The following is a 115,343-nucleotide window of genomic DNA, read 5'->3' as shown; positions in this document are numbered from 1 at the left end:
CCGGCCGACGGGGAACGCGCCGCCGAGCGGCCGCACCGGCCCGTTCTGCGCGGGCATCGCGCTCAGCCCGCGGAATCCCGGGGTGGCGGGCGCGGTGGGCTGGGCCGCCATCGCGGACAGCAGCCCTGCGGTGGCGCCCCCGCGACGGCGGTCCTCGGCGGAGCCGCTGCTCTGCGCGGCGCTGCCGGAACGCAGCGGCACGACACTGCTGCCGCTGCCCGCCGCGCGGGCACCGGAGGCCGAGCCGAGCGGAAGCGTCCCGCCGAGAGCGATGGCCGCGAGAGACACGGCGCTCGCGGCGGCGAAGGCGAACCTGCGCCCGCGCCAGGGCGAGCCCGGCCGGTCCTGCTCGGAGCGGCCCACCTCGTGGATGCGGAAGCCGCCCGTCAGCGCGCCGGGCAGGACCGCGGCGTGGGAGCCGGCGGGCACGTATCCGAAGTCACCGGGGCGGGAGACGCGCGGGTCGGCGGGGCCGCCGGGCTCGGGGTGCGCCTCGCCGAGTCTTCCGAAGAAGCCGTCGGCGTGGTGTCCCCCGCCGAACGGTCCCTGCGAGCCGTCGTCGTCACCGCCTCTTCCCACGGGGCCGCCGGGCAGCCCCTGGAGCCGGGCGAGGAAGTTCTCCGACGGCGGTGGCGGCGCGGTGCGCGCGAAGACGCTCTTCAGGTTGCGCTGGGCGTCGGCCTCCGCCTTGCACTTGGCGCAGGTCGCCAGGTGGGACAGGACGCGTTCGCGTGCGTCGTGGTTCAGCTCGCCGTCGACGAGGGCCGCGAGCCGGTCGCCGAGGTGCTGTTCCGCGGGGGTGGGATCCGTATCACTCACGCCATCCCCTCTCCGGCCACCCCGAGCGCTCCGGGCGCCACCCCCGCCAGCGCACGCTGCTGCTCGGCGCGGGCTTCGGGCGAACGGTGCTGGAGGGCCTTGCGCAGATGGGAGCGGCCACGGTGGATCCGGCTGCGGACCGTGCCGAGCTTCACTCCGAGGGTGGCCGCGATCTCCTCGTAGGAGAGCCCCTCGATGTCACAGAGCACGACGGCCGCGCGGAACTCGGGCGCGAGCGTGTCCAGCGCCTGCTGCACATCGGCGTCGAAGTGGGCGTCGTTGAACGCCTGTTGGGGGTTGGGCTCGCGGCTGGGCAGTCGCTCCGCCGCGTCGTCGCCGAGCGCGTCGAAACGGATGCGCTGACGGCGGCGGACCATGTCGAGGAAGAGGTTGGTGGTGATGCGGTGCAGCCAGCCCTCGAAGGTGCCCGGCGTGTACGTCGACAGCGAGCGGAAGACGCGGACGAAGACTTCCTGGGTGAGGTCCTCGGCGTCGTGCTGATTGCCCGTCAGACGGTAGGCGAGGCGGTAGACGCGGCCACTGTGCGTGCTGACGATCTCCTCCCACGTAGGGGGAGTCCACGCCTGGGAATCCGCGTCGGCGAACGTCGCGGTAGTTGCGGAGCTGGTAGCGCGGGAACGGTCAGCAATGTCGGTCACGGATTTCGGCTCACCCGCCGACCTGAGAAAGCGCCGCAGCACTCCTCCCCGATCCACAGGCGCAGCCGCACCTCCCCTGTCGGCTCTGGTGGTGTCCAGTGGAGCCCCTACCATAGCCACCTCGCCCGTTAGCTCCGGATAAGAATCTTTACGTGCATTTGGGGACGGCTTCCGCCCCTCTTCCGTGATCGCGACCATGTGCTCCCCCCGCGGTTCCCCTGTCCTGCATAACGCGCGGTCCCATCTGCGGGTTCCCGACTCCAGCGGATACAGTCACCGTTGCGCCAACCAAGGGGACAGGAGAGGGCCATTACCGCCAACCGGCAGACGAGCTGGGCGTTCGCCGACGCCTTTGTCGCCGAGGACGACGCGCTGCGCTGGGCCCGTGACCGGGCCCGGGAGGCAGGCCTGCGTTCGGTGTCCCCGGGGACGGGCGCCGCACTGCGTCTGCTCGCTGCCACGGCGGACGCCAAGGCGGTCGCGGAGATCGGCACGGGGACCGGCGTCTCCGGCATCTATCTGCTGCAAGGGCTGCGGCCGGACGGCGTGCTGACCACCGTCGACCCGGAGCCGGAGCGCCAGCAGTTCGCCAAGCAGGCGTTCCGCGCCGCGGGCTTCGCCACGAACCGGGCCCGCTTCATCCCCGGCCGCGCCCTCGACGTCCTGCCGAGACTCGCGGACGGCGGCTACGACCTGGTGTTCTGCGACGGTGACCGCATGGAGTCCCTCGACGTGCTCGCTGAATCGTTGCGCCTGCTGCGGCCCGGCGGAATCGTCTGTTTCGAGGGCGTCTTCGCGGACGGCCGCACCGTCGACTCCGCGGCCCAGCCGCCGGAGGTCCTGCGGCTGCGGGAGCTGCTGCGCTCGGTGCGCGAGAGCCCCGAGCTGGTGGCGTCCCTGCTGCCGGTCGGCGACGGTCTGCTCTGCGCCGTGCGCCGCGGCTGACCCGGCGCCCTCACGCCCCGGGCCCGCCGGGACCGTCCGGCCCCTGCCGCACTCACCACACCCGCAGCGCCCGCCCCCACGCACAACACCGCCCCGGCACGGCATGCACGATCGTGCACACCGAACCGGGGCGGTGAAGAGTCTGCGTCGGACCCGCTAACTCAGCCGACGACCTTCTTGAGGGCATCGCCGAGCGCATCGGCCTCGTCCGGAGTCAGCTCGACGACTAGCCGACCGCCGCCTTCGAGCGGAACGCGCATGACAATGCCCCGCCCCTCCTTGGTCACCTCGAGCGGGCCGTCGCCCGTCCGCGGCTTCATGGCCGCCATGCTCGTTCCCCTTCCTGAAACCAGCTCATCGTCAGCCGACGGCCCCCGGGATTGGGTACGCGTCACGGCATCGAACACATTGCTTCCAGGTCATTATCCCGCATCCCAGGACCCGATGACCAACATCGGTCCGCATCGCTTGCGCAACGCGCTCTATCAAAACCACACAATTCGGCGATCCGCCTGCGATACTTCGCCGCCGCCGGATCCCCCCGGCACCCGGATTGTTTGACGCAGGTCACATGCCCGGCCGCCGTGATCTCCGCCATGCTGAGCGGATACGACGACGAAGCAGCATCCGCGACGGAGGGGATCCCACCATGGCCGACACCGTGCTCTACGAGGTGAGCGACGGGCTCGCGACGATCACGATCAACCGGCCCGAGGCCATGAACGCGATGAACACCGAGGCGAAGGTCGCGCTCCGCGAGGCGGTACGCTCCGCCGCCGCGGATCCCGCGGTGCGCGCCGTGCTGCTCACCGCGGCCGGCCGGGCGTTCTGCGTCGGCCAGGACCTCAAGGAGCACGTCGCCTCGCTGACCGCGGACCGCGAGGCCGGCACCGGGCAGACCATGAGCACCGTGCGCGAGCACTACAACCCGATCCTGACGGCGCTCACCGGGATGCCGAAGCCCGTGGTGGCGGGCGTCAACGGCGTGGCGGCGGGGGCCGGACTCGGCTTCGCGCTGGCGGCGGACTACCGGGTGGTCGCGGACACCGCCGCGTTCAACACCTCGTTCGCGGGCGTCGCCCTGACCGCCGACTCGGGTGTCTCATGGACCCTGCCGCGCCTGATCGGCCAGTCCCGCGCCGCCGATCTGCTGCTGTTCCCGCGCTCGATCTCCGCGCAGGAGGCGTACGAGATCGGCCTGGTCAACAAGGTCGTACCGGCCGACGAGCTGGCCGCGCAGGCCCTCGCGGTGGCCCGCACCCTGGCCGGGGGCCCCACGGTGGCGTACGGCGCCCTGAAGGCCTCCCTGGCGTACGGCGCGGGCCACACGCTCGCCGAGGCGCTGGAGAAGGAGGACGAGCTCCAGGCGAAGGCGGGTGCCTCCGAGGACCACGCCATCGCGGTGGCCGCGTTCCTCGCCAAGGAGAAGCCGAAGTACGTCGGCCGCTGAGCGGACCGGCCGGGGCCGGGGCGGTGCTCAGGCGGCGCCCCGTGCCACGCAGTCGGCGAGGTGGTCGTCGACCAGGCCGCACGCCTGCATCAGGGCGTACGCCGTGGTCGGGCCGATGAAGCGCAGGCCGCGCTTCTTCAGGGCCTTCGACAGGGCCGTCGACTCGTCGGTGACGGCCGGGACGTCGGCGAGGGTGCGGGGGGCCGGGCGGGTGGCCGGGTCCGGCGCGTACGACCAGATGAGGGCGGTGAGCTCGCCCGGTGACCAGGCGGCGAGCGCCTGCGCGTTGGCGACGGTCGCCTCGATCTTGAGGCGGTTGCGGATGATGCCCGTGTCGCCGAGGAGCCGCTCCTTGTCGGCGTCGGTGAACTCCGCGACCGCCGCGATCTCGAAGTCGGCGAAGGCGCGCCGGAAGCCCTCGCGGCGGCGCAGGATCGTGATCCAGGAGAGCCCGGACTGGAAGGCCTCCAGGCTGAGCCGTTCGTACAGCGCGTCGTCGCCGTGGACCGGGCGGCCCCACTCGGTGTCGTGGTACGCCACGTAGTCCTCGGTGGACAGCCCCCAGGGGCAGCGCAGCCGCCCGTCGGGGCCGGGCACGGCCCCGCTCATCGCCGCGGCTCCTCGTCGGACGGCCCGCTCGCGCCGGGATCCGCATCGGGCCGGTGGGGTTCGGGCGCGGCGAAGGGATTCGGCTCGGGCGCGGCGAAGGGGTTCGGTTCGGGCGCGAGCCGCTGCGGCTCGGGGGCGAACGGGTGCGGCTGGGGGTCCTGGGCGCCCGCGACGGCCGCGGGGCGGCCCCCGGCGGCGGCCGACTGGAGCTCGGCGATCCGCGCGTCGCGCTCGGCGAGCTCCGCGCCGAGGCGGCTCAGCACGTCGTCCACGTCGGCCATCCGGTAGCCGCGCAGGACCACCGGGAGGCGCAGCCCCTCCACGTCGGCCCGGCCCACCGGGCGGTGTTCGGGCAGCGGGTCGACCAAGTTCTCCGGCTCGGCCTCGGGCAGCACCGCGGCGTCGTCCCCGCCGCCGCCCACCACGGCGAGGGTCACGGCGGTGACCACGACGACCATCGCGATCAGCAAGAACCAGAACACGAGCGAGCCTCTTCCCGACGCCGGAAACTGTCGGGTCCGATCGTGCCATGCGGCACTGACAGTTAGGGTCGCAGGCGGACAACGGCCCGGACCACAGCAAAGGACACAGGGGATGCACAGCGGAACGGACCGCGGCACGCTGCGGCTTGGCCGGCGCGAATTCGGCGCGGACGAACCGGTGATCATGGCGATCGTGAACCGGACCCCCGACTCCTTCTACGACCAGGGCGCGACCTTCCACGACGAACCCGCGCTGGCCCGCGTGGAGCAGGCGGTCGCCGAGGGCGCGGCCATCATCGACATCGGCGGGGTGAAGGCGGGCCCCGGCGAGGAGGTCACGGCCGAGGAGGAGGCGCGGCGCACCGTGGGGTTCGTCGCCGAGGTCCGCAAGAGGTTCCCCGAGGTCGTCATCAGCGTGGACACCTGGCGGCACGACGTCGGCGCGGCGGTCTGCGAGGCCGGGGCCGATGTCCTCAACGACGCCTGGGGCGGCGTCGATCCGAAGCTCGCCGAGGTCGCGGCGCGCTACGGCGCGGGCCTCGTCTGCACCCACGCGGGCGGCGTGGAGCCGCGCACCCGGCCGCACCGGATCGCGTACGACGACGTGATGGCGGACATCCTGCGGGTCACGGTCGGCCTGGCCGAGCGGGCGGCGGAGCTGGGGGTGCGGCCGGACGGGATCATGATCGACCCCGGGCACGACTTCGGGAAGAACACCCGGCACAGCCTGGAGGCGACGCGGCGTTTGGAGGAGATGACCGACACCGGGTGGCCGGTCCTGGTCTCGCTCTCCAACAAGGACTTCGTCGGCGAGACCCTCGACCGGCCGGTGAAGGAGCGGCTGATCGGGACACTGGCGACGACGGCGGTCTCCGCGTGGCTCGGCGCCCGGATCTACCGGGTGCACGAGGTGGCACAGACCCGTCAGGTCCTCGACATGGTCGCCTCGATCGCGGGCCACCGCGCGCCGGCGGTGGCCCGTCGGGGCCTGGCCTGAGGCCCGGCCCCGGGCGGGCCGCCGGGTCCTAGTGGCCCGTCTCCTTGGTGACGAGGGCGACGGCCTCGTCCACGTCGTCGGTGACGTGGAAGAGCAGCAGGTCGCCCTCGGACGCCTTGCCCTGGGCGATCACGGTGGTGCGCAGCCAGTCCACGAGGCCGCCCCAGTACTCCGTGCCGAACAGCACGATCGGGAAGCGGGTGACCTTGCGGGTCTGCACCAGGGTCAGCGCCTCGAACAGCTCGTCCAGGGTGCCGAGTCCGCCCGGCAGCACCACGAAGCCCTGTGCGTACTTGACGAACATGGTCTTGCGGACGAAGAAGTAGCGGAAGTTGATCCCGATGTCGACGTGCGGGTTGAGCCCCTGCTCGAAGGGGAGCTCGATGCCGAGGCCGACGGAGACGCCGTTGCCCTCGCGCGCGCCCCTGTTCGCGGCCTCCATCGCGCCGGGGCCGCCGCCGGTGATCACGGCGAAGCCCGCGTCGACCAGGGCCCGTCCGATCCGTACGCCCGCCTCGTACTCGGGCGAGCCGGCCGGCGTACGGGCCGAGCCGAACACGCTGATCGCGCTGGGCAGTTCGGCCAGGGCGCCGAAGCCCTCGACGAACTCCGACTGGATGCGCATGACCCGCCAGGGGTCGGTGTGCACCCACTGGGAGTCGCCCTCGGTGTCCAGGAGGCGCTGGTCCGTGGTGCCGGCCTGCACCTGATCGCGGCGGCGCAGTACCGGGCCGAGCCGCTGCTCTAGCCGCTGCTCCGCCGGAAATGCTCCCTCGGGGTTGGCCATGCCGTGCTCCCTCCGCTGACGATGTTGCGCGTGCTCAGCCAGGGTAGGTCGGTCAACGTGACGAATGGCGGAATTCCGGCAGGCCACGCCCCTTGCGAACCCCTGAACTGTGCGGTGCCCCGCGTCCGGCGGGGCGCCGCGCGCGCTCAGTCGGTCAGCCAGGACCGCAGCCGCTGCTCGCACTGGGTGATCCGCTCGACGGCGACGTGCTCGTCCCGCTTGTGGGCCAGGAGGGCGTCACCGGGGCCGTAGTTGACGGCGGGGACGCCGAGGTCGCCGAAGCGCGAGACGTCGGTCCAGCCGAACTTGGGCCGCGCGGTGCCGCCGACCGCCGCCATGAAGGCGGCCGCCGCGGGGTGCGAGAGGCCGGGCAGCGCGGCCCCGGAGTGGTCGTCCACGACGAACTCGGCGATGTCGCAGTCGGCGAAGACCTCGCGGACGTGGGCCAGCGCCTGGTCGCCGCTGAGGTCGGGCGCGTACCGGTAGTTGACGGTGACCGTGCACGCGTCCGGGATCACGTTGCCGGCGACGCCGCCCTCGATCCGTACCGCGTTGAGGCCCTCGTGGTACTCCAGGCCGTCGATCACCGGCCGGCGCGGCTCGTAGGCGGCCAGCTTCGCGAGGATGGGGGCGGCCGTGTGGATGGCGTTCGACCCCATCCAGCTGCGCGCGGAGTGGGCCCGCTCGCCCTTGGTCGTCAGCAGGACCCGCAGGGTGCCCTGGCAGCCGCCCTCGACCTCGGTGTCGGAGGGTTCGAGGAGCACCGCGAAGTCGCCGGCCAGCCACTCGGGGTGGGCGTCGGCGATCCTGCCGAGGCCGTTGAGGTGCGCCGCGACCTCCTCGTTGTCGTAGAACACGAAGGTGAGGTCCCGGTTGGGCGCGGTCACCGTCTGCGCGATCCGCAGCTGCACCGCCACGCCCGACTTCATGTCGCTCGTTCCGCAGCCCCACAGGATGCCGTGGTCGTCGAGGCGGGAGGGCACGTTGTCGGCGATCGGCACCGTGTCGATGTGCCCGGCCAGGATGATCCGCTCGGCCCGGCCCAGATCGGTGCGGGCCACGATGTTGTTGCCGTACCGGTCGACGGTGAGGTGCGCCAGCTTGCGCAGCTCGCGCTCGATGGCGTCCGCCAGCGGCTGCTCCTCGCCGCTCACGGAGGCGAAGTCGACGAGGCGTGCGGTGAGCGTGGGCGCGTCGGCGGTGAGATCCAGGGTGGTGGTGGCCATGCGCCCGACCCTAACTCGCTCGTCGGACCTGCCTTCGCGCTCCAGTACGGTGGGCCCCGTGTCCGAGCCCATCGACCTCCCGCGCCCCACCCGTCGCGGCCGCCTCCTGCGTGTCGGGGCGGCCTTCGCCGTGCTGCTGGCGGTCGCCGGTTATGTGGTGGTGCAGTACCTGAGCGGGGGTCCCGGCGCCCCGGGCTGTGTGGCGGGCACGGGCGACGGGCAGGGCTCGGCGTTCGCGCTCAGCCCCGAGCAGGCGCGCAACGCCGCGACGATCACGGCGGTCGGCACCTCGCGCGGGATGCCGGAGCGGGCGGTGACGATCGCCCTTGCCACCGCCCTCCAGGAGTCCGGGCTGCGCAACCTCGACCACGGCGACCGCGACTCGCTCGGCCTGTTCCAGCAGCGGCCCTCGATGGGCTGGGGCACCGCGGAGCAGATCATGGACCCGGTGTACTCGGCCGGGAAGTTCTACCAGCACCTCGCCGAGGTTCCGGGCTACTCGCGGCTTCCGCTGACGGTGGCGGCGCAGGAGGTGCAGCGCAGCGCCTTCCCGCAGGCGTACGCCAAGCACGAGCCGGACGCGACGGTGCTGATGGCCGCGCTGACCGGCCGCGAGTCGGCCGCGCTGACCTGCAGGGTGGCCAAGGAGGCCGAGCCGGGTGATCCGGCGCGGGTGCGCGAGGAGCTGCGGCTGGTCTTCGGTGACGGCGTGGTGGAGGCGCGGCAGCCCGCGGCCGCGGCGCGCGACGTCGTCGTGCCGGTGCGGGTCACCGACGGCGCGGCGGCCTCGGGGACCGGCCGGGACCAGCGCGGCTGGGCGCTCGCGCACTGGGCGGTGGCACAGGCCGAGGAGCTGCACATCGCGCGAGTCTCCTACGCGGGCCGCGTCTGGAGCGCCGAGGACTCGGCGGACGGCTGGTCCGCCGCGCCCGCCACCCGGGCGGCCTCCGCGTCGGCCACCGAGGGCGGCGGGGCCCGGGGCGGGACACAGGGCGGGGCACAAGAGGTACGGATCACCCTCGCGTCCTAACCGGGCACCCGTTCGTCCGGGCACTCGTCCGGGGGGCGGCGCCACGCCCGTCACCGTGTTTCGCACCCGCGTCCGGACGCCGACACGGAAAATCGTCCATTCCCTTGCGGGAAAAGGGATCTGACGTCACGTCAGGTATCGCGGGTACGCTTCATTTGCCCGTTTTTATCCAGAGTAGATAATGCGACGCATTGCGAACTCTTTACCCCGGCCCACCGCAACCTCTCCTCCCCTCATGGCGGTTGTCACTGCGTCCAACGCCGGACAGCGACACATTTCCAACCCGTCTGAAGGAGCATCATGTCCCTCCCCCTGACCCGTCGGATCGCCCGCGCCGCGCTGCTCATCGCGGCAGGTGCAGCGCCCGTGGTCGGTGCGGCCGGCTCCGCAAGCGCCGTTGACGTCCCGCAGGTCGCCCCGAACCTCAGCGGCCTGACCCAGATGGACCCGAGCTCGGTCAGCAACGCCGTCGACGGGGTGACCCAGAAGGCCACCACCATGGCCGGCTCCACCGGCGCCGACGCCGTCAAGAAGGCCGTGCCGGCCGCGGGCAGGACGGTCGGCCAGACGGGCAAGGTGGCGACCCCCGCCGCGCAGAAGGCGGCCGGTGACGCGGCGGGCAGCGCGGGCGACATCCTCGGCTCGACCGCCAAGACCGCCACCCAGAGCGGCCTGCCGAGCCTGCCCACCCAGGGCGTGCCGAGCACCGACCAGCTCCCCCTGAAGAGCCTGCCGCTCGGCTGACCGGGGCGCGGGTGATGCGAAGGGGCCCGGGGAGTGCGCACTCCCCGGGCCCCTTCGCGTCCGTACGCCGTCTAGCGCGCCAAGCGCTTCACGGCCGCCTCGACGCGCTCGTCGGTCGCCGTGAACGCGACCCGCACGAACCGCTCGCCGGCCTCGCCGTAGAAGTCGCCCGGCGCCACCAGGATGCCGAGCCCGGCGAGGTGGGCCACCGTCTCCCAGCAGCCCTCGTCGCGGGTGGCCCACAGGTAGAGGCTGGCCTCGCTGTGCTCGATGCGGAAGCCGTGCCGCTCCAGCGCCTCGCGCAGGGCGGCGCGCCGGGCCGCGTACCGGGCGCGCTGCTCCTGTACGTGGACGTCGTCGCCGAGCGCCGCCACGGTGGCCGCCTGGACGGGCGCGGCGGTCATCATGCCGCCGTGCTTGCGGATCTGGAGCAGCTCGCCGAGCACCCGGGCGTCACCGGCGATGAAGGCCGCCCGGTAGCCGGCCAGGTTGGAGCGCTTGGAGAGCGAGTGGACGGCCACGATGCCGTCGAAGGTGTCGCCGCAGACGTCGGGGTGGAGCACCGAGACGGGCTCGGCCTCCCAGCCCAGCTCCAGGTAGCACTCGTCGGAGAAGACCAGCACGTCGTGCTCGCGGGCCCACGCCACGATGCGGACGAGGTCGTCCTTGGGAAGGACGCGGCCGGTCGGGTTGGACGGCGAGTTGAGCCAGAGCAGCTTCAGGCGGGTGGGGTCGAGCGTCGTCGGGTCGTCGTAGACGACGGGCTCCGCGCCGCACAGCCGCGCGCCGACCTCGTACGTCGGGTACGCGAGCCGCGGGTAGGCGACCTGGTCGCCGGCGCCGAGGCCGAGCTGGGTCGGCAGCCAGGCCACCAGCTCCTTGGAGCCGACCACGGGCAGGATGTTGGTGTGCTCGACCGAGCGCGCGCCCAGGCGCTTCTCCAGCCATCCCTTGATCGCGTCCCGCATCGCGGGCGTGCCCCACACCGTGGGATAGCCCGGCGAGTCGGCTGCCCCGGCCAGGGCCTCCTGGATGAGCGCGGGGACCGGGTCGACGGGCGTGCCGACGGACAGGTCCACGATGCCGTCCGGGTGGGCCGCGGCCGTCGCCTTGTACGGCTCCAGCTTGTCCCAGGGGAAGACGGGAAGACGTGAGGAGACTGCGCTCACGGAAGTGCTCACTTTCTCGTACGTACGGTGCTGCGGCGGTGCCGGGAAACACCACGGCCCCGTACGGCAGCTGAGCCGTACGGGGACCGGGGAAGCGCGATCAGCCGTTCTGCGGCGGCAGCGCTGCGATGAAGGGGTGGTCCCGCTCGATCAGGCCGAGCTTGGAGGCGCCACCGGGCGAGCCGAGCTCGTCGAAGAACTCCACGTTCGCCTTGTAGTAGTCCTTCCACTCGTCCGGGGTGTCGTCCTCGTAGAAGATCGCCTCGACCGGGCACACCGGCTCGCAGGCGCCACAGTCGACGCATTCATCCGGGTGGATGTACAAGGACCGGGAGCCCTCGTAGATGCAGTCGACCGGGCACTCTTCGATACACGCCTTGTCCTTGACGTCGACACAAGGCTGCGCGATGACGTAGGTCACGCTGTCGTTCCTCCTCGATAGGGCGCGGCGGGCCGATCTGCGGCTCCGTCCACGTGGCGCGCGGGAGCGCGGCGTCGTCGATGCCCGCACCTAGTATCTCCGGTTCGGGGCACGATCCGAACAGGAGGGGCGGAGAGACCTGTGGAATTCACCACCGGCGGACGGCTTGAGGTCCGGATTACACCGGCCGATACGGGCAAACGCGTATCAGTCCGGCGCCTGAGCTCCAGCGGAACTCCGGGCTCCTTGTTCACGGACACCGTCGGCGTCCTCGTTTCCTGGGACCTGGGTGTGTTGTCGATCACACGAAAGAGCGGTGAGACGGTGCGCATCGAGGAATCCGCTCTCGTCGCGGGCAAGGTCGTCCCCGCGGCCCCGGCCCGGCGCCGGGGACCGGCCGCCTCCTTCGCCGAGCTCGCGCCGGTCCTGGCCCGCGCCTGGCAGCCGGTGGAGAGCGAGCCGCTGGGAGAGTGGACGCTGCGCGCGGCCGACGGTTTCACCCGCCGCGCCAACTCGGCCCTCCCCCTCGGCGACCCGGGCCTCCCCCTGCCGGACGCCCTCGGCCGCGTACGGGACTGGTACGCCGCGCGGGGCCTGCCCGCCTATGTGCAGACCGCCACGGGCGCCGCGGGCACCCAGGAGCCGCTCTGCGCGGAGCTCGAACGGGCCGGCTGGGAGCGTGAGGTCAGCGCCGAGGTGCGGATCGCCGCGCTCGCGCCCATCGGCGACCTGGCGGCGGACGTCTCCCAGGTGCGCCTCGCGCGCACCGTCGACGAGGCCTGGCTGAGCCGCTACCAGCGGTCGTCCGTCCCCGGCGAGCACGTTCTGCAGGTCCTGGGCTCGGGCCCCTCGGTGTGGTTCGCCTCGGTCCCCGGCGAGGGCCCGGCGCCCGCCGCGATCGGGCGGTGCGTGGTGGACGGCCGCTGGGCCGGGTTCATGGCGGTCGAGGTCGACCCGGCGCGGCGCCGCCAGGGCCTCGCGAGCGCCGTGATGGCCGCCCTGGCCCGCAGGGCCCTGGACGAGGGCGCCTCCGCGGCCTGGCTCCAGGTCGAGACGGACAACGAGGGCGCCCGCGCCCTCTACGACGGCCTCGGCTTCGCGACGCACCACAGCTACCACCACTTCCGGTCCCGCTGACCGGGTACGAGGGCGACATGGAACCGGAAGACACCGACTGGCGGCGGGAGTTCGCCGACCAGGCCCGCGCCGAGCGCCCCGATGTGGCGACGCTCTGCCTGCTGCTCGGCGCGGTCGCCGACCCGCCGCTCGGCCGCCGCGGCATCGACGCCGCCCACATCGAACTCGACCGCCTCGCGGGGCTGCTCCCCTTCGGCCTCACCGGGCCCCGCGCCTGGGCCGGGGCGCTGGCCGCCCTCCTGGGCGGCGAGTGCGGGTTCCGGGGCACCGCCCACGACTACGAGCGTCTCGAATCGTCCCTGCTGCACGAGGTGCTGCGGCGCCGGCGCGGCCTGCCCATCCTGCTCTCGGTGGTGTGGATCGAGGTCGCCCGGCGGGCCGGCGCCCCGGTGTACGGGGTGGCGCTGCCCGGCCACTTCGTGGTGGGCTTCGGCCCGCCCGAGGAGCGAGTCCTGGCCGATCCGTTCGACGGGGGACGCCTCCTCGACCCGGACGACGCGGAGATCCTGGTGGCCGGCGCGACGGGCGCGCCCCTGGAGGAGTCGATGCTGAGCCCGGCCGCGCCGCTCGACATCGTGCTGCGCGTCCTGAACAACATCCGCGCGTGGGCCGCGGCCCGCCCGGAGCACAGCGCCGTCGCCCTGTGGGCCGTGGAGCTCTCCCTCCTGCTGCCCGCGCACCCGGCGAGGCTGCGCTACGAACGTGCCGAACTCCTGGTCCAGCGGGGCGACTTCGTGGCCGGCGCCGCCGAACTCGACGAGTACGCCGCTGTGGTGGAGCCGGTGGAGCCGGCCGTCGCGGAGACGGTCCGGCGCCGGGCACGCGCGGCGCGGGCCATGCTGAACTGATCCGGCCGGTCCACCCCGTGCCGCCCGGTCCGCCCCGGTCCGCGTTCCGCCGCTTAGGGTCGTGATCATGACCGACCGCCGTGCGCCCAGGACCGTCCACCCCGTCCCGTACCACGCCCAGTGGGCCTCGCCCGAGCTGGTGGAGGCGATCGTCGGCGGGACGCTCGACGCTGCCGAGGACCCGCTGTGGCGCGCCTACGGCGCGGAGAGCCGCGAGGAGTACGCCTGGTGGTCGTGGCGGCTGTGCGGGGTGGCGTGCCTGCGGATGGCCCTGGAGTACTGGCAGGGCTCGGCGCCCACCGCGATGGAGCTCGCGCGCGAGTGCGTGGCGGCGGGGGCGTACGTGCGCCGCGGCGACGGCCTCGACGGCCTGATCTACGCCCCGTTCGCGGCGTACGCCCAGGAACGCTGGGGTCTGCGGGCGGCGGCGCGCCCTCACCTGCCCCTCGCCGAGCTGCGCCGTCTGATCGAGGCCGGGCACCTCCTGCTGCTCTCGGTCCACCCCTCGATCCGCGAGCCGGCACCGGCCCCGGAACGCCGGGGCGGCCACCTGGTCCTGGCGGTGGGGGCGAGTGAGGACACCCTGGTCTTCCACAACCCGTCCGGCTTCAAGGGCCGCTCCCAGGAGTACGTCTCCATCGGGTGGGCGGAGCTCGACCGGTTCTACGCCGGGCGCGGCGTGGTGCTGGGTCCCGGCACCGGTCGCCCGGAGCACTGAACCGCGACATCCGGCCAATGTGGGCGCGCGCCCGGAAAACCCTGCCCGAACGGCGGCCAGCGGTCACAATCTGTTGACGCTCCCCCAACAGGCCGTGCCACACCACCTGTTGACGTGAGCACCCTCAGTACCGCTCTGTCCCGCTCCATGCCACCGCTACGCCGGGAGTCCCCTTGTCACGCCTCAGACCCATAGCCGCCCGTCTGGCCCCCGCCCTGCTCCTGCCGCTCCTCGCCGGTCTGGGCCTGGCGGCGCCCGCGCACGCCGACGCCGCGCAGGCCGACCTCTCCGTCGCGCTCGACGTGTCGCCCCACGGGCTCGCCATCAACGCGGCCACGTTCAGCGCCCGCGTCACCAACACCGGCCCCTCCGACGCCGCCGCGGCCCACGTGTGGTTCAGCTATCCGGCCGGTTTCACGGCGCCGTCCGCGCCGGGCTGCACCCTCGACAGGGCGAACCGGACCGCGGTGTGCTCGCTCGGCGCGATCGCGTCCGGCGCGACCGTCACCAAGAAGCTGACCCTGCACGCCGGGCTCCTGACGATGAGCGGCAACCTGCCCGTCACGGCGGCCCTGGTCGACCTGGCCCCCGCCGACCCGGACCCGGGCAACAACTCGGCGGTCCGCGTCTGTTCGGCCCTCACCCTGCTCCTGGTGAGCTGCTGAGACACGTTCCGGCCGGTGGGCCTCCCCCACCGGCCGCACCGGCGGTGCCTACAGCCAGCCCTTCTCGCGGGCGATGCGGACCGCCTCCGCCCTATTGCGGGCCGCGAGCTTCTGGATCGCCATGGAGAGGTAGTTGCGGACCGTGCCCTGCGAGAGGTGGAGGGCGGTGGCGAGTTCGGCGTTGGTCGCGCCGTCCTGGGCGGCGCGCAGCACATCGCGTTCGCGGTCGGTCAGGGGGTTGGCCCCCTCGGCGAGGGCGGCCGCCGCGAGCGTCGGGTCGATGACCCGCTCCCCGGCGAGCACCGTCCTTACGGCGGTGGCCAGTTGGGCGGCGGGAGCGTCCTTGACGAGGAACGCGTCCGCGCCGGCCTCCATGGCGCTGCGCAGATAGCCCGGCCGCCCGAAGGTGGTCAGGATCACGATCTTGACGGCGGGCAGCTCGCGGCGCAGGACGGCCGCCGCCTCGATGCCGGTGAGGCCCGGCATCTCGATGTCGAGCAGGGCCACGTCGACCGCGTGGGCGCGGGCCGCCGCCAGGACCTCGTCACCCCGGGCGGCCTGCGCGACGACCTCCAGGTCCGGCTCCAGGCCGAGCAGGGCGGCGAGGGCCTCGCGGACCATGGACTGGTCTTCCGCCAGGAGAAGTCGGATCATGATCCGGATACTAGAGGGGTTCCGGGCGGGTCCGGAATCAGCGGGATCCGCGCGATCAGCGTGAAGCCCTTGCGGCGCGCCTCGGTCTCCAGGACCCCCGCCACCTTCTCCAGACGCTCCGCGACGCCGGTCAGACCGTTGCCGGCGACGGGCGCGCCCCCACCGGTCCGGCCGGGACCGTCGTCCTGGACCCGCAGTTCGAGGAACCGGCCGTCCAGGGTCTGGAGTTCGGCGAGCGTGACGGTGCAGTGCCGGGCGCCGCTGTGGCGTACGACATTGGTGGCCGCCTCGCGCAGGACCCAGGCGAGCACCTCCTCCTCGGCGGCGGGCAGCCCTTCGGGGGCCTCGGTCGGCACGTCCGCCTGGATGCCTGCGGCGTTCAACACGGTGCGTGCGCCCGCGAGTTCGGCGGGCAGGGTGACCCTGCGGTAGCCGGTCACGGCGGCCCGTACGTCGACGAGGGCCTGCCGGCTCACCCGCTCGATGTCGGCCACCTGCTGGGCCGCCTGCTCGGGCTGTCCGGGCAGCATCCGTCCGGCCAGCTCGCTCTTGAGCGTGATGAGGGACAGGGAATGGCCGAGCAAGTCGTGCAGATCGCGCGCCATCCTCAACCGCTCCTCGTTCGCGGCGAGTTGGGCGACGGTGGCGCGCGCCTCGCGCAGCTCGACGGAGGTGCGGATCAGATGCCGTACGCCGGTCATCGCGAACCCGCCGAGCAGCGCGGGGATGGCGAGGCCCGGCAGGACGTCGGCCACGTGGGCCAGGTGCGTCCCGATCACGGTCATGCCGGCGGTGGTCCCGAGGATCGCCCACGTCGCGAGCGCCAACGGCAGGGTGGCGCCGCAGGAGACGGAGACGTAGACGAAGAGCACCAGCCAGGCGCCGCCGAGGGTCAGCGACAGCGTGACGGCGAGGGCCGCGAGGAAGCCGAGGAGGCCGTAGACGGTGCCGGTGGCGAGCGGGCGGGCGGTGTGCCGCAGCACCAGGGCCAGATAGACGGTCACGAAGCCCGCGAGGCCGGCCCAGCCGAGCGCGGTGGGCACGGCGGTGTGGTTGCCGTCGAGCAGGTCGCCGATCGGGGCGCCCATGAACGCCAGCCAGATGCCGACCCACATCAGCTTCTGCCACATCTGGCGGCGCGTCTCGGGGCTGAGCCCGATCCGCACCGCCGACGGCCTGCCGGGGCCCTGGTTCACGGCACTCACGCCTTCAAGGTGTCCTTCCGGTACAGCCATGCCGCGCCGCCCGCGAAGAGCAGGAAGTAGAAGACGAGGATGGCGAGGTCCTTGCCGTGCGGGGCGTCGCCCAGCTCGATGGCCTGTCCGAGAGCAGCGTACGCGTGGGTGGGCAGCCACTCCGCGATGTTCTGCAGCCACTGCGGGAAGACGGTGCTGGGCATCCACAGGCCGCCCAGGATCGACATGCCGAAGTAGATGATCATCGTGATCGGGCGGACCGCGTCACCGCTCGCGATGTAGCCGATGGCCACGCCGAGCGCGGCGAAGCAGAGCGAACCGGCCCAGATGGCGACGGTCAGCGCACCCCACTGCCAGGCCTCGAACCGTACGCCCTTGGTGGCGGCGGCCACGAGGAAGACGACCACGATGCACGGCAGGGTCACCACGGCGGCGCTGGCGATCTTCGCGAGGACGTAGCCGCGGCCCGGCAGGGTGGTCAGGCGCAGCTGGCGCACCCAGCCCTTCTCGCGCTCCTTGGCGATCTTCTCGCTGTTGCCCATGAGGACGGCGGTGATCGCGCCGAACGACGCCATCGAGACCATGTAGAGGGCGGGGAAGGTCAGGTCGGTGCCCTTGACCTTGTCGGTGCTGTTCTGCGAGGCCGCGAAGAGCAGGTAGAGCGCCGAGGGGTAGACCACCGAGAAGAACATGAACTTCTTGTTCCGCAGGGTGCGAACGATTTCGAGCTTGATCAGCGTGTTCATCGTGCGGTGGCCTCCTCGGCCGAGGTGATGGCGACGAAGGCCTGCTCCAGGCCGAGGCCCGCGACTTCGAGGTTGCGCGGGTAGAGGCCGAGCCCGTACACCGCGTGCATCGTGGCGTCGGCGTCGTGCGACTGGATGCGGACGGTGCGGCCCGAGATGTCGATCGTGGACAGGAACGGCAGCGCGCGCAGGGCGGTCTCGTCGATCGCGCCCTCCAGGTCGAAGCTGACCCGGCGGGCGCCGGCCTTGGCCTTGATCTCGGCGGCGGTGCCGTCCGCGAGGAGCTTGCCCCGGTGCAGGACGAGCACCCGGTCGGCGATCGCGTCGGCCTCTTCGAGGTAGTGCGTGGCGAACAGGACCGTACGTCCCTGGGCCGCCTGCTCGCGCATGGTCGCCCAGAACGCCTGGCGGGCGGTGACGTCCATGCCGGTGGTCGGCTCGTCGAGGACGATCAGGTCGTTGGCGCCGGCGGTCGCGAGGGCGAAGCGGACGCGCTGCTCCTGGCCGCCGCTGAGCTTGTTGACCTTGCGGTCGGCGATCTGCGCGATGCCCGCGCGGTCCATGACCTCCGCCACGGGGTGCGGCTCGGGGTGCAGGTCGCAGCCGAGCTTGACCAGCTCGCGCACGGTCACGTCCTCCATGAGGCCGCCGCTCTGGAGCATCGCGCCGACCTTCCCGGCGTTGATGGCCTGCGCGGGCGTCATGCCGAAGAGGCTGACGGTGCCGGAGTCGGCGTTGCGCAGCCCGAGCAGCAGATCGAGCGTGGAGGACTTGCCGGCGCCGTTGGGCCCGAGCAGCGCGACCGTCTCACCGGGGTGGAGCCGCAGCGACAGGTCGGCCACGGCTCGGACGTCGCCGTAGCTCTTGTTCACGTTCTCGAAACTGACCACGGCCTGCGCGGTCCGCTGAGCGGGAGGGGCTGTCTGCGTCATGCCCCCCAGGGTGCCGCGGGGGCCGGGCCGGCCGGCAGTGCCCCGCGTCGTGACTCCGCCATGACGGATGTCATACGCCCCGCCTTCTCCGACGCGGGGTGCCCTACGGTCGGGACCGGTGGGCGCCGGGCGCCCTACGAGGCCGCGGGGCCGCGCCTTGCGCGCGGCTCCGCCGCGGCGGGCGCGGGCGGTGGGCTGCGGTGCCGGGTGCCCTACTTAGGGGCGCGGGGCTGTGTCCTTCGCACGGCTCCGCCGCGGTGGGCGCGGGCCGGGGGCTGCGGCTCCGGGTGCCCTACGTCTTTAGGGGCGCGGGGCTGTGCCGTTTGCGCGGCTCCGCCGCGGTGGGCACGGGCTGCGACTCCGGGTGCCCTACTAGGGGCGCGGGGAACTGCGCGAGACGCGGGCACGGTCCGCAGACGAAAGCGGGGTTCCTGGGGCTCTGCCCCAGGCCCCGGGGGATGCCCCACCCCGCCCCTTCCCGAAACCCTCCGGGGGTTATGAAACGGCTGAGGTTCAGGAGCCTGGGGCTCCGCCCCAGACCCCGTTCGCGCCTGAAGGGCGCTCGTCCTCAAACGCCGGACCGGCTGAAGATGCCGAAACTGGGCACCCCGCCAAGGGAGAGGGATGCCGACGCCAGGCACCCTGCCCAGGGCGAAGGATGCCGATGCCGGGCACCCTGCCAAGGGCAACCCGCCCAGGGGCGCGGGGAACTGCGCGGGCAACCCCGCACAGCAGGGTCAGGGGCGCGAGCAACCCCGCAGGGGCCGGGACGCGGCCCCGGGCCGGGCGGGGCCCGGAGGCGGCCCTAGGTCACTGGATCGTGACCGTGCGCTCCGCCGCCGTCCGCCCCCGCAACGCCGTCTTCATCGCCGCAGCAACGTCATCCGCAGACACCTCGTGCTTCTGACCCCCCTGCCCCACCGAAACACCCTTGAACGTGCTCCCGATCAGCTCCGTGATCGCCGCCTTGTCGTACACCTCGACCAGCTTCCCGTCGACCGCCTTCATCGACAGGATCTTCGGCAGCGACTTCTTCGGCCCGAAGGGCAGCGACTTCCCGCCCGCCTTGATCGTCACGTTCGCCGACATCGCCGGCTTCGCGAACTCGTTCATCGCCCGATCGATCTCCGCCTGGCTGATCGTGGGCTGCCGGACCGAGACCGGCAGCGGCACCGCGCCGGCCTTCCCGGTCTGCACCAGCGTCCGGTACGCGTCCTTGACCGCGATCATCGACCGGTTCACGTCGAGCGCCTTGCCCGCCTTGCCCGGCACGGCCACCGCGTTGCCCGGTACGAACTTGACCGTGCCCTCGGTCGCCGAACCCGACGCGCCCGCGAGGTCGGTCAGCGCGACGCCGAGCTTCTCCTCGTCGACCGGGATCACCGGCTCGGCGACGCGCTTGCCGCCGAAGAGCGAGCCGATCACGGACATCGGGTTGTAGTCGGCGCCCGCCGCGGCCCGCACGGTGGACTGGCTGTCCAGCGAGAGGCCCGCGATCTCCGGCTTCAGCTCCTCCTGCTTGCCGTCGACCGTGACGTGCAGCGGCTGGTTGGCGCGCTTGCCGAGCGTCTGGTCGAGCTTGGAGACCGCCGCCTCCTTCGTGCCGCCGCCGATGTCGACGCCGAGCACCGTGGTGCCCTTGGGGACCTCGGAGTGGTTGAGGACGAGTCCCGCGCCGTACGCCACCGCGACCAGCGCCACCAGGCCGCCGCCGAGCAGCCCCAGCTTGGAGCGGCCCTTCTTGGCGGGCGCCGCGGGCTTGCTGGTGCGGGCCGGCGGCGCCGGGGGCTCGGCCGCCTCGGCGTCGGGGTCGGGCCCCGGCGGCGGAGTGAGCTGCGGACCGGCCGCGCCGGGGCCGCCGGACGGGAAGGACGCGCCGCGGTGCTCCGGCGGCACGACGGGGATGCCGCTGGTGAGGGTGTCACCGGAGACATGGCCGCCGGGCGCGCCCGCCGCGGGGTTGACCAAGGGGTTCGCGAGCGGGTTGCCCACCGAGGACTGCGCGAACGGGCTCGGCGCCGGGACCTGCGGCGTGAGGATCGCCGTGTCGTCGGAGAGCGCGGGCGCGGGCCGCTGCTGCCCGCCGGGCGCGAAGGGATGGACGCCGCCCTGCTCCGCGCCCTGCCGCGTGCCGTCACCGCGGCCCATGTCGCCGCCCGGGAAGGGGCTTTGACCGGTCTCCTCGCCGGGCCCCGGCCCCTGGCCCGGGTGTTGGCCCGAGCCCATGCCGAAGTCCGACGTGTCGCCGTTCCAGCCACCCTGACCGTTCTGCGCGTTCTGGCCGCTTTGGCCGTTCAGACCGCCGCGGCCGTTGGGGCCACCCATGCCGTTCGGGCCGTTGAGCGCGCCCAGCGGGTCGGGCGCGCCCAGCGGCGGGTGTGCGCTCCGGCCGGGCGCCGCGCCCTGGTTCATGCCCGCGCGGTTGCCGACGGGCCGGGTCGGCAGCGCCGCCTGGCCGGTGGCGGGGCCCGTGGTCGGGCCCGACGGCGGCGCGGCGGGACCGCCGGCGCCCGCGAGCCCGGCACCCGAACCGTCCGTACCGTCCGAGAAGTACGGCAGGCCGGGGGTGGCCGGCGTGCCGGAGGCCGGAGTCGTCGAAGGGGCGGGCGACGCCGGTGACTTGCGCGGCGCGAACCAGTCGCTGGCCGGGGGCTCCCCGGCGGCCGGCTCGTCGGGCGCGGCCTCGGGCGCGTCGGGCCGCGGCACCGAACCGGTGCGCTCGGCCACGCCTTCCGCGTCCGGCGCCTTGGTCACGTCGCTCATCGGCGTACGCATCACGACCGGCGGGATGGGGCGCGAGCCCGGGATGTTGATCCGGATCCGCGTCGTCAGCGTGGTCTCGGTCTTCGGCTCGTCCGGCTCCGCGGCGGGTTCAGGAGCGTCCTGGCCCGCGGACGACGGAGTCCCGTACGGCGGAGTCCCCGAGGGGTACCCGGCTGTGCCCCGTCCCTGGGGGCCGGAGGACGGACTGTCAGTTTCACGACTCAAGGCTGGTTCTCTCCCGATTGGCTCCGCCACCCGGTTTGGTTCGTGTGGTCCTTCTGTGCGGGCGGCTCGGCGGCGCGCACCACCATACTGGCCGCCGTCCTTGCGTACCGGGCGGGCCGTGAAAGGCGCACCCCGTCCCCTTCTACTGCGTCGCGGGGGCCGTGCACGTCACTTGCCCAGTCGGCCGGCCGGGCCGTCGGGTTGCGCGAATCCGCCGATCGTGGCGCAGATCACAGCACCGACCATGCCGCCGAGGAGGAAGACGTACGAGCCGATTCCGGCGCCGAACACGAAGTCGCCCTCGGGGCGCGAGGTGGTGAGCAGAACGACGGTGACGAGCCAGCCGGCCGCGGGCGCGGCCACTCCGCCCCGGCCGCCCATCAGTTGGGTGCCGGTCCAGAAGAGGCCGACGGCGCCGGCGAGGGACAGCAGGAGGCCGCCCGGGAACCAGGCCGTCTGGACCAGCGCGCCCGCGGCGGCGACGAGCGCGCCGAGGACGACGAACAGCGCGTACAGCGCGATGCGGGCCGCGCGGCCGCCCGTCCTTGCGTCATCCATGGCGGTACGACTACTCACTTGTCCACACCTTCAAACAGGTCGCGCTCGCGCTGCCCGGCCGCGGCGCCGGAAACACCGGACGCCAATTGGTAGTACTCGGTGGTGAAGACCGGCTGGCCCAGATCGTTGGAGAGCGCGAAGTAGGGCTCCTGGAGGGCGATCTGGGTCGCGTGGGCGCGCATCGCGGCGTACTTGGCGGACGCGTGGGCGCTGCCGTCGATCTCGGCCGTGATCTCCGACTCGTCGACCACGCCCGGTACGTCGTCGATGGCCGCGATGCCCGGGAAGTCCGGTTCGGCGGCGCGCAGCTCGGCGAAGGCGCGTTCGGCGACCGGGCGGGGCACGCGGTTCCAGTAGATCTTCGCGATGGTGTGCGGCTCGCCCCGGTCGCGGCCGTGGCCGGGATCGGCGGCGAGTTCGGCGGCGCGGGTCGCGACCCGGTGCGCCTGGATGTGGTCGGGGTGGCCGTAGCCGCCGTCGGGGTCGTAGGTGACGAGCACCTGGGGGCGCACGGAACGGATCACCTCTACGAGGGACGCGGCGGCCTCGTCCACGTCGGTGTTCCAGAACGCGCCGGGGCGGTGGTTCTGCTCGACGCCCATCATCCCGGAGTCGTGGTACCGCCCGGGGCCGCCGAGGAAGCGGTGGTCGGTGACGCCGAGTTCCTTCATCGCGGCGGCCAGTTCGCCGGCCCGGTACCCGCCGAGCCCGCCCTCCCGGTCGGGTGCGAGGTGGGCGAGCCCGGCCGGGATGACCTCGCCCTCCTCGCCGAGCGTGCAGGTCACCAGGGTGACGTGCACGCCCTCGGCGGCGTACTTGGCCATGGTGGCGCCGTTGTTGATCGACTCGTCGTCCGGGTGCGCGTGCACCAGGAGCAGACGGCGGGCGGGAAGTTCCGACATGGGGCAAGCCTACGAGGCCCGGGGCCGGGCGTGCCGACGGCGCCGGACCGCCCGCCGCGATCAGGGCGGAGCGGGGGTGTCCGCTAGAACTTGATCCCCCCGATCATCCCCGCCACATTGCTGGTGACTTGGCTGATGGTCGGGGCGATCGACGAGCTCGCCAGATAGAAGCCGAGCAGGATGCAGATCGCCGCGTGTCCGCCCTTCAGCCCGGATTTCCGGACCAGCAGGAAGACGACGATCGCCAGCAGCACCACCGCCGAAATCGAGAGTGCCACGGCGGTTCACCTCCATCTGTTCCGGTGGGCGGACGGACCCAGCAGTGCGTACAGCCAGCGGGTTGATACCCACTGAGCGCTACGGATCATAACTATCCGTGGGAACGCATTGATCGGGGCATGGGCGCACGAGGGGCGCACGAGGCTCGTGCCCGAGCGGCTCGCGCGGTGCCGGACTAGGTTCCCCTCATGACGACCACCGCATCCACAGACCACAAGGGCCCCGGGCAGCTCTCCTTCCCCCGGCACTCAGCACGCACCCAGCGCTTCACCCTCGGTGCGCCCCGCGCCTTCACCGTCTCGCCCGACGGTGAGCGGGTCGTCTTCCTCCGCTCTGCGTCGGGCACCGAACGCAGCCATCTGCTCTGGGTGCTTGACCTGGTGCGCGGGGGTACGGAGCGCCTCGCGGCGGATCCCGGCGCCCTGCTCGGCGGTGACGGCGAGCAGCTCTCCGCGCAGGAGCGGGCGCGGCGCGAGCGCAGCAGGGAGGGTTCGGCCGGAATCGTCGGCTACGCCACCGACGCCGCGGTCGAGCTGGCCGCCTTCGCGCTCTCCGGGCGGCTCTTCACGGCCGAGCTGCGGGCCGGCACGGCGCGCGAACTGGCCGTGCCCGGACCGGTGCTGGACCCCCGCCCCTCCCCCGACGGGCGCCATGTGGCCTATGTGGCGGGGGGCGCGCTGCGGGTCGTGGGGGCCGAGGGCGAGGACGACCGCGCGCTCGCGGAGCCCGAGGCGGCCGAAGTGACGTACGGACTAGCGGAGTTCATCGCCGCGGAGGAGATGTCGCGCTCGCGCGGCCACTGGTGGAGCCCGGATTCGGACCGGCTGCTGGTGGCCCGCGCGGACGAGGCGCCGGTGCGCCGCTGGTGGATCGCCGACCCGGCCAACCCGGGCCAGGAGCCCGCGCGGGTCGCCTATCCGGCCGCCGGCACCCCCAACGCCGAGGTGCGGCTCTTCCTGTACGCCCTGGACGGCGCCCGCACCGAGGTGGTCTGGGACCGGGCCCGCCTCCCCTATCTCGCGAGCGTGCACTGGTCGTCCGACGGGGCGCCGCTGCTGCTCGTGCAGTCCCGGGACCAGCGCACCCAGCTCCATCTCGCCGTGGACCCCGCCTCGGGTACGACCCGGACCGTGCACGTCGACGAGGACCCCGACTGGCTCGAACTCCACCCGGGCGTACCGGCCTGGGCGCCGGACGGCCGTCTCGTGCGGATCGCCGACGAGGGCGGGGCGCGGGTGCTCGCCGTGGGCGACCGGACGCTGACCGGGACGCGGTTGCACGTCAGGGCGGTGCTCGACATCGGCGAGGGCGATGTGCTGATCTCCGCGTCCGCCGGGCGCGAGGCGACCGCCGCCGGACCCGGCGCCTCCGAAATCGGCGAGATCCATGTGTACCGGGTCAATGAGCTGGGCATGGAACGCGTCTCGGACGGGCCCGGAGTGCACTCCGCGGTGCGATCCGGCGCGGTCACCGTGGTGAACTCGGCGCGGTCCGACCGCCCGGGGACAGCCGCCCGGGTGATGCGGGACGGCAAGGAACTGGCCAGGATCGTGTCATATGCCGCGACGCCGGGTCTCTCGCCGCGGCTCCGGCTGACGGAAGGGGGCGCACAGCGCATCCCGTGCGCCGTGCTGCTTCCATCCCACTACCGGGAGGCCGACGGTCCGCTGCCCGTACTGATGGATCCGTACGGCGGACCGCACGGACAGCGGGTGCTGGCCGCGCAGAACGCGCACCTCGCCTCGCAGTGGCTGGCCGACCAGGGATTCGCCGTGGTGGTAGCCGACGGCCGCGGCACTCCGGGCCGCTCCCCGGCGTGGGAGAAGTCGGTCAGGGACGACTTCACGCTCGCCCTCGACGACCAGATCGAGGCGCTGCACGGCCTGGCCGGCGCCTACCCCCTGGACCTCGGCCGGGTGGCGATGCGGGGCTGGTCCTTCGGGGGCTACCTCTCCGCGCTCGCCGTGCTGCGGCGCCCCGACGTCTTCCACGCCGGGATCGCGGGCGCCCCGGTGACGGACTGGGAACTGTACGACACCCATTACACGGAGCGGTACTTGGGACTGCCGGCCGAGAACCCCGAGGTCTACGCCGCCAACTCCCTGGTATCCGAAGGCCAGTTGGTGCGTCCGGCGAAGCCGGCCCGGCCCCTCATGGTCATCCACGGCATGGCCGACGACAACGTGGTGGTGGCGCACTCGCTGCGCCTGTCCTCCGCCCTGCTGGCCGCGGGCCATCCGCACGAGGTGCTCCCGCTCACCGGGGTGACGCACATGACCCCGCAGGAGCAGGTCGCCGAAAACCTGTTGGTGCTCCAAGTGGACTTCCTGCGAAGGTCCTTGGGGGTCCCGCGCGGCTAGCCGGTACCTCTGCCCGGCGGCCGGCCGGCCCGCGCGAAGGCGCCCCGGACGGCCGCGGGAGCGGCCCGCCGTACGGTGCCCATCACGGCGTGTTCGCATAGCGGGGACACAACCGTCAAGTTCCCTGCGTGTTAAGGAATTTGATGGGCATTTAGCGCCAGATTCCGGGTATGCCGGAAGGCTGTCAAGCACGCGCCCGCACCAAAGACGAAAATCTTGAGCCAAGTTAACCGATGAGTTCTACTCGGCCTGCTCAAACCCCTTGACGGCCACCGCCGGACGGTTGAATCTTCCGATCAACAAAGGACGCCACTCGGCTCTGATGAAACCTTCCGGCGCGGGGGGCAATGCGAAATGTCTAGTTCCACAAGAGCTGCCATGGAGCCGACCGATCCACTTTCCGGAGAGGGCGACGGACCCACCCCTGACGGTGGTATAGACGTAAAGACGAGTGAACTCGTCGGACGTTCGCCCGGACGTCTTGCGTGGGTCAGGTTCAAACGCGACAAAGTCGGAATCCTGTGCGCCCTGACGGTTCTCGGATTCATCTTCGTCGCGGTGGCCGCTCCGCTCATCTCCAAGCTGTACGGCAAGGACCCGTATCAGCTGTACGGGCAGGACCGCGGACTGCTGAACAGTTACGGCATTCCGCTCAAACCCAACGGCGGGGTCGACGGCGAGTTCTGGTTCGGCGTCGAACCGCGGCTGGGACGTGACGTCTTCACCTTGTTGATCTACGGCATCCGCACCTCGCTGCTCATCGCGCTCGCGGTGACCGTGGTCGCGGTGATCATCGGTGTGCTCGTGGGGCTGGTGCAGGGGTACATGGGCGGCAGGACCGACTACTTCGTCGGCCGGTTCTCGGACCTGATGCTGTCCTTCCCCGCCCAGCTGTTCTTCATCGCGTTCACCCCGGTCATCGTGGCCCTGTTCGTCTCGCCCACCGAGGAGGAGCCGACGTACGTCCGCGTCGTCGCGCTGATCCTGGTGCAGCTGCTCCTCGGCTGGATGACGATGGGCCGGCTCATCCGGGCCCAGGTGCTGTCGCTGCGCGAACGCGAGTTCATCGAGGCGGCCCGGCTCAGCGGCGCGTCGGGGTGGCGGATCATCCGCAAGGAGCTGCTGCCCAACATCTGGTCGACCGTGCTCGTGCAGGCGACGCTGCTGCTGCCGGTGAACGTGACCGCGGAGGCCGGGCTCTCCTACCTCGGCGTCGGGGTGCACAACCCCACCCCCGACTGGGGGCTGCTCTTCCAGGCCGGTGCCACGTACTACGACTCCGACCTGACCTTCATGTTCTTCCCCGGCATCGCGATGGTCGTCTTCGTCGTCGCGTTCAACCTGCTCGGGGATTCGGTCCGGGACGCTCTCGACCCCAAGACCGTGCGCTGAATTCCGATCATCCTGACAGGCAGGAATCCATGAGAATAAACAAGGCGCGCCAGGTTTCCGCGGTTCTGGCGGTGGGGGCCCTGGCGCTGACGGCCGCGTGCAGCAGCGGCGGCGCCACCGACAACGGCTCGGGCCCGGACTCGGGCAAGAAGGCCGAGGTCCAGAACTTCGGCGTGGGCACCAAGGCGGACTCGACCGGCCCGGCCGTCGATGTCGCCGGTGCGAAGAAGGGCGGCACCGCCTACAGCCTCGACCAGGCGGGCTTCGACTACCTCGACCCGGGCCAGCAGTACGTGAGCGACCAGCTGTCGGTGCAGCTGCTCTACAACCGCTCGCTCACCGGTTACAAGGTCGACCCGAAGACCGGCAAGACCACCGTCGTCGGCGATCTCGCGACCGACGCGGGCACCCCGTCCGACGGCTCGAAGACCTGGACGTACACCCTGAAGGACGGGGTGAAGTTCGAGGACGGCACGCCGATCACCGCGAAGGACGTCAAGTACGGCATCGAGCGGCTCTTCGCGGACTACCAGACGCAGGGCCCGCAGTACGTCCAGAAGTGGATCTACGGCGACGACTACCGCAAGCAGTACACGGGGCCGTACGACGGCAAGGAGATCCCGGACAGCCTGATCTCCACCCCTGACGCCAAGACGATCGTCTTCCACTTCCTCAAGCCGCACGCGGACACGCCGTACGCGATGGCGATGCCCAACATCTCGCCGGTGCCGAAGGCCAAGGACGACAAGCAGAAGTACAACAACCACCCGGTCTCCACCGGTCCCTACAAGATCGCGAGCTACCAGCCGGGCAAATCGCTCTCGTTCGTCCGCAACACCAACTGGGACCCGAAGACGGACCCGATCCGCAACGCCTACCCGGACAAGTGGGAGTTCCAGCTCGGCATCCAGGAGCCGGGCCTCACCAACCGGCTCGCGGCGGACACCGGGACCGACAAGTTCGCCATCAACATGTCGGGCTCGGCCGACCCGTCGAAGATGCAGTCGCTGACCTCGGACCCGCAGTACAAGAGCCGGACGGTCAACGAGTACCAGCCGTACGTCGAGGTCTTCAACCTCAACACCAAGCGCATCAAGGACCCGAAGGTCCGCCAGGCTCTGGCCTACGCCTTCCCGATGCAGCAGGTGCAGCAGGCGTTCGGCGGCGGCGCGCAGGGCGACCTCGGCACCACGCTGATCAGCCCGACCGTGGCCGGCTGGCAGAAGTTCGACCCGTTCGGCAAGCTCGCCAAGCCCATGGGTGACCCGCAGAAGTCGCTCGACCTCCTGAAGGAGGCCGGCGTCACCACCCCGTACAAGATCTCGCTGGCGTACGCGAACACCCCGCGCTGGGACAACGTCACGCTGACCATCCAGAACGCGTTGCAGAAGGCCGGCTTCAAGGTCGACCGCAAGGCGATCGACCCGACCTCGTACTACACGGTGGTCGGCAAGGTGGACACCCCCTACGACATGTACCGCACCGGCTGGGGCGCCGACTGGCCGAGCGGCTCGACGGTCATCCCGCCGACCCTGGACGGCCGCAACCTGGCGGACGGCACCAACAACTACTCGTTCCTGAATGACCCGAAGGTCAACTCCGAGATCGACCGCATCAACCAGATCACGGACCTGACCAAGCAGGCGGACGAGTGGCGCACGCTCTCCGAGTACGTGCTCAAGACCGACACGTCGCAGATTCCGTTCATCTTCGACAAGTACTTCAACCTGTACGGTTCCGGGCTCGGCGGCGTGACCTACAACCAGGTCTACGGGACGGTCAACCCGAACACGATCTTCGTGAAGCAATAGCATCTGCGGCTCGGTTTCCCCGGCCCCGGACGGGCCGGGGAAACCGCTTAGCGACGGAAGAGTCAACCGATGTTGCGTTTCCTCGTGCGCCGCGTGCTCGGTGCCGTGGTCATCCTGCTGCTGATCAGCATGATCACCTATTTCCTCTTCTTCTTCCTGCCCGCCGACCCGGCGCTGCTTTCCTGCGGAAAACAATGCGACCCGCAGAATGTCGCCCTGATCCGCAAGAACCTCGGCCTCGACCTGCCGATCTGGACGCAGTACTGGCATTACATGGTGGGCATATTCGCGGGCCGGCACATGCCGATCGGGAACTGTCCCGCCCCCTGCTTCGGCTACTCCTTCGCCAACCAGCAGCCCGTCTGGTCGCAGATCTCCGACAGCTATCCGACCACGCTGACGCTCGCCGTCGGCGGCGCGGCGGTCTTCCTCACCATCGGTGTCGGGCTCGGTCTCGTCTCCGCCTGGCGCCAGGGCACCGTCTTCGACCGCGTCGCGAGCGCCACCTCCCTGCTCGGCCAGTCCGTGCAGATCTACTTCATCGGCCCGCTGGCGATCCTGTTCCTCTCCACCAAACTGGGCTGGCTGGACCGGGGCCATGACGTCGACTGGAAACACGACGCCATGGGATCGATCAGCGGAATGATCCTGCCCTGTCTGGTGATGTCGGTGATCTTCTGGTCCAACTACAGCCGGCAGACACGGTCGTTGATGGTCGAGCAGATGTCCGAGGACCACATCAGGGCGGCCCGCGCCAAGGGCATGTCGTCGCGGTACGTCTTCCTGCGCTACGCCCTGCGCGGCGCGATGGCCACCATCATCACCATCTTCGGCGTGGACCTCAGCGCGGTGCTCGGCGGCGCGATCATCACCGAGGCGACGTTCAGCCTGCACGGCCTCGGAACCCTCGCGGTGCAGGCCGTCCTCCGCAGCGACCTGCCGCTGGAGATGGCCGTCATGCTCATCGGCGCCACCCTCATCGTGCTCTGCAACATCGTCGTCGACATGGCGTACGCCTTCATCGACCCCCGGATCAGGCTCGCCTGACAGCCGCAGCCCCACCCACAGGAGAACCGCCCGTGTCCACCTTGAGCCAGACCGCCGCCATACCGGCGGCCCGAGGGTCCTCCTCCTTCCTCTCGGTCCGCGACCTGTACGTCCATTTCGCCACCGAGGACGGCACCGTCAAGGCCGTCGACGGACTCTCCTTCGACCTGGAGCGCGGCTCCACGCTCGGCATCGTCGGCGAGTCGGGCTCCGGCAAGTCGGTGACCAACCTCGCGGTCCTGGGTCTGCACAACCCGCGCAACACCACGATCCAGGGCGAGATCCTGCTCGACGGGCAGGAGCTGACCGGCGCCTCCGAACGGCAGCTGAACCGGCTGCGCGGCAAGAAGATGGCGATGATCTTCCAGGACTCGCTGGCCGCGCTCTCGCCCTTCTACACCGTGGGCCGCCAGATAGCCGAGCCCTTCATGAAGCACACCGGCGCCAACCGCCGCGAGGCGCGGGCACGGGCCGTGGACATGCTGCGCAAGGTCGGCATCCCGCAGCCCGAGCTGCGTGTCGACGACTATCCGCACCAGTTCTCCGGCGGCATGCGCCAGCGCGCGATGATCGCGATGGCACTGGTCTGCGACCCGGAGCTGGTCATCGCCGACGAGCCGACCACCGCGCTCGACGTCACCGTCCAGGCGCAGATCCTCGATCTGCTCAAGGACCTCCAGCAGGAGACCGGCGCGGCGATCATCATCATCACCCACGACCTGGGGGTGATCACCAAGACCGCCGACGACGTGATGGTGATGTACGCCGGCCGGTGCGTGGAGCGCGGCACGGTCAGGGAGGTCATGCACCACCCCCAGCACCCGTACAGCTGGGGCCTGATCAGCTCGATCCCGCGGCTCGACTCCTCCGTGGACATCCCGCTGGTGCCGATCCCCGGCGCCCCGCCGAGCCTGCTCTCGCCACCGCCCGGCTGCCCGTTCCATCCGCGGTGCGGCTTCACCGACGAGGCGCCGGCGGGCGCCTGCCACACCGTGCGGCCCACGCTGCCGGAGGGTGAACGACGCGGCTCCGCCTGTCACTTGACGGGTGATCAGAAAGAAGTCTTCTTCACCGAACAGATCCGCCCCCGGCTGCGCTGAGAAGGATGCGGGACATCGCCATGAGTGAGAATGCCACCAGCGTCGCCGAGTCCCCGGGAGCCGCTCCCGGGTCCGGCACCACGACCCCGCTGCTCGAAGTGGAAGGGCTCGCCAAGTACTTCCCGATCACCATGGGGTCGTTCTTCAAGCGGCACGTCGGGGACGTGCGGGCCGTGGACGGGATCGACTTCAGCATCGGCCCCGGCGAGACCCTCGGACTCGTCGGCGAGTCGGGGTGCGGCAAGTCGACCACCGGACGCCTGGTCACCCGGCTCCTGGAACCCACCGCGGGCCAGGTCCGCTACGCGGGACAGGACATCACGCACGCCTCACGCCGTGCGCTGGCGCCGATCAGGTCCGAGATCCAGATGATCTTCCAGGACCCGTACGCCTCCCTCAACCCGCGCCAGACGGTCGGCGACATCATCGCCAACCCGATGGTGGTCAACGGCATCAAGCCGCCGGGCGGCACCGAGCGCCGGGTCCGCGAGCTCCTGGAGACCGTCGGCCTCAACCCGGAGCACTACAACCGCTTCCCGCACGAGTTCTCCGGCGGTCAGCGCCAACGCATCGGTGTGGCGCGGGCGTTGGGGATGGGGCCGAAGCTGATCGTGGCCGACGAGCCGGTCTCCGCGCTCGACGTGTCGATCCAGGCGCAGGTGGTCAACCTGCTCCAGAAGCTCCAGCGGGAGCTGGACATCGCCTTCCTCTTCATCGCGCACGACCTGGCGATCGTGCGGCACTTCTCGCAGCGCGTCGCCGTCATGTACCTGGGCAGGATCGTGGAGGTCGGCGACCGCGACTCGATCTACCGCCGCCCCCGCCACCCGTACACCCACGCACTCCTGTCGGCGGTGCCGGAGGCCGTGGTGGAGGAGGAGGGCGAGGGCCGGGAGCGGATCCGGCTCGCGGGCGACGTGCCGTCGCCGGTGAACCCGCCGTCCGGGTGCCGCTTCCGCACCCGGTGCTGGAAGGCGCAGGACAAGTGCGCCGCGGAGACTCCCCCGCTGGTCCGCATCGAGGGCAACCGGGAGGGGCACCTGACGGCGTGCCACTTCCCGGAGGAACCGACGGTCGCGGCACGGGCCGAGGACGTGGTCCTCGACCCGGCGCTGGTCGCGATCGAGGAGGCGGCACCGGACACCCATTGACCCGAGTCCGCAGCCTCCGCTCGGAAGAGGCCCGCGCCCGTACACCCCAGCACCACACGGGCGCGGGCTGCTCCATGCCCGGCGCCCCGCATGTATGAATTCCGATTGCCGCAGGTGAACGACGGGGACGTACAGGGAATTCCGACCGAGCGAAAGTGAACTCTTGTCACTCCTGCGCCAGTTGCCTAGTGTTCACAGCAGATCGCGGCCCGATAACCAGATCGTGGACGCTTTGCTGAGAGGGAGACACACGATGCGCAAGCTCATCCTGACCGGTGCCCTGTTCGCCCGCCTTTCCCGCAAGGACCGTCTCACCAAGGCGTACATCTACTACTAGGCCGAACCGGCGCCAGGCGTAGACCCATGATCCGGTGGCCGGGGCGCACACGCCCCGGCCATCGGCGTTTCCCCAGCTCAGACGCGATGCCAAACGAGGCCGCCATGACCGCAGTTGTGACCTTGGCCGACATCCCCGGCCCGGCCGAAGACTCCTACCTGGGGAATCTGCACGCCTTCTCCAGCGATCCGCTCGCATTCCTCACCCGGTGCGCCCGCGAGTACGGTGACGTGGTGCGGCTCGGCGACCACAATGTGCTGTTGACCGGTCCCGAACTCGTCGAGCGGATGCTGGTGGACCGGAATGAGGTATTCAGCAAAAAAGGAGTGGAGAATTCCGGCAGGGCGGCCCGCGGCAGGGGATTTCCTCGCGCCATGATGAACAGCGACGGGGCCGACTGGAAGGCCAAGCGCCACCGTCTTCAGCCCGCCTTCGGCCGCACCCTCGCCGTGAAGGCCGCCGAACTCGTCGACGCGCAGGGCGAGCGCATGCTGGCCGGCTGGCGGCCCGGCGAGCCGCGCGATCTGCACCGTGACGTCTCGGTGCTCGTGCTGCGCCTGGTCACCGGGCTGATGTTCGGCGACGAGTTCACGGCACGCGACGCGGCGGTGGTGGCCCGGCTGGTCCGCCCGATCATGGAGCTGTCCACCTCACCGCTGCTGCTGCCCGACTGGCTGCCGACCCCGCGCCATCTGCGGCTCAAGCGCGGTCTGCGCGACATGGACCGGCTCCTGCGCAGGCTCACCGCGGACCCGGCCGCCGTCGACCCGGAGCGCGCCCCCGTCCTGCACGCCCTCGTGACCGGCACCCCCGCCCCCTCCCCCGACGAGCTGCGCGACGAGCTGGCGACCCTCGTCCTGTCGGCGTTCGAGACCTCCAACGACGCCGTGGTGTGGACGAGCGTGCTGCTCGCCCGCCACCCCGGCGCCGCCGCCCGGGTGCGCGACGAGGCGGTCGCCGCCTTCGGCTCGACACCGCCGGGCCTGGCCCGGATGGAGCGGCTGCCGTACACCAACGCGGCGGTCCGCGAGTCGCTGCGGCTGTACTCGCCGGCCTGGATGACGAGCCGCGACTCGACGGCCGACCTGGAGTTCGGCGGCTTCGCCGTCCCGGCCGGCACCACCGTGACGGTGAGCCAGTGGGTCAACCACCGCGATCCCCGGCACTGGGAGCGCGCCGGGGAGTTCGACCCCGAGCGCTGGCTGGAGGGCGGCGCGAGGAAGATGCCGCGCGGCTCCTACTTCCCGTTCGGGCTCGGCGCGCGGGCCTGCATCGGCGCCTCGCTCGCCACCACCGAGACCGTGCACATCGTGGCCGACATCTGGCGCCGCCACCGCCTCGAACTCCTCGACCCGGAGCGCATCACCCCACGCCCCGCCCTGGCGCTCCAGCCGATGGGCGTCACGGTCGTACCGCGCCCCTGGTGAACGGGGCCGAGGCGCGGGCAGCCGGACAGGCCCTAGGGCGCCTGGCGCGTCTCCGGCGGCACCACGCGCTTCTCCTCTGCGAAGTGGCAGGCCGAGGGGTGGTGCGCCGGGCCCGGCACATCGCGGAACTCGGCGGGCACGGCGAGCAGCGGCACTTCCTGCGCGCACCGCTCCCGCGCCTTCCAGCAGCGCGTACGGAAGCGGCAGCCCGACGGCGGGTTGGCGGGCGAGGGGACGTCACCGGTCAGGATGATCCGCTCGCGGCGTTCCCGCGCGGAGGGGTCGGGCACCGGCACCGCGGAGAGCAGCGCCTGGGTGTAGGGGTGCGTCGGGTGCTCGTAGATCTCCTCGTCGCGGCCGATCTCCACGATCCGCCCCAGGTACATCACGCCGACCCGGTCCGAGATGTGCCGCACGATGGACAGGTCGTGGGCGATGAAGACGTAACTGAGGGAGAACTCGCTCTGGAGGCGGTCCAGGAGGTTGACGACCTGGGCCTGTACCGACACGTCGAGCGCGGAGACCGGCTCGTCGGCCACGATGACCTCGGGCCGGAGCGCCAGCCCCCGGGCGATGCCGATGCGCTGGCGCTGGCCGCCGGAGAACTGGTGCGGATAGCGGTTGATGTACTCGGGGTTGAGCCCCACCACGTCCAGCAGGTCCTGGACCTTGGTGCGGCGGCTGCCCTTGGGCGCGACCTCGGGGTGGATCTCGTACGGCTCGCCGATGATGTCGCCGACCGTCATGCGCGGGTTCAGCGAGGTGTACGGGTCCTGGAAGACCATCTGGATGTTGCGGCGCACCGCCTTGAGGGCGCGGCCCGACATCCGGGTGATGTCCTCGCCCTTGTACTTGATCTGCCCGGCAGTGGGGCGCTCCAGGTTGACCAGCATCTTGGCGACCGTCGACTTGCCGCAGCCGGACTCGCCCACGATGCCGAGGGTCTCGCCCGCCGTCAGGTCGAAGGAGACCCCGTCGACGGCCTTGACCGCGCCGATCTGCTTCCTGAAGAGGATGCCCTGGGTCAGCGGGTAGTGCTTGACCAGGTCCCTGACCTCCAGAATGGCCTCAGCCATCGAGGGTCTCCTTCCAGAAGAAGCACGCGCTCTGCCGGTTCGGGCCCACGTCGAACAGGGGCGGCACCTCGCTGCGGCAGATGTCCTGGGCCATCGGGCAGCGCGGATTGAAGGCGCAGCCGGGCGGGATGCGCATCAGGTTGGGCGGCAGGCCCTTGATCGCGTACAGCTCCCGGCCCTTCTGGTCCAGGCGCGGGATCGATTCGAGCAGGCCCTTGGTGTACGGGTGCGCGGGCGCCTTGTAGATCTCGTGGACCGGGGCCCGCTCGACGATGCGGCCCGCGTACATGACGGCGATCTTGTCGGCGACGTCGGCGACGACGCCCAGGTCGTGGGTGATGAGGATGAGCCCCATGGACAGCTCGTTCCTCAACTCACCCAGCAGGTCCATGACTTGGGCCTGCACGGTGACGTCGAGGGCGGTGGTCGGCTCGTCGGCGATGATCAGTGAGGGCTCCAGGGCCATCGCCATCGCGATCATGATGCGCTGGCGCATGCCGCCGGAGAACTGGTGGGGGTACTGGCCCACGCGTTCCTTCGCGGCCGGGATGCGCACCCGGTCCATCAGCTCGACCGCCTTGGCCTTGCCGTCCTTGCGGGACATGCCGCGGTGGACGGTGAACATCTCGGAGAGCTGGTCGCCCACGCTGAGCACGGGGTTGAGGGAGGACAGCGCGTCCTGGAAGATCATCGCCATCTCGGAGCCGCGGACCTTGCGCCGCTCGTCCTCCTTGAGCTTCAGGAGGTCTTGGCCCTTGAAGAGGATCTCGCCGCCGGCGATCCGTCCGGGCGGCATGTCCAGGATGCCCATGACGGCCTGTGCGGTGACGGACTTGCCGGAGCCGGACTCGCCGAGCACGGCGAGCGTCTCGCCCGCGTCCACCGAGTAGGCGACCCCGTTGACGGCCTTGGCTACCCCGTCCCGCGTCTTGAACTCCACCTGGAGATCACGTACTTCGAGCAGCATGACGGGGCTCCTCACCGCAGCTTGGGGTCGAGGGCGTCGCGCACCGCGTCGCCGAGCATGATGAACGCGAGCACGGTCAGGGCCAGCGCTCCGGCCGGCCAGAGCAGCATGTGCGGGGCGTTGCGGATGTACTGCGAGGCGGACGAGATGTCGATGCCCCAGGAGACCGTGGGCGGCTTGAGGCCGACACCGAGGTAGGAGAGCGTCGCCTCCAGGGCGATGTACGTGCCGAGCGCGATGGTCGCCACGACGATGACCGGGGCGACGGCGTTGGGCGTGATGTGGCGCAGCAGCATGCGGGAGTTGGAGGCGCCGAGCGCGCGGGCCGCCTGGACGTAGTCGTTCTGTTTGGCGGTGATGACGGAGCCGCGGGCGATGCGGGCGATCTGCGGCCAGCCCAGCAGGATCATGAAGCCGATGACCGGCCAGACGGTGGAGGAGGTGACCACCGAGAGGAAGACCAGGCCGCCCAGGACCACCGGGATGCCGAAGAAGATGTCGGTGACGCGGGAGAGCAGCGCGTCCCAGCCGCCGCCGAAGAACCCGGCGAGCCCGCCGACGAACGAGCCGAACAGGGCCACGCCGACGGTGGTGCACACGCCGACGGTGACCGAGGTGCGGGCGCCGTAGACCGTCCGCGTGTAGACGTCGCAGCCCTGCCCGTTGTAGCCGAAGGGGTGTCCCGGCTGGGAGCCCTCCTGCGCCTTGGCGAGGTCGCACTGGAGCGGGTTGCCGTCGGCGATCAGGGAGGGCCACAGGGAGATGACGACCAGGAAGAGGATGACGAGCCCCGAGATGATGAAGACGGGGTTGCGCCGCAGGTCGCGCCAGGCGTCCGACCACAGCGACCGCGGCTTCTCGGCGGGCCCGGTGCCCTGCGGTCCGCCCGGGGTGCGCTCCAGCGTGGTCGCCTCGCTCGCCGCGAGGTCCATCGCCCCGCCGGCCCCGGTGCCGGCGATCGCTCCGTCGTCGTACGGCTCAGGCATAGCGGATCCTCGGGTCGAGTACGGCGTACAGGAGGTCGACGATGAGGTTGGCGAGCAGGAAGACCAGCACGAGCACGGTCACGAAACCGACCACGGTCTGGGTACTCTGGCGCAGGATGCCCTGGTAGAGCTGGTAGCCGACGCCGTGGATGTTGAAGATCCGCTCGGTGACGATCGCGCCGCCCATCAGGGCGCCGACATCGGTGCCGATGAAGGTGACCACGGGGATCAGCGAGTTGCGCAGCAGGTGCTTGGTGATCACCCGGCGCCGCGGCAGGCCCTTGGCGACGGCGGTGCGGACGTAGTCGGCGCGGGAGTTCTCGGCGATGGAGGTCCGGGTGAGCCGGGTGACGTACGCCAGTGACACGGACGCCAGGACCAGCCCCGGGATGAGGAGTTCGTTGAACGGGGCCTCCGGCGAGACGGTGGGTCTGATCACCCCCCACTCGACGCCGAGGAGCAGCTGGAGCAGCAGGCCCGTGACGAAGACGGGGATGGCGATGACGATGAGCGTCAGCATCAGGACGACGGTGTCGACGGGACGGCCGCGCCGCAGCCCGGTGATCACGCCGAGGGTGATGCCGATGACGACCTCGAAGACGATCGCCACAATGGTCAGGCGGATGGTGACGGGGAAGGCGGTACCCATCAGCTCGGTGACCTTCTGTCCGTTGAACGCGGTCCCGAAGTCGCCGGTGAACACGTTCCCCATGTACGTCAGGTACTGCTGCCACACCGGCTTGTCGAGCCCGAACTCCTTCTTGAGCTGCGCCGCGGTGGCGGGGTCGCACGCCTTGTCCCCGCAGAGACCGGCGATCGGGTCGCCCATCACGTTCACCATGAGGAAGATCAGCAGCGTGGCCCCGAAGAAGACCGGGATCATCTGGAGCAGACGCCGGATCACATACCGTCCCATGAGGCCCTCCGGGGGTCGTCGGAACTCTCAACGGCACGGGCCCGGCGTCGAGTTGAGCGCCGGGCCGTGCTCCGGTGGCGTCAGCTGACCTTGATCTCGTTGTAGACCGGGACGCTGAACGGGTTCAGGGCGACGTTGGAGACGCGCTCGGAGTAGCCCGCGCTGCCGTTCTGGTACCAGAGCGGGATGGCCGCCATCTGGTCCCGTACGACGCCTTCGGCCTGCTGGAAGTCGGCGACCGCCTTGGCGGTGTCGGTGTCGGCGTTGGCCTGGTCGACGAGCTTGTCGAACTCGGCGTTGGTCCACTTGCCGTCGTTGGAGGAGGCGCCGGTGTAGTAGAGCGGCTGCAGGAAGTTCTGGATCAGCGGGTAGTCCATCTGCCAGCCCGCCCGGAAGGGGCCGCTCATCTTGGACTGGGTGATCTGGCTGCGGAAGTCGGCGAAGGTGCCGACCGGGCCGCCGACGCACGCCTTGTCGTTGCCGAGCGCGTTGTTGATGCTGTTGCAGACCGCGTCGACCCACTCCTTGTGCGAGCCGGTGTCGCCGTTGTACGCGATCTTCAGCTGCCCGCCGGGGATGCCGCCGCCGTCGGCGATGAGCTTCTTCGCCTCGGTGGGGTTGTAGTCGCAGCCGTCGCCGCACAGCCCGGCCTTGTAGCCGCCGGCCACGCCGAGCACCGGCGAGGTCCAGTCGGTGGCGGGGGTGCGGGTCTTCTGGAAGATGGTGTCGGTGATCTGCTGACGGTTGATCGCCATCGAGATGCCCTTGCGGACCTTGGCCGCGTTCGGGGTGTTCCAGGCCGCGTCGTAGTACGGGAAGGCGAGCGTCTGGATGATGCCGGCGGGGGTGTTGATGTACCGGCTGCCGAGGTCGGCCTTGACGTTCTTGAGCTGGGAGGCGGGCACGTCGTCGACGAGGTCGAGGTTGCCGGCCGTCAGGTCGGTGTAGGCGGTGTTGTTGTCGGTGTAGACCTTGAGGTCGATCCCGCCGTTCTGCGCCTTGTCCGAGCCCGGGTAGTTCGCCCACTTCCGCATCGACAGCTTGGAGCCCTTGGTGTACGAGTCCACCGTGTACGGGCCGTTGCCGACGGGCTTGGAGAGCCAGGCCGCGTGGTTGTCGAAGAACGCCCGGGGCAGCGGCGCGAACGCGGGGTAGCCGAGGGTGTCGGGCCAGGTGGAGAACTTCTGGTTGAGCTTGACCGTGAAGGTCTTGTCGTCGACGACCTTCAGGCCCGACATGGTGTCGCTGGCCGGGGTGCCGCTCTTGGGGTGGATCTGGTCGTAGCCGTCGATGTAGGAGAACATCGACGCGTTCTTCTGGTTGTTCTTCAGGTTGGCGCCGTAGTTCCAGGCGTCCACGAAGGACTTGGCGGTGATCTTCTCGCCGTTGGAGAACGTCCAGCCGTCCTTCAGGGTGACCGTGAAGTTCTGCGAGTCCGACGTGTCGATCTTGTCGGCGAGCATGTTCTGCGCCGCGCCGGTCTTCGGGTCGTACCGCTTGAGTCCGCGCATCAGCATGTCGAGGACCTTGCCGCCCTGCACCTCGTTGGTGTTGGCCGGCTCCAGCGGGTTCTGCGGATCGCCCCAGGAGGAACTCACGATGCCGTCGGCCCCACTGCCGCCGCTGCTCCCCCCTCCACCGCAGGCCGTCGCCGCGAGGGCGACGACCACCGCACCTGCGGCCCACTTGGCGAGCGTGGCTCCGCGCATGGAGTCCTCCTAGAGTCCCACTTGAGTCCAAGTCTCACTTAGGCCCAAATATCACCCCGGAGATACGCGTACCGCACCTTTACCAGCGCCGTACGGGCGCACGGACGGGCACACGGACGGGTGGGCCCGCGGTTCCGGTGAGGAAACCGCGGGCCCACCCGTGCGGAGCGCGTCAGGCCGCGCCGACCACGTCCTTCTCCTCGGCGAAGTGGCACGCCGACTCGTGCGCCACCGGGCTGTCCATGCCCTGGAAGCGCTCCGGGATCGCGAGCAGCGGGACCTCCGTGGAGCAGCGGTCCTCCGCCTTCCAGCAGCGGGTGCGGAAGCGGCAGCCCGACGGCGGGTTGGCGGGCGAGGGGACGTCACCGGTGAGGATGATCCGCTCGCGGTGCTCGCGCGCGTCCGGGTCGGGGACCGGGACGGCGGAGAGCAGCGCCTGGGTGTAGGGGTGCGTCGGGTGCTCGTAGATCTGCTGATCGGTGCCGATCTCGGCCATCTTGCCGAGGTACATCACACCGACCCGGTCGGAGATGTGCCGGACGATCGACAGGTCGTGCGCGATGAAGAGGTAGGACAGGTTGAACTCGTCCTGGAGCTTCTCCATCAGGTTGATGACCTGCGCCTGGACGGAGACGTCCAGGGCGGAGACCGGCTCGTCGCAGATGATGATCTCGGGGTTGAGGGCCAGGCCGCGGGCGATGCCGATGCGCTGGCGCTGACCGCCGGAGAACTGGTGCGGGTACCGGTTGATGTACTCCGGGTTCAGGCCCACGACGTCCAGGAGCTCCTGGACCTTGCGCCGCCGGTCGCCCTTCGGAGCCACCTCGGGGTGGATGTCGAAGGGCTCCCCGATGATGTCGCCGACCGTCATGCGCGGGTTCAGCGAGGTGTACGGGTCCTGGAAGACCATCTGGATGTTGCGGCGGACCGCCTTCAGCGCACGCCCGGACAGCTTGGTGATGTCCTGGCCCTTGTAGAAGACCTCGCCGGCGGTCGCCCGCTCCAGCGTCATCAGGAGCCGGGCGACGGTGGACTTGCCACAGCCGGACTCGCCCACGATGCCCAGGGTCTCGCCCTGGAACAGGTCGAAGGAGACGCCGTCGACGGCCTTGACCGCGCCGACCTGCCGCCGGAACAGGATGCCGCTGGTCAGCGGGAAGTGCTTGACCAGGTTGCGGACCTGAAGGATCGGCTCGCCCCGGTCGACCGGCGCGTCGAGGATCGCCTCGACCTCGGTGGTCGTGGAGGCGTCGGTCTTGACGACGGAGGTGACGTTGGGGGTGGCGTCCACGGCCTCGTCCTTCTTTTCGAGGTCAGCCATGGATCGTCTCCTTCCAGAAGTGGCAGGCGCTGCCGCGACCGACCAGCTCGGTGCCGTCCTGCTCGGTCACCTGGTGCAGCACCGGAACGTCGGTGCGGCACACGTCCTGCGCCATGGTGCAGCGCGGGTTGAACGCACAACCGTCGGGGATGCGCATCAGGTTGGGCGGCAGGCCCTTGATCGCGAAGAGCTCCTGGCCCTTCTGGTCCAGGCGCGGGATCGATTCGAGCAGACCCTTGGTGTACGGGTGCGCGGGGCGCTTGTAGATCTCGTGCACCGGGGCCGTCTCGACGATCCGGCCCGCGTACATGACCGCGATCTTGTCCGCGACGTCGGCGACGACGCCGAGGTCGTGGGTGATCAGGATCAGACCCATGTTGTACTCGCGCTGCAACTCCGCGAGCAGGTCCATGACCTGGGCCTGGACGGTCACGTCGAGCGCGGTGGTCGGCTCGTCGGCGATGATCAGGTCCGGTTCGAGGGCGAGCGCCATGGCGATCATGATGCGCTGGCGCATACCGCCGGAGAACTGGTGGGGGTAGTCGCCGACCCGGGCCTTGGCGGCCGGGATCTTGACCTTGTCCATCAGCTCGATGGCCTTGACCTTGGCGTCCTTCTTGGACAGGCCCTGGTGCACCCGGTACATCTCGCCGAGCTGGTAGCCGACGCTCAGCACGGGGTTCAGCGCGGAGAGCGCGTCCTGGAAGATCATGGCGATCTTCCGGCCACGGATGGCGCGGCGCTCCTCGGCGGACATCTTGAGCATGTCCTGGCCGCGGAAGCGGATCTCGCCCTGCGGGATCTTGCCGGGCGGCATGTCCAGGATGCCCATGATCGCCTGAGCGGTCACGGACTTGCCGGAGCCGGACTCGCCGAGCACGGCAAGGGTCTCGCCGGCGTCGACGCTGTAGTTGACGCCGTTGACTGCCTTGGCCACACCGTCACGGGTGTGGAACTCGACGTGCAGGTCGCGGACTTCGAGCAGCGGGCCGCCCTTGTCGTCGCCCGCACGGGGCGCCGGGACGCTCGCGGTTTCTTCGATGATGGTCACGTCGTACGCCCTCCTCAGCGCAGCTTGGGGTCGAGAGCGTCGCGCACCGCGTCACCGAGCATGATGAACGCGAGCACCGTGATGCTCAGCATGGCGCTGGGGAAGAACAGCACGTGCGGGGCGGTACGGATGACGGTCTGGCCGGATGAGATGTCGTTGCCCCAGGAGACGGTGCTGGGCGGAAGCCCGATACCGAGGAAGGACAGCGTCGCCTCGGCGGCGATGTAGCCGCCGAGCGCGATGGTGGCGACGACGATCACCGGGGCGATCGCGTTCGGCAGGATGTGCCGGAGCATGATCCGCCCGGTGCCGGCGCCGAGCGCCTTGGCGGCCTGCACGTAGTCGGCCTGCTTGACCGTCAGCACCGAGCCGCGCATGACGCGGGCGAGCTGGGTCCAGCCGAGGACGCCGAGTGCGAGGACCACGGTCCACACGCTGCGGTGGGTGAAGGCGTTGAGGACGACGATCGCGCCGAGCAGCAGCGGGATGCCGAAGAACACGTCGGTGATGCGGGAGAGCAGCGAGTCGAACCAGCCGCCGAAGTAGCCGGCGAGCATGCCGACGACTCCGCCGAGGATGGTCACGACCAGCGTCACGCAGACGCCGACGATGATCGAGGCGCGGGCGCCGAACAGGACGCGCGCGAAGATGCTGCGTCCCTGGACGTCGTAGCCGAACCAGTCCTCCTGGAACACGTGGCTGTAGTTCGGCACGCCCAGGTAGTGCTTGGCGAGGTCGGCGTGGTCCGGGTCGACCGACGTGAACAGGCCGGGGAAGGCCGCGATCACGAGCAGCAGGACGATGAGGACCGCCGAGATCACGAAGACGGGGTTGCGGCGCAGGTCGCGCCACGCGTCCGACCAGAGACTGCGGGCCTTCTCCGCGGTGACGGGCACCGGGGTGACGGCGGGGGTCTCGGCGGCCCCGGCGGAAGCCTTGTTGAGGGTCTCAGGCATAGCGGATCCTCGGGTCCAGAGCGGCGTACAGCAGGTCGACCAGCAGGCTGGAGAGCAGGTAGACGATCACGAGGATCGTCACGATGCCGACCACCGTGGCGTTGTCCGACTGATTGATCGACCGGTACAGCGTGTTGCCGATGCCGTGCACGTTGAAGATTCCCTCGGTCACGATCGCGCCGCCCATGAGGGCGCCGAGGTCCGTACCGAGGAAGGTGACCACCGGGATGAGCGAGTTGCGCATCAGGTGGATGCCCACGACGCGACGGCGCGGCAGGCCCTTGGCGATGGCGGTGCGGATGTAGTCCGCGCGCAGGTTCTCGGCGAGCGAGGTTCTGCTGAGCCGCGCGATGTAGGCGAACGACAGGGAACCGAGGACGGCACCGGGCAGAATCAGCTGCGTGATGTCGTTGGAGTCCTGCACGGTCGGTGTGACCCAGCCGAGTTGGTCCGCGAAGATCGTCTGGAAGATGAAGCCGAGGACGAAGATCGGGATCGAGATCAGCAGCAGCGTGATCACGAGCACCAGCTTGTCCCAGACGCGACCGCGGTTCAGGCCGGCCACGAGGCCCAGCGAGAGGCCCACCACAATCTCGACGGCGAAAGCGATCAGTGCCAGCCGGATCGTCACGGGGAACGTCTCGGCCATGACGTCGATCACCTTACGGCCGGTGACGAAGCTGGTGCCGAAGTTGCCGGTGACGACGTTGCTGAGATAGTGCCAGTACTGCGCGAGGACCGGTCGGTCGAACCAGTACTCGTGGCGCAGCCGCGCCATCGCCTGCGGGTCGGCAGGTCTGTCGCCCCACAGAGCCCGGACGGGGTCGCCGGGAAGTGAGTACACCATCAGAAAGATGAGCAGAGTGGTCCCGATGAACACCGGGATCATCTGGAGCAGTCGCCTTGCGACGTAGCGCCCCATCGAGCCTCCATAGTCAGCCGCTCAGCAGCCGGCCCGCCCCGCTCCTCGTGGGAGGGGCGGGCCGGCTGCCCTGCGCGAACGGTGTGGCGCCGACGCGATGTCGGAACGCCGGGGTGGATCGACCGTTAGCGGCCTGGTCGCTACTTCTTCAGAACCTCGACGGCCGTGAAGACCGGCTTGCCGAAGGTGTCGTACGTGACGCTCTTGACGTTGGCCGAGTAGCCGGCGTTCGTCTTGTAGTACCAGAGCGGGATGGCCGGCATGTCCGCGTAGAGGGACTTCTCGGCGTCCTGGTACAGCTTGACCGACTCGTCGAGGGTCGCCGCCTTGTCGGCCTTGGCCGTCAGGTCGTCGAACGTCTTGTTCGAGTAGCCGCCCTCGTTGCCCGCGGCGGTGGTGCCGTACAGGTCCTTGAGGAAGTTGGCGTTCAGCGGGTAGTCCTGCACCCAGCCCGAGCGGTAGAAGCTCTGGACCTTCTTGTTGGTGCGGACGTCCAGGACGGTCTTGAAGTCCGCCTTGGAGTCGCTCTCGCACTTGACGCCGGTGGCCTGGGTGATGTTGGCGCAGACCGCCGTGACCCATTCCTTGTGGCCGCCGTCGGCGTTGTAGAGGACCGAGATGGACGCGTTGGCGCCGCCGGCCTCGGTCACGAGCTGCTTGGCCTTGGTCGGGTTGTACTTGCAGACGTCACCACAGGCGTCGGCGAGGTAGCCCTTGACGGCCGGCGGCACGTAGCCGGTGGCCGGGGTACGCGAGCCCTGGAGCACCGTCTTGGTGATGGTGTCCCGGTCGATCGCCATCGAGATGCCCTGCATGAACTTGCCGCGGTCCTTGACACCCTTGATCGCGTCCGCGTAGGTGGCGACGGCGATCGTCTGGATCGAGTTCTGCGGGGCGTCCACGGCGCGCTTGCCGAGGTCCTGGTGGTACGTGGCCATGCCGCTCGGGGCGACCTGGTCCAGCACGTCCAGGTTGTTGGAGACGGTGTCCTTATAGGCGGCCTCGGAGGTCGTGTAGAACTTGAAGTCCACACCACCGTTCTTCGGCTTGTCCGCACCGGCGTACTTGTCGTACGCCTTGGTGAGGAAGTCCTGGTTGTGGTTCCACTTCACGAACTGGTACGGGCCGTTGCCGATGGGCTCTTCGCCGTACTTCTTCGGGTTGGTGTAGAACACCGACGGCAGCGGCGCGTAGGCGCTGTAGCCGAGCTTGTAGGTCCAGTACGGCGCCGGGTTGGCGAGCTCGACCTTGATCGTGTAGTCGTCCGGGGTGGACAGACCCGACATCTTGTCGGCCTTCGGGTCACCCTTCTCCGGGTGGACCTCGTCGTAGCCCTTGATGTCCGAGAACCACGAAGCGTTCTGCTGCGCGTTCTTGGCGTTGGCGCCCCAGTTCCAGGCGTCCACGAAGGACTTGGCGGTGACCTTCTCGCCGTTGTGGAACGTCCAGCCCTGCTTCACCTTGATGGTGTAGTGGCTGGCGTCGTCCTGCTTGATCGAGTCGGCGACGACGTTCTCGATCGCGCCGGACTTCGGGTCGAAGTCGACCAGCTTGGAGAAGAGGACGTCGGTGATGCGGCCGCCGCCGGTCTCCATCACGTTGGCCGGCTGGATCGGGTGCTGCGGTTCGCTGCTCTGGTAGCTGAAGACACCTGTCGGGTCCGCAGCCGCGCCCGAGTTGTCCGTGCTGTCCTTGCCGCCACCACAAGCGGTCGCAGCCAGGGCGATGATTGCCGCTCCCGCGACCCACTTGGCGCTCGTAGCACCACGCATGGGTTTCCTCCTCATGAGTCCACTTGTCACTACAAGAGGGGTACTTCTACGCGCGCTGACACCCCTGACAGCGCTTCTACGTCAAGTACCCCGAGTGTGCTCGTGAGTCGGCACTCCCCACAGTGCGTGACCCATTGACCCGAGCTCAATGGAGCCAACTATTAAGTACGGCCGGGCTGTAAACCACACTTAAAGGGTCTCGTTTTGACAACATCAGCTTCGGGCAACGGCCCGAAATCCGGACAAAATGAGCACAGACAGACACACCCGAAACGGACCGTTAACACATCTTCCGGAGAGCGACGGTCGATATCCGAACAGGATGCCCCTTAAAACAACTTGACCCTAGAGGCCGCCGACCGGAGCGTACGAGCCTCTTCGGCACTGATCACCCGCGCGTGTGTACCCCGCCGTCCAAACCCCTCGGCGCCCTCCCTCTCCCCCTTGGCGCTCCCCCCGCCCCCAACGCCGAAGGCCCGGCCCCGCGGTGAGCGGGGCCGGGCCTTCGGGGCGTACGCGGTACGTCAGTTGCGCTTGGCGCGCGACGCGGTGCGGCCGCGCTCCTTGGCGTCCAGGACGACCTTGCGGATGCGCACGGCCTCCGGGGTCACCTCGACGCACTCGTCGTCGCGGCAGAACTCCAGGGACTGCTCCAGGGAGAGCTTGCGCGCCGGCACCACGTTCTCGGTGTTGTCGGCGGAAGCGGCACGCATGTTGGTGAGCTTCTTCTCCTTGGTGATGTTCACGTCCATGTCGTCGGCGCGCGAGTTCTCACCGACGATCATGCCCTCGTAGACCTCGGTGCCGGGCTCGGTGAACAGCACACCGCGCTCCTGCAGGTTGATCATCGCGAAGGGGGTGACCGAACCGGCGCGGTCGGCCACGAGCGAGCCGTTGTTACGGGTCGTCAGGGTGCCGAACCACGGCTCGTGGCCCTCGTGGATCGAGTGGGCGATACCGGTGCCGCGGGTGTTCGTGAGGAACTCCGTACGGAAGCCGATGAGGCCGCGGGAGGGGACCACGAACTCCATGCGGACCCAGCCGGAGCCGTGGTTCGACATGTTGTCCATGCGGCCCTTGCGGACGCCCATGAGCTGCGTGACCGCGCCCATGTGCTCCTCGGGGACGTCCACCGTGAGGCGCTCGACCGGCTCGTGGGTCTTGCCGTCGACCTGCTTGGTGACCACCTGCGGCTTGCCGATGGTCAGCTCGAAGCCCTCGCGGCGCATCTGCTCGACCAGGATGGCGAGCGCCAGCTCACCACGGCCCTGGACCTCCCACGCGTCCGGACGCTCGGTGTCGAGCACGCGGAGCGAGACGTTGCCGATGAGCTCGCGGTCGAGGCGGTCCTTGACCTGGCGGGCGGTGACCTTGCGGTCCTTGACGGTCGCCTTGGCGTCCGCGCCCTTGCCGGAACCACCGCGGCCGACCAGCGGCGAGGTGTTGGTGCCGATGGTCATGGAGATGGCGGGCTGGTCGACCGTGATCAGCGGCAGCGCGATCGGGTTCTCCGGGTCGGCCAGGGTCTCGCCGATCATGATCTCGGGGATACCGGCGACCGCGCAGATGTCACCGGGACCGGCCACCTCGGCCGGCTTGCGGGTGAGCGCCTCGGTCATCATCAGCTCGGTGATGCGGACGTTGGAGATCGTGCCGTCCCGCTTGATCCACGCGACGGTCTGACCCTTGCGCAGCTCGCCCTGCTCGACGCGGAGCAGCGCGATGCGGCCGAGGAAGTTGTCGGCGTCGAGGTTGGTGACGTGCGCCTGCAGCGGGGCGGCGTCGTCGTACTCGGGGGCCGGGACGCTGGAGAGGATCGTCGAGAAGAACGGCTCCAGGTTCTCGCTGTCGGCCGGGACGGTGCCGTCCTCCGGCTTGGTCAGCGAGGCCACGCCGTCACGGGCGCAGGCGTAGACGATCGGGAACTCGATCTGGTCCTCGTCCGCGTCCAGGTCGAGGAAGAGGTCGTACGTCTCGTTGACGACCTCGTCGATCCGGGAGTCGGGCCGGTCCGTCTTGTTGATGCACAGGATGACGGGCAGACGCTGCTGGAGCGCCTTGCGCAGCACGAAGCGGGTCTGCGGCAGCGGGCCCTCGGAGGCGTCCACGAGCAGGACCACCGCGTCCACCATCGACAGACCGCGCTCGACCTCGCCACCGAAGTCGGCGTGGCCCGGGGTGTCGATGATGTTGATGGTGATGACGTCGCCGCCATCCTTGGGGTGGTACTTCACGGCCGTGTTCTTGGCCAGGATCGTGATGCCCTTCTCACGCTCCAGATCGTTGCTGTCCATCATGCGGTCGTCGAGCGACTCGGCGGCGTGCGCGGCGAAGGCGCCCGCCTGCTTGAGCATGGCGTCGACCAGCGTGGTCTTGCCGTGGTCGACGTGGGCGACGATGGCGACGTTACGGATGTCGTGGCGCGTGGGCATACTGACTGGCGCTTCTCTCGATCGTGGGATCAGGCGTCTGACGCGGTCGAGTCCTCGTCCGCCCGCCGGGCAGACAGGCCACGGCTGCCTCCCATGGTACGGGGCAGCCGCACCGGCGGCCTCCCGGGCCGATTTCGGCGATCTTGAGCAGGGGGTCCATCAGGGTCCGCGGCGTGCTTGAGCCTGGGTCAGGGGCGTACACGACCTTGCCCGCCGGCAGGGCCGGCGGGCAAGGGAATTGAGCAGGTTCTGAGCTTGGAGCGGTTACCTCGTCCCGCTTCTGACCTGCTGGTTTGCTCTTCTACTCCTTGGTGTTCTTCGATCCGTTGTGCGCCGTTTCCGGCTTCTTGAACCCGATGTCCTGGAAGCGCGGGCCGGCGAAACCGAAGGCTCCCGCATTGGCCACGTTCGGTTTCACGGCGACGAGCTGCGGACGCTGGTAGAGCGGGATCGAGCCCGCCGCCGCCCAGATCCTCGCGTCGGCCTTCTGGACCAGGTCGCGGGCCTCGTCCTCGTCCAGTTCGCCGGCGGCCTGCTCGAAGAGCTGGTCGATGTGGTCGGTGCCGACCCGGCTGTAGTTCTGCTCGACGAGGAGCGAACCGTCGGCCGCCGGCTCCGGCTTGGCGAAGATGGGCCGGTCGTCGGTGGCCGGGTAGGCGGTGCCGGGCCACGAGTAGAGCGCCAGGTCGAAGTCGCCCGACGCGATGTGGTCCTTGAAGTAGCTGTCGTCGGCGACCTTGATGATCTCGGTGTTGATGCCGACCGACTTCAGCATGGCGGCGACCTTGTCGCCGACGTCGCGCAGCGACTGGGAGCCGGGGCCCGACGGCAGCACGAAGCGCAGGGTGAGCGGCTTGCCGTCCTTGCCGAGCGGTCCGCTCTGGGGCGCGGGCGCCGCGGTGCCCTTCGGGGCGTACGCGCCGGGAGCGCCGCCCTTGGGCCTGGCCTCGGTCTTGGTGTGCTTGTCGGCGCCCTTGTTGACCTGCTCGGCGGGCTCGCCGTCGAAGAGGCGGGCCTGGCTCATCAGTGCGGCCTGCTGGAGCGCGGCGACCCGGCCGGGCGCCAGCACATACGTACGGGACGCGGCGCCCGCGCCCGAGCTGCCGGGCTTGTCGTCGCCGACGATGTACGTGCCCTCGTCGTCGGGGTGGTTCCCGGTGGCCAGGCGCTTGCCGTCCTCGGACTCCTGCTCGCCCTCGGGCTTGCTGCCGGCCTTCGCCGCGTCCTGCTTGGGCTTCTGCCGGGCGCCGCCGGCCGTCCACCCGGCGTCCGCGAGCAGCGCCCGCGCCTCCTGGGTGTCCTGGCTGCCGAGGGCGTCGCTGTTGTCGGTGTACGCGTCCTGTCCGGCGAGCGCGAGGTGGCTGCCGGGCGGCTGGGCGGGCAGGCCGAGCGGCTTGAGGACCGCCTCGGCGAGCTCCTTGCGGTTCAGGGCGCGGGCCACCGCGCGCCGGACCCGCTCGTCGGAGAGCGGCCCGGACGCGCCGTTGAGGGCGAGCTGGGTGTAAGCGGGCTCCAGGGTCTTGCGGACGGCGAAGCCGCGCAGCCCGGCCTGCTCGGCGGCGTACTTGTCGACGGCGGCCAGGGTCTCGTTGCGGGCCTGCCGCTCCGCCTCGGCCTTCTCCTCCTCGCCGCTGTGCGCGACGGCCCAGGAGCGCAGCGCGGAGGCGGGGGTGATGGCGGCACCCGGCCCGTGCGTGACGGCCTGCCCCTTGTCGCGTTCGGCGAGCGCGATGCGGTCGGCGTCGGCCCGGTCGATCTCGGCCATGTCGACCGAGCCGGCGGCGAGCGCCGCGGCCCTCTTGTCGCGCGGCACGGCCTGCAGGACGACCGCGTCGAGCTTGGCGGGCAGGCCCCACCAGCGGGGGTTGCGCTCCAGGGAGACGGTGCCCTTGGCGCGGTCGGCCTCCTTGAGCCGGAAGGCGCCCGCGGTCGCCTTCAGCGTGGTGCGGGCGCCGTCGTTGAAGGCGTCGGGGGTGCCGGTGACGTCCTTCGGGTAGAGCGGGCTGAACAGGGAGCGCCAGTCCGCGTAGGGCTTGGCGAAGGTGACCTTGACCTCCAGGTCGTTGGCGCCCTTCTCGATCTTCTCGATGCGCTCGTACCCGGCGTTGCGTGCGGTCCAGTACGCCGAGTCCTTGCCGCTCAGGGCGCGCCACTGGGCGACGAAGTCGGGGGCGCCGATCTCGCGGCCGTCGCTCCACACCGCCTTCTGGTTGAGCTTGTAGAGCACGACCTGCTTGGGCTCGCGCTGGACCACCTCGGCCGACTCCAGGTAGTCGGCGTTGCGCTGTGGACGGCCGTGGTCGTCCAGCGTGAACAGGGCCGGGAGCACCGCCTGGGCGACCCGCTGGGTCGTGGCGTCGGCGTCGGCCTGGAAGGTGTTGAGCGTCTCGGGCATCGCGTCGACGGCCCACTTCAGGGTGCCCCCGTCGGCGACTTGCGACCGGGCCGCGGCCCCGATGTCCTGGGGCGCGGCGCCTGCCGCGGTCCCGCTGTCGGCGGAGCCGCAGCCGGTCAGCACGGGGAGCGCGAGCACTCCGCTGGTCAGGAGCGCGACGGAGCGCGACCGCAGAGAGGCCGCGGTCCGGATCGCCGCGACGATCCGGGGCGCCCTCCCGTTCGGGTCACCGACGTGGGACATGGCTTGTACCTCTTCGTCAGACTTATGGGATTTGATGGCATTTCGCGATGATCACACGTATCCCAGCCACTGAAGAGGACGCCTGCGCCCCCGGGGCGGCGACACGGCGCAGCGGGCCCCGAACCCCACCCGTGCGGCCGAACGCATCCGCGAACACGGCCGCCCCGTGTCGCCCGCATGGCCGACACCGGCTCCCCAGGGGGCGCCCGGGAACCGCGCGACCCCACAACCCCGTGCACGCACCTTCACAACCGCGCATGTGAGGCGCGACACTCTCAGGCGCATGAACATTGCCACCCGCTCCGGCGAAAGGCAGGCAAGTCATGTCCCTGCACGACGAGTTGACGACCACTCAGCGCTGTCTCGACGATCTGGTGCGCGCCGTGGGGCGGCTGGAGAAACAGGTAGGGCACGGCCTGGACATCCGGCGGGTACGGACCGACGCCGACCATCTGCGCGAGAGCCTCGCCCTGCTCCGCGAGGCCGCACCGCCCGGCGGCACCCCCGCCCGCCCCGACCTGGTCACCATCCCCGACGCCCCGTACGACGCCTCGCTCTGGACCGACTCGGACGACGAGGGGCTCGGGAGCACCCGGTCCCGCGGCCGGCGCACCCCCTGACCTCCTCCACGGGAGCCACTCTTGGCCACAGGCACGGAACCCTCTCCCCTGACCGGGGACGGCACCGGCGTCCATGACGCCTCACGCGCCGCGATCGCCCCCCGCCATCTGCGCACCGACCGCTGGTGGCTCGCGCCGGCCGTCACCGCCGCGGGGCTGCTCGCCTTCGTCGTCTACTCGACCTGGCGGGCGTTCGCGAACGCGGACTACTACCACGCGCCCTACGTCTCGCCGTTCTACTCGCCGTGCCTCGCGGACAACTGCGCGCCGATGCGGCACGGCCCGAACGCGGACGTCTTCGGCAGCTGGTGGGGCCTGTCCCCCGCGCTCCTCATCCTGATCTTCCCGCTCGGCTTCCGGCTCACCTGCTACTACTACCGCAAGGCGTACTACCGGGGCTTCTGGGCCTCGCCGCCGGCCTGCGCCGTCGCCGAGCCGCACAAGAAGTACTCCGGCGAGACGCGCTTCCCGCTGATCCTGCAGAACGTCCACCGGTACTTCTTCTACTTCGCGGTCGTGGTGGCCGGCATCCTCACCTACGACACGGCGCTCTCGTTCCGCGACGAGCACTACCGGTGGGGCCACATGGGGCTCGGCAGCCTCCTGTTCCTGATCAACATCGCGCTGATCTGGACGTACACCCTGTCCTGCCACTCCTGCCGGCACATCATCGGCGGACGGCTGCGGCACTTCTCCAAACACCCGGTGCGCTACCGGCTCTGGGGCTGGGTCGGACAACTGAATGAGCGTCACATGCTGCTCGCCTGGGCCTCGTTGATCAGCGTGGCGCTCGCCGACTTCTACGTGTACCTGCTCGCCACCGGGGTGTTCGACGATCCGAGGTTCTTCTAAGTGAAGGCAGCGTAGATGACTCAGCTGGAACGGCAGCAGTGGGACGTCGTCGTGGTGGGCGCGGGCGGCGCCGGACTGCGGGCCGCGATCGAGGCGCGCGAGCGGGGCGCCCGTACCGCGGTGATCTGCAAGTCCCTCTTCGGCAAGGCGCACACCGTGATGGCCGAGGGCGGCATCGCCGCCTCGATGGGCAACGTGAACTCCGGCGACAACTGGCAGGTCCACTTCCGCGACACCATGCGCGGCGGAAAGTTCCTCAACCAGTGGCGGATGGCGGAGCTGCACGCGCGCGAGGCCCCCGAGCGCGTCTGGGAGCTGGAGACCTGGGGCGCCCTGTTCGACCGGACCGCCGACGGCCGGATCTCCCAGCGAAACTTCGGCGGCCACGAGTACCCGCGCCTCGCGCACGTCGGCGACCGTACGGGCCTGGAACTCATCCGCACCCTCCAGCAGAAGATCGTGAGCCTCCAGCAGGAGGACAAGAGGGAGTTCGGGGACTACGAGGCCCGCCTGAAGGTCTTTCAGGAGTGCACGGTCACCCGCGTGTTGAAGGAATCCTCCGACAGCGGCTCCGCCTCGGGCGGCCGGGTGTCCGGCGCCTTCTGCTACGAGCGCGAGAGCGGCCGCTTCTTCGTCCTGGAGGCACCCGCGGTGGTGCTCGCCACCGGCGGGATCGGCAAGTCGTTCAAGGTGACGTCGAACTCGTGGGAGTACACCGGCGACGGCCACGCGCTGGCGCTGCTCGCCGGGGCGCCGCTCCTGAACATGGAGTTCGTGCAGTTCCATCCCACCGGCATGGTCTGGCCGCCGTCGGTCAAGGGCATCCTGGTCACCGAATCGGTGCGCGGCGACGGCGGGGTGCTCAGGAACTCCGAGGGCAAGCGGTTCATGTTCGACTACGTGCCGGACGTCTTCAAGGAGAAGTACGCGGAGTCCGAGGAGGAGGGCGACCGCTGGTACGAGGACCCCGACCACAACCGCCGCCCGCCCGAGCTGCTCCCCCGCGACGAGGTCGCCCGCGCCATCAACGCCGAGGTCAAGGCCGGCCGGGGCACCCCGCACGGCGGAGTCTTCCTCGACGTCTCCACACGGATGCCGGCCGAGGTGATCCGGCGCCGGCTGCCCTCGATGTACCACCAGTTCAAGGAGCTGGCGGACGTCGACATCACGGCGGAGGCGATGGAGGTCGGACCCACCTGTCACTACGTGATGGGCGGCATCGCGGTCGACTCCGACTCTGCGGCGGCCCGCGGCGTGCCGGGGCTCTTCGCCGCGGGCGAGGTCGCGGGCGGCATGCACGGCTCCAACCGGCTCGGCGGCAACTCCCTCTCCGACCTCCTGGTCTTCGGCCGCAGGGCCGGGCTGCACGCCGCGCGGTACGCCGACTCGCTCGCCGTCCGGCCGCCGGTGGACGAGGCCCAGATCGACTCGGCCGCCGCGGAGGCGCTGCGCCCCTTCAGCGCGGAGGCCCCCGAGGACGGCTCGCCCCCGGAGAACCCGTACACCCTGCACCAGGAGCTCCAGCAGGCCATGAACGACCTCGTCGGGATCATCCGCCGGGAGGGCGAGATGCACCAAGCGCTGCGCAAGCTCGCCGAGCTGCGCGCGCGGGCCCGGCGGGCCGGGGTCGAGGGGCACCGCCAGTTCAACCCCGGCTGGCACCTCGCGCTCGACCTGCGCAACATGCTGCTCGTGAGCGAGTGCGTGGCGCGGGCCGCCCTGGAGCGGACCGAGAGCCGGGGCGGTCACACCCGCGAGGACTGGCCCTCGATGGACCGCTCCTGGCGCCGCGTGAACCTGCTGTGCCAACTCGCCGACCCCACGGAGGGCCTGGCGCCGCCCGACTCCGAGCGCGGCCAGATCCGGCTCGTGCGCGAGGAGACCGACCCCATCCGTGCCGATCTGCTCTCCCTCTTCGAGAAGGAGGAGCTGGTCAAGTACCTCGCCGAAGAGGAGCTGAAGAGTTGAGCACGTACGATGCGAGCTTCCGGGTCTGGCGGGGCGACAGCGGCGGCGGTGACCTCACCGACTTCACCGTCGAGGTGAACGACGGCGAGGTGGTCCTCGACATCATCCACCGCCTCCAGGCGACCCAGGCCCCGGACCTCGCGGTGCGCTGGAACTGCAAGGCGGGCAAGTGCGGTTCGTGCAGCGCGGAGATCAACGGGCGGCCTCGCCTGATGTGCATGACCCGGATGTCGGTGTTCGACACGTCGGACGTCATCACGGTAACTCCCCTGCGTGCCTTCCCCGTCGTGCGCGACCTGGTGACGGACGTGTCCTTCAACTACGCGAAGGCGCGGGAGGTCCCGGCGTTCGTGCCGCCCCAGGGGGTGGCGCCCGGCGAGTACCGGATGCAGCAGATCGACGTGGAGCGCTCGCAGGAGTTCCGCAAGTGCATCGAGTGCTTCCTGTGCCAGGACACCTGCCATGTGGTGCGCGACCACGAGGAGAACAAGGCGGCGTTCGCGGGCCCGCGCTTCCTGATGCGCGTCGCCGAACTCGACATGCACCCGCTGGACGCGGCGTCCGAGGCCGGCCTCGACCGCAAGAGCACCGCGCAGGACGACCACGGTCTCGGCTACTGCAACATCACCAAATGCTGTACGGAGGTGTGCCCCGAACACATCAAGATCACCGACAACGCCCTGATCCCGCTGAAGGAGCGGGTGGTGGACCGGGCGTACGACCCGCTGGTGTGGCTGGGCAACAAGATCCGCCGGCGCGAGGCCTGACGCTGCGTCAGCTCCATCCCCTGCGGTAGGCGTCCCAGTCCTGGCCGCGCTCGGCGAAGTCGACGTAGAGGGCGACGCCGAAGTGCTGACGGTGGCGGTCGGTGCGGGCGAGCCCGAGCCGGGCTCCGCGCACGGCCGCCTCCACGGTCTCGGCGGAGCCGTGGTGGCTCATGCTCTCGTCGTCGTAGAACGGCAGCCCCATGAGCAAGTCGGTGTCGGGCGGCGTGACTTGGAGGGCCAGAGCGGTCTGCCGGGCCACATACCCGCCGTACAGGCTCTGCAGGGGCATGGACGTGTCGTACGACATCACGGCGATCTGGTCGACGCGGCGGGCCACTTGGCCGAAGTACGCCTGCGACCACCACTTCCCGTGCCCGGTGAGGCCCTCCGCGGCGGTGTGCAGGGCGGGCAGCGGGTCTATCTGGTGCGCGGCGACCGACAGCAGGGCGCCACGGGGGCGGGTGAGGGCGCGCAGGGCGTCGAGCAGGGCGAGGTAGTTCCGGTCCCCGGAGGGGAGCGGCTCCAGGTCGAAGTGGACGCCGTCGACGTGGGCGGTGTCGAGCACCTGGCGGGCGGTCGTGACGACGGCGGTACGGGTCGCGGCGTCGCCGAGCCGCATCCCCACGGGGCCCTCGCTCGCCAGCTCGTCGCCCAGCCAGGCCTGGACGCGCACGCCGGGCAGCCTGCGGTGGACGCCGTCCACCAGCCAGCGGGCCCGGGGGTAGCGCGCGGCGGGGAGCGTGCCGTCGTGTTCCAGGGGGCCGGTGTGCACGAAGAGGTCCTTGATGCCGCTGCCGCGCACCTTGGCGGCGAAGGCGTCGAGGTCCCGCTCGCCCTTGCGCCCGTCGACCCAGGCGTGCCCGAGCCAGTACGCGTCGCGGCCCCGGGTTCTGGTGTCGTCGCCCGGGACGCCGGCGTACTGGGCGCGCAGGCCGGCTCCCGCGGCGGCGACCGCGACGACGACGGTCAGGGTGAGCGTGAGCACCGCGCGCCGGGCGATCCGCCCGCCCCGCCCCCGCCACCAGCCCCGTATCCCCACCATCCGCGTCCCCCCGGCTCGCTCCGGGGGCCAGCGTAGCGGCGTGGCGCCGGGGCGCGGCATGGGGTGCTCGCCCTTGGCAGGGTGCTCGGCATCGGCATACCTCCCCCTTGCCGGGTGCTCGGCATCGCTCCCCCTTGGCAGGGCGCCCAGTCTCGGCCCCCTCAGCCGGTCCGGCGATTGAGGACGAGCGCGCTTCAGCCTGTCCGGCGTTTGAGGACGAGCGCGCTTCAGCCTGTCCGGCGTTTGAGGACGAGCGCGCTTCAGCCTGTCCGGCGTTTGAGGACGAGCGCCCTTCAGGCGCGAACGGGGTCTGGGGCGGAGCCCCAGGGGGTTTGGACCTCAGCCCGTTCCTAACCCCCGGAGGGTTTCGGGAAGGGGCGGGGTGGGGCATCCCGGGGCCTGGGGCGAAGCCCCAGCAACCCCGCTTTCGGGTGCAGACCGTGCTGGGCTGGTCGCGCAGTTCCCCGCGCCCCTGTAGGGCACCCGGAGTCGCAGCCCACCGCCCACGCCCGCCGCGGCGGAGCCGCGCAAACGGCACAGCCCCGCGCCCCTAGTAGGGCACCCGGCGTCGCGCCCCCCGCCCGCGCCCACCGCGGCGGAGCCGCTCCGGTCGCGGGGGCAGGGGGGCGGTCATACGCTCGGTCGTGTGACGCCGCCCGTCAGGAGAGCCCGGCCCCGTGCCGCCGCCCAACGCTTCGGGGCGGCGGCCTGGCCCCCGCTGGCCGTACTCGGTGCGCACGGCGCAGCCGGTTCCAGCAGCTACCTCGTGCTCCCCGTAGGCGTCCTCGTCGTGGCGTGCGTGCTCGCCGCCTACGCCTACCTCACGCGGAAGCGGCGGCTGAACTCCCGCACCACACCGGGGGGTTCGGGGGCACGGCCCCGGCCCGTGCCACCCGCCGCCCCGGCCTTCGACGTACTCGACACCGACACCCGCGCCGCCCTCGTCGCCGCCGACGAGGCGGTCCGCACCAGCGAGGAGGAGCTGGACAGCGCGCGGGCGGCAGCCGGCGCGGAGGCGGTGCGCCCGTTCGCCGACGCCCTCGCCCACGCGCGGAGCCAACTCGCCGCCGCGTTCCGGCTGCGGCAGGAGCTCGACGAGGGCCGGCCCGAGGACGAGGCGGCCCGGCGCGGCGTCCTGGCGGAGATCGCCGCGCGCTGCGAGGACGCCGGCCGCCGCCTGGACGCCGAGGCGGACGCCTTCGACCGGCTCCGCGCCCTCGACCGCGACGCCGCCCCCGCCGTCGCCGCCGCCGAAACCGTCTTCCGTGAGCTGACCGCCCGCACCGGCGCCGCGGAAGCCACCCTCACCGCGCTGCTCCGGCAGTACGCCCCCGCCGCCTCGGCCCCCGTGGCCCGGCACGTCGAGGAGGCCAAGGACCGGCTGATGTTCGCGACGACGAGCCTCGGCGGCGCCCGCCAAGCGCTCGACGCGGGCGACGGCGCGGGCGCCGCGGCATGGGTGCGGGCCGCCGAGGGCGCCGTCGACCAGGCGGCCGTCCTGGTCGCCTCGGTCGAGCGAAGGGAGCGCGAACTCTCCGACGCGGCAAGGATGTTGCCCGGTCTGCTCGCCGCGTACGAGGCCGGTCACGCGCATCCCGCGGAACTCGCCGCCGTCCGCGAGGAGTCCACCGCCGGACCGTACGATCCGCTCGACGCGCTGCGCCGGGTCCACCGGGCCGGCGGCCCCACGGACAAGGTCGACACCGCCGCACTCGACACCGCCACGCTCGTCGCGCGGGCCTCGGTCGCGGCGGCCGGGGTCCACATCGCCACGCACCGAGGCGCCGTGGGCAGCCACGCCCGCACCGGGCTCGCGGCGGCCCTGAGCCGGCTGGAGTCGGCGCCGCCCGCCGCCTCGGACCCGGCCGGCGCCCTGCACGCGGCGGCCGCCGCCGACGCCCTGGCCCGCGGGGCGCTGGCCCGCTCCGAGCAGGACGCGGCGGCGTACGGGCAGCGGGACGTCGCGGGCCGGGCCGGGGACGGGGGTCTCGGCGGCGCTCTGCTCGGCGGCATCGTCCTGACCGTCCCGGACGGCGAGCCCGGCGACGGCACCCGGGCCCACGCGGGCGGCCCCGCCTGTTTCGGCGGCCCCGCGACCCGGGCCCGCAGAGCCGGCGGGTCCTGGTGAGCGGCGGAGCGGGGCGGCCTGCGGGGGCCGGTCACGTACGAGGAGACACGCCATGAGCGACAAGCAGTCCGTACTCGGCCGCGCGGTGCGCCTGTCCAGCACCGACGTCGGCGCCCTCGTGGAGCGGGCCGAGGACCCGAGGGCCGTGCTCGACCAGCTCGTGCGCGACTACACCGACGCCATCGCCGACGCCGAGCGCGCCGTCTCCACCACGCTCGGCACGCTGCGGCTGCTCGAACAGGACCACGCCGAGGACGTGAAGGCGGACGGCGAGTGGGGCGCGCGGGCCCGTGCGGTGAGCCGGAAGGCCGACGCGCTGCGGGCGTCCGGTGCGGCCGCGGCGGCCGACACCTTCGACCGGCTCGCCAAGGTGGCGCTCGCCCGGCAGCTCAGGTCGGAGCGGGAGGCCACGGCCGCGGAGCCCGCGATCGCCGCCCAGCGCGACCTCGTGGCCCGGCTCGGAGCGGCGCTCGACGGGATGCGGACCCGGCTCGGCGCGCTGAAGTCCCGGCACGACGGGGTGCGGGCGATGAGCCGGACGACGGGTGCGGCCGAGAGCGTCAACGCCCTGGACACCACGACCGAGTTGGGGCGCTTCGAGGACAAGGTGCGGCGCGAGGAGGCACGGCTGGCGGGCCGGGACGTCGGGGATTCCTGTCTGGACTCGCAGTTCGAGCGGCTGGACGACCCCGGCGACACGGCGGAGGTCGAGGCGCGGCTCGCCGCCCTGAAGGCCACCACCTGAGGAGGCCGAGTACCCGCCCCGGCACCTGACGTGACGTCAGAACATGCTCAGGATCTGCTCCTCGGTCAGCTCCACCGGGCCCGACTCGCCGTCCGGCAGCGCGAGTTCGAACCAGACCGTCTTGCCGCGCGGGGTGCGCCTGGCCCCCCAGGCGGCGCTGAGCAGGCCGACCAGCTGGAGTCCGCGGCCGCCCTCGTCGGTGTCGCGGGCCCTGCGCCGCCTGGGCTGCACCAGGCCCGCGTCCCACACCTCGCACACCAGCGTGCGGTCGCGGAGCAGGCGGAGCCTGATCTCGCCGTCGCCGTAGCGCAGGGCGTTGGTGACGAGTTCACTGACCAGGAGTTCGGTGGTGTCGACGAGGTCGTCGAGGTCCCAGGCGAGCAGCTGGGTGCGGGCGAGTTCGCGGGCGCGGCCCACCGAGCGGGGTTCGCGCGGCAGCCGCCAGTCGCCGACCGCGTCCACCGGAAGCCCCTGGATACGGGCGAGCAGCAGGGCGATGTCGTCCTCGCCGTGCCGCGTGTCGAGCGAGCCGAGCACCTGGTCGCAGACGTCCTCAAGGGGACGGTCCGGGTCGGTGAGGGTCTTGCGGAAGGCGTTGAGGCCCTCGTCGAGCGGATGGTCGCGGGACTCGACGAGCCCGTCGGTGTAGAGGGCGAGCAGGGCGCCCTCGGGCAGGTCCACCTCGACCTCCTCGAAGGGCTCGCCGCCGACGCCGAGCGGCAGCCCGGGTGGCACGTCGAGGAGCATCGCGGGCTCCCCGGGGTCGTCGCCGGGCTCGACCAGGAGGGGCGGCAGGTGCCCGGCGTTGGCGAACGTGCAGCGGCGGGTGACCGGGTCGTAGACCGCGTACACACAGGTGGCGAGGTAGACCTCGGAGAGGTCGGCGTCGCGGGACTTGTGGGCGACCCGGGACGCCTGCTGGCTGCCGCCCGGCGCGCCGAGGCCCCGGGCGATCTCGTCGAGGTGCGAGAGGACCTCCGCGGGTTCGAGGTCGAGCAGCGCCAGGGTGCGGACTGCGGTGCGCAGTTCGCCCATGGCGACGGCGGCGCGCAGACCGCGGCCCATGACGTCGCCGATGACGAGCGCGGTGCGGTGGCCGGGCAGCTCGATGACGTCGAACCAGTCGCCGCCGACCTCGGACTCGGCGCTGCCGGGAAGGTAGCGGCAGGCGATGTCGAGTCCGGCGGCCTCGGGGGCGCCGGGGGGCAGCAGGGAGCGCTGGAGGATCAGCGCGCGCTCGTGCTCCCTGCGGTAGAGGCGGGCGTTGTCGATGCAGACGGCGGCCCGCGAGGCGAGTTCGGTGGCGAGCGCGCGGTCGCGTTCGCCGAAGGGCTCGCTGCCCTTGGCGCGGGCGAACTGCACCAGGCCGACGACGGTGTCGTGGGCGACCATGGGCACGGCGAGCGTGGTCTGCACGAGGCCGCCGTCGCCCGCGGGCACGGTGTGGATCCGCGCGGTCCGCAGGGCGCTGGCGTACGGGGAGTGGAACCGGTAGCGGTGCAGGTCGCCGACGCCCACCTCGGGCTCGCCGCCGGGCAGGGGCCCGTCCGACACGGCGCTCGCGAAGGCGACCCGGCGCAGCTCGCCGCGCCCGTCGGAGCTGCCCCCGCCGGGGTCGTCGCCGGCGAGCAGCGACTGGTAGAGGTCGACGGACGCGAGGTCGCAGAAGCCGGGGACGGCGATGTCGAGGAGCTCGCGGGCGGTGGTCTCCAGGTCGAGGGTGTTGCCCATGCGGGCGCCGGCCTCGTTGAGGAGGGCGAGGTTGCGGCGGGCGTCGGCGGCCTCGCGGGCCGCGTTGTGACGGCGGGTCACGTCGATGCCGAGGCCTGCGACGCCGATGGGCCGGCCGGTGCCGCTGTGCACGCGGTAGAGGTTGATCGACCAGTGCCTGCGGTCGCGGCCCCCGGGGGACGAGCCCACTATCTGGAGGTCGGTGACGGACTCGCCGGTGTCCAGGACCCGCTGGAGCGCGGCGGACATCCGGTCGGCCTCGGCGCGGGAGAGGTAGTCGTGCACGGTGTGGCCGCGGTGCTCCTCGGGGGCGCCGCCGAAGACGGTGGCGAAGCGCCGGTTGGCGCGCAGCACGGTGAGGTCCGTACCGAACAACAGGAACCCGTAGGGAGATTGACCAAAAATGGCCTGCGAGGCGGCCAGGTCCGTCTCGATCCCGCGCAGAGCGCGTACGTCGACGACGATACAGAGCGCGGCTCGCTCGTCGGTGGCCGTTCGGCTCGGCATGACGTACAGCTCCGCGAGGCCCTCGGCGCGTCCGCCGCCCTCGGGTGACGGCACGCGGAAGGGGACGACGCCCGTCCACTCCCTGCCGTCGAGGATCTCGGCGACCCGGCGGTGGCCGCGTGGGCGCAGCTCGGGAGGCATGAACGCCTCGACGGGATCGCGCCCGACCACGGCGGACGCGGACAGGCCGAACTGCTCCTCGGCCCGCAGGCTCCACTGCTCGATCAGTCCGTCCGGCCCGATCGAGAACGAGGCGACGCGGATGTAGTCATAGATCGAGCCAGGCGGACTGCTCTGCCACACGACATCGCCAGCCGTCTCAGGTATCTCGCTCACGCGACCGTCCCCTCCAGCTCACCGCACCGGACCGGCCTTGACCCGCAGTATTCAGCACTACGGCCCCAGGCGGCACGGCGTTCACGATCACATCCCGGTCTCGTTCTTTTCCAGCCGTTGTCGGCGGGTTCACGTGAGGGTTGTGATCGTCCGTCCCTCCCTCCTTCTAACCATGCAGAGCCAGCTCGAACCACACGGTCTTGCCCGTTCTGCCGCGGCGGGTTCCCCAGCGCCGCGCGGAACAGGCCACGAGCTGCATTCCCCGGCCCCCTTCGTCGTCGATTCCGGCGGTGCGTTCGACGGGCGGATCGGGCAGCGGATCGGAGACCTCCACCAGAAGGGTGGTGCTGTCGAGCCGGTCGAGCCGCACTCCGATGGGCCCCGAGGCGTAGCGCAGCGCGTTGGTCACCAGCTCGCTGACCAGGAGGACCGCCACGTCGACGGCCCCGGATTCGAGCTCCCAGCCGCGCAGCGCGTCCCGTACGGCATGCCGGGCGGTCCGTACGGCCCCCGGCTCAGCAGGGAAGGTCCACTCGGCGCACTCGCCCGAGGTGTCGATCACGCCGATCACCCGCATCCGATGGTTCGGGGGGTTTAGAAACGATTAATAGGCACATACCCGGTAATTGGGACGTCCTATCCCCAAGTGGGGCGGATGGCGGCACTAATGACCCAGGTTCCCCAGAATGCGCATGGCTTCGGCGACCGCGGGGCGGTCCTGGGGGAGCCAGTCGACGGCGTCGGCCTCGCCGGGCGCGAGCCAGCGCAGTTCGTCGTGGTCCTGGAGCGGGCGGGCCTCGCCTTCGAGCAGCCGCGCCGTCCACGCGTGCAGGACCAGGCCGGGCCGCAGCGGCCACTCCCCCGCGATCCGCTCCAGCGGCTCGGTCTCGATGCCGAGTTCCTCGCGCAGTTCGCGGACGAGCGCCTGCTGGGGGCTTTCGCCCGGCTCCACCTTGCCGCCGGGCAGTTCCCAGCGTCCGGCGAGCTCCGGCGGGGCGCTGCGGCGGGCGGCGAGCAGACGGCCCCGGTCGTACACGGCTCCGGCCACCACCACGGTCTCGTTCATGCGCCGGAGCGTAACGCGCGCGGTCACTGCTGGGCGGGGGCCCCGATCCGCTCGACCCAGTAGAGCTGCTTGTGCCCGCGGTCGTCGAGGCTGTCCGCGATGCGCTGGGCCTCCGCCTGCGTCGCGTACTTGCCGACGCGGTACTGGTTGCCGTTGTCGTCCTGACGTATCACCAGCCAGCTGAGCACAGCGCCACTGTCGTTCATCGCATCTCTCCCGGCGTCGGCGTGCAGGTCAGTAAGGATCCCCAGGAAACCGCAATCCGCATATGCCCGAGCCTACGCCTGACCTTTACTCAGCGGATCTGACTTTGCACAAAGAGATACGAATTCGGTCAACGGGGCCCATGCGAACGGGGGCGCACCCTCCTGGGTGCACCCCCGTGTCCGGGCCGCGCGCGCTCGGGCCGTGCCGGCTATTTCACCGGAAGGTGGTACGCGATCCGGTACCGGTCGGCCGGGACCACGACGTCGGCGGTCTCGACCGCCAGCCCCGAGGCGTAGTACGTCCGCTCGATGACGAGGACGACATGGCCAGGGACGCCGCCGAGCGCCAGGAGCTCCTCCGCGAGCCCCGGGCGCGCACCGACCTCCTCGACCACGTTGTCCACCACGACGTCGATCGCCGCCATCCGCTCCACCACACCGCATCCGCCGAGCGGCCCCTCCTCGGGCAGCATCACCGGCGAGCGGCCGGTGACGGCCAGCGGCTCCCACGACGTGGACAGCATCATCTGCTCGCCCGCGTCACGGAACACGTACCGCGTGCGCATCACGCGGTCGCCGGGGCGGATGCCGAGCCGCTTGGCGATCTCCGGGGTCGCCTCCTCCTGCTCGCTGTTCGACTCCCACGTGCCGCGCGCGGCCTCCTCCGCCTGCTCCTGGCGGAACGGGCTCGCACCCTTGGCGGTGCGGTAGCCGGAGCGGGCGACGCGGCGCGGCACCGGGCGCTCGCGTACGTACGTACCCGATCCGGAGCGCCCCTCGACCAGGCCCTCGGCCATCAGCACCTTGCGCGCTTCGAGCGCCACGGTGTCCGAAACCCCGTACTCCTCGCGGATCCTGGCCTGCGAGGGAAGCCGGGTGTGCGGCGGCAGCGAGCCACTCACGATCTTCTCCCGCAGATCGCTGGCTACGCGCAGATAGGCCGGCTGCTCACCGAAAGTCACGGGCCACTCCCATCAGGTTGACAGACTGCAACAGCGTGGCAACCGTGGGTTGACTCCCGCAAGCGAAGGCCAGACATTCACTCGAAGTGATGACTTGCCTCTGCCCAGGGCGTACCCGCGGTACAGCGGATACGTTCTGCCCGGCCCGTGACCTTCTCAGACGCTCTTGGAACCACCGGTTCCGGAACCGTCGCCACTTCCGCCGTCGGAGCCGTCGGAGCCGTCGGAGCCGCTGGAACCACCGGAGTCGCCGGAGCCGCCGTCCGAGCCGCTGTCGGTGGAGGGCGGGGTCGTGGCGAGGCCGAGCGCGCCGCGGGCGGTGATCTCGTCCGCCTGCTTCTGCGCGGCGTCGGCCGCCCCGGAGTGCATGTAGAAGTCGTTCGCGTCGGTGGCGACCGCCGCCTTCGCCCACTCCTTCTGCGCGACCTTCAGACCGGCGATGTACGGCTGGACGGCCGTGCGACTGCCGGGCTGCCAGGAGTACGCGTCCAACTCCCGGGTCTGCGCGTCCATCGCGCGGGCCGTCCGCCCCGCCCACTGCCTGAACCCGGACAGGTCGTCCTCGACCCGGTCCGCGTCGGGGGCCTTGGCCATCGCGCTCTCGACCGCGTCGGCCGCCTTCAGGAACGCGATCTGGTCGGGGTCGAGGGTGGCGGCGTCATTGCGCACGGACCCTTCGAGCTGAGCGCCCTGCGAGGCGAACGCACAGGTCACCGTGTGGTCACCCATCGACCAGCTCTGCCGGCTCGGCGTGTAGTAGTACGGGTCCGCCTCGGCCGGCACCTTCCACCGGTCCATGGCGTACGCCTGCTCCAGGTCGAGGCAGCGCGCGTCGGCCTGGGCGGCGATGGTGTCCTGACCCGGGTAGGCACTGTCACCCGGGACCCGGAACGAGCCGGACACCTCGGCGTCGTGCTTGCCCGCACACGGCACGATCCGTACCGAGACGACCTCGCGCTCCAGCTTGCCGCCCGGCACGTCGAAGCAGTCGCCCTTGCGCAGGTTGAGGGTGCTGCGCGAGGAACCCGACGCGGTGGAGCTGTTCCAGCCGTCCTTGAAGTCCCGCCAGCCGCCGCTGAGTCCACCCGTCACGATCGAGATGACGAGCAGGACCGTGCCGACCGTGGAGAGCGCGATGCCGGCGATGGCGAGGCCCTTGCCGCGCTGCCCCTCCTTCTTGATCCGCCTGAGCCCGAGGGCGCCCAGGACCAGGCCGAGCGGGGGTATGCAGCACAGGATGCCGGTGACGAGGGAGGCGACGGCGAGCCCGCTCACGGGCGGCCGCTGCGGCGCCATCGGGTAGGGGTACCAGGGCCCGCCGTTCATCGGCTGCCCCGGATACGGGCCCGGGGCCCCCGGCGCCTGGGGCGGCGTCGGCCATCCGAACCCCTGGCCCGGCTGGGGCTCCTGGGGCTGCCCGGGTGCGGGCGGCGGCGGTATCTCCACGGGAACGGTGCTCCTCATCGGGTGGTGCGAAGGCGCTGCGAACGGCTGCGCGAATGCGCATCGTACGCGGGCGCACGCGACCCTCCGCGCGGTGCCGCTTCCGGGCCCGATCACCATCCGTAATCGTCCGGAATGCGCGTGATGTTCCCTCGTGCCACGCTGGTCGAGGCCCGGAGGAGCCGCGGGAACAGGCCCCGGACCCCGGCCTCGTCACACCCTGTAGGAGTGCACCGGATGGGTATCAAGGACCAGTTCGAGGACAAGGCCCAGGAGCTCGGGCAGAACGCCAAGCAGGCGGCGGGCGGCAAGAAGGACGAGGCGCAGGACCGCGCACGTCAGGCCCAGGACAAGGGCCGCGACGCCACCCGGAGCGCCCAGCGCGACGCGCAGGACCGCCTCGACCAGGACTACGACGTCTGACGCGTCGCACTCCCCCCCAGAACGGAAGCGGCGCACTCGCGACACCGGGTGCGTCGCTTTCGGCCGCCCGGCGCGCCGGGGGCCCGGGGCCGGTGTCAGACCGCTGTCAGTCCCCCGCCCGATCCTTGGCGACGCGTGTGCGGATCCGGCCGACACCGGTCTCCGGCACGGAAGTCGGGCACGGGACTTGGGGGCGGAATGGTCTGGATACAACGCGTCGTGCCTCAGCCGTTCGCGGCACGACGGGTGATCTGTTTCCCGCACGCCGGGGGGTCGCCGTATTTCTTCCGGAGCTGGGGCAAGGCGCTCGGCGCCTGTGAGGTGTACGCGGTCTGCTATCCGGGCCGGGCCGAACGGATAGGCGAGAAACCGGCCGCCGAGCTGATACCGATGGCCCATGAAATCGCCGGTGAAGTGGTCCGGTTGATGACCGAGGACGCGCGGCCCACCGTGTTCTTCGGCCACAGCATGGGCGCCATCGTCGCGTACGAGACCGCCGTGGCCCTGGAGAACCGGTCCATGGGGCTCGACCATTTCTTCGCCTCGGGCGCGCGGGCGCCCCGGCTGATGCGTCCCGACCCCTCCGCCCGGTGGGACGACGAATCCATCGCGGCCACTTTGGTGGAACTCGGCGGCACCGACGCCGAACTCCTGCGCAATCCCGCTTTCGTGGAACTCGTGATGCCGTACATCGGCGCCGATTTCCGCATGCTCGCCTCGTACGAGGGCGCACGGCACGCCCCGCTGGGCTGCGCCGTGACCGCCCTGGTCGGGGAGGCGGACCCCCGGGTCTCGCTCCGGCAGGCCACCGCCTGGCAGGAGACGACCCGGGGCCCCTTCGAGGTGCGCACGCTGCCCGGCGACCACTTCTACCTCGCCCAGAACCCGCCGTTCCAGATCATCGAAGGGTCCGCGGCCGGGCGCTGACCCGGCCCCGCTCGCGGTACATCCGGGCCAGTTGGAAGGCCAGGTCGAGCGATTGGGTGTGGTTGAGCCGGGGGTCGCACGCCGTCTCGTACCGGTGGTGCAACTCCTCGGCGAGCACCGCGTTGCCGCCGCCCACGCACTCGGTGACGTCGTCGCCGGTGAGCTCCACATGGATGCCGCCCGGGTGGCTGCCCAGCGCGTCGTGGACCTCCACGAAGCCCCGCACCTCGTCCAGGATCGCGTCGAATCGGCGGGTCTTGTGCCCGCTCGCGGCGGTGATCGTGTTGCCGTGCATGGGGTCGCTGACCCAGCAGACCTGGGCGCCCTCGGCGTTGACCTTCTCGATCAGGGTGGGCAGCACGTCACGGACGCGCTCCGCTCCGGCCCGCACCACGAAGGTCAGCCGGCCCGCCTCGCGGTCCGGGTCGAGCCGGTCGAGCAGCCCGAGCACGGTGTCGGGAGTCGTGGCCGGCCCCAGCTTGACCGCGATGGGATTGTCGATGCGGGAGAAGTACTCGACGTGGGCTCCGTCCAGGTCCCGGGTCCGCTCGCCGATCCACAGCAGATGGGCGCTGGTGGCGTACGTACGCCCGGTGCCGGCCTCGGTGCGGGTCAGGGCCGCCTCGTAGTCGAGGAGCAGCCCCTCGTGGCCGACGAAGAACTCGGCGGTGCCCAGCTCCCGCGTGTCCACCCCGCACGCCTTCATGAAGGCGAGGCTGCGGTCGATCTCGTCGGCGAGCTCCTCGTACTGCTCGCCCACGTGCGAGTCGGCCACGAACCCCCGGTTCCAGGCGTGCACTTGGCCGAGATCCGCGAAGCCGCCGGTGGTGAGGGCGCGGACCAGGTTGAGCGTGGTGGTCGACGCCTCGTACATGGTGCGCAGCCGGTGCGGGTCGGGGCGGCGCGCCTGGGCGGTGAACTCCAGGCCGTTGACGGCGTCGCCTCGGTACGAGGGCAGCGTCACACCGTCGCGCGTCTCCTCGTTCCGGGAGCGCGGCTTGGCGTACTGCCCGGCCATCCGGCCGATCTTGACGACCGGCAGGGCGGTCGCGTGGGTCAGCACCACGGCCATCTGGAGCAGCGTCTTGAGCTTGCCGTGGATGCCGTCCGACGTGGTGCGCGCGAACGTCTCGGCGCAGTCGCCGCCCTGGAGCAGCACCGCCTCCCCGCGGGCGACCGCCGCCATGCGCCGGCGCAGCAGGTCGCACTCCGCGGCGAAGACCAGCGGGGGTGCCTGTGCGAGCCCGTCGGTGACGGCGCGCAGTTCGGCGGGGTCCGGCCAGACGGGCTGCTGGGCGGCGGGACGGGCCCGCCAGGATTCGGCGGCCTCGGCCGGCGCGGCCGGATTCTTCACTTCGGTGTCCCAGATGCTGTTTCTCATTACTGCCTCCGGTACGGGCGGACGGGGAGAGGTAAGAACGGATGATCGGCAAGGAAATCGTTCGGCGGGCCTGCACCAGATCAGCCCAGTCGCCCCGCCGGGGTCAAGCGAATCCCGAGTGGACCGCATCGGGCGCCGCCGATTGGTCTGGCACCGGTGGTATGCCCGCTGTTTTGCTGAGCACGGCCGAGTGGTCCGCGACGGCGGAATTGCCAAACGCCCCGAAAGAACGAGGAGTTCACCATGCCGGGAATCAGCACGATCGGTGTGCGGGTCACCGATACGGCGCTGCCGCACCACGATCCTCTCGATTTGTACGTCCGGTTGCGGGAAGGCCTCGCCGCGTCCGACGTATTCCTCTTCGAAAGCGTGGACGGCGCCGACCAGGACCGCCGCTGGGCGGTCGTCGGCTTCGGCCGGCTCGCCGAGATCCGGGTCCACGACGGCTATGTGGAGATCGACGGCGCGGCACAGGTCGCCGACGCCCTCGCCGCCCGCGCGGCCGCCGCCGGGATGGCGGAGCACACGGCCGACGACGGCACGCACCGGCTCACCTTCACGAGCGCCGGGCAGATGTGGGACGTACTGGCCGGCGCGCAGGCCCTGTTCCACGTCGCCACCGACATCCCGACGACGGCGTACGCCTTCGGATTCCTGACGACGTTCGCCTACGAGTCGGCCTGGCACATGGAGTCCCTGCCCCGGCGCACCAAGGCGCCGCACGGCCCGGACATCACGCTCACGCTGTTCCGCGACACCGTCTGGTACGACCTGGTCACCGGCTCGGTGCGCCAACTCCGGGCGGAGAGCCCGGCGTTCACCGACCGCCCGAGGACGGCGGACGCGGTACGGGCCGCGGGCGACGCGTGGGGCGCCGGACGCACCGGCGCGGTCGTCGCGCCCGAGGCGCCCGCGCCGCTCTCGGTGCGGGACAGCGTGAGCCGCGAGACGTTCCTCGGCTGGGCCGAGCGGTGCCTCGAACACATCCGGGTCGGCGACATCTACCAGATCCAGATCGGCCACCGGATCGACGTGCGGACCGAGTTGGACCCGGTCGGCGTCTACCGCAGGCTGCGCGGCCGCAACCCGTCGCCCTACATGTATCTGATGCCGCGCGCCGGCCGGACCCTCATCGGCGCGAGCCCCGAGCTGTTCGTGCGGATCGAGGGCGACGCGATCACGATGCGCCCCATCGCGGGCACCGCCCGGCGCTGCGCGGACCCGGAGGAGAACGAGCGCCGCGTCAAGGAGATGCGCGAGAGCACCAAGGAACAGGCCGAGCACATCATGCTGGTCGACCTGTGCCGCAACGACATCGGGCGGGTGACCCGGCCGAGCACCCAGCCGGTGGACCAGCTGATGGCGGTGGAGACGTACTCGCACGTCTTCCACCTGGTCTCGACGGTCACCGGACGCCTGGAGCCGGACGTCGACGCCTGGCAGGCGCTCCGCGCGACGTTCCCGGCCGGCACCATGACGGGCGCGCCCAAGGTCCGCGCCATGGAGATCATCGACTCCCTGGAACAGGAACGCCGCGGCAGTTACGCGGGCGCGGTGGGCCTGGTCGACGTGCGCGGCTGGAGCGAGCTCGCGCTCACCATCCGCACCATCGAGTACGACGGCGAGACGTACTCCACGCAGAGTTCGGCGGGCATGGTCGCGCAGTCCGATCCCGCCTCCGAGTGGCGCGAGACCCTGGCGAAGATGGGAGCCGCCTACTGGGCGCTCACCGGTGAGGAGCTGATCGCATGACCAAGGTGCTTCTGATCGACGCGTACGACAGCTTCGTGCACATCATCGACCAGTACCTGCGCACCCTGGGGGCGCGCACGGAGGTCGTACGGTCGCGGACGCTCTCGCCCGACGAGCTCGCCGCCCGCGAGCCCGACGCGGTGGTGCTGGGGCCCGGCCCCGGGCACCCCGCCGATTCGGGCCATGTGGAGCTCGTGCACCGGTTCGCGGGGCGGGTGCCGCTGCTCGGGGTGTGCCTGGGGCACCAGGCGATCGCGCTGGCGCACGGCGGCCGCGTCGAGGTCGCGGACCAGGTGATGCACGGGCGGACCAGCACGGTGCGGCACGACGGGGCCGGTCTCTTCGACGGGCTCGGCCACACCCTGGAAGTGACCCGGTACCACTCGCTGATCGTCGCCGAACCGCTCCCCGCCGAGCTGGTCTCCACGGCCGTCGCGGTCGACCACGGCTATCTGATGGGGCTGCGCCACCGCACCCTGCCGATCGAGGGGGTGCAGTTCCACCCGGAGTCCATCACCACCACGGGCGGACTCGCCATGCTGGACAACTTCCTTGGCTCAGCGGCCCGTTGGGCGTCCCGGGCGCCGCTCGCCGGCGTCTGACCCCGGCCTGCGGCCGTCACCAGCGGGTGGCCGCCGCCAGCGCGCGGACGGCTTCGGCCACCCCGGAGCGCGGCAGGTGCGCGTGGCCGACCACCAGCGCGGGGGCGGCGCGGCCGGGCCCCGCGTGGAAGGCGCCCGCGCCGCGCAGCAGCACGGAGCGGCGCAGCGCCTTCGCCACCACGGCCGCCTCGTCGCTGCCGCGGGGCAGTTGGAGGTAGGCGTGCAGTCCCGCGCCCCGGCCCAGGACCGCGGCGCCCGGCAGATGGCGGCGCACCGCCTCCTCCAGGGACTCCCGACGGCTGCGGCACAGCGAGTTGAGCCGGCGCAGATGGCGGTCGAAGAGGCCGGTGCGCAGCAGTTCGGCGAAGGCCAGCTGGGTGAGGGTCTCGGTGCCGAGGTCCTGCCGCGCGCGGGCCCGCATCAGGAGTTCGAGCAGGGGCTCGGGCGCCGCGAGCCAGCCGAGGCGCAGGCCGGGCGCGAGGGACTTGCTCGCGGTGCCGGCGTAGACGACCCGTTCGGGGTCGGTGCGCTGCAGCGCCAGGGGCCGCGCCCCGCGTTCGTACCACAGGCCTCCGTCGTAGTCGTCCTCGATGACCCAGCCGTCGACGTCGCGGGCCCAGCGGGCCAGCGCCTCGCGGCGGCGCGGGGAGAGGGTGACTCCGGTCGGGAACTGGTGGGCGGGGGTGACCAGCACGGCGCGGGCCCCGCTCGCGGCGAGCGCGTCGACGTCGATGCCCTCGGCGTCGACCGGTACGGGCACGGCCCGCAGCCCGCTCTCGCGCACGAACTGCCGCTGCCCGGGGTGGCCCGGGTCCTCGATGGCGAGCGCGTCGATGCCGAGCCGGGGCAGCACGGTGCACATCAGGCCGAGCGTCTGCGCGAAGCCGGCCACCACCATCAGCTGCTCGGCGGAGGTCCGCACCCCGCGCAACCGGCCGAGATACTGGGCGAGTTCGAGGCGCAGGCCGTGCTCGCCGGCGAGCGAGGGGTAGTCGTGGTCGCCCGAGTCCGCCTCGTACAGCACGCGCTGGTAGCAGCTGAGCCATTCGCGGCGCGGGAAGGCGGGCAGGTTGCCGCCGCCCGGCCGCAGGTCCCAGCGGACCGGGGCGGGCGGCGTCCCGTCGTCCCGGCCGGCCGCGCCGGGCTCGTCCAGGAGCGCCGGCACCACCGAGAGCTCACCGCCGAGATGGCGTACGACCCGGGTGCCGGCGCCCTGCACCGCCTCCAGGTAGCCCTCGGCGACGAGTTGCCCGTACGCCTCCACCACCACGCTGCGTGACACGTCGAGGTCGTCGGCGAGCCGCCGGCTGGACGGCAGCCGGGTGCCGGGATGGAGAATTCCCTCGGCTATCTCCCGCTTGATGAAATTCTGGATCTGCGAGGTCAGGGAATTCGACGAGTCCCTGACCACCGCCACCGCCATGTGCAGGGCCACGGCTCCTGCCCCCCTTTACGAATTGGACCGTAGTTCTCGCCGGACAGTGGTCTGGAGGGCGCTTTGCGCGCCTCACACAATGGGTTGCGCACACTTCCGATGGCGCCGTTCAAGGAGATTCCCCGTGACTGCCGAGCCGCAGGGTCGTACCTGGCCGGAATTGCTGAACTCACTTCTGGACCGCCGGGACCTGAGCCCCGCGGACGCCGCCTGGGCGATGGACCAGGTGATGACGGGGAGCGCCGGTCCCGCCCGGCTCGCCGCCTTCGTGGTGGCGCTGCGCGCCAAGGGCGAGACCGCCGACGAGATCGAGGGCCTGGTGGACTCGATGCGCCGGCACGCGGTGCCGCTGCACGTCCCCGGGGCCACCCTCGACATCGTCGGGACCGGAGGGGACGGCTCGAACAGCGTCAACGTCTCCACCATGTCGGCGGTGGTGGCCGCCGCCGCGGGCGCCCGGGTCGTCAAGCACGGCAACCGCTCGGCGTCGTCCGCCTGCGGCTCCGCCGACGTCCTCGAAGAGCTCGGGGTCGCGCTCGACCTCGAACCGGAGGTGGTGGCGACGGTCGCCGAGGAGACCGGCATCACCTTCTGCTTCGCCTCGGTGTTCCACCCGTCGATGCGGCACGCGGCCCCGCCCCGCCGTGAGCTGGGGATCCGTACGGTCTTCAACGCGCTCGGCCCGATCAGCAATCCGGCCGACCCCACCGCGCAGGCGGTCGGGGTCGCCGACCCGCGCCTGGCGCCGCTGCTCGCCGAGGTGCTGGCCCGCCGCGACGTGTCGGCGCTGGTCTTCCGGGGCGACGACGGGATGGACGAACTGACGGTCACCACTACCTCCACGGTCTGGTCGGTCCACGAGTCCCGGGTGCGGCGCGAGTCGTTCGACCCGCGGTCCATCGGCATCGGCTACGCCTCGCCCGACGCGCTGCGCGGCGGCGACCGTGCGCACAACGCCCGGGTGGCCCGCGAGATCTTCGCGGGCGCGCGCGGCCCGGTCAGGGACTCGGTGCTGCTCTCGGCCGCCGCGGGCCTCGCGGCGCTCGCCCCGAGCGGGCGCCCCGTGGCGGAGCGGCTCGGCGCGGGGGTGGAGCGCGCCGCGGAGGCGATCGACTCGGGCGCGGCGGCGGCCGTCCTGGAACGCTGGACGAGCGTCACCGCCAAGTACGCGGCGCAGGGCGCCTAGAGAGGCCGGGCAGGGGCGGGTGCGCGCCGGCCCGCCTCGACCAGGGCGGCGACGGCAGCGGCCGGGCTCGCGCCCGTGACCACCGCCTCGCCGACCAGGACGGCGTCGGCCCCGTGCGCGGCGTACTCGATGACGTCCGCGGGGCCGCGGACGCCCGACTCGGCGATGCGGACCACGCCCTCGGGGATCCCCGGCGCCAGGCGGGCGAAGGTGGTGCGGTCGACGTCGAGGGTGCGCAGGTCACGGGCGTTGACCCCGATCACCCGGGCGCCCGCTTCGAGCGCCCGCTCCACCTCCTTCGCGTCGTGCGCCTCCACCAGCGGGGTCAGCCCGATCTCCTCTGCCAGGGCGTGCAGTTCGTCCAGATGGGGCTGGGTGAGGGCGGCGACGACGAGCAGCACGAGCTCCGCGCCGTGGGCCCGCGCCTCCCACAGCTGGTAGGGGTCGACGATGAAGTCCTTGCGCAGCAGCGGCACGTCGACGCGGGCCGCCACGGCGTCCAGGTCGGCGAGCGAGCCGCCGAAGCGGCGCCCCTCGGTGAGCACGCTGACGGCCGCCGCCCCGCCGTCCTGGTAGGCGGCGGCGAGTTCGGCGGGGTCGGCTATCGCGGCGAGCGCGCCCTTGGAGGGGCTGGACCGCTTGACCTCCGCGACGACCCGTACGCCCGAGGGGTCGCGCAGCAGCGCCGCGGCGTCCCGCCCCGGGCCCGCGGCGAGTGCCCGTGCCCGCACCTCGGCGAGCGGCACCCGCCGCCGGCGCAGGGCCAGGTCCTCGCGGGCTCCCTCGACGAGCTGGTCGAGTGTGTTCATGGTGGGTCCCTCCCGGTTCGGACGCCGAAGGCCCCGGAGCCGGTCCGGCGGGTGCCCGGTGGGTGGCGCCACGGAGGGGAACAGTAGGGAGCCGCGCATACCGCCGACCACCTCCTTAAGACTTGGCTGAATGTCACAGGTGGGAACTCGGCGATGAAAGGAATTCACCGAACAGCACCTTGGATGTCAGCTTCGTGTCAGCGCCCTAAACACCGCTCCGACCTGCGTCAACGGCACCAACTCCCCCGAATCCACACGTTTTCTTCACCCCGGATCGCCCCGTCCCACAAACCGGTTAGTGGGTTTTTTAAAGCCATACCATCGGCGCCCGTGGCCGAAGGGCAAGTGATATTTCCCCGGCCCCCGCGGCGTGGCCGACAGTGGCATCAACACTTGCTGATAACGGGGGTTACTGCTGTGGAAATCAAGGTCCTGGGTGAACTCTCTCTGTCCGACGGGGACCGCTACTCCCCCGTGGCGTCGAAGCGCGCGAGCACCGTCCTGACCCTGCTCGCCATGACTCCCCAGGTCCCGGTCCTCTTCGACCAGCTCGTGGACGAGCTGTGGGCGGACCAGACGATGACCAACCCGCGCAACGCCCTCCAGGCGATCGTCAGCCGGCTGCGCAAGCTCCTGGAGTCGGTGACCGGCCTGAAGGGCGACGAGATCGTCCGCACCGGCAGCAACGGCTACCTCCTCGACGTTCCCGCCGGGACGGTCGACGCACACCGCTTCCTCGCACTCGCCGAGCGGGGCGCCGCCCTGGTCCACCGCGACCCGGCGGGCGCGATCGTCGCCCTGGAGCAGGCGCTCGACCTGTGGCGCGGGCCGGCCCTGATGGACGCGCGGGACGGGATGCGCTGCCAGATCCACGCGGTCGGCCTCGAAGAGCGCCGCATCACCGCCTTCGAGGACCTCACCATGGCCAAGCTCGCGGTCGACGTCGAGCGCGTCTCCATGTCCGAGCTGCGCCAGCTCGCCGCCGAGCACTCCGAGCGGGAGCGGCTGAGCGAGCTGCTGATGCTGGCGCTGTACCGCGACGGCCGCCAGACGGAGGCCCTGGAGGTGTTCCACGGCGCCCGCCGCCGGCTCGCCAGCGACCTGGCCCTGGAGCCGGGTCCGGCCCTGCACCTGGCGTACGAGGCGATCCTGAAGCAGGACGTCGAACTCGGCCTGCCGCGCCGGGCGTTGCTCGGCTCCGGCCGGGCGCTCTGAGACCACGCGCCCCGACCCGGCCTCCCGCACGCGCCTCCCGCGCCGGCCCGGAGCCCGGACCACCACCACACAGCTCCGGCCGCGCCGGACGACCATCAGGAAGGCAGGGCCAGTGACGGCTAGGCAGAGCGGATCCGGAGACCGACCGCAGACGCGGGCCGCCGCGCCCGGGGCAGCCCGGGTGACGGAGGCCGGGGCGACGGAGGCCGAGGCGACGGCGTTCTGGCAGGAGGTCCTGTCGGCGGGCCGCCACACCCCCCTGCCCGGCTGGTGCGCCGACGTCCCGGCCGAGGACCGGATCGCGACGCGCCGCACCCTGCTCTCGCCCACCACGTCGGCCGCGCTGCTCGGGCCGGCCACCGGCGGCGCCGAGCCCCTGGAGACGCTCCTGATCGCCGCCGCCGCCCGGGTGCTGGCCACCGTGACCGGCGATCCGACGGTCGTGACCGGCTATCTGCCGCCCGGCGCCACGGACCCAGTGGCGCACACCCTCCCCTGCCCACTGCACCTCGGCGACGGCACCTGGCGGGAGCTGGTCGGGACGGCCGCCGCCGTGCGGTCCGCCGCCGAGCGCCACCGGAGCGTCTCGCCGGAGCGCGTACGCGCCGAACTCGGCCGTACGGACGCCCTGTTCGACACCATCGTGGTGGCGGGGCGGCCGCCCGAGGCGGCCGACCTCGGACCCGGCACCGTCCTCGCCCTCGGCCTCCTGCCGCGGGGCGGACGGCTGGAACTGGCCGTCCTGCACCGCGTGGCCACCCTGGACGCGAGCGCGGCCGGCCGGATCGCCGGCTATCTCCTGGCGGCCCTCGAACGGCTCGCCACCCGCCCGGACTCGGCGCAGCACCTGTGGCACCCGGTCACCGCCGGCGAAGCCGCACATCTGCGGGACGCGCTGGCCGGCCCCCGGCGCCCGCTGCCCGACCGGCGCTTCCACGAACTCTTCGAGGAGCAGGCCCGGTTGACGCCGGACGCGGTGGCCGCCGTCCACGAGGACCGGTCGTGGACCTATGGGGAACTCAACCGGAACGCCAACCGGGTCGCCCACGCGTTGCGCCGGGACGGGCTGCGCGACGAGGACGTCGTCGCCGTCGTCACCGAACGCGATCTGGAGTGGCTGACGGCGGTGCTCGCGGTGTTCAAGGCGGGCGGCGTCTACCTCCCCGTCGAGCCGCAGTTCCCGGTCGACCGGATCACCGCCATGCTCACCCGCAGCGACTGCCGCCGGGTGCTGACCGAGCCCGGCGTGAGCCCGGGGCTCGACGAGGCGCTGGCCGAACTCACCGAGGTCCGCGCCGAGTTCGTGTCCCGCCTGCGCGCCGACGAGAGCCATGCCGGCTCGGACGCGGATCCCGCCCTCGCGATCGCCGCAGGACGCCTCGCCTACATCTACTTCACCTCCGGCTCCACCGGACAGCCCAAGGGCGCGATGTGCGAGCACGAGGGGTTCCTCAACCACCTCCTCGCCAAGATCGAGGACCTCGGCGTGGAGCGCGGCACCGTGGTGGCGCAGACCGCGCCGCAGTGCTTCGACATCTCGCTGTGGCAGCTCGTCGCCGCGCTCGCCGTGGGGGGCCGCACCCTGATCGTCGCGCAGCGCGACATCCTGGAGGTCCCGCGCTTCGTCGCGCTGCTCGCCGAACGCGAGGTGGAGGTGGCCCAGCTGGTGCCGTCCTACCTGGAGGTGGTCCTCGACCACCTGCGCCGCTCACCCCGGCCGCTGCCCCGGCTGCGCTGTGTCTCGGCGACCGGCGAGGCGCTCAAGAAGGAGCTCACCGAGCGCTGGTTCGCGGCGCTTCCCGACATCGTCCTCGTCAACGCCTACGGGCTCACCGAGACGTCGGACGACACCAACCACGAGGTGCTGCGGCGCCCCCCGGCAGGCGCGTCGGTGCCGCTGGGCCGGCCGGTGCGCAATGTGCGGGTGGCCGTCCTCGACGAGCGGCTCAGGCCGGTGCCGCTCGGCTCGCCGGGGGAGCTGGTCTTCTCCGGGGTCTGTGTCGGACGCGGCTACGTCAACGACGAGGAACGCACCCGGGCCGCCTACCTCCCCGACCCGGACCGCCCCGGCGGACGGCTCTACCGCTCGGGCGACTTCGGGCGGTGGCAGCCCGACGGGCGGCTGGAGTTCCTGGGCCGCCGCGACGCCCAGATCAAGATCCGTGGCTTCCGGATCGAGATCGGCGAGGTGGAGAACCAGCTGCTCCGGTTCGAGGGGGTGCGCGACGCCGCCGTCGTGGTCGTGGGCACGGGCGACGCCCGCCGGCTCGCCGCCTTCTACGCGTCGGCGGAGCCGGTCCCCGCCGACGCGCTGCGCACGGCCCTCGCCCGGTCGCTGCCCGCGTACATGCTCCCCGGCCGCTTCCACCACCATGAGGAGCTGCCGCTCACCCCGAACGGCAAGATCGACCGCAAGCTCCTCACCCAGCGGGCCGAGGCCGCCCCCGAGCAGGCGGACGGCGGGCCCGCGGGCGCCACGGAGCCGCCGCGCACGCCCACCGAGCACCGGCTCGCGGCGCTGTGGGCGACCACCCTCAAGGTGCCCGTCGAGACCATCGGCCGCGCCACCGACTTCTACGAGGCGGGCGGCAGTTCCATCGCCCTGCTGCGTGTGGTCATCGCCCTCGACCAGGTGGTGACCGCGCCGGAGCTGGCCAGGGCCCCGGTCCTGAGCGCGGCCGCCCTGCTCATCGACGGCAAGGCGCCGCAGCCCGCCTGAACAGCCGCTCCACGTCCACCACTTCGGCCCGGCCGCGCGGTCCGCGCGGCCGGGCCGGCCCACACAGGGAGACAGCGCGATGACGACGGTCAACGATCCGGGGAGCGTGGCGGCCCGTGCGCCGGGCCGGCACCTGACGCACGAGGAGGGCCGTCCGCCGGTGCTCCACACGGGCCCCAGCGACGCGGAACACCTTCCGGCGCCGGAGGTACGGGCGCTCCTCGCCGAGCACGGCGCGGTCCTCGTACGGGGCCTCGGCCTTGCGGAGCCGGCCGATCTGGCCGTGGCCGCACGGGCGTTGGGTGTGCGCGGCACGACCGAGCGCGAGGGCTTCACCGGCCGCCAGGCCCATCCCGACGGCGTGTACTCCACCTCCGAGTGGGCCGCCGAGGACCAGCTCTGCATGCACCACGAGCTGAGCTATGCCGCCGTCGTGCCGTCGATCGCCCTCTTCGGCTGCCTGGTGGCGCCGCAGCGGGGCGGCGCCACCACGGTGGCCGACGGGGAGCGCGTGCTCGGCCTGCTCCCCGGTGACCTGGTCGCAGGGTTCGAGCGCGACGGCTGGGAACTGGCCCGCACCTACTACGAGTTCGGCCTCGGCTGGGCCGAGGCCTTCGGTACCGACGACCGGGCACGAGTGGAGGAGTACTGCGCGGCCAACGCCCTCGACCACACCTGGACCGAGGAGGGCGGCCTGCGCACCCGCCAGCGCCGGCCGGCCCTGCTGCGCCATCCGGTGACCGGCCGGCGCGGCTGGTTCAACCAGGCGGCCTTCCTGCACGAGTCGGCGCTCGACCCCGTCGTGCGGGAGTACCTGGAGAGCCTCTACGGGCCCGAGGGCCTGCCGTTCCGCACGACGTACGGCAATGGCGAGCCCATCTCCACCGACACCGTCGCCACCATCAACAAGGCCTACGAGGAGGCCTGTTGGAGCGAGCCGTGGCAGCAGGGCGACCTTCTGGTCCTGGACAACCTGCGGATGGCGCACGGCCGCGACCCCTACGAGGGCGAGCGCCGGATCGTCGCCCTGTTCGGTGACCCGGTCCGCCTGGCCGGACCCGGCGCCCCGTCGGCCGACGCGACCCGCTGACCCCGAGCCCGCCCGCCCGCCCGATCCGTGGAACCCACGGGCTCCGGGGGCGGGCGGGCTCGTGCGTGCCGGGGCCGGCTCACGCGTGCGGCACGGCCCCCGCGACCGGGCGCCTCGTTGCGGGCAATGTCCGGTTTACCCGCAATAATGTTTCGCAGCATTTCGAATTTGCTTGCAGCGGGTGCGCCACGATGGCTAAATGTTAACGTGAGTGGACACCCTGCGATCACCCGGAGAGGGGCGGGCGGCGGAAAGGATCCTCGCCGTCCGGATGCTCCGGCGCGCAGCCGAAAGCATGTAGTCGGCACCGATAGCGGGGTGGCGGAACGGGGCGGGGGCCTTGCGCATTCCGGCAGCTCCCGGCCCAGGCCGGGAGGGGGATGACGATGCCTGGACCAGTGATTCGGGGGAAGGAAGGGGCGGCCTGACAGCGGGCATCATTACAATTCAGCCGCGCCATTTGAATCACGAGATTGCAGGAATATGGATCTGGAACTCAGACATGCACGGGCTGTTTCCATCATCGCAGAGGCCGGGAGCATATCCAAGGCGGCAGTCCGGCTGAATCTTCCACAGCCCAGCCTGACCGCCCAATTGCGCAGGATAGAGAAAATGCTCGGCGGGGACCTTTTCGTACGGTCGAGTTCCGGGATCGTGCCGACCCCGCGGGGAAAGCGCTTGATTCCGATGCTGGCCGACCTCGTCCAGCAGGCCGACGACGTGATCGGCGAGGCCGCCGCGAGCACCACCATCACGCTGCGTTTCGGCAACACCGAGTGGACACCGCCGACCCTGCTCGGCGCGATCCAGGCGGCGGTGCCCACCGTGGACGTGGAGACCGAGACGCTCGCGCCGGCCGCGGCCGTCGACGCGGTCCACCGCGGGGCGCTCACCGTGGCCATGGTGCCCTGCTCGGCCACGGACATGCCGGATTCCCTGCTGCAGGCGGGACTTGAGACCAAGGTCGTCGTCCGGGAGCCGATCTGGCTCGCGGTGCCGCGCGGCCATCCGCTGGCCGGCCGCCCCTTCGTGGACGGCACCCACCTCGCCTCGCTCCGCTGGGTCCACTATTCGCGGGACCACTGGTTCCACGACATCGAGAAGAAGCTCCTCGCCAAGCTCCACCACACCGACCTCGGGGCGGCGCACTACGCCGACGGCCACCACGAGGCGATGAGCTGGGTCAGGGACGCCGACGCCGCCGCGCTGACCACCGCGACCGGTGCCACCAACGATGTGGGTCTCGTGCCGATCCGCGAGACGCAGTGCATCGCCCAACTGCTCGTGTGGCGCCGAGACACGGTGGCCCGCGACACCCTGTGCCGACTCGTCGACACCGTACGGGAGTACTACTGCGCCTACGCGCGCTCCATCCCCCGCTATCTCTCCTGGATCATGGAACACCCCGCGGACTTCCCGGAGTTGGAGCGCTTCCTGCCGGTTCGGGCCCAGGCGGGATGAGGGGCTGTCAGTTCGCTGTCAGGGCCCTTCGGCAGCATCGCCCGCATGACTACGACACAGCACGTGGACGCCGAGGGCCGTGCCACGATCAAGGGCATCATCTGCGACATCCTTGAGATCGACGAGGCCGAGATGACCGACACGAGCCGCTTCAAGGAGGACCACGAAGCGGACTCGATGGGCGCCATCGAGATCCTCTCCCAGCTCGAACGCGCCTTCGGGATCGACATCGACCAGGCCGAACTGGCCCGCATGGTCCATCTCGAAGGCGTCGTCACGGTGGTCGACGAGGCCGTCGCGGCCAAGGCGGCCGCGGCCCTCTAGGCACCGGGACCGAGTGAGGGGAGCGCAGGTTGTACGACAACGACGAGCGACCGCGCCGAGTGGTGATCACCGGGCTCGGCACGGTCACCAGTATCGGCCTGGGCGTCGAGGCCTTCCGGGCGGGGCTGCGGGCGGGGCGCAGCGGCGCCAAGCCGATCACGGCCTTCGACACGGCGGGCTTCGCCCACGCCAACGGATGCGAGGTCGACGACTTCGATCCCGCCGAGTGGATCCACCAGGTGGACCCCGAGGAGCTGGGGCGTGCCACCCAGTTCTCGGTCGCCGCCGCCAACATGGCGGTGGCGGACTCGGGCCTCACTCTCGACGAGCTCAGGCGGCGCAGGGCGCTGGTCTCGGTGGGCACCACCGACGCCGAGTCCCGCGACCTCGACACCCTGGTGAGCGTCCAACTGGCGGACGGTCCGGACCAGTTGGCGCCCACCGTCGCCCGCAGGGCGCAGGCCGGGCGGCTCTCCACCGGCATCATCCGCGAGCTGGGCCTGGTCGACGTCGAGGCGCTCACCATCCCCACCGCCTGCGCGGCCGGCAACTACGCGATCGGCAGCGGCTTCGACGCCATCCGTGACGGCGAGGTCGACGTGGCGCTGTGCGGCGGCGCGGACGCCGTCTGCCGCAAGACCTTCGCCGGGTTCTACCGGCTCGGCACCATCGCCCCCGAGGTGTGCCAGCCCTTCGACAAGGACCGCAAGGGCATCCTCACCGGCGAGGGCGCGGGCATCCTGCTGATGGAGAGCCTGGACTCCGCGCTGGCCCGCGGCGCCCGCATCCACGCCGAGGTGCTCGGCTACGGGCTCAACTGCGACGCGCACCACCCGGTCGCGCCCGACCGGGACAGCCTGGCGCGGTGCATGGAGATCGCGCACCGCAACGCCGGGGTCAAGCCGGAGGACATCGACTTCATCTCCGCGCACGGCACGGGCACCCGGGCCAACGACGTCACCGAGGCGGGCGCGATCCGGCAGGTCTTCGCGACGCCCCCGCCCACCATCTCGATCAAGTCGATGATCGGGCACTCCATGGGCGCCGCGAGCGCGCTGGCGTCCGCCGCCTGTGCCCTGGCCCTCACCGAGGGTTTCATCCCGCCGACGATCAACCACCGTGAGACCGACCCCGAGTGCGGCCTCGACTGTGTGCCCAACGAGGCGCGGCCCGCCGAGCTGAACGTGGTCCAGAACAACGCGCTCGCGTTCGCGGGCAACAACGCCGTGCTCATCCTGGGCCGGTACCGGGAGGCCGAGTGATGTCCGAACTGGTCCTCTCCGCCTGGTCGGTGGTCTCCCCCTACGGCGTGGGCAGCGAGCCCTTCGGCGCCGGTTTCGGCGGGGGCACGAGCGCGGTCGGCGCGCTCGACCGGGACGCCTGGCCCGGCCCGTTCGACCGGTGCGGCCTGGTGCCCGACTTCACCGCCGCCGAATACGTCGGCAAGAAGGGCACCCGCACCATGGACCGCGTCACGGCGATCGCCGTGACCGCGGTGGGCCGGCTCCTCGCCTCGTGCGGCGACGACCTCACCGCGCGGCCCGAGCAGATCGGCCTGGTGCTCGGCACCGGCTCGGGCAGCGTCCAGAGCATCATGGACTTCACCCGGGACTCCCTCGTGGGCGAGCGTCCCTACCACGTCGACCCGGCCCGCTTCCCGAACACGGTGATGAACCGGGCGGCCGGCCAGAGCGCGATCTGGCACGGCATCAAGGGCCCCAACACCACGGTCGCGGGCGGCCGGCTCACCGGTCTGCTCGCGTTGAGCTACGCGGTGCGGCTGCACCGCGGCGGACACTGCGAGCGGGTGCTGTGCGGCGCGGCCGAGGAGTACTCCACGCAGCGCGCCTGGCTCGAATGGCACGGGCGGGCCCCGGAGGAGCGGGAGACCCCGCTCGGCGAGGGCGCGGCCGTCTTCCTGATGGAGAGGGCGTCCGACGCGCACGCCGCGGGCCGCACGCCGCTCGCCAGGGTCCTCGCGACACGGTTCCGGGCGTACGCCGAGCGGGCCGAGGCGCAGAAGGCACTCGCCGAGTGCGTGGGCAGCGCCCTGGACCGGGCCGGGGTGGCCCCCGAATCCGTCCGCCTGGTCGCGCCGCTCGGCGCGGGCGCCGAACTCGCCGCCCTGGAGGACGCCGGGATCAAGGACGCGCTCGGCACCGCGGACCCCGAGTGGCTGCGCTGCCGGCCGCTGCTCGGCGACACCTCCGCGGCCTCCAACAGCCTGCAGCTGGCCGCGGTGCTCGCCACGGCGGGCGCGTCGGGGCTCGCCCCCGGCGAGGCGGCCCTGGTCACCGGCGTCGACCGGGACGGCACGGTCGGCTGCGCGGTGCTCGGCGGCGCGGACCGCGGCTAGCCGACCCACCACGAGAGCGAAGGTGCGGCACGAGCTTCGTGCCGCACCTTGGCGAGCCCACTTCCCGTATCCGACACGGGAGTCGGGCCACACCCATGGAGAGGAGATGCGCGCATGACCGCGAACGAACGACGCGTCGCGCTGGTGACCGGGGGCTCCCGCGGCATCGGCCGGCACGTGGTGACCCGGCTCGCCGGGGACGGCTACGACGTGGCCTTCTGCTACCAGTCCAACAAGGAGGCCGCCGACGCGGTGGCCGCGGAGGCGACCGCCGCCGGTGCCCGCGTGTACGCGGCGCAGGTGGACGTGGCCGGACACGGCGCCGTACGCGACTTCGTACGCGACAGCGAGAAGGCCCTCGGGCCGCTGCACACCGTCGTGTCCTGCGCGGGCATCGTGCGCGACAACCCGCTGGTGATGCTGGCGGAGGCGGACTGGGACGCCGTGCTCCGGGTCAACCTCGACGGCACGTACAACGTGTGCAAGGCGGCGGTCTTCTCGATGATGAAGCGCCGCTCCGGCGCGGTGGTCACGCTGTCCTCGGTCGCGGGCGTGTACGGCAACGCCACCCAGACCAACTACTCGGCGACGAAGGCCGGGATCATCGGCTTCACCAAGGCGCTCGCCAAGGAGGCCGGGCGGTACGGGATCCGTGCCAACGCGGTGGCGCCGGGCTTCATCGACACGGACATGCTGTCGGCGCTCACCGACGAGCACACCCGCAGGATGACCGAGCGGATCCCGCTCGGCCGCTTCGGCCGCCCCGACGAGGTCGCCGACCTGGTGTCCTTCCTCGCCTCCGACCGCGCCTCCTACATCACCGGGCAGGTCTTCGGGGTCGACGGCGGCCTCGTCGTCTGAACCGGGCGCCCGGCCCCCATGCCTTCCCGGGCCCGCGTCCCACCGAACACCGGGCCCCCGAGATTCAGGAGTGGAACTGACCATGCCCCCCGCCGCCAAGAACAAGACACCGCGGTTCTATTTCAATCTGCGCAGCCCCTACTCCTGGCTCGCCCACCGCGAGGTGCTGAGCAACCACAAGGACCTCGTCGACCGGCTGGAGTGGCTTCCCTTCTTCGAGCCGGACGCGGAGAGCAGCCGCGAACTCGTCGAGCAGGGCGGCGCGTTCCCGTACTCGGAGATGTCCCGCGAGAAGAACCGGTACGTCCTCCAGGACGTCGGCCGGCTCACCAAGGCCCGGGGCATCACGGTGACCTGGCCGGTCGATCGCGCCCCGGTGTGGGAGGTCCCGCACCTGGGCTACCTCGTCGCGCAGGAGCACGGCCTCGCGCACGAGTACATCACCGCGGTCTACGAGGCCCGTTTCGGCAAGGGGCTCGACATCTGCGACCGCCGCACCATCGCGGACATCGGCGGCCGGCTCGGCATCGACCGCGATCTGATCGCCGACGCGAGCGACGACCCCGATCTGCGCGCCGAGGGCGTCCGGATCCTGCTCAGCGTGTGCAAGGACGGCGTGTTCGGCGTCCCGTTCTTCGTGCACGGATACACCCGTTTCTGGGGCCTGGACCGGCTCGACGACTTCGTCGCCCACCTGGAGTCGAAGCAGGCTCCCGCCCGCGCCCTGGCCGGGCCGGCCGGCGCGGTGGGTCTCGGCCGTTCGGTCGAGGACGCCCACGCGGGCGGCTGCGGCTGAGACCCGGGCCGCGCGGCGGCCGGGCCCGTCCGCCCGGCCCCCCGCCCCTCTCCGCTCCGAGAGGGCGCACAACTCGCGTGAGGTGCAGGGCAGTTGGGAGTCAGTCCGCTGTCAGCGGCTTTCTCGATGATCGACGGTGTGCACTCGGTGACCTTCGCTAGGGGATTGCTATGACTCATGTTCAGACGGGCGGCCTGCCCCTCACCGCTGGCCAGAAGGACATCTGGTTCGACGAGAAGCTCTCCGGCGGAGGCGCGACGTACAACACCGCCATCTACTGGGACATCCGCGGGCCGCTGGACCGGGCGCTGTTCCGGGCGGCACTCGTGCGCCTCGTGGAGGAGTCCGAGTGCCTGCGGCTGCGCTTCACCGAAGTGGACGGCGAGCCGCGGCAGTTCGTGGAGCCGCTCGGCGAGCTTCCGCTGACCGTCACCGATGTCAGCACCGCCGACGACCCGGCCGCCGCGGCTCTCGCCGCCATCCACGCCGATCTGCGGATCCCCCTGCCGACCACCGCGGTCCCCGCGGTGCCGCTGTTCCGGCTGAGCGTCTTCACCCTCGCCGAGGACCGCACGTTCTTCTGCCTGCTCAACCACCACCTCGTATCGGACGGCTTCAGCTACGTCATCTACTGGCAGCGGCTCTCCGCGATCTACGAGGCGATGCTGGCCGGCACCCCCCTCGACGAGGACCGCTTCCCGCCGCTCAGCACGCTCGTCGAGGCCGAGGCCGCCTACACCGGCTCCCCGCGCATGGAGCGTGACCGCGCCTACTGGGAGAAGGAGCTCGCCGACCACCCGGCGCCGCTCAGCCTCGCCACCCGTGACGTGGACCCGGCGCAGACCTTCCTGCGCGAGGCGACCGTGCTGCCCGAGTCGATCGCCGAGCGGATGCGCTCCGTGGGCTGGGACGCCCGCGTGACCTGGCAGACCGTGCTCGTCGCCGCGCTCGGCGCGTACGCGGGACGGCTCAAGGGCACCGACGACGTCCTGCTGTCGCTGCCCGTCACCGCGCGGGTGGGCGGCGCCATGCAGAACATCCCGGGCATGGTCGTCAACTACCTGCCGCTGCGGCTCGCGCTGCGGCCCGCGATGACGCGGGGCGAGCTGCTCGCCACCACCTACAAGGCGTTCTCGCAGGGGCTCAAGCACCAGCGGTACCGAGTGAGCCGGATCCGGCGCGCGATGGGTCTGCCCAGCGACGACCGCAGGCCCTTCGGCCCGTTCATCAACATGATGCCGCAGGTCGAGGAGTTGCGGATCGGTCCGTGCGCCGCGACCATCCTCAGCCCCTCCACCGGTCTCGTCGACGACCTGGAATTCACCGTCGCCGACAAGGGCGCCGACGGGATCGGCGTCGACCTCAGCGGCAACGAGGCCCGCTACACACCGGACGACGTCCGCGGTCACCTGACCCGCTTCGTCGCCTACCTCGACCGGTTCCTCGACGCGGGCGCCGACGAACCGCTCTCCTCCCTCGGCCTGTTCTCGGCCGGCGAGGAGGCGGAACTGACCGCCGCCCTGACCGGACCCGCGCGCCAGGAGCCCTACCTGGGCGTCGTGGAGCGGGTGCGGGCGCACGCCGCCGAGCGGCCCGACGCGGTCGCGGTCACCGACGACGGCGGAAGCCTCACCTACGCCGAACTCGTCGGCCGGGCCTCGGCCGTCTCCCGGCACCTCGCCGATGACGGCCTCGTGGCCGTGGTGAGCGAGCCGGGCCGGGACTTCGTCACCGCGGAACTCGCCGTGCTCGGGGCCGGCGGAGCCTTCCTGCCGCTCGACCCGCGCGCCCCGCTCGCCCGGCTGACGCAGCTCCTCAAGGACAGCGGCGCCGTCCGGATCCTCGCCGACACCACCCACCGCGCGTCGGCCGAGCGCGCCGCCGCGGCCACCGGTTCCGCGCTGCCGGTGCACGTGCTCGACGGCGCGCGGGACGGCGCGGACACCCTGGCGCCCGTGGCGGGCGGCCCCCTCGACCTGGCCTACGTGATCTACACCTCGGGCTCCACCGGCAAGCCCAAGGGCGCCATGGTGCAGCGCGGCGGCCTCGTCAACCACCTGCTCGCCAAGGTCGAGGAGCTGGCGCTCGACGCCTCCGACGCGCTCGTCCACAACGCGCCCGTCACCTTCGACGTCTCCGTATGGCAGTCCCTCGCCACGCTGCTCGTCGGCGGCCGGGTCCGGGCCGTCGCGCGCGCCGACGCCGCCGACCCCGAGGCCCTGTTCGGTGTGATCGCGGCCGAGCGGCTGACCGTCCTCGAAGTGGTGCCCTCGCTCCTGCGGGCGACCCTCGACGTGTGGGACGCCTCCGGCGGCGGACCCGCCCTGCCGGCGCTGCGCTGGATGATCTCCAACGGAGAGGCGCTCCCCGCCGAGCTGTGTGCCCGCTGGTTCGCCCGCCATCCCGGCGTCCCGCTCGCCAACGTGTACGGCCCGACCGAGTGCTCGGACGACGTCACCCACGGCTACGCGTACGCCGCGGCCGAGGTGAGCGGCGCCTCCATGCCGATCGGCCGTCCGCTGCGCGACACCCGCCTCTACGTCCTGGGCGACGACCTGCGTCCGGTGCCGCGCGGTGTCCCGGGCGAGCTGCACATCGCCGGCGCGGGCGTCGGACGCGGCTACCTCGGCGACCCGGCCCGCACCGCCACCACGTTCGTGCCCGACCCGTTCGCGGGCGACGGCTCCCGCATGTACCGCACCGGCGACCAGGTGGTGCTGCTCGCCGACGGTCAGCTCGTCTTCGGTGGCCGGCGCGACCACCAGGTCAAGATCCGCGGCCAGCGCATCGAACTGGGCGAGGTCGAGGCGGCGCTGCGCGCGCTGCCCGGCGTCGCGGACGCGGCGGCCGCCGCCGTCGCGGACCCGGCCGGCAACCACCGCCTGATCGGCTACGTGGTGGCCACGGCGGGCGCCCCCTGCGACACCGTCGCGCTGCGGGAGCGGCTCGGCACCGTCCTGCCCGAACAGATGGTGCCCGCCGTCCTGTTGACCCTGGACCGGATGCCGCTCACCGCGCACGGCAAGGTGGACCGCAAGGCGCTGCCCGCCCCCCAGTTCGCGGTGACGGCCGCCGGGCGCACCGCGAGCACCCCGCAGGAGGAGACGCTGTGCCGGGTGCTCGCCGAGGTGCTCGGCGTGGACCGCATCGGCGTCGACGACAGCTTCTTCGCGCTGGGCGGCGACAGCATCAGCGCCATCCAGGTGGTGGGCCGGGCCCGCGCCGCGGGGCTCCTCATCACCTCGCGCGACGTCTTCCAGCACCGCACGCCGGCCGCCATCGCGACCGTCGCCCGGCCGGCCGGACAGCCCGCGGCGGGCGCCGGTGACGGCGTGGCCGACGGGGTCGGCGCGCTCGAACTCACTCCGGTCATCGACCAGTTGCGCGAGGACCTCGCCGGTTCGCCGGAGACGGCAGCGCAGTTCGCCCAGTACGTCACGGTCACCCTTCCCGCCGGCGCGGCCGGCGACCGGGCCCGGCTGGAGCGCGCCCTCCAGGCGGTGCTCGACCGGCACGACGCGCTGCGCATCCGGCTCACCTCGCCGGTCGCGGGCCTGTGGTCGCTGGAGACGCTGCCGCAGGGCGCGATATCCGCAGCAGCCGTCCTGAGCCGGGTCGAATCCGCTCCGGGCGCGGACCGCGACGCGGTGCTCGCCGAGCAGATCACGGCGGCGCGGGAGCGGCTTCGCCCCGCGGACGGGCTGCTGGTCCAGGCGGTGGTCCTCGACGAGAGCGAGGGCGGCGGCGCGGACGGCGGCAACGGCGACCGCGGCCCCGGCCGGCTGCTCCTGGTGATCCACCACCTCGCCGTGGACGGCGTGTCCTGGCGGATCCTGCTGCCCGATCTGGAAGCCGCGTGGCAGGGTGCGCAGCCCGCCCCCGTCGCCACGTCCTTCCGGCGCTGGGCCACCACCCTCTCCGAGCAGGCCCGCACCCCGCGCCGTGTCGCCGAACTCCCCTTGTGGAACGAGCAGTTGGACGGCGCTTCGATCGAACTCGGCACGCGTCCGCTCGACCCGGCCCGCGATGTGCACGCCGCCGCGGGCCGGCTGCGGCTCGAACTGCCCACCGAGCAGAGCGCCGCGGTGCTCGGCCGGGTGCCCGACGCCTTCCACGCCGAGGTCAACGAGGTGCTCCTCACCGGCTTCGCGCTGGCCCTCGCCCACCGCGGCGGCGGCTCCCGCGCCCTGGTGGAGCTGGAGGGCCACGGCCGCGAACAGCTCGCCGACGGGCTCGACCTGTCCCGTACGGTCGGCTGGTTCACCAGCGTCTTCCCCGTCGGGCTCGACGTGGGCGAGCCGGACTGGGAGCAGGTGTGGAACGGCACGAACGCCGTGGGCGCCGCCCTCAAGCGGGTCAAGGAGACGCTGCGCGCGCTGCCCGACCACGGCATCGGGCACGGCCTGCTGCGCCATCTCAACCCGCAGACCTCCGCGGTGCTCGCCCGCGCGGCCACCCCCCGGATCGGCTTCAACTACCTGGGCCGGTTCGCCACCGGCTCCGCCCGGGGCGACTGGGCGATGGAGGCGGGAGCCTTCGGCCTCACCGCCGCACCCGGCTCCCCGCTGCGCCACGCCCTCGAACTGGTCGCGACGACCGAGGACCGCGCCGAGGGGCCGGTCCTGGTCGCCGAGTGGACCTGGGCCGGCGGCCTGCTCGCGGAGGCCGACGTCCGCGGGATCGCGGACGACTGGTTCCGCGCGCTCACGGCGCTCGCCGCGCACGCCGAACGCCCCGAGGCGGGCGGGCGCACCCCGTCCGACTTCCCGCTGGTGCCGCTCACCCAGCAGGAGATCGAGGCGTACGAGCGTGACATCGAGGGGCTCGATGACATCCTGCCGCTCTCGCCGCTCCAGCGCGGCCTGCTCTTCCAGGCCGAGTTCGACCAGCAGGGCATGGACGCGTACACGCTCCAGGTGACGATGGACATCGACGGTCCGCTCGACCGCTCCGCCCTGCGCGCGGCCGCCACGGCACTGCTCGACCGCAACCCCAGCCTCCGGGCGTGCTTCCGCGAGCGCGACGAGGGCGACCCGGTCCAGCTGATCTCCTCGGCCGTCGAGCTCGCCTGGACGGAGGTCGACCTCAGGCAGTTCGCCTCGGGGCGCCCCGAGGCGGAGGTCGACGCCGAGGTGCGGCGGCGCACGGAAGAGGAGTGGCTCGACCGCTTCGACGTGACCGTCGCGCCCCTGACCCGCTTCACCGTCTACCGCGTCGACGAGCGTCGCCACCGTGTGGTGTGGACCGCCCACCACATGCTGGTGGACGGCTGGTCGCTCTCCGCGGTCCTCGCCGAGGAGCTGGTCACCCTGTGGGCCAACGGGGGTGACAGCACGGCCCTCGCGCCGGTCGTCCCGCTGCGCGGCTATCTGGAGTGGTCGGCCGCGCAGGACAAGGCGGCGGCGCGCGAGGCCTGGCAGAAGGAGCTCGCCGGCATCGACGAGCCCACCCGGCTCGGCCCCGCCGACCGCCCGCGCGTCTCGGTGCTGCCCGGCTCCCGCTCCCTGGACCTGCCCGAGGCGCTGACCGGGGCGGTCACCGCCTGGGCGACCTCCCGGGGCCTGACGATGAGCACGGTCATGCAGGGGTCGTGGGCGCTCGCCCTCGGCCGGCTGACCGGGCGCCGGGACGTCACGTTCGGCGCGGTCGTCTCGGGCCGCTCCGAGGAGGTGCCCGGCATCGAGCAGACGGTGGGCTCCTTCCTCAGCACCCTCCCGGTGCGCGTCGCCCTCACCCCCGCGCTGACCTTCGAGGAGATGCTGCACACCCTCCAGGAGCGTCAGCTCGACCTGGAGCCGCACCAGCACCTCGGGCTCGCGGAGGTCCAGCAGGGCGCCGGGATCGGCGAACTCTTCGACACCGTGGTCTCCTTCCACAACTATCCGACCGGCGCCCTCGACCACATCGGCGAGCGCGTGCCGGGGCTGAGCATGCGTGCCTGGGAAGCCCGGGTCATCGCCGAATACCCCTTCGCGCTCAATGTGTTCCCGGGCAGCCGGATGCGCCTCGAAGCGCAGTACCGCCCGGACATCTTCGCCGCCGGCGAGGTCGACGAGATCCTGCGGCGCTTCGTGCGCGTCCTGGAGCAGCTCGCCGCCTCCCCCACCACCTCGCTCGGCCGGTTCGACGCGCTCGGCGACGACGAGCGCGGCCTGCTGCTCGGCGACTGGTCGGGGGCGGCCGGCGCCAAGGAGTCGTCCGGCGAGCTGACCACCAGGGTCTTCGAGGCCCGCGCCGCCCGCACCCCCCGCAAGACGGCCGTGTCACTCGGCTCCGAAGAGGTCACGTACGCGGAACTCAACGGGCGCGCCAACCGGTTGGCCCGGCTCCTCGTCGAGCGCGGCATCGGCCCCGAGCAGACCGTCGCGGTGATGCTGCCGCGCTCCCCCGAGGTGATCGTGGCGGCGCTCGCGGTACTCAAGACGGGCGCCGGGTATCTGCCGGTGGACTCCGCCTACCCCGTGGACCGCATCTCCTACATGCTGGCGGACGCCCGTCCGACGGCGGTGCTCACCGACGTCTCGACGCGCCAACGCCTCGACGAGGTAGCGGAGTTGGCGGCAGAGCCGCTCGTCCTCGACGCGCCCGGCACCGTACAGCGGCTGGCCGCGCTCGGGGCCGCCGACCTCACCGACGCCGACCGGACGGGCCCGCTGCGCCCGGAGCACCCGGCGTACGTGATCTACACCTCGGGCTCCACCGGGCGGCCCAAGGGAGTCGTGGTGGCCCACACCGGGCTGCTCTCGATGGTCGACAGCCTCGTCGAGCGTTTCGGCCTCGACGAGGAGACCCGAGTCCTTCAGTTCGCCTCGTTCAGCTTCGACGCCTCCGTCTGGGAGATCATGCTGGCGCTGCTCACCGGCGGCACGCTGGTGATCGCGGACGAGGAGTGCCGGGCGCCGGGGCAGCCGCTGGTCGACCTGATCAACACCGCTCGCGTCAACCTCGCCGGCCTGCCGCCGGTCGTGGTGGGCGGGCTGCCCGAGGGCAGCACGCTCCCCGCCGACCTGCGCCTCGCGGTGGCCGGCGAGGCGGTTCCGGCGAGCGTCGTCGAGCGCTGGTCGTCGGCGGTGCGGCTCTACAACGGCTACGGCCCGACCGAGGCCGTGGTGAGCTCCACCGTCGGCGGCCCGCTGACGGAGACCGGCCGGCCGCCGATCGGCCGCCCGACCAACGCCCACCGCGTGTACGTCCTCGACCACCACCTGCGGCCCACCCCGCGCGGGGTGGTCGGCGAGCTGTACGTGAGCGGCGGTCTGGCCCGCGGCTATCTGGGCCGACCCGACCTGACCGCGCAGCGCTTCGTCGCCGACCCCTACGGCCCGGCGGGCGCCCGGATGTACCGCACCGGCGACCTGGTGCGGTGGCTGCCGGACGGACAGCTCGACTACCAGGGCCGCGCCGACGACCAGGTGCAGCTGCGCGGCTTCCGCATCGAACTCGGCGAGATCTCCACGGCGTTGCTGGCGCTGGCCGGCGTCGAGCAGGCCGCCGTGGTCGTCTCCGAGAGCGGGGACGGCGACCGCCGCCTGGTGGCGTACGTCGTGGTGAGCGAACCCGCGGTCGCCGAGGGCCTGCGCGAGCAGCTCGGCCGGTCGATGCCCGAGTACATGGTGCCGTCGGCGGTGGTCGCGCTCGACGCCCTGCCGCTCACCGCGCAGGGCAAGCTCGACCGCAAGGCGCTGCCCGCGCCGGACCTCGGGCACACCCTGAAGGGGCGTGCGCCGCGCACCCCGGTCGAGGAGATCCTCTGCGGCCTGTTCGCGGACATCCTCGGCGTCGCCCAGGTCTCCATCGACGACGACTTCTTCGAGATCGGCGGCCACTCACTGCTGGCGACGCGGCTGGTCAGCAGGGCCCGCGGCGCCCTCGGTGTGGAGCTGCCGATCCGGGCGCTCTTCGAGGCGCGGACGGTGGTCGCGCTCGCCGGTCATGTCGAGTCGGCGGACCGGGCGAGGCCCCCGCTCGTGCCCGCGCCGAAGGACGCCACCCCGGTGCTGTCCTTCGCCCAGCAGCAGCAGTGGTTCATCAACCGCAGCCAGGAGCACACCGACGGCACGTACAACACCCCGATGGCGTTCCGCCTCACCGGCACCCTCAACGAGGCGGCGCTGCAAGAGGCGTTGAACGACCTGGTGGAGCGGCACGAGGTGCTGCGGACGGTGCTTCCGGAGAGCGACGGGGTGCCGTCGGTGCGGGTCCTCGACGCCGTGGCGGGCGCCCCGGTGCTGCGGACGCGGACGGTGTCGGCGGCGAAGCTGGAGGCCGCGCTGCTCGCCGAGGGCGACATCGGCTTCGACCTGAGGTCCCAGACCCCGCTGCGGGCCCGGCTGTTCGCGGTCGGCGTCGACGAGTGGGTCCTGGTGCTCGTCCTCCACCACATCGTCTTCGACGGCTGGTCGATCGCGCCGATGCTCGGCGATCTGGCCGCCGCCTACCGGGCCAGGTGCGACGGCCGGGCGCCGCGGTGGACCCCGCTGCCCGTGCAGTACGCCGACTTCGCGCTCTGGCAGCGCACGCTGCTCGGCTCGGCCGACGACCCGGACAGCCTCGCCGCGGAGCAGGTCGCCTTCTGGCGGGACGCGCTGGCGGGCGCACCCGGTGAGCTGGCGCTGCCCACCGACTTCGCGCGCCCCGAGGCGAGCACGTCCTCGGGCGACATGGTGATGTTCGAGCTGGAGTCCGGCCTGCACGCCGCCCTGACCGAGCTCGCGCGCCGGACCGGCACCACCGAGTTCATCGTCTTCCAGGCCGCGCTGTGCGCCCTGCTGACCAGGCTGGGCGCCGGCACCGACATTCCGGTGGGCTCCCCCATCGCGGGGCGCACCGACGAGGCCCTCAACGACCTCGTGGGGATGTTCATCAACTCCCTGGTGCTGCGCGGCGACACCAGCGGCGACCCGACCTTCCGTGAGCTCCTCGAACGGATCAGGGAGACCAACCTGGCGGCCTACTCCCACCAGGACATCCCCTTCGACCAGGTGGTCGAGGCGCTCAGGCCGGCCCGCTCGCGGAGTCTGCACCCGCTGTTCCAGGTGATGCTCAGCGTGCAGAACCAGGGCAACCTGCCCCTCGACCTGCCGGGCCTGAGTGTCCGGCCCGAGTACGTGGGTTCCGACCGCGCCAAGCTCGACCTGATGCTGGAGCTGCTGCCGTGGCCCGGCGGTGGCGGCGTCCGGGGCCTGCTCAGCTTCAGCACCGACCTGTTCACCCGGGCCACCGCCGAGCGCATGGCCGAGCAGTTCCAGCGGGTGCTGCGGGAGGTGGTCGCCGATCCCGAGCTGCGCCTGAGCGGCCTCGACCTGCTCACCGACGACGAGCGGGAGCAGGTACTGCGCGGCTGGAACGACACCGCGCACGAACTGCCCGCCGCGACCCTCACCGACCTGTTCGCGGCGCGGGTGGCCGCCACCCCCGACGCGCCGGCCACCGGCAGCGGGGCCAAGGCGCTCACCTACGCCCAACTGGACGCACGGGCCGATCAGTTGGCGCGCCATCTCATCGCACAGGGCGCCGGTCCGGACCGGATCGTCGCCCTCGCGGTGCCGCGCGCCCCGGAGCAGACGCTCGCGGTGCTCGCGGTGCTCAAGTCGGGTGCGGCGTACGTGCCGGTCGCGGCGGACGAGCCGGTCGGGCGGATCAAGGCGCTGTTCGCCGAGACCGACCCGCTGTGCGTCCTGACGACCGCGGGGCTCGCGAGCAGGCTGCGCAGCACCGGCGTCACCGCGGTGGTGCTCGACGCTCCCGAGGTACGGGGCGGTCCGTCCGCGCCGGTCACCGACGCGGACCGCGCGGCTCCCCTGCTGCCCGCGCACGCGGCCTATGTGATCCGGGGCGACGACGCGGCGGGCCGGCCTCGCGGCACGGTCGTCGAGCACCGGGCGGCCGCCGCCCACCTCGCGTGGGCGCTCGCGCACGGGGAGACGGCGGCGGCCGGGCTCTTCGGGCCGCTGCTCTCGGGGGCCGGGGTACGGGCCACGGAGCCGCCGGCCGCCGACTGGCCGACTCCGCGGACGTACGCGCCGGGCAAGGCGGTGTGGAACACCCAGCTGTACGTCCTCGACGAATGGCTCGCGCCCGTTCCGCCGGGGGTGGTGGGCGAGGTGTACACCGGCGGTGCCACGCTGGCGCGCGGCTACGCCGGTGCGCCCGGCGCGACCGCCGAGCACTTCGTGGCGAACCCCTACGGTCCGGCGGGCTCGCGGCTGCTGCGGACCGGGCAGCGGGCGAAGTGGGGCACCGACGGCGAGCTGCTGGCCCCGGAGGCGCCACCGGCCCCTGCCGAGCCCGGCGCGACGGCGGCCGAGCGGCCCGCCGGGCCGGCGGCCGCGACCGGGGTCGAGGAGACGCTGTGCGCGATCGTCGCCCAGGTGCTGGGCCGTGACGGGTTCGACGTCGAGGAGAACTTCTTCGACACCTCGATGACGAGCATGAAGTCGCTGCGTCTGGTGGCGCTCGCCCGCAAGGCCGGGGTGGAGATCACCATCGCGGACGTCTTCGAGCACCAGACGGTCCGGGCGCTCGCGGCCGTCGCGGGGCAGGCCACGGCCGCCGCCGAGGAAGCCCCCGCACGCCGCCGGAGCACCCAGATCATGGCCGACGCCCTGGAGGAGACCGGCGCCCTGGAGTACGCCGACCCGTACGGCACCGTGCTGTGCATGAAGCCGACGGGCAGCCGCCCACCGGTGTTCTGCCTGCACAGCGGCGTCGGGTTCGCGCTCTCCTACCTGCCGCTCGTGCGTCACCTCGGCGCCGAGCACCCCGTGTACGGCATCCAGTCGCCGTACGTGGTGGCGGGCGCGCCGCTGCCGACGAGCATCGAGGAGACCGCGGCCGAGTACATCGAGCTGATCAGGAAGGTGCGGCCCGAGGGCCCGTACCACCTGCTCGGCTGGTCGCTCGGCGGCCTCCTCGCCTATGAGATCGCCGTACAGCTGCGTGCGGCGGGCGACGAGGTCGGCCTGCTCGCCAACCTCGACTCCTACCCGCGCACCGCGGCGGACGAGAACCGGCCCGATCCGGACCAACAGGCCATGCTCGCCTGGCTGTTGGAGGGCATCGGCCACGACCGCTCCGAGTTCGGCGCCCGCGCGCTGAGCGTCGGGGACGTCATCGACACACTGCGGCACGACAACAGTCCGCTGGCTCAGATGGGTGAGGAGCGCATGGCCCGCATGGTCGATCTGATGGCCAACCACCAGGTACTGCACCGGCATTACACGCCCCGGGACCTCGACACCACGATGCGGCTCTTCGTCGCGGGGCAGGCGGACCCGGTCCCGGGCGAGAGCGACCCCGCCGAGCGGTGGAAGCCGTACTTCAGCGGCACGCTCGACGTGCACCGCGTCGACTCCGACCACGACGACCTGCTCAACCCCGGCCCCCTGGCCCAGATCGGCCCGGCCATCGCGGCCGAGCTCGAGCGCCACCACCTCGACCGGGACGGACGTGGACAGCGATGACCACCCTCACCAACCCCGCCACGACGGGCCTCGGCGCGGAGCTGCCGAGCGCCCCGGGCGGTCTGCGCTCGGCCCTGTCCGAGATGTTCGCGATCACCGGCCGGCGGCTGCTGCACCTGCGCCGGGCGCCCGGCCGGGTCCTCGGGGTCGCGATGAGCCCCCTGGTCTCGATGGTCATGGTCGGCTATCTGTTCCGGGACGCCATCGCCCTGCCGGCGGGCGGCGACTACGGCGAGTACGTCTTCGCCGGCGGCGCGGTCCAGGTGGCGCTCGCTTGCGTCGGACCGACCGCCGTGTCGGTGGCGATGGACCTCCAGGGCGGCCTGGTCGACCGGTTCAGATCGCTGCCCATCAGCCGCTCCGCGGTGCTCTTCGCCCACACCTTCGCCGACCTCCTGGTGGGGCTGCTCGGTCTGGTCGTCGTCACCGGCGCGGGGCTCGCGCTCGGCTGGCGGCCGCACACCGACGCCCTCTCCGTGCTGGCCGGGTTCGGCCTGATCGTGGTCCTGACCTACGTGATGCTGTGGCTCGGCGTGCTGTTCGCGATGACGCTGGGCAGCGTCGAGACGATCAACGTGTGGACGCCGTTCATCGTCATCGTGCTGCCGTTCGTCTCCAGCGCCTTCCTCTCCCCCGACTCGATGCCCGCCCTGGTCCGCCCGCTCGCCGAGTGGAACCCGATCAGCGCCGTCATCGCGTCCTGCCGCGACCTGTGGGGCAACCCCGCCACTACCGGCGACAGCTTCCCCGCCCAGCATCCCGGGGTGGTGATCGTGGTCACCCTCGGCGTGCTGTTCGCGGCCTGTTTCACCGTGAGCCTGCGCCGCTACCGCACCGCCGGTTCCTGACCGCCCCATCCCGGAAGGAGACACCATGACCACTGCTCAGGAGCAGCGCGCCGTACCGGATCCGAGCACCGTCGACCTCACCGACCCGCAGACGTTCCTCGACGTCGACCCGAAGGCGATGTGGCGCCGTTACCGCGAGGAGAGCCCGGTCCACTGGCAGCCGGTGAGCGGCAGCAACATGCCCGGTTTCTGGGCCGTCACCAAGTACGCCGACGTGGTGGACATCTACCGCAACAACAAGGACTTCACCTCCGAGCGGGGCAACGTCCTGGTGACGCTGTTGCAGGGCGAGGACTCGGCGTCGCGCAAGATGCTGGCCGTCACCGACGGCCCGCGGCACCGCGAGATCCGCAATCTGATGCTCAAGTCGTTCTCGCCCCGGGTCCTGGAACCCGTCGTGGCGGGCATTCACCGGCGCACCCGCGAACTGGTCGAACAGGCCCTGCGGCTGGGCTCGTTGGACTTCGTGACCGATGTCGCCGACCACATCCCGATCAACACGATCGGCGACCTGATGGACATCCCGGCCGGCGACCGGGAGCGGCTCGTGGAGTGGAACACCCAGACGCTGTCGCGGCACAGCTCCGAGGACAGCGCGCTCGACGAGGTGATGGCCCGCAACGAGATCCTGCTCTACTTCTCCGAGCTCGCCGCCGAGCGGCGCAGGCACCCCGGCGAGGACGTCATCTCGGCCCTCGCGACGGCCACCGTGGACGGCAAGCCGCTCTCCGAGGACGAGATCGTCTTCAACTGCTACAGCCTCATCCTCGGCGGCGACGAGTCGAGCCGCATGTCGTCCATCGGCGGCCTCATCGCCTTCAGCGAGCACCCCGAGCAGTGGCGCAGGCTGAAGGCGGGCGAGGTGGGCGCGGACAGCGCCACCGAGGAGGTGATGCGGTGGACCACGCCGGCCATGCACTTCGGCCGCCGCGCCCTGGTGGATGTCCCGGTGCGCGACCAGGTGATCAAGGCCGGTGACGTGGTGACGCTGTGGAACAGCTCGGCCAACTTCGACGAGGACGTCTTCCCCGATCCCGACACGTTCGACATCGCCCGTACGCCCAACAAGCACGTCGCGTTCGGCCACGGCCCGCACTTCTGCCTCGGCGCCTTCCTCGGCCGCGTCCATGTGAACGCCATGGTCGAGGCGCTCCGTACACGGGTCGCACACATCCAACTCCAGGGCCCGCCGCAGCGGTTGTACTCGAACTTCGTGTACGGCTACAGCGGCCTGCCCGTCGAGCTCACCCCCGAGCCGGCCGTCTGACCCCCCTCGACGGCCCACGCCGGCAGCCCGTCCCGTCCCCCTTCGCGGGGGGCCGGGCGGGCTGTCGGCGTTCCCGGCGGGGCCGGGCGGCGGCTGACAACCGCCTGACGTGGAGCCGACCTGTCCGCGAACCTGGATACGATCCTTGAGGCCACGGGTACGAAGGACTCAACGAACCTAAGGGGAAGCCCACATGACCGGCGCTGTCATCGCCATTGCCATCGTTTTGATCGTCATCGGCGGGATAACGGCGAGTGTGGTCGCGTACTTCAGACTCCAGCGCCACCGCGCCGACGCCGTCGCCATGGCCGAATACCGCAGGCTCGCCGACGAGGCGGTCGCCAACCAGGAGGTCCTGCAAGGCCAGTTGGCCGAGCTCAACGACCGCGTCAAGTCCGTCGAGTCCCTGCTGCGCAGCGTCGACTGACGCCCGCGCGGAGCTGTCAGCTCCGCGTCAGCGGACGCCGGAAGCATGCAGGCACGGGCCGTGGGGCCCGTGCCTCCATACGACTCGGATACCGGAGTTCGCGACGTGTCGAATCCTTTTGATGACCAGGACGGAACCTTTCTCGTACTGGTGAACGACGAAGGCCAGCACTCCCTCTGGCCCGCCTTCGCCGAGCAGCCCGCCGGCTGGACCGTGGCGCTCGCCGAGGGCCCGCGCGACGCCGCCCTCGCCTTCATCGAGGAGCACTGGACCGATATGCGGCCGCGCAGTCTGCGCGAGGCCGCCGAAGCCCGGGTTTCTTGAGTATCCGTCGGTTCGCCCGCAGGCCGGAGGAACAACAGTGAGCATGGCGATTCAGGCGGATGGGCTGCGCAAGCGGTACAAGCAGCACGAAGCGCTCAGCGGTGTCGACCTCGCAGTCCCCAGCGGCACGGTGTTCGGTCTCCTCGGCCCCAACGGGGCCGGCAAGACCACCACGGTGCGCATGCTGGCGACCCTCAACGAGCCCGACGGCGGGCGCGCCGAGGTGGCGGGGTTCGACGTGGTGCGCCAGCCGCACGAGGTGCGGCGGCGGATCGGTCTCGCCGGCCAGTACGCGGCGGTGGACGAACTCCTCACCGGGCGGGAGAACCTCGTCCTCATCGGCCGGCTGCTGCACCTGGGCGGGCGGGCGGCGCGCGAGCGTGCCACCCGGCTGCTCTCCCGGTTCGACCTCACCGAAGCGGCGGACCGCCCCGCCCACACCTACTCGGGCGGCATGCGCCGGCGCCTCGACCTGGCGGTCTGCCTGGTCACCACGCCGTCGGTGCTCTTCCTCGACGAGCCCACCACGGGCCTCGACCCGGTCAGCCGGATGGCGCTGTGGAACGCGGTCCGCGAACTCGTCGCGGACGGCGTCACCGTCCTGCTGACCACGCAGTACCTGGACGAGGCGGACGCCCTCGCCGACCGGATCGCCGTGGTCGACACAGGCCGGGTCATCGCCGAGGGCACCCCGGACGAGCTCAAGCGCAAGGTCGGTGACGAGCGCCTCGAAGTGGAGGTGGCGCGCCCGGACGAGGTCTCCGCGGCGGTCACCGCGCTGCGCCGGACGTCGGCGGACGAACCCTCCGTCGACCTGGAGCGGCGCCTGGTCTCGATCGCGCTCGGCGACGGAATGACCGGCATCGCCAACGCGGCCACCGCACTGCGCGAAGAGGGCGTGGAGGTGGTCGATTTCGCGCTGCGCAGGCCCACCCTGGACGACGTCTTCGTGACGCTCACCGGCCAGTCGGCCTGAACGGTTTCCTTGCAAACGAGCTTATTTACGGGGGCAGTTATGCAAAGAATTCACTTCACCGCTGCCGATATAGCCAAGACGAGACTGAAGACGAGCGCCGGTCCCCTCATCGAAACGGCGTTCGCCCACGGTCTGCTCGGCAAGGGCGTCCCGCCGGCGTACGCGCGCTGGCGCAAGCAGGTCGCCAAGCGGCTGCCGTCGTGGCCCCGGCTGCGATCGGGTGGCGTCAGCCTCGTCAACGACCCCGAGGCGCTCCTGGATCTGATCGAGCACGACGGGAGCGAGGGCGGCCCCGGCGGTGACACCGCCGACGCGGCCGGCCAGGACGCCCTGGTGGCCCAGTTGTCCGCGTACCGGGAGGCGGCCGGTCTCTCCGAGGTCTGGCAGGCCGCGATCGCACCGTACTGGGACCACATGGAGGCCTACCTCCAGGTCGAGTGCGAGGCCCGCGGACGGGTGGTGATGGCCGGCGGCGTGGGACTGCTGCTCGCCACGCTGCACCCGAAGATCAAGTGGCGCTCGCAGGTCCTGGAGATCCCCGGCGGCCCCGACGAGGACGTCTTCCTCGACCGCCGCGGCCTGGTCCTGACCCCGTCCGTGTTCCTCAACCACCGCCCGGCGCAGCTCACCGGCAAGCGCAGCGAGGGCGGCGAGCTGGTGCTCGCCTTCGCCGCGCCGCCGGACGTGCAGCGGGCGGCCAACCTGTGGGACGAGCCCGACGACAGCGCCCAGTCGCTCGGCGCTCTGGTCGGCCAGACCCGGGCCGCCGCGCTGCGGGTGCTGCGCGCCACGTGCACCACGAGCCAGTTGGCCCACCGGCTCGGCATCTCCGCGGCCGGCGCGAGCCAGCACACGACGGTGCTGCGCCAGACCGGCCTCATCACCACCCGCCGCATCCGCAACACGGTGCTGCACACGGTCACCCCGCTGGGCCTCGCCCTCCTCGACGGTCTGCCCGCCCGCTCCACCGCGGAGCGGGTGCCCGCGCAGGGCTCGCCCCCCGAGATGTGGCGGCACGCCCTGGACGCCATCCCCCAGCAGGCACAGGTCGCGCAGGCCGCCTACTGACGTACGGGCGCCACTTCCCCCGCGCACGCCCATCCCCGGCCACGGTCTTCCGTGGCCGGGGATGCGTCGTTCCTCACGCGGTCCGCGTCACTCGCGCAGGCCCACCATCGCGCCGGGCCGGCTGCGCAGGACGAGCGCGGCCGAGATCAGGGTGGTGACCAGGGTCAGGACGAAGGCGGCGACCACCACCGTGGCGAAGATCCACGGTGAGCCCTCCGGGACGGGCGAGCCGAGGACGCTCTCGCTCAGCGGCACCAGGGTCAGCACCGCGACCAGCGACCCGAGGACCAGGCCCGCGACCGCCACGAGGATGGCCTCCACCGTCATCATGCGCAGCACCTGCCGCCGGGTGGCCCCGATGAGCCGTTGCAGCATGAACTCGCGGCGCCGCTCGGTGGTGGCCAGGACCTGCGTGTTGACCAGGGCGATCGTGGCGTACGCGACGACCACGCCGAGCACCAGATAGGCCATCCAGGCCTGGGTGTCGTCCTCGCTCTGGTGCACCGCGCTCACCATGGCACGGGGCAGCACGCTCAGGCCCGGGTGCTGCTGGGCGAGGGCCGACAGGTTCTGGACGAGCCGGGCGGGGTCGGTGCCCTGCTGCGCGGTCACCGTGATCTGCGGGACGAGTCCGGCGTCGGTGTGCTGGACCAGCAGCGACGCGGGGAGCAGCGCGGTCTCGTAGCCGCGGCGCGCGTCCACCGTCGCCACCAGCTTGAGGGAGGCCTCCGCACCGTCGCCGAACCGCATCGGGACCTGGTCGCCGAGGTGGAACCCGCCCGCCTCGGAGGCCGGGAGCGCGACGGTGTCGCCGTGCAGCTCGTCGAGGCTGCCGCTCGTGGCGTGGAAGGCGGTGGTGCCGGCCACGCCCTCGGCGGTGACGCCCTGCATCGGCATCTCGGTGGGCTCGAAGTCGCCCTCGTCGATCTCGGACTGCGACGGCGGCGTCTTGGGCTCCAGGTATCCGAGGCTGGAGATCTGGGCGGAGGCGGCCGCCACTCCGGGCTGCTTCCTGATGGTGTCCACCATGGACAGCGGGAGGCCGCCGGAGACCGAGGTGACCGCGAGGTCGGCCCGCATGTTGTCGCTGAACGCCTGCTGCGAGCCGCTCGACTGGGTGGTCTGGAGGTAGATGAGCGCGGTGGCGAGGCCGGTGGCGAGCATGACGGGCATGACCGCTCCGGCCATCCGCCCGATCCGCGCCTTGGCGTTGAGCGTGGCGAGGCGTCCGGCGAGTCCGGTCAGGGCCCGCAGCGGCCAGCGGAGTACGGCCGTGATCACCTTGGCGAGCCCGGGTCCGAGCAGTCCGAACCCGGCGGTCCACAGCATCGCGGCCGGGGTCGCGGTGCTGCCGGCCATGGGGCCCGACATGTTCGCGGTGACCAGGGCGAGCGCGGTGCCGCCGCCGAGGAAGAGCAGCGCGAAGGCGAGCCGCGGGACGCTGACCCACTTGCGTTGCAGGGAGGCCTCGGCGAGTGCCTCGGTCGGCCGGGTGCGGGCCGCGCCGCGGGCGGAGATGAAGGCCGCGCCGAGCGCGGTGAGCAGGGCCGCGCCCACGCCGGTCACCATCGGGATCCACCCGGCGCGGTAGGCCAGGGCGTCGGGCACCACGTCGCCGCGGGCGAACGCGGCGAGCAGCCATCTGCCGACGCGTGGGCCGGGGTAGCAGGCGAGGCCGGTGGCGATGACGGCGATGAACAGGGTCTCGCCGAGGATCAGCCGGCGCAGCTGTCCCGGTGTGGTGCCGATCGCCCGCAGCAGGGCCATTTCGCGCTGCCGCTGCTGGATGGAGAGCCCGGTGGTGCTGGACACCACGAACACGGTGACCATGGCGGAGAGCCCGCCGAACACCGAGGCCAGGGTGACCAGTTTGGTGCCGTCGGTGATGATCGAGGGGTTCTCGGCCCAGCCGCGCCTGTCCCCGGTCAGGACGGAGACCGGGCTACCTTCGGCCGCCTTCTTGATCGCGGCGACGACCTGGCCGCGGTCGGCTCCGGGCGTGGTGAGCACGCCGATGGTGTCGAGCTTGCCCGGCCGCGCCGCGACCTGGGCGGCGAGCGGGTCGGAGAGGAAGAGGGTGTCGCTCTCACCGGTTCCGTCGGCGAGCCCGGCGACGGTGAGCGTCTTGGCGCCGCCGTGGACGAGGAGCTGGACACGCTGCCCGGCGCCGATGCCGGCCTTCGCGGCGAGCCTCGCGTCGAGGACGACCTGGCCGGGTCCGGTGGGCGCGGTGCCCGCGGTGAGCCGGTAGGGGCCGAGTTTGGCGGAGGACCAGCCGTGGCCGGTGACCTTGAGGGGCCCGGCCGCGGCGCCGTCGTGCGCCAGCGTGGCGTCGAAGGAGAGGTCCGGCACGGCGTCGGCCACGCCGGGCAGGGTCTTGATGGTGGTGGCGAGGGAGGCGTCGAGGGGGACGCGTTCGGTGAAGACGGTCTCGCCGTGGGTGCCGGGGTGGCTCTGGTCGCCGGTGACGACGATCGGCGCGGCGCCGAGCCGGCCGGGCGGTGCGGCGCTGCGCAGCCCGGTCTCGAAGAGGCCGCCGCAGCCGATCACGATGGCGGCGCCGAAGAACAGCGCGATGAACGAGGCGATGAAGCCGCCCTTGTGGAAGCGCAGGGTGCGCAGCGCGATGCGGATCATCGGGGCACCCCGTGTCCGGCGCGGACCGCGGCGGAGTCCTGGCCCCAGGCGCCGAGCCCCGTCATGCGTTCGGCGACCTGGTCGGCCGTGGGCCGGTCGAGGTGGCTGACGAACTGTCCGTCCGCGAGGAAGAGCACACGGTCGGCGTGGGAGGCGGCGACCGGGTCGTGGGTGACCATCACCATGGTCTGGCCGGCCTCGCGCACCGCTTCGCGCAGCAGCATCAGCACTTCGCGGGCGGCGTAGGTGTCGAGGGCGCCGGTCGGTTCGTCGCCGAAGATGACGGCGGGCTTGGTGATCAGGGCGCGGGCGATGGCGACGCGCTGCTGCTGGCCGCCGGAGAGCTCACCGGGGCGGCTGCCCCGCTTGTCCGCGAGGCCGACCCGTTCCAGGACCTCCTCGACCGCGGCCTTCTTGGGCCGGTGGCCGGCGAGCCGGAGCGGCAGGCCGACGTTGTCGAGGACGCTCAGCGCGGGGAGCAGGTTGAACGCCTGGAAGATGAAGCCGATCCGCTCGCGGCGCAGCTTGGTCAGCTCGCGTTCCTTGAGCGGCGTGAGGTCGACGCCGTCGAGCGACACCGTTCCCGAGGTCGGCCGGTCGAGTCCGGCCGCGCAGTGCAGGAAGGTGGACTTGCCGGACCCGGAGGGGCCCATCACCGCGGTGAAGGTGCCGCGCGGCAGGCCGAGGGTGACGCCGTCGAGGGCGGCCACCCGGTTCCTGGACCCGCCGTAGACCTTGCGTACGGATTCGAGCCGTACGACGTCCTGCCGGTACTGCGGGCTCGGCGTCCCCGTCATGAGCTGTGTCCTTCGCTGAGGGTGAGCCCGGGTGGCGGGCGGTTCGATACGAGCGCCAGGGGGCCGGGCTCGGTGAGGATCCGCTTGGCCCGCTCCAGCGGGTCCGGCGGCGGGCGGAGCAGGGTGTGGGCGACGGTCAGGTGCAGCCGGGCCGCCCCGACCACCAGGTAGGAGGCGTACAGGAGGACCGCGAGGCAGAGCACCGCGGTGAGGAGGGCGGCGGGCCAGCTGTCGATCCACAGGCCGGCATCGCCGTCGTCGGGCCCGCCCAGCCATACGCCCCGCACCGAACTTCCGTCGCTCTGCCGGGAGTTGATGCTCCAGAACCACAGCGGCAGGGAGACGCCGGCGAGGAGCCCGAGCCACACCACGAGCGCGAGGACGTCGAGCAGGAGCAGGAAGGGGAAGAGCAGGACCAGGCAGGCGATGTCGCGGAAGGTCACGGGGTCGCCGCAGCGCGCCTTGAACTGCCCCACCAGGCCCGGCTTCTCGGCTTCCCGGTAGGCGTACGGGACGGGCGCGTCCACGAGGACGGCGCGCCCCCGCTCGACCTGGGCGCAGCAGCGGACCACCCATGCCGAGCCGACGGTCAGCGCGACCGTGAGGGTGAGCTGCATGAAGACGAGGCCGGCCACGAGGGCGAGGGCACCGACCGCGAACAGGACCGGGCCTGCCACCAGATAGCTGGCCAGGTACCCGGTAGCGCGCCAGGGCGCGGCCGAGCGGAGCATCCGTAGCGGGTTGCGGTCGACGGGCAGCTTGCGGCCGTCCCTGAGCGCGATCATCCGACGCTCCGCAGCAGGTTCTCGATCGACTTCATCCGTTCGTCGAGCGCGCCGAGCTGCGCCTGGAGCGCCAGCTGGACACCGGGCAACTCCTCGGCCAGTTTGCGGAATTCGGCCATGGCGACCGCGTCGGCGCGATGGCGCAGCAGCCGGAAGTAGGCGACCACGCTGCCCGTGATCCCGCCCACGACGAGCAGGGTGATGGTGATGGTGATGACGGCGCCGGTCATGCCGCGGTCCCCTTCTTCATGTTGACGGGCCCTTCCGTGTCCTGGGCCATGGCCCCGACGATCGTGGCGAGATTGACGTGCAGGTCGAACGGTGCCAGCTCGAAGTACTTCAACGCCTTGCCGTCCGGGGAGAGTTCGAGGTTGCTCACGACCAGTTCGGCCTTCTCCAGGCGTTCCAGGTGCATGTAGAGCAGGGGCCTCGACATCTCCAGCCGGCGGGCCAGCTCGCTGACGTACAGCCTGCCGCCCGCGAGTTCGGCGATGGCGCGGAGCCGTTGCCGGTGGCCCACCGCGGCGAGAACTGCCAGCAGATCGTCGCTCGTCATGGTTCACCCTCTCCGTCACCCCGAAGCCTGTAAGTCGAGACTTACACATGACGATGAGTGCGGTCAAGGGTAAGTCTCGGCAGTCCGGCCCGGCCCGGCGTCGGGACATGCGCGAAGGTCCGACCCTCGGGGCAGGGACGGACCTGGTGGCGCCGTACGGTCGGAAGCGGGAGGGGGATCAGAGCTGGGACCAGGAGCGGAACTGGCGCAACCCGTAGAGCAGCGGCGGGAGTTCGTGGTGCCGGGTGAGCAGCCGGGCCTCCCCGAACACGGTGACGTGGTCGCCGATCCGGTGCACGGCGGACACGTCGCAGTCGGCGACGGTGTGCGCGTCGCGCACCAGGTGCGGTCCGCCGGCCTCGGTCTCCTGCTCCCAGGGGACCAGGTGGAACCGCTCGGGGTTGCCGGAGGCGAACAACTCGGCTGTTTCCCGGGCCCCTTCGTGCAGCAGGTTCACCGCGAAGGTGCCCCGCTCCAGGATGGCTTCCAGGGTCGGGCTGCCGTCCCGCAGGCAGACCAGGAGGGTCGGCGGGCTGAGCGTGACGCTGCACACCGAGGAGCACGTCATGCCCCGGGGCGCACCGTCGTGCCCGGTGGTGGTGACCACGCCGACACCGGTCGGGAAACCGCTCATCATGGCGCGGAAGCGATCGGGTGTCGCCAGGTCGGCCGGCGCTTCGACGTTGAGGGCGCGTTCGGTCATCGGACACTGCTTTCTGTCGCTACGGCAAACGCCCCGGTCGTGAGGCGGCGCTCTCCCCGGTCGAGGAGATTCAGGAGCGGTCCCGTCATGGCCGTCGTCGTCAGCGCCATCACGATCAGCGCGAGGACCACCGGCCCCGTCAGGATCCCGGCGCTGAGGCCGGCCTGGAGGGCGATGAGTTCGGTGAGGCCGCGGGTGTTCATGAGGACGGCGATCCGGCGCGCCGTCCCCCGGGGCCGGCCGCTCCAGCGGGCCCCCAGATAGCTGCCGATCCCCTTGCCCGCGCAGCCGAGGACCACCGCCGAAACGAGCAGCAGCCAGGACGTGTCGGCGAACGAGCCGGTGAGCACGGTGACGCCGGTGACCACGAAGAAGGCCGGGGCCAGAGCGGCGCCCAGCCGCGAGACGCTGGTCACCGCGCGCTCCCAGGGCGCGTCCTCGCCCCCGGGGATCGCCATGCCGACGAGCGCGGCGCCGAGGATCGCGGTCATCCCCAGGTGTTCCATGGCGAGCGCCACGGCCAGGGCCGTCGCACCCAGGAGCGCCGCCGAGGTGCGCGGCATCCGCAGGCAGCCGGTGCGGGCGAACCGGGTGCGCAGCCCGTACCGGACGGCCAGCGCGCACACCCCGCCGAAGGCGAGCGCCCGCAGCGAGTGCAGCACTCCGTCGAGGCTTCCCTTGCCGAGACTGATGGCGAGGGTCAGCAGCAGCCAGCCCACCGCGTCGATCGCGATGGCCGCGGCGAGCGCGGTCTGGCCCGCGGGGGTTCCTGTCCTGCCCCGGTCCGCGAGGATCCGGGCCATGACGGGGACCGCGGTGATGGACATCGACACCGCCACCATCAGCACGAAGGCGGGCAGCGGGGCGCTGCCGCGCGCCGCACTGTCGTCGCTGACCAGCACCAGGCCGGCCAGGGCGAGCCCGGTGAGGAGCGGCACCGCCAGCGCGCCGGCCGCCACCCGCAGCGTGCCGCCGCGCGGCGCCCCGCCGGAGGCCGCGCCCAGCTTGTGGGCGAGACCGACCAGGAACAGGACGAGTCCGGCCTGGGACACCAGCTTGATGACGTCGAACACGGGGGCCGGGAGCACCGCGTCGAGGGCGGGCCGCCCGAGGAGGGCGATCACGGCGGGCCCCGACAGCAGACCCACCACGATCTCCCCGATCACCTCGGGCTGGCGCAGCGTCCTGGCGAGGGCCCGGCCCGCCAGGGCGACGAGCAGGATGACGGCGAGCGCCAGTGCGACGTGGGCGATGCGCGGCGCGTCGCCGATGAACCTTCCCAGCGTTTCCATGGGCTCGGCCCGTCGCCCGCTCAGTGGTGCTGCGCGAAGTACTCGTACGCCTTGGGAAGCGTCTCGGTGAGCCGGCGGGTCTTCTCGCGGATCTCCGCGAACTCCCGCTCCGCCGCGCCCGGGTCGGAGAGCGCGAGCGCGGGGGACGGCTTCATTTCGATGCCGCCCATGCCGAGCAGGACGCACATGTACGAATAGGCGGGCAGGCCGTGGTAATAGGGGAAGATGCTCTCGGAGTCCGGGACCTGCGTCTTCCACATTTCCAGGCGCTCGGCGAGCGCGTCGGGAATGGCCCGGGTCTTGGTGTCCTTCCAGTACTGCGTGTCCTGACGCTTGGCCGAGACGTAGTGCAGGACCAGGAATTCGCGGATTCCGTCCATGACATGGGCGACGGACCGGTTGTAGAGCGTCCGCTGGTTGGGGTTCCAGTCCTCGTTCGGGAAGTTCTTCGCTATCTGCTCGATGGCGTGGTGGATGAAGAAGATTCCGGTGGATTCCAGCGGCTCGACGAATCCGCTGGAAAGGCCGACGGCCACGCAGTTGTTGACCCAGGAATTGCGGCTGCGGCCGATGCGCATGTTGATGTGGTTGGCGTTGACGTCGGCGGCTGCGGGGCCGACGAACTCGCGCAGGGTGCGCTCGGCGTCCTCGGGCGAGAGGTAGTCCTTGGCGTAGACGTATCCGGTGCCGACCCGGCCCATCAGCGGGATCGTCCAGATCCAGCCGGCGTCCTGGGCGGTGGCGGTGGTGCAGGGCAGGATGCCGCGCTTCTCCATGTCCATCGGGACCTGGAGGGCGACCGCGCTGTCGTTGGGCAGCGTGTCCTTGTAGGAGATGAACGGCTCGTCGAGCGCCTTGTTGATGAGCAGCGCGCGGAACCCGGTGCAGTCGATGTACAGGTCGCCCGTGATGTCGCCGTGGTCGGCGGTGGTGACCCCGCTGATCCAGCCGCGGTCGTCCAGGTTGACCTGCTTGACGTCGTCCACGATGTGCTTGACGCCGCGCTCCACCGAGTACTTCGTGAGGTACTTGGCGAGCAGCGCCGCCTCGAACTGGTAGGCGTACGGGAACTGCGTCTTGCCCTGGTGCTCGGACATCGTCAGGCCCTGCATCTCGTCCGCGCCCTCGTCGAAGGGCTGGTCGATGAGCGTGCCGTCGAGGCGGCGCGGGCTGAGGCCGGCGTCGATGACCGAGGCCATGACGAAGCAGTCCTTGTCGAAACGGTCCGTCGGTCCCTGCTGGAGCCACCAGTCGGTGAGCGGGAAGCCGTTGACCGACCGCATCTGCTCGAAGGGGTGGTAGAAGTAGTGGCCCTTCTCGCGCCAGTTCTCGAACCGGACCGCGAGCTTGTACGTGGCGTTGCAGGCCGGCATCCAGTCCTTCTCCTTGAGTCCGAGGAACTCGAAGAAGTGGCGGATGTCGCTGAAGGTGGCCTCGCCGACGCCGACCGCGCCGACGTGCCCCGACTCCACGAGCGTGATGTCGATGCGTTCTCCGAACGCGGCCTTGAGGTACGAGGCCGTCATCCATCCCGCGGTACCGCCACCCACGATCACGACTTTGTTGAGCACTGGTGACTCCCCTGTTGGCAGCTCGATGAGTTCCGGACAGTGGCTCCGGCCCATGGAGTGAATGTGCTGGGTGGCGCCACCGGGAAAGGACACTACGGCCGGGTCAAATCGGCGCACAGATCATTAAGTGATGGCCGAAAAGCGCAGGTGAAGCCGGTTGGGCGGCCAGTCGGGGGCCCCGACTGGGGGTGCCGGAGGGACGTCAGCCCTCTGTCAGTGCCGATGAGGAGCATGAAACGCGGGGTTACCGGGTGGGAATAGCTCCGCCCGCCCGCTGCAATGGAGAGTTGGATGACAAAGGAAGAACTTGTCCCGCCGTTCGCCGTGATCCCTGGCTCGCAGGTCCACGGCATTCTCACCGGCCATGAGCAGCGCACCATTGATCTGGTGGAGGCCGCCTACCGGGTGCACGGCGAGGGCGACACGGTCAACCCACCGTCGTATTTCCTGCGCTTTCCGGACCGCCCCTCCTCCCGGATCATCGCGCTGCCCGCCTCCATAGGCGGCGAGACCAGGGTCGACGGGCTGAAGTGGATCTCCAGCTTCCCGGAGAACGTGGCCGCGGGGATCCCGCGCGCCTCCGCGGTCCTCGTGCTCAACGACCACGACACGGGGTATCCCCTGGCGTGCCTGGAGAGCTCGATCATCAGCGCCGCGCGTACGGCGGCCTCCGCGGCGCTCGGCGCCGACCTGCTCTCCCGCGCGCCGGGCCGCACCCGGCCCAGGCGGGTCGGGTTCATCGGTACGGGCTTCATCGCTCGCCACATCCACACCTATCTCGCGGGGGCCGGCTGGTCCTTCGACGAGGTGGGGGTGCACGACCTGTCCGCCGAGTACGCGGGCGGCTTCCGTTCCTACCTGGAGGGTTCGGGCGAGAGCGGGCGGATCACCGTGCACGGGAGCGCCGAGGAGCTGATCCGCTCCTGCGACCTGGTCGTCTTCGCGACCGTCGCGTCCGCCCCGCACGTGCACGACCCCGACTGGTTCGCGCACAACCCGGTGGTCCTCAACATCTCGCTGCGCGACCTGGCGCCCGAGGTGCTGCTGGCGTCGGCCAACGTGGTCGACGACATCGAGCACTGCCTGAAGGCCGACACCTCCCCCCATCTGACCGAACAGCTCACCGGGTCGCGGGAGTTCATCGACGGCACGCTGGCGGAGGTGATGGCGGGGAAGGTGGAGGTCCCGGCGGACCGCCCGGTGGTGTTCTCGCCGTTCGGGCTCGGGGTCCTCGACCTCGCGGTCGGCAAGTTCGTGTACGACGAGGTGCTCGCGCGCGGCGAACTCGGCGTGATCGAGGGCTTCTTCCACGAGGTGGACCGGTACGGCGGCGCCGGTGCGTCCCGTGGCCGTTCCTGAGGCGAGGGGGCCCAAGTGCCGGTGATCTCCGTACCGGAGGACTTCCACACGGAGGATCTCTATGTGGACCTGCGGTCCGTCCTGGACGCTCCGCTGTATCTGAAGTGCGAAGGCTTCAACTTCGCCGGGTCGATCAAACTCAAGGCGGCGCGGTCGATGATCGCGGACGCCGAGCGCAAGGGGCTCCTCACCCGGGACTCGGTGATCGTCGAGTCGTCGTCGGGGAACCTCGGGGTCGCCCTGAGCATGATCGCGGCGAGCCGGGGCTATTCGTTCCTGTGCGTCACGGACACCCGCTGCAACCTCAACACCAGACGGTTGATGGAAGCGATGGGCGCCCAGGTGCACACCATCACCGAGCCCGACCCCGAGAGCGGATTCCTCGGCGCCAGACTCGACTTCGTACGCAAGCTGTGCGCGTCCGACAGCCGCCATGTGTGGCTCAACCAGTACGCCAACCCGTGCAACTGGCAAGCGCACTACCGCAGTACGGCCCCCGCCATCGCCGAACGCTTCCCGGATCTCGACGTGCTCTTCGTCGGGGCGGGCACCACCGGGACGCTGATGGGCTGCGCCCGATACTTCAAGGACTCGGGCCGGCCGGTCACCGTGGTCGCCGTCGACTCGGTCGGCTCGGTCACCTTCGGCGGGCCGCCCTCGCCGCGGATGATCCCGGGCCTGGGCTCCGGCGTACGGCCGCAGCTGCTCGACACGTCGTTCGTGGACGACGTGGTGCACGTGCCGGAGATCGACACAATTCGTGTCGCGCACCAACTGGCCGCGGGCGGCTTCCTGTTCGGCGGCTCGACCGGAACCGTCATCTCCGGTGCGATCGGGTGGCTGGCCGAGCACCGGGGCGGCAGGCCGTGCACGGCCGTGGCCGTCTCGCCGGATCTGGGTGAGCGCTACCTCGACTCGATCTACCAGAGCAACTGGGTGAGCGAGCTCTACGGCGCCCACGCGCTGGACTTCAGCTCCGTCCAAGCCCATTGATGACGAACCGTCAAAACAGTTGTCCTGACCGGTTTTTGGCGGCCCCCGCCACCTGCCCCGCAGGTGGCGGGGGCCGTTCGGCGTCCGCCGGGCAGCCGTGCGGAACGCCGACGCGGACACCCCGCCGTTCAGGGTTGACGGTCCACAGCACCACATGTAATTCTCGACTTACACCCGTTGGGTAGCAGTGACTGCCGTAAGGAGCTGGGTTCAGTGAAGAAGCAGCCAATCACCGTGAGGGTGGCGAGCTGGAGTGCCCTGCACCCGGCGCGGGCCATCATCGGTTGGTTCGTCTTTGTCGCCCTGTGCCTCGTCATCGGCGGTGCCGTCGGCACGGTCGACGCCGGGGACAAGGACTACTGGGTGGGTGAGGCCGGCCACGCCGAGTCGATCGCCACCGAAGGCAACCTCCAGCACAAGTCCGCCGAGCGGATCATGATCACCGACCCGTCCGGCGCGGCCCCCGGAGCAGCCGCCCGGAGCGCCGCCGAGGACGTCGCCGCCCGGATGAAGCAGCTGCCCGAGGTCGCCGCCGTCGCCGCCCCGGTCCGCTCGGCCAACGGCAAGATGCTCATGGTCGAAGTGACCATGAAGGGCCTGCGACTGGAGGCCCAGAAGCACATCCAGCCGCTGCTCGACCAGACCGCCGAGGTGCAGAAGAAGCACCCGGAGGTGAAGGTCGAGGAGTCCGGCGACGCCTCGGTCGAGATGGGCCTGGACAAGTCCCGTGACGACGACCTCTCCGCCTCGGAGAAGATCACCTTCCCGATCACTCTCATCACCCTGCTGGTCGTGTTCGGCTCGCTGATCATGGTCGGGGTGCCGCTGCTGCTCGCGGTCTCCTCGATCGGCGCCGCGATGGGGCTCTCCCAGCTGATCTCCCACCTGGTGCCCGACGCGGGTGTCGGCAAGAGCGTCATCCTGCTGATCGGCATGGCGGTCGGCGTCGACTACACGCTCTTCTACCTCAAGCGCGAACGGGAGGAACGGGCGCTGGCCAACGGCCGGTTGAGCCCCGAAGCCCTGGTGGGCATCGCGGCCGCGACCTCCGGCCGGGCGATCGCGGTCTCCGGACTCGCCGTGGCCCTGTCCACCGCCACCCTCTTCCTCGCCACCGACATCGTCTTCACCTCGCTGGCCGTCGCCACCATCGTGGTGGTCCTGGTCGCGGTCCTCAGCTCCATGACCGCGCTGCCCGCCCTGCTCGTCCTGATCGGCCGGCGCCTGGACCGCAAGAGCGCCCGCGCCGTGCAGCGCGGCAAGCGGGTCAAGCGTCACAAGTCGGAGGAGACGGGCCGGATGTGGTCCGCGCTCCTGAAGCCGGCACGGACCCGCCCGGCGGCCACCCTGCTCATCTCGGTGCTCGTCATGGTCGGCCTCGCGGTCCCCGCGTTCGGCATGCACCTGCGGGTCCTCAACCTGGCCACCCAGTCCCGGGCCATCCCGGAGCTGAAGACCTACGACCGGCTCAACGAGGCCTTCCCCGACCTGCTGGCCGAGCACTGGGTGATGGTGCGCGACAACAACCCCGGTGAGAAGACCGAGGTGCAGTCGGCCCTGAAGGACCTGGCCGCCAAGGCACAGGCCGACCCGATGTTCTCCAAGAAGCCGCCGAAGCTGGAGACCACGCCCGACGGCCGGATCAGCGTCATGACGCTCTCCGTCCCGTACAACCTCAGCTCCTCCCAGGCGCACGACTCACTGACGGAACTGCGCCAGACGTATCTGCCGGAAACCCTCGGCAAGGTGAAGGGCGCCGACTTCGGGGTCAGCGGGCCGGTTGCCCAGGACGCCGACTACCTCGCCCACCAGAACGACAAGCTGCCCATCGTCGTCGGGTTCCTGCTCCTGCTGACCTTCATCCTGACGCTCTTCGTCTTCGGCTCGGCGACCATCGCCGCGCTCGGTGTCCTGCTCAACCTGCTCTCCGTCGGAGCCTCGTTCGGCCTGGTCGTCGTCTTCTTCCAATGGGGCCTCGCCTCCACGGTGTTCGGCTTCGAGGACAGCGCCACCCATGCGATCGGCTCGCGCGTCCCGCTCTTCCTCTTCGTGATCCTGTTCGGCCTGTCGATGGACTACCAGGTCTTCGTGGTCAGCCGGATCAAGGAGGCCGCGCTGCGCGGGGTACCGACGCGGCAGGCGGTCATCGACGGGATCGCGCACTCGGCCAAGGTGGTCACCAGTGCGGCGGTCGTGATGGTGACGGTGTTCGCGAGCTTCATGTTCCTGCACCTCGCCGAGATGAAGCAGATCGGCTTCAGCCTCGCGGTGGCGGTCCTCCTGGACGCCTTCATCATCCGCGTCATGATCCTGCCCGCCGCCCTGATGCTGCTCGGCAACGCCAGCTGGTGGCCGTCCCGCAAGATGCGCCGGGCCCAGGAGCACGCCGCACCCGCACCGGTCGGCGGCGCCCCGGCCCCCCACCCGGCGGCCCAGGTCTACCGCTAGCCGCCGGGCCCATGAACGGACGCCGGACTGGAATCCCCCGACGGTCCGGCGTCTGCTTGTTCCTCTTCTTCCTTCCCCAGGGACCAGCTCTCCCGTCAGCTCCCTGTCAGGCCCGGAGACGACCATCGTCACCGGGCCTGCGCCATGCCGGAGGCCCGGTGCCACGACCAGTGAGCGATGCGGAGGCCGGGATGAGCGTGATCAGCGCCACGGGATCGGCGGAGGCGGTCGAACGGTCGCTCCGCGCGGTCGAGGACCTCGTCCTGGACGAGGTCCTCCTGTCGTTCCCGTACAACAGCGGCTCCCAGCTGCACGAGTACTTCGGCACGGGTCGCGTGCCGCGACCGTTCGGCGGGTCCTGCGCCTGGCAGTCCTTCGAGGCGGGCGGCCTGGTGACCGAGATGGCGGGCCGCGATGTCGAGTACCGCATCGACGGCCGCCACGTGGGGGCCGTCCACCGCGACGCCCACGGCATCACCGTGCTCGACCCCTATCTGCTGCACTGCCGTCCGCTCCGGCTGACGCGGGCCGGGGCCGTGGACGGCGTGGTCCACCTCGCGGCCGAGGCCTATCCCCACCGGGTACGCGCGGACGGCTCGCCCGCACCGAGCGGCGTACGGGTGCAGTGGCGGCTCGACGACGACTCGGTGCGCCTCACCTACGTACGGTTCAGCCCGCGCCGTGGCCACAACGTCATCTCGCGCTCCTTCCTCCTCGCGGCCGACCGGGTGCTCGGCGCCGTGCCGCCGGACCCCGACTGGGTACGGCCGCAGCTGCTCCACCCGGAGCAGCACAGCGTGTCGGTGCGGGTGCTGCACCCCGGGGAGCGCCGGCTCGCCGAACTCGTCCTGCCGCTCGCGGGGCCGTGGCCCGGCGCGCCCACGAGCTCGCTGCTGCCCCGCCTGATCAGCAAGAACAACCAGGGCGCGGTCGCACGGTACGGGACCGCCGCGTTCGACCGCGACAGCGAACTCGTCGCGGACGCCGTCGCCGTGGGCCGCGCCGATGTGTACGCCTTCCTCCTGGAGGCGGCGGCCCTGCACCGGGCGGCCGCACCGGCCGGGCTCGAACTCGCCGATTACAGCCTGGAGGACGAGTGATGACCACCGCGCCGCCGCGCACCGCCGAGCGGGCGCCCTCGTTCTTCCTGGCCGGCACCATGCAGGGCGCGAGGACCGGCTCCAACCTCGTCGACCAGTCCTACCGCGCGGCGCTCACCTCGACGATCCTCACCCGGCGCCCCGACGCCGTCATCCACGACCCGGGGGCCCTGATGGCCCGGTGGGAGGCCGAGTGCACGGCCGATGTGCGGGCCGCACACGCCGCGCTCGGCGCGCTGCCGGCCGTCCACCGCGACGCCCTGGCACCCGAACTCGTCGCCCTGACCGAGATGTTCCACCACCTGACACGGCTCGCCGCGCGCAGCGACATCTGTGTGGCCTGGCTGCCGGGGCACGAACCCAGCATGGGGACGGCCGCGGAGATGCTCTCCGCGTACCGCGCGGGCCGCACCGTCGTGGCCATCACCGCCATGTGCCAGAACCTCGCCGTGCTGGCCTGCTCGACGGTGATCCTGCCGGACCTGCCCGCGTTCCAGGAGTGGCTCGACGACGGCGCCCTGCCCGGCCGCACCGTCGAACGCACCGCGTCGACCGAGAGGAGCCGACCGTGAACCAGCCGGTCCCCACCGCACGAACGCCCCGCCCCGCGACCGTCGTGGAGGCGCTCCTGCTCCGCGCCGCGGGGCCCGACGCCGACCGTCCCGTCTTCACCGCCCTCGGCGCCGCC

At 71.6% G+C, this 115,343-nt stretch carries 97 protein-coding genes and 1 pseudogene (2 of these 98 only partly in view); 51 read left to right on the top strand and 47 right to left on the bottom strand.

Features of this window, described 5'->3' with window-relative positions; translation table 11 throughout:
* A protein-coding gene (locus OOJ98_RS19515) for an anti-sigma factor (RefSeq protein WP_267056208.1) crosses the window boundary here: on the bottom strand, positions 1-819 show its 5' portion. It extends 174 nt beyond the left edge of the window; the window shows 819 of its 993 coding nt (coding positions 1-819); it begins with the start codon at positions 817-819; its stop codon lies beyond the left edge, outside the window.
* On the bottom strand, positions 816-1,592 hold the full coding sequence (sigE, locus tag OOJ98_RS19510; protein ID WP_267056207.1) for an RNA polymerase sigma factor SigE: 777 nt from the start codon (positions 1,590-1,592) through the stop codon (positions 816-818). Before sigE ends, OOJ98_RS19515 begins: the two co-directional genes overlap by 4 nt.
* Before the next feature lie 165 nt (positions 1,593-1,757).
* On the opposite strand from sigE, the gene OOJ98_RS19505 reads away from it, so the two are divergent.
* Entirely contained in the window at positions 1,758-2,423 is a 666-nt protein-coding gene (locus OOJ98_RS19505; protein ID WP_267056206.1) for an O-methyltransferase, read from the top strand.
* 161 nt (positions 2,424-2,584) lie between these two features.
* On the opposite strand, the gene OOJ98_RS19500 is transcribed toward OOJ98_RS19505, so the two are convergent.
* Entirely contained in the window at positions 2,585-2,752 is a 168-nt protein-coding gene (locus tag OOJ98_RS19500) for a DUF3117 domain-containing protein (protein ID WP_003966491.1), read from the bottom strand.
* 320 nt (positions 2,753-3,072) lie between these two features.
* Here OOJ98_RS19500 and OOJ98_RS19495 point away from each other — a divergent pair, with 320 nt between their 5' ends.
* Complete coding sequence (locus OOJ98_RS19495; protein WP_267056205.1) at positions 3,073-3,873, top strand: enoyl-CoA hydratase/isomerase family protein; 801 nt, start codon at positions 3,073-3,075, stop codon at positions 3,871-3,873.
* Positions 3,874-3,900: 27 nt separating this feature from the next.
* Here OOJ98_RS19495 and OOJ98_RS19490 read toward each other — a convergent pair whose 3' ends face one another.
* Positions 3,901-4,482: a DNA-3-methyladenine glycosylase I gene (locus OOJ98_RS19490; protein ID WP_267056204.1), complete on the bottom strand. Its 582-nt coding sequence runs from the start codon at positions 4,480-4,482 to the stop codon at positions 3,901-3,903.
* Positions 4,479-4,964, bottom strand: a complete 486-nt coding sequence (locus OOJ98_RS19485) for a hypothetical protein (protein ID WP_267056203.1) — start codon at positions 4,962-4,964, stop codon at positions 4,479-4,481. The genes OOJ98_RS19490 and OOJ98_RS19485 overlap by 4 nt, the downstream gene beginning before the upstream one ends.
* A gap of 112 nt (positions 4,965-5,076) precedes the next feature.
* Between OOJ98_RS19485 and folP the strand changes: the two genes are divergently transcribed.
* Positions 5,077-5,961, top strand: coding sequence for a dihydropteroate synthase (gene folP, locus OOJ98_RS19480; RefSeq protein ID WP_267056202.1), 885 nt, complete (start codon positions 5,077-5,079; stop codon positions 5,959-5,961).
* 28 nt (positions 5,962-5,989) lie between these two features.
* Here folP and OOJ98_RS19475 read toward each other — a convergent pair whose 3' ends face one another.
* Together OOJ98_RS19475 and dapE are read right to left on the bottom strand one after the other, a co-directional pair.
* Positions 5,990-6,748 carry a TIGR00730 family Rossman fold protein gene (locus OOJ98_RS19475; RefSeq protein ID WP_267056201.1) on the bottom strand — a complete coding sequence of 253 codons (759 nt, stop codon included), beginning with the start codon at positions 6,746-6,748 and terminating at the stop codon, positions 5,990-5,992.
* A 146-nt stretch (positions 6,749-6,894) separates the two neighbouring features.
* Positions 6,895-7,974, bottom strand: coding sequence for a succinyl-diaminopimelate desuccinylase (gene dapE, locus OOJ98_RS19470; RefSeq protein WP_267056200.1), 1,080 nt, complete (start codon positions 7,972-7,974; stop codon positions 6,895-6,897).
* Positions 7,975-8,023: 49 nt separating this feature from the next.
* Here dapE and OOJ98_RS19465 point away from each other — a divergent pair, with 49 nt between their 5' ends.
* Both OOJ98_RS19465 and OOJ98_RS19460 read left to right on the top strand, forming a co-directional pair.
* The gene (locus OOJ98_RS19465) at positions 8,024-9,004 is read left to right on the top strand and encodes a hypothetical protein (RefSeq protein ID WP_267057030.1); all 981 of its coding nucleotides are present in this window, start codon (positions 8,024-8,026) and stop codon (positions 9,002-9,004) included.
* 300 nt (positions 9,005-9,304) lie between these two features.
* Positions 9,305-9,748 carry an ATP-binding protein gene (locus tag OOJ98_RS19460; RefSeq protein WP_267056199.1) on the top strand — a complete coding sequence of 148 codons (444 nt, stop codon included), beginning with the start codon at positions 9,305-9,307 and terminating at the stop codon, positions 9,746-9,748.
* 71 nt (positions 9,749-9,819) lie between these two features.
* Here OOJ98_RS19460 and dapC read toward each other — a convergent pair whose 3' ends face one another.
* Both dapC and fdxA read right to left on the bottom strand, forming a co-directional pair.
* The gene (dapC, locus tag OOJ98_RS19455) at positions 9,820-10,917 is read right to left on the bottom strand and encodes a succinyldiaminopimelate transaminase (protein ID WP_267056198.1); all 1,098 of its coding nucleotides are present in this window, start codon (positions 10,915-10,917) and stop codon (positions 9,820-9,822) included.
* Positions 10,918-11,017: 100 nt separating this feature from the next.
* A complete protein-coding gene (gene fdxA, locus OOJ98_RS19450; protein ID WP_018845645.1) occupies positions 11,018-11,338 on the bottom strand; it encodes a ferredoxin in 321 nt (106 codons plus the stop codon).
* 141 nt (positions 11,339-11,479) lie between these two features.
* On the opposite strand from fdxA, the gene OOJ98_RS19445 reads away from it, so the two are divergent.
* From OOJ98_RS19445 to OOJ98_RS19430, 4 genes are all read left to right on the top strand, one after another.
* Positions 11,480-12,475 (top strand): GNAT family N-acetyltransferase, encoded by a 996-nt coding sequence (locus OOJ98_RS19445; protein WP_267056197.1) that lies wholly within the window; start codon positions 11,480-11,482, stop codon positions 12,473-12,475.
* Between the two features lie 17 nt (positions 12,476-12,492).
* A complete protein-coding gene (locus OOJ98_RS19440) occupies positions 12,493-13,323 on the top strand; it encodes a transglutaminase-like domain-containing protein (protein ID WP_267056196.1) in 831 nt (276 codons plus the stop codon).
* A 67-nt stretch (positions 13,324-13,390) separates the two neighbouring features.
* Positions 13,391-14,041 carry a C39 family peptidase gene (locus tag OOJ98_RS19435; RefSeq protein WP_267056195.1) on the top strand — a complete coding sequence of 217 codons (651 nt, stop codon included), beginning with the start codon at positions 13,391-13,393 and terminating at the stop codon, positions 14,039-14,041.
* A 173-nt stretch (positions 14,042-14,214) separates the two neighbouring features.
* Positions 14,215-14,706, top strand: a complete 492-nt coding sequence (locus OOJ98_RS19430) for a hypothetical protein (protein ID WP_267056194.1) — start codon at positions 14,215-14,217, stop codon at positions 14,704-14,706.
* Between the two features lie 48 nt (positions 14,707-14,754).
* Here OOJ98_RS19430 and OOJ98_RS19425 read toward each other — a convergent pair whose 3' ends face one another.
* The 8 genes from OOJ98_RS19425 to OOJ98_RS19390 all read right to left on the bottom strand — a co-directional run bounded on the left by OOJ98_RS19425 (position 14,755) and on the right by OOJ98_RS19390 (position 22,960).
* A complete protein-coding gene (locus tag OOJ98_RS19425; RefSeq protein ID WP_267057029.1) occupies positions 14,755-15,369 on the bottom strand; it encodes a response regulator transcription factor in 615 nt (204 codons plus the stop codon).
* Positions 15,357-16,490, bottom strand: coding sequence for a sensor histidine kinase (locus OOJ98_RS19420; RefSeq protein WP_267057028.1), 1,134 nt, complete (start codon positions 16,488-16,490; stop codon positions 15,357-15,359). Before OOJ98_RS19420 ends, OOJ98_RS19425 begins: the two co-directional genes overlap by 13 nt.
* 71 nt (positions 16,491-16,561) lie before the next feature.
* A complete protein-coding gene (locus tag OOJ98_RS19415; RefSeq protein ID WP_267056193.1) occupies positions 16,562-17,302 on the bottom strand; it encodes an ABC transporter permease in 741 nt (246 codons plus the stop codon).
* Entirely contained in the window at positions 17,299-18,234 is a 936-nt protein-coding gene (locus tag OOJ98_RS19410; protein ID WP_267056192.1) for an ABC transporter ATP-binding protein, read from the bottom strand. The genes OOJ98_RS19415 and OOJ98_RS19410 overlap by 4 nt, the downstream gene beginning before the upstream one ends.
* 810 nt (positions 18,235-19,044) lie before the next feature.
* Positions 19,045-21,222, bottom strand: coding sequence for a hypothetical protein (locus tag OOJ98_RS19405; RefSeq protein WP_267056191.1), 2,178 nt, complete (start codon positions 21,220-21,222; stop codon positions 19,045-19,047).
* 168 nt (positions 21,223-21,390) lie between these two features.
* A complete protein-coding gene (locus tag OOJ98_RS19400) occupies positions 21,391-21,780 on the bottom strand; it encodes a DUF6113 family protein (protein WP_267057027.1) in 390 nt (129 codons plus the stop codon).
* Positions 21,781-21,794: 14 nt separating this feature from the next.
* Positions 21,795-22,682, bottom strand: a complete 888-nt coding sequence (mshB, locus tag OOJ98_RS19395) for an N-acetyl-1-D-myo-inositol-2-amino-2-deoxy-alpha-D-glucopyranoside deacetylase (protein WP_267056190.1) — start codon at positions 22,680-22,682, stop codon at positions 21,795-21,797.
* Between the two features lie 83 nt (positions 22,683-22,765).
* Positions 22,766-22,960 (bottom strand): hypothetical protein, encoded by a 195-nt coding sequence (locus OOJ98_RS19390; protein ID WP_120721566.1) that lies wholly within the window; start codon positions 22,958-22,960, stop codon positions 22,766-22,768.
* A gap of 189 nt (positions 22,961-23,149) precedes the next feature.
* Between OOJ98_RS19390 and OOJ98_RS19385 the strand changes: the two genes are divergently transcribed.
* The 8 genes from OOJ98_RS19385 to OOJ98_RS19350 all read left to right on the top strand — a co-directional run bounded on the left by OOJ98_RS19385 (position 23,150) and on the right by OOJ98_RS19350 (position 33,586).
* Positions 23,150-25,321 (top strand): prolyl oligopeptidase family serine peptidase, encoded by a 2,172-nt coding sequence (locus OOJ98_RS19385; RefSeq protein WP_267056189.1) that lies wholly within the window; start codon positions 23,150-23,152, stop codon positions 25,319-25,321.
* Between the two features lie 354 nt (positions 25,322-25,675).
* Positions 25,676-26,713: an ABC transporter permease gene (locus tag OOJ98_RS19380; protein WP_267056187.1), complete on the top strand. Its 1,038-nt coding sequence runs from the start codon at positions 25,676-25,678 to the stop codon at positions 26,711-26,713.
* Between the two features lie 29 nt (positions 26,714-26,742).
* The gene (locus OOJ98_RS19375; protein WP_267056186.1) at positions 26,743-28,524 is read left to right on the top strand and encodes an ABC transporter substrate-binding protein; all 1,782 of its coding nucleotides are present in this window, start codon (positions 26,743-26,745) and stop codon (positions 28,522-28,524) included.
* Positions 28,525-28,593: 69 nt separating this feature from the next.
* Positions 28,594-29,571 (top strand): ABC transporter permease, encoded by a 978-nt coding sequence (locus OOJ98_RS19370; RefSeq protein ID WP_267056184.1) that lies wholly within the window; start codon positions 28,594-28,596, stop codon positions 29,569-29,571.
* 32 nt (positions 29,572-29,603) lie between these two features.
* Positions 29,604-30,671 (top strand): ABC transporter ATP-binding protein, encoded by a 1,068-nt coding sequence (locus OOJ98_RS19365; RefSeq protein ID WP_267056183.1) that lies wholly within the window; start codon positions 29,604-29,606, stop codon positions 30,669-30,671.
* A 20-nt stretch (positions 30,672-30,691) separates the two neighbouring features.
* Entirely contained in the window at positions 30,692-31,822 is a 1,131-nt protein-coding gene (locus tag OOJ98_RS19360; RefSeq protein ID WP_267056182.1) for an ABC transporter ATP-binding protein, read from the top strand.
* A 232-nt stretch (positions 31,823-32,054) separates the two neighbouring features.
* Positions 32,055-32,159 carry a cittilin family RiPP precursor gene (locus OOJ98_RS19355; RefSeq protein WP_267056181.1) on the top strand — a complete coding sequence of 35 codons (105 nt, stop codon included), beginning with the start codon at positions 32,055-32,057 and terminating at the stop codon, positions 32,157-32,159.
* A 104-nt stretch (positions 32,160-32,263) separates the two neighbouring features.
* Positions 32,264-33,586: a cytochrome P450 gene (locus tag OOJ98_RS19350; RefSeq protein ID WP_267056180.1), complete on the top strand. Its 1,323-nt coding sequence runs from the start codon at positions 32,264-32,266 to the stop codon at positions 33,584-33,586.
* 32 nt (positions 33,587-33,618) lie between these two features.
* On the opposite strand, the gene OOJ98_RS19345 is transcribed toward OOJ98_RS19350, so the two are convergent.
* The 12 genes from OOJ98_RS19345 to OOJ98_RS19290 form a co-directional block, all read right to left on the bottom strand.
* Complete coding sequence (locus OOJ98_RS19345) at positions 33,619-34,662, bottom strand: ABC transporter ATP-binding protein (protein ID WP_267056179.1); 1,044 nt, start codon at positions 34,660-34,662, stop codon at positions 33,619-33,621.
* Complete coding sequence (locus OOJ98_RS19340) at positions 34,655-35,629, bottom strand: ABC transporter ATP-binding protein (RefSeq protein WP_267056178.1); 975 nt, start codon at positions 35,627-35,629, stop codon at positions 34,655-34,657. Before OOJ98_RS19340 ends, OOJ98_RS19345 begins: the two co-directional genes overlap by 8 nt.
* A gap of 11 nt (positions 35,630-35,640) precedes the next feature.
* Complete coding sequence (locus OOJ98_RS19335; RefSeq protein ID WP_267056177.1) at positions 35,641-36,615, bottom strand: ABC transporter permease; 975 nt, start codon at positions 36,613-36,615, stop codon at positions 35,641-35,643.
* Positions 36,608-37,531: an ABC transporter permease gene (locus tag OOJ98_RS19330; RefSeq protein ID WP_267056176.1), complete on the bottom strand. Its 924-nt coding sequence runs from the start codon at positions 37,529-37,531 to the stop codon at positions 36,608-36,610. The genes OOJ98_RS19335 and OOJ98_RS19330 overlap by 8 nt, the downstream gene beginning before the upstream one ends.
* An 80-nt stretch (positions 37,532-37,611) precedes the next feature.
* A complete protein-coding gene (locus tag OOJ98_RS19325; RefSeq protein WP_267056174.1) occupies positions 37,612-39,240 on the bottom strand; it encodes an ABC transporter substrate-binding protein in 1,629 nt (542 codons plus the stop codon).
* Positions 39,241-39,412: 172 nt separating this feature from the next.
* Positions 39,413-40,561, bottom strand: a complete 1,149-nt coding sequence (locus OOJ98_RS19320) for an ABC transporter ATP-binding protein (protein ID WP_267056172.1) — start codon at positions 40,559-40,561, stop codon at positions 39,413-39,415.
* Entirely contained in the window at positions 40,554-41,612 is a 1,059-nt protein-coding gene (locus OOJ98_RS19315) for an ABC transporter ATP-binding protein (protein WP_267056171.1), read from the bottom strand. Before OOJ98_RS19315 ends, OOJ98_RS19320 begins: the two co-directional genes overlap by 8 nt.
* Before the next feature lie 14 nt (positions 41,613-41,626).
* A complete protein-coding gene (locus tag OOJ98_RS19310; RefSeq protein ID WP_267056170.1) occupies positions 41,627-42,568 on the bottom strand; it encodes an ABC transporter permease in 942 nt (313 codons plus the stop codon).
* Positions 42,561-43,490, bottom strand: coding sequence for an ABC transporter permease (locus OOJ98_RS19305; RefSeq protein WP_267056169.1), 930 nt, complete (start codon positions 43,488-43,490; stop codon positions 42,561-42,563). Before OOJ98_RS19305 ends, OOJ98_RS19310 begins: the two co-directional genes overlap by 8 nt.
* Positions 43,491-43,630: 140 nt before the next feature.
* Complete coding sequence (locus OOJ98_RS19300; protein WP_267056167.1) at positions 43,631-45,262, bottom strand: ABC transporter substrate-binding protein; 1,632 nt, start codon at positions 45,260-45,262, stop codon at positions 43,631-43,633.
* 524 nt (positions 45,263-45,786) lie between these two features.
* A complete protein-coding gene (gene typA, locus OOJ98_RS19295; protein ID WP_267056166.1) occupies positions 45,787-47,694 on the bottom strand; it encodes a translational GTPase TypA in 1,908 nt (635 codons plus the stop codon).
* Between the two features lie 301 nt (positions 47,695-47,995).
* The gene (locus OOJ98_RS19290) at positions 47,996-50,332 is read right to left on the bottom strand and encodes an ABC transporter family substrate-binding protein (RefSeq protein WP_267056165.1); all 2,337 of its coding nucleotides are present in this window, start codon (positions 50,330-50,332) and stop codon (positions 47,996-47,998) included.
* 323 nt (positions 50,333-50,655) lie between these two features.
* Here OOJ98_RS19290 and OOJ98_RS19285 point away from each other — a divergent pair, with 323 nt between their 5' ends.
* The 4 genes from OOJ98_RS19285 to OOJ98_RS19270 are packed head-to-tail and all read left to right on the top strand — an operon-like array spanning position 50,656 to position 54,539.
* A complete protein-coding gene (locus tag OOJ98_RS19285) occupies positions 50,656-50,952 on the top strand; it encodes a hypothetical protein (RefSeq protein WP_267056163.1) in 297 nt (98 codons plus the stop codon).
* 21 nt (positions 50,953-50,973) lie between these two features.
* A complete protein-coding gene (locus tag OOJ98_RS19280; protein ID WP_267056162.1) occupies positions 50,974-51,804 on the top strand; it encodes a hypothetical protein in 831 nt (276 codons plus the stop codon).
* 15 nt (positions 51,805-51,819) lie between these two features.
* Entirely contained in the window at positions 51,820-53,772 is a 1,953-nt protein-coding gene (locus tag OOJ98_RS19275) for a fumarate reductase/succinate dehydrogenase flavoprotein subunit (RefSeq protein ID WP_267056160.1), read from the top strand.
* Positions 53,769-54,539 (top strand): succinate dehydrogenase/fumarate reductase iron-sulfur subunit, encoded by a 771-nt coding sequence (locus OOJ98_RS19270; RefSeq protein WP_267056159.1) that lies wholly within the window; start codon positions 53,769-53,771, stop codon positions 54,537-54,539. The genes OOJ98_RS19275 and OOJ98_RS19270 overlap by 4 nt, the downstream gene beginning before the upstream one ends.
* A 7-nt stretch (positions 54,540-54,546) precedes the next feature.
* Here OOJ98_RS19270 and OOJ98_RS19265 read toward each other — a convergent pair whose 3' ends face one another.
* Positions 54,547-55,581: a glycosyl hydrolase family 18 protein gene (locus tag OOJ98_RS19265; protein ID WP_267056157.1), complete on the bottom strand. Its 1,035-nt coding sequence runs from the start codon at positions 55,579-55,581 to the stop codon at positions 54,547-54,549.
* 646 nt (positions 55,582-56,227) lie between these two features.
* Between OOJ98_RS19265 and OOJ98_RS19260 the strand changes: the two genes are divergently transcribed.
* Positions 56,228-57,709 carry a TPM domain-containing protein gene (locus OOJ98_RS19260; protein WP_267056156.1) on the top strand — a complete coding sequence of 494 codons (1,482 nt, stop codon included), beginning with the start codon at positions 56,228-56,230 and terminating at the stop codon, positions 57,707-57,709.
* A 52-nt stretch (positions 57,710-57,761) separates the two neighbouring features.
* Complete coding sequence (locus OOJ98_RS19255; protein WP_267056155.1) at positions 57,762-58,454, top strand: PspA/IM30 family protein; 693 nt, start codon at positions 57,762-57,764, stop codon at positions 58,452-58,454.
* Between the two features lie 36 nt (positions 58,455-58,490).
* On the opposite strand, the gene OOJ98_RS19250 is transcribed toward OOJ98_RS19255, so the two are convergent.
* The 6 genes from OOJ98_RS19250 to OOJ98_RS19225 form a co-directional block, all read right to left on the bottom strand.
* Complete coding sequence (locus OOJ98_RS19250; protein ID WP_267056153.1) at positions 58,491-61,028, bottom strand: SpoIIE family protein phosphatase; 2,538 nt, start codon at positions 61,026-61,028, stop codon at positions 58,491-58,493.
* A 166-nt stretch (positions 61,029-61,194) separates the two neighbouring features.
* Entirely contained in the window at positions 61,195-61,599 is a 405-nt protein-coding gene (locus tag OOJ98_RS19245) for an ATP-binding protein (protein WP_267056152.1), read from the bottom strand.
* Between the two features lie 93 nt (positions 61,600-61,692).
* The gene (locus OOJ98_RS19240) at positions 61,693-62,094 is read right to left on the bottom strand and encodes a (deoxy)nucleoside triphosphate pyrophosphohydrolase (RefSeq protein ID WP_267056151.1); all 402 of its coding nucleotides are present in this window, start codon (positions 62,092-62,094) and stop codon (positions 61,693-61,695) included.
* Positions 62,095-62,117: 23 nt separating this feature from the next.
* Positions 62,118-62,300, bottom strand: coding sequence for an SPOR domain-containing protein (locus OOJ98_RS19235; RefSeq protein ID WP_267056149.1), 183 nt, complete (start codon positions 62,298-62,300; stop codon positions 62,118-62,120).
* A 209-nt stretch (positions 62,301-62,509) separates the two neighbouring features.
* The gene (locus OOJ98_RS19230) at positions 62,510-63,262 is read right to left on the bottom strand and encodes a GntR family transcriptional regulator (RefSeq protein ID WP_267056148.1); all 753 of its coding nucleotides are present in this window, start codon (positions 63,260-63,262) and stop codon (positions 62,510-62,512) included.
* Positions 63,263-63,418: 156 nt separating this feature from the next.
* Positions 63,419-64,708 (bottom strand): DUF4190 domain-containing protein, encoded by a 1,290-nt coding sequence (locus tag OOJ98_RS19225; RefSeq protein WP_267056147.1) that lies wholly within the window; start codon positions 64,706-64,708, stop codon positions 63,419-63,421.
* Between the two features lie 234 nt (positions 64,709-64,942).
* Between OOJ98_RS19225 and OOJ98_RS19220 the strand changes: the two genes are divergently transcribed.
* Positions 64,943-65,128 (top strand): hypothetical protein, encoded by a 186-nt coding sequence (locus OOJ98_RS19220; protein ID WP_267056146.1) that lies wholly within the window; start codon positions 64,943-64,945, stop codon positions 65,126-65,128.
* A gap of 219 nt (positions 65,129-65,347) precedes the next feature.
* Positions 65,348-66,055 carry a thioesterase II family protein gene (locus tag OOJ98_RS19215; RefSeq protein WP_267056144.1) on the top strand — a complete coding sequence of 236 codons (708 nt, stop codon included), beginning with the start codon at positions 65,348-65,350 and terminating at the stop codon, positions 66,053-66,055.
* On the opposite strand, the gene OOJ98_RS19210 is transcribed toward OOJ98_RS19215, so the two are convergent.
* Positions 66,027-67,436, bottom strand: coding sequence for a class II 3-deoxy-7-phosphoheptulonate synthase (locus OOJ98_RS19210; RefSeq protein WP_267056143.1), 1,410 nt, complete (start codon positions 67,434-67,436; stop codon positions 66,027-66,029). The two genes, OOJ98_RS19215 and OOJ98_RS19210, sit on opposite strands and share 29 nt — an antisense overlap.
* Before the next feature lie 243 nt (positions 67,437-67,679).
* On the opposite strand from OOJ98_RS19210, the gene OOJ98_RS19205 reads away from it, so the two are divergent.
* Together OOJ98_RS19205 and OOJ98_RS19200 are read left to right on the top strand one after the other, a co-directional pair.
* The gene (locus tag OOJ98_RS19205) at positions 67,680-69,188 is read left to right on the top strand and encodes an anthranilate synthase component I family protein (RefSeq protein ID WP_267056142.1); all 1,509 of its coding nucleotides are present in this window, start codon (positions 67,680-67,682) and stop codon (positions 69,186-69,188) included.
* Positions 69,185-69,790 (top strand): aminodeoxychorismate/anthranilate synthase component II, encoded by a 606-nt coding sequence (locus OOJ98_RS19200; RefSeq protein WP_267056141.1) that lies wholly within the window; start codon positions 69,185-69,187, stop codon positions 69,788-69,790. The genes OOJ98_RS19205 and OOJ98_RS19200 overlap by 4 nt, the downstream gene beginning before the upstream one ends.
* 16 nt (positions 69,791-69,806) lie before the next feature.
* Here OOJ98_RS19200 and OOJ98_RS19195 read toward each other — a convergent pair whose 3' ends face one another.
* Complete coding sequence (locus OOJ98_RS19195) at positions 69,807-71,225, bottom strand: PLP-dependent aminotransferase family protein (RefSeq protein WP_267056140.1); 1,419 nt, start codon at positions 71,223-71,225, stop codon at positions 69,807-69,809.
* 124 nt (positions 71,226-71,349) lie between these two features.
* Here OOJ98_RS19195 and trpD point away from each other — a divergent pair, with 124 nt between their 5' ends.
* The gene (gene trpD, locus OOJ98_RS19190) at positions 71,350-72,411 is read left to right on the top strand and encodes an anthranilate phosphoribosyltransferase (protein WP_267056138.1); all 1,062 of its coding nucleotides are present in this window, start codon (positions 71,350-71,352) and stop codon (positions 72,409-72,411) included.
* Here trpD and trpC read toward each other — a convergent pair.
* A complete protein-coding gene (gene trpC, locus OOJ98_RS19185; protein ID WP_267056137.1) occupies positions 72,408-73,220 on the bottom strand; it encodes an indole-3-glycerol phosphate synthase TrpC in 813 nt (270 codons plus the stop codon). The two genes, trpD and trpC, sit on opposite strands and share 4 nt — an antisense overlap.
* A gap of 417 nt (positions 73,221-73,637) precedes the next feature.
* Between trpC and OOJ98_RS19180 the strand changes: the two genes are divergently transcribed.
* The 17 genes and pseudogenes from OOJ98_RS19180 to OOJ98_RS19100 all read left to right on the top strand — a co-directional run bounded on the left by OOJ98_RS19180 (position 73,638) and on the right by OOJ98_RS19100 (position 100,414).
* Positions 73,638-74,435 carry an AfsR/SARP family transcriptional regulator gene (locus tag OOJ98_RS19180; RefSeq protein ID WP_267056136.1) on the top strand — a complete coding sequence of 266 codons (798 nt, stop codon included), beginning with the start codon at positions 73,638-73,640 and terminating at the stop codon, positions 74,433-74,435.
* A 181-nt stretch (positions 74,436-74,616) separates the two neighbouring features.
* On the top strand, positions 74,617-77,154 hold the full coding sequence (locus tag OOJ98_RS19175) for an amino acid adenylation domain-containing protein (protein WP_267056135.1): 2,538 nt from the start codon (positions 74,617-74,619) through the stop codon (positions 77,152-77,154).
* 79 nt (positions 77,155-77,233) lie between these two features.
* Positions 77,234-78,244 (top strand): TauD/TfdA family dioxygenase, encoded by a 1,011-nt coding sequence (locus OOJ98_RS19170; protein ID WP_267056133.1) that lies wholly within the window; start codon positions 77,234-77,236, stop codon positions 78,242-78,244.
* Between the two features lie 483 nt (positions 78,245-78,727).
* A pseudogene (locus tag OOJ98_RS19165) lies at positions 78,728-78,907 on the top strand (LysR family transcriptional regulator); the annotation flags it as partial.
* 24 nt (positions 78,908-78,931) lie between these two features.
* The gene (locus tag OOJ98_RS19160) at positions 78,932-79,705 is read left to right on the top strand and encodes a LysR substrate-binding domain-containing protein (protein WP_267057026.1); all 774 of its coding nucleotides are present in this window, start codon (positions 78,932-78,934) and stop codon (positions 79,703-79,705) included.
* Between the two features lie 45 nt (positions 79,706-79,750).
* Complete coding sequence (locus OOJ98_RS19155; RefSeq protein ID WP_267056131.1) at positions 79,751-80,029, top strand: acyl carrier protein; 279 nt, start codon at positions 79,751-79,753, stop codon at positions 80,027-80,029.
* A 29-nt stretch (positions 80,030-80,058) separates the two neighbouring features.
* The gene (locus OOJ98_RS19150; RefSeq protein WP_267056130.1) at positions 80,059-81,291 is read left to right on the top strand and encodes a beta-ketoacyl synthase; all 1,233 of its coding nucleotides are present in this window, start codon (positions 80,059-80,061) and stop codon (positions 81,289-81,291) included.
* Positions 81,291-82,385 carry a beta-ketoacyl synthase N-terminal-like domain-containing protein gene (locus tag OOJ98_RS19145; protein WP_267056129.1) on the top strand — a complete coding sequence of 365 codons (1,095 nt, stop codon included), beginning with the start codon at positions 81,291-81,293 and terminating at the stop codon, positions 82,383-82,385. The genes OOJ98_RS19150 and OOJ98_RS19145 overlap by 1 nt, the downstream gene beginning before the upstream one ends.
* A 114-nt stretch (positions 82,386-82,499) precedes the next feature.
* Positions 82,500-83,246, top strand: a complete 747-nt coding sequence (fabG, locus tag OOJ98_RS19140; protein ID WP_267056127.1) for a 3-oxoacyl-ACP reductase FabG — start codon at positions 82,500-82,502, stop codon at positions 83,244-83,246.
* Positions 83,247-83,328: 82 nt separating this feature from the next.
* Positions 83,329-84,042, top strand: coding sequence for a 2-hydroxychromene-2-carboxylate isomerase (locus OOJ98_RS19135; RefSeq protein WP_267056126.1), 714 nt, complete (start codon positions 83,329-83,331; stop codon positions 84,040-84,042).
* A 170-nt stretch (positions 84,043-84,212) separates the two neighbouring features.
* Positions 84,213-95,504 carry an amino acid adenylation domain-containing protein gene (locus OOJ98_RS19130; protein ID WP_267056125.1) on the top strand — a complete coding sequence of 3,764 codons (11,292 nt, stop codon included), beginning with the start codon at positions 84,213-84,215 and terminating at the stop codon, positions 95,502-95,504.
* A complete protein-coding gene (locus OOJ98_RS19125) occupies positions 95,501-96,352 on the top strand; it encodes an ABC transporter permease (protein WP_267056124.1) in 852 nt (283 codons plus the stop codon). The genes OOJ98_RS19130 and OOJ98_RS19125 overlap by 4 nt, the downstream gene beginning before the upstream one ends.
* Before the next feature lie 25 nt (positions 96,353-96,377).
* Complete coding sequence (locus OOJ98_RS19120) at positions 96,378-97,619, top strand: cytochrome P450 (RefSeq protein WP_267056122.1); 1,242 nt, start codon at positions 96,378-96,380, stop codon at positions 97,617-97,619.
* Positions 97,620-97,812: 193 nt separating this feature from the next.
* On the top strand, positions 97,813-98,046 hold the full coding sequence (locus tag OOJ98_RS19115; protein WP_267056121.1) for a hypothetical protein: 234 nt from the start codon (positions 97,813-97,815) through the stop codon (positions 98,044-98,046).
* A gap of 105 nt (positions 98,047-98,151) precedes the next feature.
* The gene (locus OOJ98_RS19110) at positions 98,152-98,370 is read left to right on the top strand and encodes an MbtH family protein (RefSeq protein WP_267056120.1); all 219 of its coding nucleotides are present in this window, start codon (positions 98,152-98,154) and stop codon (positions 98,368-98,370) included.
* Between the two features lie 43 nt (positions 98,371-98,413).
* Positions 98,414-99,346: an ATP-binding cassette domain-containing protein gene (locus tag OOJ98_RS19105; protein ID WP_267056117.1), complete on the top strand. Its 933-nt coding sequence runs from the start codon at positions 98,414-98,416 to the stop codon at positions 99,344-99,346.
* 39 nt (positions 99,347-99,385) lie between these two features.
* Positions 99,386-100,414 carry a helix-turn-helix transcriptional regulator gene (locus OOJ98_RS19100; RefSeq protein WP_267056116.1) on the top strand — a complete coding sequence of 343 codons (1,029 nt, stop codon included), beginning with the start codon at positions 99,386-99,388 and terminating at the stop codon, positions 100,412-100,414.
* Between the two features lie 87 nt (positions 100,415-100,501).
* On the opposite strand, the gene OOJ98_RS19095 is transcribed toward OOJ98_RS19100, so the two are convergent.
* The 8 genes from OOJ98_RS19095 to OOJ98_RS19060 all read right to left on the bottom strand — a co-directional run bounded on the left by OOJ98_RS19095 (position 100,502) and on the right by OOJ98_RS19060 (position 108,755).
* The gene (locus OOJ98_RS19095; protein WP_267056115.1) at positions 100,502-103,051 is read right to left on the bottom strand and encodes an FtsX-like permease family protein; all 2,550 of its coding nucleotides are present in this window, start codon (positions 103,049-103,051) and stop codon (positions 100,502-100,504) included.
* Positions 103,048-103,848, bottom strand: coding sequence for an ABC transporter ATP-binding protein (locus tag OOJ98_RS19090; protein ID WP_267056114.1), 801 nt, complete (start codon positions 103,846-103,848; stop codon positions 103,048-103,050). Before OOJ98_RS19090 ends, OOJ98_RS19095 begins: the two co-directional genes overlap by 4 nt.
* Positions 103,845-104,633, bottom strand: a complete 789-nt coding sequence (locus OOJ98_RS19085) for a sensor domain-containing protein (protein ID WP_267056112.1) — start codon at positions 104,631-104,633, stop codon at positions 103,845-103,847. Before OOJ98_RS19085 ends, OOJ98_RS19090 begins: the two co-directional genes overlap by 4 nt.
* Complete coding sequence (locus OOJ98_RS19080; protein WP_267056111.1) at positions 104,630-104,863, bottom strand: hypothetical protein; 234 nt, start codon at positions 104,861-104,863, stop codon at positions 104,630-104,632. Before OOJ98_RS19080 ends, OOJ98_RS19085 begins: the two co-directional genes overlap by 4 nt.
* Entirely contained in the window at positions 104,860-105,189 is a 330-nt protein-coding gene (locus tag OOJ98_RS19075) for a winged helix-turn-helix domain-containing protein (protein ID WP_267056109.1), read from the bottom strand. Before OOJ98_RS19075 ends, OOJ98_RS19080 begins: the two co-directional genes overlap by 4 nt.
* Positions 105,190-105,367: 178 nt before the next feature.
* Positions 105,368-105,892: a flavin reductase family protein gene (locus tag OOJ98_RS19070; RefSeq protein ID WP_267056107.1), complete on the bottom strand. Its 525-nt coding sequence runs from the start codon at positions 105,890-105,892 to the stop codon at positions 105,368-105,370.
* A complete protein-coding gene (locus tag OOJ98_RS19065) occupies positions 105,889-107,184 on the bottom strand; it encodes a cation:proton antiporter (RefSeq protein WP_267056106.1) in 1,296 nt (431 codons plus the stop codon). The genes OOJ98_RS19070 and OOJ98_RS19065 overlap by 4 nt, the downstream gene beginning before the upstream one ends.
* Positions 107,185-107,204: 20 nt before the next feature.
* Complete coding sequence (locus OOJ98_RS19060) at positions 107,205-108,755, bottom strand: tryptophan halogenase family protein (RefSeq protein ID WP_267056104.1); 1,551 nt, start codon at positions 108,753-108,755, stop codon at positions 107,205-107,207.
* 291 nt (positions 108,756-109,046) lie between these two features.
* Here OOJ98_RS19060 and sbnB point away from each other — a divergent pair, with 291 nt between their 5' ends.
* From sbnB to OOJ98_RS19030, 6 genes are all read left to right on the top strand, one after another.
* Positions 109,047-110,114 carry a 2,3-diaminopropionate biosynthesis protein SbnB gene (gene sbnB, locus OOJ98_RS19055; RefSeq protein WP_267056103.1) on the top strand — a complete coding sequence of 356 codons (1,068 nt, stop codon included), beginning with the start codon at positions 109,047-109,049 and terminating at the stop codon, positions 110,112-110,114.
* 15 nt (positions 110,115-110,129) lie between these two features.
* Complete coding sequence (gene sbnA / locus OOJ98_RS19050; RefSeq protein ID WP_267056102.1) at positions 110,130-111,107, top strand: 2,3-diaminopropionate biosynthesis protein SbnA; 978 nt, start codon at positions 110,130-110,132, stop codon at positions 111,105-111,107.
* A gap of 213 nt (positions 111,108-111,320) precedes the next feature.
* Entirely contained in the window at positions 111,321-113,555 is a 2,235-nt protein-coding gene (locus OOJ98_RS19045) for an MMPL family transporter (protein ID WP_267056101.1), read from the top strand.
* Between the two features lie 191 nt (positions 113,556-113,746).
* Positions 113,747-114,655, top strand: coding sequence for a hypothetical protein (locus OOJ98_RS19040; RefSeq protein WP_267056099.1), 909 nt, complete (start codon positions 113,747-113,749; stop codon positions 114,653-114,655).
* Positions 114,655-115,227: a hypothetical protein gene (locus OOJ98_RS19035; RefSeq protein WP_267056098.1), complete on the top strand. Its 573-nt coding sequence runs from the start codon at positions 114,655-114,657 to the stop codon at positions 115,225-115,227. The genes OOJ98_RS19040 and OOJ98_RS19035 overlap by 1 nt, the downstream gene beginning before the upstream one ends.
* Positions 115,224-115,343 carry the start of a fatty acyl-AMP ligase gene (locus tag OOJ98_RS19030; protein WP_267056096.1) on the top strand. It continues 1,677 nt past the right edge of the window, so the window shows 120 of its 1,797 coding nt (coding positions 1-120); the start codon lies at positions 115,224-115,226; its stop codon lies off the right edge, out of view. The genes OOJ98_RS19035 and OOJ98_RS19030 overlap by 4 nt, the downstream gene beginning before the upstream one ends.

The organism is Streptomyces sp. NBC_00083, assembly GCF_026343295.1.
In the GTDB taxonomy this organism is placed as follows: Bacteria; Actinomycetota; Actinomycetes; order Streptomycetales; family Streptomycetaceae; genus Streptomyces.
Note: the sequence above shows the minus strand (reverse complement) of the source record. Positions and strands in the feature narration are given on the sequence as shown.

Excerpts from the sequence above, each read along its gene's own strand:
- sigE (WP_267056207.1), bottom strand. The coding sequence starts at position 1,592 with ATGGTAGGGGCTCCACTGGACACCACCAGAGCCGACAGGGGAGGTGCG.
- OOJ98_RS19500 (WP_003966491.1), bottom strand. The coding sequence starts at position 2,752 with ATGGCGGCCATGAAGCCGCGGACGGGCGACGGCCCGCTCGAGGTGACC.
- OOJ98_RS19495 (WP_267056205.1), top strand. The coding sequence starts at position 3,073 with ATGGCCGACACCGTGCTCTACGAGGTGAGCGACGGGCTCGCGACGATC.
- OOJ98_RS19490 (WP_267056204.1), bottom strand. The coding sequence starts at position 4,482 with ATGAGCGGGGCCGTGCCCGGCCCCGACGGGCGGCTGCGCTGCCCCTGG.
- folP (WP_267056202.1), top strand. The coding sequence starts at position 5,077 with ATGCACAGCGGAACGGACCGCGGCACGCTGCGGCTTGGCCGGCGCGAA.
- OOJ98_RS19475 (WP_267056201.1), bottom strand. The coding sequence starts at position 6,748 with ATGGCCAACCCCGAGGGAGCATTTCCGGCGGAGCAGCGGCTAGAGCAG.
- dapE (WP_267056200.1), bottom strand. The coding sequence starts at position 7,974 with ATGGCCACCACCACCCTGGATCTCACCGCCGACGCGCCCACGCTCACC.
- OOJ98_RS19460 (WP_267056199.1), top strand. The coding sequence starts at position 9,305 with ATGTCCCTCCCCCTGACCCGTCGGATCGCCCGCGCCGCGCTGCTCATC.
- OOJ98_RS19440 (WP_267056196.1), top strand. The coding sequence starts at position 12,493 with ATGGAACCGGAAGACACCGACTGGCGGCGGGAGTTCGCCGACCAGGCC.
- OOJ98_RS19435 (WP_267056195.1), top strand. The coding sequence starts at position 13,391 with ATGACCGACCGCCGTGCGCCCAGGACCGTCCACCCCGTCCCGTACCAC.
- OOJ98_RS19420 (WP_267057028.1), bottom strand. The coding sequence starts at position 16,490 with ATGTGGCAGAAGCTGATGTGGGTCGGCATCTGGCTGGCGTTCATGGGC.
- OOJ98_RS19415 (WP_267056193.1), bottom strand. The coding sequence starts at position 17,302 with ATGAACACGCTGATCAAGCTCGAAATCGTTCGCACCCTGCGGAACAAG.
- OOJ98_RS19410 (WP_267056192.1), bottom strand. The coding sequence starts at position 18,234 with ATGACGCAGACAGCCCCTCCCGCTCAGCGGACCGCGCAGGCCGTGGTC.
- OOJ98_RS19400 (WP_267057027.1), bottom strand. The coding sequence starts at position 21,780 with ATGGATGACGCAAGGACGGGCGGCCGCGCGGCCCGCATCGCGCTGTAC.
- mshB (WP_267056190.1), bottom strand. The coding sequence starts at position 22,682 with ATGTCGGAACTTCCCGCCCGCCGTCTGCTCCTGGTGCACGCGCACCCG.
- OOJ98_RS19385 (WP_267056189.1), top strand. The coding sequence starts at position 23,150 with ATGACGACCACCGCATCCACAGACCACAAGGGCCCCGGGCAGCTCTCC.
- OOJ98_RS19380 (WP_267056187.1), top strand. The coding sequence starts at position 25,676 with ATGTCTAGTTCCACAAGAGCTGCCATGGAGCCGACCGATCCACTTTCC.
- OOJ98_RS19375 (WP_267056186.1), top strand. The coding sequence starts at position 26,743 with ATGAGAATAAACAAGGCGCGCCAGGTTTCCGCGGTTCTGGCGGTGGGG.
- OOJ98_RS19370 (WP_267056184.1), top strand. The coding sequence starts at position 28,594 with ATGTTGCGTTTCCTCGTGCGCCGCGTGCTCGGTGCCGTGGTCATCCTG.
- OOJ98_RS19360 (WP_267056182.1), top strand. The coding sequence starts at position 30,692 with ATGAGTGAGAATGCCACCAGCGTCGCCGAGTCCCCGGGAGCCGCTCCC.
- OOJ98_RS19350 (WP_267056180.1), top strand. The coding sequence starts at position 32,264 with ATGACCGCAGTTGTGACCTTGGCCGACATCCCCGGCCCGGCCGAAGAC.
- OOJ98_RS19345 (WP_267056179.1), bottom strand. The coding sequence starts at position 34,662 with ATGGCTGAGGCCATTCTGGAGGTCAGGGACCTGGTCAAGCACTACCCG.
- OOJ98_RS19340 (WP_267056178.1), bottom strand. The coding sequence starts at position 35,629 with ATGCTGCTCGAAGTACGTGATCTCCAGGTGGAGTTCAAGACGCGGGAC.
- OOJ98_RS19335 (WP_267056177.1), bottom strand. The coding sequence starts at position 36,615 with ATGCCTGAGCCGTACGACGACGGAGCGATCGCCGGCACCGGGGCCGGC.
- OOJ98_RS19330 (WP_267056176.1), bottom strand. The coding sequence starts at position 37,531 with ATGGGACGGTATGTGATCCGGCGTCTGCTCCAGATGATCCCGGTCTTC.
- OOJ98_RS19325 (WP_267056174.1), bottom strand. The coding sequence starts at position 39,240 with ATGCGCGGAGCCACGCTCGCCAAGTGGGCCGCAGGTGCGGTGGTCGTC.
- OOJ98_RS19320 (WP_267056172.1), bottom strand. The coding sequence starts at position 40,561 with ATGGCTGACCTCGAAAAGAAGGACGAGGCCGTGGACGCCACCCCCAAC.
- OOJ98_RS19310 (WP_267056170.1), bottom strand. The coding sequence starts at position 42,568 with ATGCCTGAGACCCTCAACAAGGCTTCCGCCGGGGCCGCCGAGACCCCC.
- OOJ98_RS19305 (WP_267056169.1), bottom strand. The coding sequence starts at position 43,490 with ATGGGGCGCTACGTCGCAAGGCGACTGCTCCAGATGATCCCGGTGTTC.
- OOJ98_RS19300 (WP_267056167.1), bottom strand. The coding sequence starts at position 45,262 with ATGCGTGGTGCTACGAGCGCCAAGTGGGTCGCGGGAGCGGCAATCATC.
- typA (WP_267056166.1), bottom strand. The coding sequence starts at position 47,694 with ATGCCCACGCGCCACGACATCCGTAACGTCGCCATCGTCGCCCACGTC.
- OOJ98_RS19290 (WP_267056165.1), bottom strand. The coding sequence starts at position 50,332 with ATGTCCCACGTCGGTGACCCGAACGGGAGGGCGCCCCGGATCGTCGCG.
- OOJ98_RS19285 (WP_267056163.1), top strand. The coding sequence starts at position 50,656 with ATGTCCCTGCACGACGAGTTGACGACCACTCAGCGCTGTCTCGACGAT.
- OOJ98_RS19275 (WP_267056160.1), top strand. The coding sequence starts at position 51,820 with ATGACTCAGCTGGAACGGCAGCAGTGGGACGTCGTCGTGGTGGGCGCG.
- OOJ98_RS19265 (WP_267056157.1), bottom strand. The coding sequence starts at position 55,581 with ATGGTGGGGATACGGGGCTGGTGGCGGGGGCGGGGCGGGCGGATCGCC.
- OOJ98_RS19255 (WP_267056155.1), top strand. The coding sequence starts at position 57,762 with ATGAGCGACAAGCAGTCCGTACTCGGCCGCGCGGTGCGCCTGTCCAGC.
- OOJ98_RS19240 (WP_267056151.1), bottom strand. The coding sequence starts at position 62,094 with ATGAACGAGACCGTGGTGGTGGCCGGAGCCGTGTACGACCGGGGCCGT.
- OOJ98_RS19235 (WP_267056149.1), bottom strand. The coding sequence starts at position 62,300 with ATGAACGACAGTGGCGCTGTGCTCAGCTGGCTGGTGATACGTCAGGAC.
- OOJ98_RS19220 (WP_267056146.1), top strand. The coding sequence starts at position 64,943 with ATGGGTATCAAGGACCAGTTCGAGGACAAGGCCCAGGAGCTCGGGCAG.
- OOJ98_RS19210 (WP_267056143.1), bottom strand. The coding sequence starts at position 67,436 with ATGAGAAACAGCATCTGGGACACCGAAGTGAAGAATCCGGCCGCGCCG.
- OOJ98_RS19205 (WP_267056142.1), top strand. The coding sequence starts at position 67,680 with ATGCCGGGAATCAGCACGATCGGTGTGCGGGTCACCGATACGGCGCTG.
- OOJ98_RS19200 (WP_267056141.1), top strand. The coding sequence starts at position 69,185 with ATGACCAAGGTGCTTCTGATCGACGCGTACGACAGCTTCGTGCACATC.
- trpC (WP_267056137.1), bottom strand. The coding sequence starts at position 73,220 with ATGAACACACTCGACCAGCTCGTCGAGGGAGCCCGCGAGGACCTGGCC.
- OOJ98_RS19170 (WP_267056133.1), top strand. The coding sequence starts at position 77,234 with ATGACGACGGTCAACGATCCGGGGAGCGTGGCGGCCCGTGCGCCGGGC.
- OOJ98_RS19160 (WP_267057026.1), top strand. The coding sequence starts at position 78,932 with ATGCTGGCCGACCTCGTCCAGCAGGCCGACGACGTGATCGGCGAGGCC.
- OOJ98_RS19155 (WP_267056131.1), top strand. The coding sequence starts at position 79,751 with ATGACTACGACACAGCACGTGGACGCCGAGGGCCGTGCCACGATCAAG.
- OOJ98_RS19145 (WP_267056129.1), top strand. The coding sequence starts at position 81,291 with ATGTCCGAACTGGTCCTCTCCGCCTGGTCGGTGGTCTCCCCCTACGGC.
- fabG (WP_267056127.1), top strand. The coding sequence starts at position 82,500 with ATGACCGCGAACGAACGACGCGTCGCGCTGGTGACCGGGGGCTCCCGC.
- OOJ98_RS19135 (WP_267056126.1), top strand. The coding sequence starts at position 83,329 with ATGCCCCCCGCCGCCAAGAACAAGACACCGCGGTTCTATTTCAATCTG.
- OOJ98_RS19130 (WP_267056125.1), top strand. The coding sequence starts at position 84,213 with ATGACTCATGTTCAGACGGGCGGCCTGCCCCTCACCGCTGGCCAGAAG.
- OOJ98_RS19125 (WP_267056124.1), top strand. The coding sequence starts at position 95,501 with ATGACCACCCTCACCAACCCCGCCACGACGGGCCTCGGCGCGGAGCTG.
- OOJ98_RS19120 (WP_267056122.1), top strand. The coding sequence starts at position 96,378 with ATGACCACTGCTCAGGAGCAGCGCGCCGTACCGGATCCGAGCACCGTC.
- OOJ98_RS19115 (WP_267056121.1), top strand. The coding sequence starts at position 97,813 with ATGACCGGCGCTGTCATCGCCATTGCCATCGTTTTGATCGTCATCGGC.
- OOJ98_RS19105 (WP_267056117.1), top strand. The coding sequence starts at position 98,414 with ATGGCGATTCAGGCGGATGGGCTGCGCAAGCGGTACAAGCAGCACGAA.
- OOJ98_RS19100 (WP_267056116.1), top strand. The coding sequence starts at position 99,386 with ATGCAAAGAATTCACTTCACCGCTGCCGATATAGCCAAGACGAGACTG.
- OOJ98_RS19095 (WP_267056115.1), bottom strand. The coding sequence starts at position 103,051 with ATGATCCGCATCGCGCTGCGCACCCTGCGCTTCCACAAGGGCGGCTTC.
- OOJ98_RS19090 (WP_267056114.1), bottom strand. The coding sequence starts at position 103,848 with ATGACGGGGACGCCGAGCCCGCAGTACCGGCAGGACGTCGTACGGCTC.
- OOJ98_RS19085 (WP_267056112.1), bottom strand. The coding sequence starts at position 104,633 with ATGATCGCGCTCAGGGACGGCCGCAAGCTGCCCGTCGACCGCAACCCG.
- OOJ98_RS19080 (WP_267056111.1), bottom strand. The coding sequence starts at position 104,863 with ATGACCGGCGCCGTCATCACCATCACCATCACCCTGCTCGTCGTGGGC.
- OOJ98_RS19075 (WP_267056109.1), bottom strand. The coding sequence starts at position 105,189 with ATGACGAGCGACGATCTGCTGGCAGTTCTCGCCGCGGTGGGCCACCGG.
- OOJ98_RS19070 (WP_267056107.1), bottom strand. The coding sequence starts at position 105,892 with ATGACCGAACGCGCCCTCAACGTCGAAGCGCCGGCCGACCTGGCGACA.
- OOJ98_RS19065 (WP_267056106.1), bottom strand. The coding sequence starts at position 107,184 with ATGGAAACGCTGGGAAGGTTCATCGGCGACGCGCCGCGCATCGCCCAC.
- sbnB (WP_267056103.1), top strand. The coding sequence starts at position 109,047 with ATGACAAAGGAAGAACTTGTCCCGCCGTTCGCCGTGATCCCTGGCTCG.
- OOJ98_RS19040 (WP_267056099.1), top strand. The coding sequence starts at position 113,747 with ATGAGCGTGATCAGCGCCACGGGATCGGCGGAGGCGGTCGAACGGTCG.
- OOJ98_RS19035 (WP_267056098.1), top strand. The coding sequence starts at position 114,655 with ATGACCACCGCGCCGCCGCGCACCGCCGAGCGGGCGCCCTCGTTCTTC.